At 39.9% G+C, this 84,426-nt stretch carries 97 protein-coding genes and 1 other annotated feature (1 of these 98 running past the window's edge); of the genes, 17 read left to right on the top strand and 80 right to left on the bottom strand.

Annotated features, from left to right (window positions below; genetic code table 11):
- Together BXY41_RS20025 and BXY41_RS20030 are read left to right on the top strand one after the other, a co-directional pair.
- Positions 1-655: the 3' portion of an esterase/lipase family protein gene (locus BXY41_RS20025; RefSeq protein WP_242980265.1), read on the top strand. The gene continues 677 nt to the left of window position 1, outside the view; only the last 655 of its 1,332 coding nucleotides appear in the window; its start codon lies beyond the left edge, outside the window; its stop codon occupies positions 653-655.
- 26 nt (positions 656-681) lie between these two features.
- The gene (locus BXY41_RS20030) at positions 682-1,644 is read left to right on the top strand and encodes an aromatic acid exporter family protein (protein ID WP_104438649.1); all 963 of its coding nucleotides are present in this window, start codon (positions 682-684) and stop codon (positions 1,642-1,644) included.
- Positions 1,645-1,646: 2 nt separating this feature from the next.
- Here the strand turns inward: BXY41_RS20030 and queF are convergent, their stop codons facing one another.
- The 10 genes from queF to BXY41_RS20080 all read right to left on the bottom strand — a co-directional run bounded on the left by queF (position 1,647) and on the right by BXY41_RS20080 (position 10,591).
- On the bottom strand, positions 1,647-2,144 hold the full coding sequence (queF, locus tag BXY41_RS20035; protein WP_104438650.1) for a preQ(1) synthase: 498 nt from the start codon (positions 2,142-2,144) through the stop codon (positions 1,647-1,649).
- A 1-nt stretch (position 2,145) separates the two neighbouring features.
- Positions 2,146-2,835, bottom strand: a complete 690-nt coding sequence (gene queC / locus BXY41_RS20040; RefSeq protein ID WP_104438651.1) for a 7-cyano-7-deazaguanine synthase QueC — start codon at positions 2,833-2,835, stop codon at positions 2,146-2,148.
- 32 nt (positions 2,836-2,867) lie between these two features.
- The gene (folE, locus tag BXY41_RS20045) at positions 2,868-3,434 is read right to left on the bottom strand and encodes a GTP cyclohydrolase I FolE (RefSeq protein WP_104438652.1); all 567 of its coding nucleotides are present in this window, start codon (positions 3,432-3,434) and stop codon (positions 2,868-2,870) included.
- Positions 3,435-3,454: 20 nt separating this feature from the next.
- A complete protein-coding gene (queE, locus tag BXY41_RS20050) occupies positions 3,455-4,123 on the bottom strand; it encodes a putative 7-carboxy-7-deazaguanine synthase QueE (RefSeq protein ID WP_104438653.1) in 669 nt (222 codons plus the stop codon).
- Positions 4,110-4,547 carry a 6-pyruvoyl trahydropterin synthase family protein gene (locus BXY41_RS20055; RefSeq protein WP_104438654.1) on the bottom strand — a complete coding sequence of 146 codons (438 nt, stop codon included), beginning with the start codon at positions 4,545-4,547 and terminating at the stop codon, positions 4,110-4,112. Before BXY41_RS20055 ends, queE begins: the two co-directional genes overlap by 14 nt.
- A 680-nt stretch (positions 4,548-5,227) precedes the next feature.
- A complete protein-coding gene (locus BXY41_RS20060; protein WP_207657084.1) occupies positions 5,228-6,568 on the bottom strand; it encodes an FAD-binding oxidoreductase in 1,341 nt (446 codons plus the stop codon).
- Positions 6,569-6,656: 88 nt separating this feature from the next.
- Positions 6,657-8,033, bottom strand: coding sequence for a 6-phospho-beta-glucosidase (locus tag BXY41_RS20065; protein ID WP_104438656.1), 1,377 nt, complete (start codon positions 8,031-8,033; stop codon positions 6,657-6,659).
- 126 nt (positions 8,034-8,159) lie between these two features.
- Entirely contained in the window at positions 8,160-8,906 is a 747-nt protein-coding gene (locus tag BXY41_RS20070; RefSeq protein WP_104438657.1) for a MurR/RpiR family transcriptional regulator, read from the bottom strand.
- A gap of 176 nt (positions 8,907-9,082) precedes the next feature.
- Positions 9,083-9,652 (bottom strand): N-acetylmuramoyl-L-alanine amidase family protein, encoded by a 570-nt coding sequence (locus BXY41_RS20075; RefSeq protein WP_104438658.1) that lies wholly within the window; start codon positions 9,650-9,652, stop codon positions 9,083-9,085.
- 96 nt (positions 9,653-9,748) lie between these two features.
- A complete protein-coding gene (locus BXY41_RS20080) occupies positions 9,749-10,591 on the bottom strand; it encodes an MBL fold metallo-hydrolase (protein ID WP_242980266.1) in 843 nt (280 codons plus the stop codon).
- A gap of 349 nt (positions 10,592-10,940) precedes the next feature.
- Between BXY41_RS20080 and BXY41_RS20085 the strand changes: the two genes are divergently transcribed.
- From BXY41_RS20085 to BXY41_RS20120, 8 genes are all read left to right on the top strand, one after another.
- Positions 10,941-11,696, top strand: a complete 756-nt coding sequence (locus BXY41_RS20085; protein ID WP_104438659.1) for an AIM24 family protein — start codon at positions 10,941-10,943, stop codon at positions 11,694-11,696.
- Between the two features lie 216 nt (positions 11,697-11,912).
- Positions 11,913-12,626 (top strand): response regulator transcription factor, encoded by a 714-nt coding sequence (locus tag BXY41_RS20090; RefSeq protein ID WP_104438660.1) that lies wholly within the window; start codon positions 11,913-11,915, stop codon positions 12,624-12,626.
- The gene (locus tag BXY41_RS20095) at positions 12,616-13,953 is read left to right on the top strand and encodes a HAMP domain-containing sensor histidine kinase (RefSeq protein ID WP_104438661.1); all 1,338 of its coding nucleotides are present in this window, start codon (positions 12,616-12,618) and stop codon (positions 13,951-13,953) included. Before BXY41_RS20090 ends, BXY41_RS20095 begins: the two co-directional genes overlap by 11 nt.
- Positions 13,947-15,455, top strand: coding sequence for an amino acid adenylation domain-containing protein (locus BXY41_RS20100; protein WP_104438662.1), 1,509 nt, complete (start codon positions 13,947-13,949; stop codon positions 15,453-15,455). Before BXY41_RS20095 ends, BXY41_RS20100 begins: the two co-directional genes overlap by 7 nt.
- Positions 15,452-16,642: a diaminopimelate decarboxylase family protein gene (locus tag BXY41_RS20105; protein ID WP_104438663.1), complete on the top strand. Its 1,191-nt coding sequence runs from the start codon at positions 15,452-15,454 to the stop codon at positions 16,640-16,642. The genes BXY41_RS20100 and BXY41_RS20105 overlap by 4 nt, the downstream gene beginning before the upstream one ends.
- Positions 16,643-16,646: 4 nt before the next feature.
- A complete protein-coding gene (locus tag BXY41_RS20110) occupies positions 16,647-16,874 on the top strand; it encodes an acyl carrier protein (RefSeq protein WP_104438664.1) in 228 nt (75 codons plus the stop codon).
- A 3-nt stretch (positions 16,875-16,877) separates the two neighbouring features.
- The gene (locus tag BXY41_RS20115) at positions 16,878-18,461 is read left to right on the top strand and encodes an MBOAT family O-acyltransferase (protein WP_104438665.1); all 1,584 of its coding nucleotides are present in this window, start codon (positions 16,878-16,880) and stop codon (positions 18,459-18,461) included.
- Between the two features lie 11 nt (positions 18,462-18,472).
- Positions 18,473-19,444 (top strand): hypothetical protein, encoded by a 972-nt coding sequence (locus BXY41_RS20120; RefSeq protein ID WP_104438666.1) that lies wholly within the window; start codon positions 18,473-18,475, stop codon positions 19,442-19,444.
- A 51-nt stretch (positions 19,445-19,495) separates the two neighbouring features.
- On the opposite strand, the gene BXY41_RS20125 is transcribed toward BXY41_RS20120, so the two are convergent.
- Positions 19,496-20,713, bottom strand: coding sequence for an aminotransferase class I/II-fold pyridoxal phosphate-dependent enzyme (locus BXY41_RS20125; RefSeq protein ID WP_104438748.1), 1,218 nt, complete (start codon positions 20,711-20,713; stop codon positions 19,496-19,498).
- A gap of 55 nt (positions 20,714-20,768) precedes the next feature.
- Positions 20,769-21,006, bottom strand: a binding site (T-box leader).
- 43 nt (positions 21,007-21,049) lie between these two features.
- Complete coding sequence (locus tag BXY41_RS20130; protein ID WP_104438667.1) at positions 21,050-21,583, bottom strand: PadR family transcriptional regulator; 534 nt, start codon at positions 21,581-21,583, stop codon at positions 21,050-21,052.
- 173 nt (positions 21,584-21,756) lie between these two features.
- Between BXY41_RS20130 and BXY41_RS20135 the strand changes: the two genes are divergently transcribed.
- Positions 21,757-22,989, top strand: a complete 1,233-nt coding sequence (locus BXY41_RS20135) for an L-lactate MFS transporter (RefSeq protein WP_104438668.1) — start codon at positions 21,757-21,759, stop codon at positions 22,987-22,989.
- Between the two features lie 77 nt (positions 22,990-23,066).
- Here BXY41_RS20135 and BXY41_RS20140 read toward each other — a convergent pair whose 3' ends face one another.
- From BXY41_RS20140 to BXY41_RS20160, 5 genes are read right to left on the bottom strand one after another with little or no spacing between them, the layout of a single operon-like run.
- Complete coding sequence (locus BXY41_RS20140; protein ID WP_104438669.1) at positions 23,067-24,062, bottom strand: Gfo/Idh/MocA family protein; 996 nt, start codon at positions 24,060-24,062, stop codon at positions 23,067-23,069.
- Positions 24,059-24,613 (bottom strand): beta-class carbonic anhydrase, encoded by a 555-nt coding sequence (locus BXY41_RS20145; RefSeq protein WP_104438670.1) that lies wholly within the window; start codon positions 24,611-24,613, stop codon positions 24,059-24,061. Before BXY41_RS20145 ends, BXY41_RS20140 begins: the two co-directional genes overlap by 4 nt.
- Before the next feature lie 24 nt (positions 24,614-24,637).
- Positions 24,638-26,011 (bottom strand): PQQ-dependent sugar dehydrogenase, encoded by a 1,374-nt coding sequence (locus BXY41_RS20150; RefSeq protein WP_207657085.1) that lies wholly within the window; start codon positions 26,009-26,011, stop codon positions 24,638-24,640.
- 49 nt (positions 26,012-26,060) lie between these two features.
- The gene (gene msrB, locus BXY41_RS20155; RefSeq protein ID WP_104438671.1) at positions 26,061-27,035 is read right to left on the bottom strand and encodes a peptide-methionine (R)-S-oxide reductase MsrB; all 975 of its coding nucleotides are present in this window, start codon (positions 27,033-27,035) and stop codon (positions 26,061-26,063) included.
- A gap of 4 nt (positions 27,036-27,039) precedes the next feature.
- Positions 27,040-27,672 carry an NUDIX hydrolase gene (locus tag BXY41_RS20160; RefSeq protein WP_104438672.1) on the bottom strand — a complete coding sequence of 211 codons (633 nt, stop codon included), beginning with the start codon at positions 27,670-27,672 and terminating at the stop codon, positions 27,040-27,042.
- 136 nt (positions 27,673-27,808) lie between these two features.
- Here BXY41_RS20160 and BXY41_RS20165 point away from each other — a divergent pair, with 136 nt between their 5' ends.
- Positions 27,809-28,702, top strand: coding sequence for a DUF2935 domain-containing protein (locus BXY41_RS20165; RefSeq protein WP_104438673.1), 894 nt, complete (start codon positions 27,809-27,811; stop codon positions 28,700-28,702).
- Positions 28,703-28,752: 50 nt separating this feature from the next.
- Here the strand turns inward: BXY41_RS20165 and BXY41_RS20170 are convergent, their stop codons facing one another.
- The 4 genes from BXY41_RS20170 to BXY41_RS20185 form a co-directional block, all read right to left on the bottom strand.
- Positions 28,753-30,480 (bottom strand): GMC family oxidoreductase N-terminal domain-containing protein, encoded by a 1,728-nt coding sequence (locus BXY41_RS20170; RefSeq protein WP_104438674.1) that lies wholly within the window; start codon positions 30,478-30,480, stop codon positions 28,753-28,755.
- A gap of 26 nt (positions 30,481-30,506) precedes the next feature.
- Entirely contained in the window at positions 30,507-31,130 is a 624-nt protein-coding gene (locus BXY41_RS20175) for a gluconate 2-dehydrogenase subunit 3 family protein (protein WP_104438675.1), read from the bottom strand.
- 144 nt (positions 31,131-31,274) lie between these two features.
- Positions 31,275-31,877, bottom strand: a complete 603-nt coding sequence (locus tag BXY41_RS20180) for a DUF6273 domain-containing protein (protein ID WP_104438676.1) — start codon at positions 31,875-31,877, stop codon at positions 31,275-31,277.
- Between the two features lie 79 nt (positions 31,878-31,956).
- Positions 31,957-32,817 carry an EamA family transporter gene (locus BXY41_RS20185; protein WP_104438677.1) on the bottom strand — a complete coding sequence of 287 codons (861 nt, stop codon included), beginning with the start codon at positions 32,815-32,817 and terminating at the stop codon, positions 31,957-31,959.
- A gap of 180 nt (positions 32,818-32,997) precedes the next feature.
- On the opposite strand from BXY41_RS20185, the gene BXY41_RS20190 reads away from it, so the two are divergent.
- On the top strand, positions 32,998-33,492 hold the full coding sequence (locus BXY41_RS20190; protein WP_104438678.1) for a MarR family winged helix-turn-helix transcriptional regulator: 495 nt from the start codon (positions 32,998-33,000) through the stop codon (positions 33,490-33,492).
- Between the two features lie 16 nt (positions 33,493-33,508).
- On the opposite strand, the gene BXY41_RS20195 is transcribed toward BXY41_RS20190, so the two are convergent.
- The 6 genes from BXY41_RS20195 to BXY41_RS20220 form a co-directional block, all read right to left on the bottom strand.
- Positions 33,509-34,465: a hypothetical protein gene (locus tag BXY41_RS20195; RefSeq protein WP_104438679.1), complete on the bottom strand. Its 957-nt coding sequence runs from the start codon at positions 34,463-34,465 to the stop codon at positions 33,509-33,511.
- Between the two features lie 109 nt (positions 34,466-34,574).
- A complete protein-coding gene (locus tag BXY41_RS20200) occupies positions 34,575-36,140 on the bottom strand; it encodes a nitrite/sulfite reductase (protein ID WP_104438680.1) in 1,566 nt (521 codons plus the stop codon).
- A gap of 76 nt (positions 36,141-36,216) precedes the next feature.
- The gene (locus BXY41_RS20205) at positions 36,217-36,651 is read right to left on the bottom strand and encodes an SRPBCC domain-containing protein (RefSeq protein ID WP_104438681.1); all 435 of its coding nucleotides are present in this window, start codon (positions 36,649-36,651) and stop codon (positions 36,217-36,219) included.
- Positions 36,652-36,683: 32 nt separating this feature from the next.
- Entirely contained in the window at positions 36,684-37,880 is a 1,197-nt protein-coding gene (locus tag BXY41_RS20210; protein ID WP_104438682.1) for an alpha/beta hydrolase family protein, read from the bottom strand.
- Positions 37,881-37,956: 76 nt separating this feature from the next.
- Positions 37,957-38,598: a TetR/AcrR family transcriptional regulator gene (locus BXY41_RS20215; RefSeq protein WP_104438683.1), complete on the bottom strand. Its 642-nt coding sequence runs from the start codon at positions 38,596-38,598 to the stop codon at positions 37,957-37,959.
- A 141-nt stretch (positions 38,599-38,739) separates the two neighbouring features.
- Positions 38,740-39,369, bottom strand: coding sequence for a hypothetical protein (locus BXY41_RS20220; RefSeq protein ID WP_104438684.1), 630 nt, complete (start codon positions 39,367-39,369; stop codon positions 38,740-38,742).
- A 130-nt stretch (positions 39,370-39,499) separates the two neighbouring features.
- On the opposite strand from BXY41_RS20220, the gene BXY41_RS20225 reads away from it, so the two are divergent.
- Positions 39,500-40,393 carry a LysR family transcriptional regulator gene (locus BXY41_RS20225; protein ID WP_104438685.1) on the top strand — a complete coding sequence of 298 codons (894 nt, stop codon included), beginning with the start codon at positions 39,500-39,502 and terminating at the stop codon, positions 40,391-40,393.
- 198 nt (positions 40,394-40,591) lie between these two features.
- Here BXY41_RS20225 and BXY41_RS20230 read toward each other — a convergent pair whose 3' ends face one another.
- From BXY41_RS20230 to BXY41_RS20340, 23 genes are all read right to left on the bottom strand, one after another.
- The gene (locus BXY41_RS20230; protein WP_104438686.1) at positions 40,592-41,413 is read right to left on the bottom strand and encodes a sugar nucleotide-binding protein; all 822 of its coding nucleotides are present in this window, start codon (positions 41,411-41,413) and stop codon (positions 40,592-40,594) included.
- 23 nt (positions 41,414-41,436) lie between these two features.
- Entirely contained in the window at positions 41,437-41,829 is a 393-nt protein-coding gene (locus BXY41_RS20235; protein ID WP_104438687.1) for a GNAT family N-acetyltransferase, read from the bottom strand.
- Positions 41,830-41,970 carry a hypothetical protein gene (locus BXY41_RS26855; protein WP_170072485.1) on the bottom strand — a complete coding sequence of 47 codons (141 nt, stop codon included), beginning with the start codon at positions 41,968-41,970 and terminating at the stop codon, positions 41,830-41,832.
- Positions 41,967-42,506: a flavodoxin family protein gene (locus BXY41_RS20240; RefSeq protein WP_104438688.1), complete on the bottom strand. Its 540-nt coding sequence runs from the start codon at positions 42,504-42,506 to the stop codon at positions 41,967-41,969. The genes BXY41_RS26855 and BXY41_RS20240 overlap by 4 nt, the downstream gene beginning before the upstream one ends.
- A 32-nt stretch (positions 42,507-42,538) precedes the next feature.
- Positions 42,539-43,399: a CPBP family intramembrane glutamic endopeptidase gene (locus BXY41_RS20245; RefSeq protein ID WP_104438689.1), complete on the bottom strand. Its 861-nt coding sequence runs from the start codon at positions 43,397-43,399 to the stop codon at positions 42,539-42,541.
- A gap of 37 nt (positions 43,400-43,436) precedes the next feature.
- A complete protein-coding gene (locus BXY41_RS20250; RefSeq protein WP_104438690.1) occupies positions 43,437-43,961 on the bottom strand; it encodes a GyrI-like domain-containing protein in 525 nt (174 codons plus the stop codon).
- A gap of 38 nt (positions 43,962-43,999) precedes the next feature.
- Entirely contained in the window at positions 44,000-44,644 is a 645-nt protein-coding gene (locus tag BXY41_RS20255) for a Type 1 glutamine amidotransferase-like domain-containing protein (protein WP_104438691.1), read from the bottom strand.
- A 25-nt stretch (positions 44,645-44,669) separates the two neighbouring features.
- Positions 44,670-45,485 (bottom strand): phosphorylase family protein, encoded by an 816-nt coding sequence (locus tag BXY41_RS20260; protein WP_242980267.1) that lies wholly within the window; start codon positions 45,483-45,485, stop codon positions 44,670-44,672.
- Positions 45,482-45,829, bottom strand: coding sequence for a hypothetical protein (locus BXY41_RS20265; RefSeq protein ID WP_104438692.1), 348 nt, complete (start codon positions 45,827-45,829; stop codon positions 45,482-45,484). The genes BXY41_RS20260 and BXY41_RS20265 overlap by 4 nt, the downstream gene beginning before the upstream one ends.
- Positions 45,830-45,879: 50 nt before the next feature.
- A complete protein-coding gene (locus tag BXY41_RS20270) occupies positions 45,880-46,653 on the bottom strand; it encodes a TraX family protein (protein ID WP_104438693.1) in 774 nt (257 codons plus the stop codon).
- A 19-nt stretch (positions 46,654-46,672) separates the two neighbouring features.
- A complete protein-coding gene (locus tag BXY41_RS20275) occupies positions 46,673-47,566 on the bottom strand; it encodes a phosphotransferase (protein WP_104438694.1) in 894 nt (297 codons plus the stop codon).
- A 102-nt stretch (positions 47,567-47,668) separates the two neighbouring features.
- Entirely contained in the window at positions 47,669-47,974 is a 306-nt protein-coding gene (locus BXY41_RS20280; protein WP_146088588.1) for a stalk domain-containing protein, read from the bottom strand.
- A gap of 532 nt (positions 47,975-48,506) precedes the next feature.
- A complete protein-coding gene (locus BXY41_RS20290; RefSeq protein WP_104438696.1) occupies positions 48,507-49,019 on the bottom strand; it encodes a DinB family protein in 513 nt (170 codons plus the stop codon).
- A gap of 43 nt (positions 49,020-49,062) precedes the next feature.
- Positions 49,063-49,950, bottom strand: a complete 888-nt coding sequence (locus tag BXY41_RS20295) for a GNAT family N-acetyltransferase (protein WP_104438697.1) — start codon at positions 49,948-49,950, stop codon at positions 49,063-49,065.
- A gap of 2 nt (positions 49,951-49,952) precedes the next feature.
- Positions 49,953-50,297, bottom strand: a complete 345-nt coding sequence (locus BXY41_RS20300) for a hypothetical protein (protein ID WP_104438698.1) — start codon at positions 50,295-50,297, stop codon at positions 49,953-49,955.
- Between the two features lie 30 nt (positions 50,298-50,327).
- A complete protein-coding gene (locus BXY41_RS20305; protein ID WP_104438699.1) occupies positions 50,328-50,885 on the bottom strand; it encodes a GNAT family N-acetyltransferase in 558 nt (185 codons plus the stop codon).
- 55 nt (positions 50,886-50,940) lie between these two features.
- Positions 50,941-51,693, bottom strand: coding sequence for a class I SAM-dependent methyltransferase (locus BXY41_RS20310; RefSeq protein WP_104438700.1), 753 nt, complete (start codon positions 51,691-51,693; stop codon positions 50,941-50,943).
- Between the two features lie 36 nt (positions 51,694-51,729).
- The gene (locus BXY41_RS20315; RefSeq protein WP_104438701.1) at positions 51,730-52,224 is read right to left on the bottom strand and encodes a hypothetical protein; all 495 of its coding nucleotides are present in this window, start codon (positions 52,222-52,224) and stop codon (positions 51,730-51,732) included.
- A gap of 41 nt (positions 52,225-52,265) precedes the next feature.
- Complete coding sequence (locus tag BXY41_RS20320) at positions 52,266-52,742, bottom strand: hypothetical protein (RefSeq protein ID WP_104438702.1); 477 nt, start codon at positions 52,740-52,742, stop codon at positions 52,266-52,268.
- 32 nt (positions 52,743-52,774) lie between these two features.
- Entirely contained in the window at positions 52,775-53,404 is a 630-nt protein-coding gene (locus BXY41_RS20325; RefSeq protein ID WP_104438703.1) for a chloramphenicol acetyltransferase, read from the bottom strand.
- Positions 53,405-53,434: 30 nt separating this feature from the next.
- Positions 53,435-54,367 (bottom strand): GNAT family N-acetyltransferase, encoded by a 933-nt coding sequence (locus BXY41_RS20330; protein WP_104438704.1) that lies wholly within the window; start codon positions 54,365-54,367, stop codon positions 53,435-53,437.
- 80 nt (positions 54,368-54,447) lie between these two features.
- Positions 54,448-54,915, bottom strand: coding sequence for a GNAT family N-acetyltransferase (locus BXY41_RS20335; RefSeq protein ID WP_104438705.1), 468 nt, complete (start codon positions 54,913-54,915; stop codon positions 54,448-54,450).
- A 24-nt stretch (positions 54,916-54,939) separates the two neighbouring features.
- Positions 54,940-55,461: a GrpB family protein gene (locus BXY41_RS20340; RefSeq protein WP_104438706.1), complete on the bottom strand. Its 522-nt coding sequence runs from the start codon at positions 55,459-55,461 to the stop codon at positions 54,940-54,942.
- Positions 55,462-55,698: 237 nt separating this feature from the next.
- On the opposite strand from BXY41_RS20340, the gene BXY41_RS20345 reads away from it, so the two are divergent.
- Positions 55,699-56,070, top strand: a complete 372-nt coding sequence (locus BXY41_RS20345) for a hypothetical protein (protein ID WP_104438707.1) — start codon at positions 55,699-55,701, stop codon at positions 56,068-56,070.
- Positions 56,071-56,108: 38 nt separating this feature from the next.
- Here BXY41_RS20345 and BXY41_RS20350 read toward each other — a convergent pair whose 3' ends face one another.
- The 12 genes from BXY41_RS20350 to BXY41_RS20405 all read right to left on the bottom strand — a co-directional run bounded on the left by BXY41_RS20350 (position 56,109) and on the right by BXY41_RS20405 (position 64,159).
- A complete protein-coding gene (locus tag BXY41_RS20350; protein ID WP_104438708.1) occupies positions 56,109-56,651 on the bottom strand; it encodes a 2'-5' RNA ligase family protein in 543 nt (180 codons plus the stop codon).
- A gap of 50 nt (positions 56,652-56,701) precedes the next feature.
- Positions 56,702-57,130 carry a GNAT family N-acetyltransferase gene (locus tag BXY41_RS20355; protein WP_104438709.1) on the bottom strand — a complete coding sequence of 143 codons (429 nt, stop codon included), beginning with the start codon at positions 57,128-57,130 and terminating at the stop codon, positions 56,702-56,704.
- A gap of 91 nt (positions 57,131-57,221) precedes the next feature.
- Positions 57,222-57,812, bottom strand: coding sequence for a nitroreductase family protein (locus tag BXY41_RS20360; protein ID WP_104438710.1), 591 nt, complete (start codon positions 57,810-57,812; stop codon positions 57,222-57,224).
- Positions 57,813-58,289, bottom strand: coding sequence for a GNAT family N-acetyltransferase (locus BXY41_RS20365; RefSeq protein ID WP_104438711.1), 477 nt, complete (start codon positions 58,287-58,289; stop codon positions 57,813-57,815).
- A 25-nt stretch (positions 58,290-58,314) separates the two neighbouring features.
- Complete coding sequence (locus BXY41_RS20370) at positions 58,315-59,364, bottom strand: hypothetical protein (RefSeq protein WP_104438712.1); 1,050 nt, start codon at positions 59,362-59,364, stop codon at positions 58,315-58,317.
- Positions 59,365-59,399: 35 nt separating this feature from the next.
- Positions 59,400-59,687 carry a hypothetical protein gene (locus tag BXY41_RS20375; RefSeq protein WP_104438713.1) on the bottom strand — a complete coding sequence of 96 codons (288 nt, stop codon included), beginning with the start codon at positions 59,685-59,687 and terminating at the stop codon, positions 59,400-59,402.
- A gap of 63 nt (positions 59,688-59,750) precedes the next feature.
- Positions 59,751-60,668 (bottom strand): alpha/beta hydrolase family protein, encoded by a 918-nt coding sequence (locus tag BXY41_RS20380; RefSeq protein ID WP_104438714.1) that lies wholly within the window; start codon positions 60,666-60,668, stop codon positions 59,751-59,753.
- Positions 60,669-60,707: 39 nt separating this feature from the next.
- Positions 60,708-61,307, bottom strand: a complete 600-nt coding sequence (locus tag BXY41_RS20385) for a histidine phosphatase family protein (RefSeq protein ID WP_104438715.1) — start codon at positions 61,305-61,307, stop codon at positions 60,708-60,710.
- Between the two features lie 70 nt (positions 61,308-61,377).
- Entirely contained in the window at positions 61,378-62,076 is a 699-nt protein-coding gene (locus tag BXY41_RS20390; RefSeq protein ID WP_104438716.1) for a DUF1963 domain-containing protein, read from the bottom strand.
- 28 nt (positions 62,077-62,104) lie between these two features.
- Positions 62,105-63,037, bottom strand: coding sequence for a carbon-nitrogen hydrolase family protein (locus BXY41_RS20395; RefSeq protein ID WP_104438717.1), 933 nt, complete (start codon positions 63,035-63,037; stop codon positions 62,105-62,107).
- Positions 63,038-63,109: 72 nt separating this feature from the next.
- On the bottom strand, positions 63,110-63,685 hold the full coding sequence (locus BXY41_RS20400) for an AAA family ATPase (protein ID WP_104438718.1): 576 nt from the start codon (positions 63,683-63,685) through the stop codon (positions 63,110-63,112).
- 27 nt (positions 63,686-63,712) lie between these two features.
- Positions 63,713-64,159: a GNAT family N-acetyltransferase gene (locus BXY41_RS20405; protein ID WP_104438719.1), complete on the bottom strand. Its 447-nt coding sequence runs from the start codon at positions 64,157-64,159 to the stop codon at positions 63,713-63,715.
- 391 nt (positions 64,160-64,550) lie between these two features.
- On the opposite strand from BXY41_RS20405, the gene BXY41_RS20410 reads away from it, so the two are divergent.
- Complete coding sequence (locus BXY41_RS20410) at positions 64,551-65,306, top strand: ferric reductase-like transmembrane domain-containing protein (protein WP_104438720.1); 756 nt, start codon at positions 64,551-64,553, stop codon at positions 65,304-65,306.
- A gap of 8 nt (positions 65,307-65,314) precedes the next feature.
- Here the strand turns inward: BXY41_RS20410 and BXY41_RS20415 are convergent, their stop codons facing one another.
- Both BXY41_RS20415 and BXY41_RS20420 read right to left on the bottom strand, forming a co-directional pair.
- On the bottom strand, positions 65,315-66,628 hold the full coding sequence (locus BXY41_RS20415; RefSeq protein WP_104438721.1) for a hypothetical protein: 1,314 nt from the start codon (positions 66,626-66,628) through the stop codon (positions 65,315-65,317).
- A gap of 117 nt (positions 66,629-66,745) precedes the next feature.
- Positions 66,746-67,009, bottom strand: coding sequence for a CD3324 family protein (locus BXY41_RS20420; protein WP_104438722.1), 264 nt, complete (start codon positions 67,007-67,009; stop codon positions 66,746-66,748).
- A 259-nt stretch (positions 67,010-67,268) separates the two neighbouring features.
- On the opposite strand from BXY41_RS20420, the gene BXY41_RS20425 reads away from it, so the two are divergent.
- A complete protein-coding gene (locus BXY41_RS20425; RefSeq protein ID WP_242980268.1) occupies positions 67,269-68,060 on the top strand; it encodes a GntR family transcriptional regulator in 792 nt (263 codons plus the stop codon).
- A gap of 58 nt (positions 68,061-68,118) precedes the next feature.
- Here the strand turns inward: BXY41_RS20425 and BXY41_RS20430 are convergent, their stop codons facing one another.
- The 16 genes from BXY41_RS20430 to thiM form a co-directional block, all read right to left on the bottom strand.
- Positions 68,119-70,767 carry a translation factor GTPase family protein gene (locus tag BXY41_RS20430; protein WP_104438723.1) on the bottom strand — a complete coding sequence of 883 codons (2,649 nt, stop codon included), beginning with the start codon at positions 70,765-70,767 and terminating at the stop codon, positions 68,119-68,121.
- A gap of 140 nt (positions 70,768-70,907) precedes the next feature.
- A complete protein-coding gene (locus BXY41_RS20435) occupies positions 70,908-71,333 on the bottom strand; it encodes an N-acetyltransferase (RefSeq protein WP_104438724.1) in 426 nt (141 codons plus the stop codon).
- Positions 71,334-71,436: 103 nt separating this feature from the next.
- Positions 71,437-72,060, bottom strand: coding sequence for a DUF4397 domain-containing protein (locus BXY41_RS20440; RefSeq protein ID WP_104438725.1), 624 nt, complete (start codon positions 72,058-72,060; stop codon positions 71,437-71,439).
- A gap of 71 nt (positions 72,061-72,131) precedes the next feature.
- Entirely contained in the window at positions 72,132-73,070 is a 939-nt protein-coding gene (locus BXY41_RS20445) for a sensor domain-containing diguanylate cyclase (RefSeq protein ID WP_104438726.1), read from the bottom strand.
- Complete coding sequence (locus tag BXY41_RS20450; protein ID WP_104438727.1) at positions 73,063-73,695, bottom strand: chemotaxis protein CheC; 633 nt, start codon at positions 73,693-73,695, stop codon at positions 73,063-73,065. The genes BXY41_RS20445 and BXY41_RS20450 overlap by 8 nt, the downstream gene beginning before the upstream one ends.
- Complete coding sequence (locus BXY41_RS20455; RefSeq protein ID WP_104438752.1) at positions 73,682-74,062, bottom strand: response regulator transcription factor; 381 nt, start codon at positions 74,060-74,062, stop codon at positions 73,682-73,684. The genes BXY41_RS20450 and BXY41_RS20455 overlap by 14 nt, the downstream gene beginning before the upstream one ends.
- 140 nt (positions 74,063-74,202) lie before the next feature.
- Positions 74,203-75,531, bottom strand: a complete 1,329-nt coding sequence (locus tag BXY41_RS20460; RefSeq protein ID WP_104438728.1) for a sensor histidine kinase — start codon at positions 75,529-75,531, stop codon at positions 74,203-74,205.
- Positions 75,532-75,544: 13 nt separating this feature from the next.
- A complete protein-coding gene (locus BXY41_RS20465; protein ID WP_104438729.1) occupies positions 75,545-76,285 on the bottom strand; it encodes a LytR/AlgR family response regulator transcription factor in 741 nt (246 codons plus the stop codon).
- Between the two features lie 202 nt (positions 76,286-76,487).
- Positions 76,488-77,321: an undecaprenyl-diphosphate phosphatase gene (locus BXY41_RS20470; protein WP_104438730.1), complete on the bottom strand. Its 834-nt coding sequence runs from the start codon at positions 77,319-77,321 to the stop codon at positions 76,488-76,490.
- Positions 77,322-77,470: 149 nt separating this feature from the next.
- Entirely contained in the window at positions 77,471-78,082 is a 612-nt protein-coding gene (locus BXY41_RS20475; RefSeq protein ID WP_104438731.1) for a helix-turn-helix domain-containing protein, read from the bottom strand.
- Between the two features lie 20 nt (positions 78,083-78,102).
- On the bottom strand, positions 78,103-80,064 hold the full coding sequence (locus tag BXY41_RS20480) for a methyl-accepting chemotaxis protein (RefSeq protein WP_104438732.1): 1,962 nt from the start codon (positions 80,062-80,064) through the stop codon (positions 78,103-78,105).
- Positions 80,065-80,162: 98 nt separating this feature from the next.
- The gene (locus BXY41_RS20485; RefSeq protein WP_170072487.1) at positions 80,163-81,341 is read right to left on the bottom strand and encodes an Acg family FMN-binding oxidoreductase; all 1,179 of its coding nucleotides are present in this window, start codon (positions 81,339-81,341) and stop codon (positions 80,163-80,165) included.
- Positions 81,338-82,000 carry a TetR/AcrR family transcriptional regulator gene (locus tag BXY41_RS20490; protein WP_104438733.1) on the bottom strand — a complete coding sequence of 221 codons (663 nt, stop codon included), beginning with the start codon at positions 81,998-82,000 and terminating at the stop codon, positions 81,338-81,340. The genes BXY41_RS20485 and BXY41_RS20490 overlap by 4 nt, the downstream gene beginning before the upstream one ends.
- Positions 82,001-82,073: 73 nt before the next feature.
- Positions 82,074-82,856: a bifunctional hydroxymethylpyrimidine kinase/phosphomethylpyrimidine kinase gene (gene thiD, locus BXY41_RS20495; RefSeq protein WP_104438734.1), complete on the bottom strand. Its 783-nt coding sequence runs from the start codon at positions 82,854-82,856 to the stop codon at positions 82,074-82,076.
- Positions 82,853-83,491 (bottom strand): thiamine phosphate synthase, encoded by a 639-nt coding sequence (gene thiE / locus BXY41_RS20500; RefSeq protein WP_104438735.1) that lies wholly within the window; start codon positions 83,489-83,491, stop codon positions 82,853-82,855. Before thiE ends, thiD begins: the two co-directional genes overlap by 4 nt.
- Positions 83,478-84,302, bottom strand: a complete 825-nt coding sequence (gene thiM, locus BXY41_RS20505) for a hydroxyethylthiazole kinase (RefSeq protein ID WP_104438736.1) — start codon at positions 84,300-84,302, stop codon at positions 83,478-83,480. Before thiM ends, thiE begins: the two co-directional genes overlap by 14 nt.
- Positions 84,303-84,426 lie beyond the last annotated feature (124 nt).

Below are 84,426 nucleotides of genomic sequence, written 5' to 3' on the forward strand. Positions count from 1 at the left end.
TGTGGAACAATGTGCAGAGGAAATCAAAGCCTGCATTTTAAAGATTGTTAAAGAGACTGGCTGCGAGAAAGTAAATATAATCGCCCATTCAAAAGGAGGGCTGGACAGCCGGTATGCGGTCAGCTGTCTTGGCATAGATCGGTATGTCGCATCCATCACAACCATCAATACCCCTCACTACGGCTGCAATTATGTATGCCGGATTCTTGACCGTATCTCTCCTGAATTTGTCAAATTCATCGGGAAAAAATATGAATCCCTGTTTACTCTTCTTGGTGATGACAATCCTGATTTTTTAAGCGGATTAAGGGATTTAACTGACAGGGAATGTGCCCGGCTCAATAAGATTATGACTGATGCTCCCGGTGTATACTGTCAAAGTACCGGATCACAGATGGGTTCTGCGAAAAGTGCCATGTTTCCTTTGAATCTGGGTTATCTGATCATCCGGATTCTTGGAGGAGGTAAAAACGATGGCCTGGTTTCTACCAGTTCCATGGTTTGGGGAAACGATTTAGGTGTACTGAAACCAAAAGGAAAACAAGGAATCTCTCATGGAGATGTCATTGACTTAACACGTAAGAACATAGAAGGCTTTGATGTGATGGGATTCTATACAGATCTGATACATAAACTGAAAGAACGGGGATATTAACGGAAAAACTCCAGAAAGGAGGAGCCATGAATAAGGATACCATTATAAAAAGTTTAAAAATCTCTGTAGCCGCCGTGCTCTCCATTGCAATTGCCGGTGAACTGGGGCTTCGTTACTCCGCTACCGCAGGAATTATCACAGTGCTCAGCATTCAGAATACAAAGAAAGAAACCATAAAAAGTGCCAGAAACCGGACACTTGCTTTTGTGTGCGCTCTCCTGATCGCCCGTTTACTTTTTGGAATTCTGGGCTTCACCCTCCCTGCATTTGCGGGATATTTATTTCTCTTCGCTCTTTTGTGCTTCTATGCGGACTGGGGCGAAGCCATAGCCATGGATTCCGTACTCATCACCCATTTTCTTACTGAGCGGACTATGTCTGCTGCACTGGTCGCCAATGAGGCAGCTCTCTTTCTGATCGGTACGACAGTTGGGATTTTAGTGAATCTGCACCTGCGAAGAAGGAAAGATGAATTTAAAAGACTTTCTGACGAAGTGGATACCCGCATAAAAGATACCTTAAGCCAGATGTCCTGTTTTCTTGGTACGGAAGACAAAGACAGCTGCAGACCGGCGGACCTTCTGTCTCTGCAAAAGGCCCTCCGCACAGCCAAAGCCTGTGCTTTAACGAATTATAACAATGCTCTGTTTAAAAAAGATACCTATGAAATTGATTATATTGAAATGCGCAGGCAGCAAAGTCTCCTGCTTTACGAAATCTATGAAAATATCCGGTCCATTTCCTGTCTTCCAAAAGAAGCAATGGAAGTTTCTGAATTGTTAGCAAGAATCGAGCAGGGCTACCACAGAGATAACACCGTGGAGGGACTGTTAAAGGATTTAAATCTGCTACTGCTGGATTTAAAAGATCATGAGCTCCCCATAAGCAGAGAAGAATTTGAAGCAAGAGCCATACTCTTTTACATCTTAAAGCAATTGCACAGACTCCTTTTGATCAAACGGGAATTTATCTTAAACCACAGCAGTTAATCCTAGCGGTTGTCCACCCGTTCCGGATAAAGATCATGGTTCTTAAGCCTCTCCCATGCCACCTCTTCCCATCTGGTTCCCGGCTTTCCATAGTTACAGTAGGGATCAATGGAAATGCCGCCTCTGGGAGTGAATTTCCCCCACACTTCAATATATTTGGGGTGCATTAAAGCAATTAAATCTTTCATAATGATATTCATACAGTCCTCATGGAAATCTCCGTGGTTTCTGAAGCTGAATAAATAAAGTTTTAAGGATTTACTCTCCACCATCTTTTCACCTGGAACGTAAGAGATGGTTATGGTGGCGAAATCCGGCTGTCCGGTAATAGGGCAAAGGCTGGTAAATTCCGGACAGTTGAATTTTACAAAGTAATCGTTATTGGGATGCTTGTTTAAAAAGGTCTCTAAAACTCCTGGATTATAATTCGTTTCATAAACAGTTCCCTGGCTTCCCAAATGGGTCAGCCCCTTAGTTTCTTCTGAATTTCTTCCTGACATTTTATTCTCCTCTCTTTAAAGCCGGATCTTTGATTCCATTCTTTGCAAAGGCCTCTGCACGGTCTATGCAGGTACCGCATTTTCCGCATGGCTCCTCTCCGCCTTCATAGCAGCTCCATGTCAGTTCATAAGGGACATGAAGCATCAATCCCCGCTCCACAACCTCTGCTTTGGTCCATAACACAAATGGTGCTTTTATTGTAAGCTGATTTCCGCTTCCAATGTAGACGGCGCGGCTCATTGCTTCCTGAAACGAACTGCTGCAGTCCGGATAGGCATTTCCTGCTGCATCATCGCTGTGAGCTCCGTAATAAATCACGCTGCAGCCTTTTGACAGGGCGATACTGGCGGCCGAGGAAAGAAACAATCCATTTCGGAAGGGAACGTAGGTAGATACCGGTTTTCCTTCGCTGTTTTCAAGCTGCTTTGCATAGCTTTCTCTTGGTATCTCTTGTTGAGACTGGGTTAATAAGGAACAGTCACTGTAAGCAAATATTCTGCTTAAATCCAGACTTATAAATTCTATTTCATAATAATCTGCTATCTTTTTTGCCGCTTCCAGTTCCTTTGCATGCTTTTGCCCGTAGGAAATGGACAAACCACAGACATTCTTTCTGCCATATTCTTCAATTGCCATACCAAGGCAGGTGGCGCTGTCAACGCCCCCGCTTAATAATACCAGTGCTTTCATCGTTCTCTCCGTTTCTTTTTCTAATACAATTTTCAGATACGTAATTCCGGTTCCGTCTTAAAACGTCCTCTTAACGTGACTGTTTTCGTCCTGGCGGAAAAACTTTTAATTCCTCTGGCAGTCATACAGCTGTGACTGCCCTCTATCACAACTTCTATATCCTCTGAGCCGGTAACTTCTGCCATGATTTCTGCTATATCTGAACCGATTCTCTCCTGAAGCTGAAGTCTCCTGGCTACCATATCGGCAATTCTGGCTATTTTACTTAATCCAATCACTTTCCCATTGGGTATATAAGCCACGGCAACTTTCATATCGTACATCAGCGCCATATGGTGTTCACAGTAACTGAACACTTCTATGTCCTTTACCACCACCATGTCATCTCCTGCACCGTTTGTATCCATATCCTCTTCAAAGGTTTTTCCAAACATCAGTGCAATTTCTTGGTTGGAATAATTAATCCCTTCAAAAACTTCTCCGTACATCTTCGCAACCCTGGACGGCGTTTCTTTTAAGCCTTCCCTGTCCGGGTCCTCGCCCAATGCCTTTAATATCCCCCTCACATGGGTCTGGATTGCCTCTGTATCAATCGCCACTGCGCATCTCTCCCTTCTGATTAAACGCCCACTGCATCGGAGCCCCAGATGATTTTATGCATCTGCAGCTGAAGAGTCACATCATTTAACCGGTTCTGTTTCATAAATTCCACTACATCAGTCAATGATAGGCTGCCAAAAACAGTGCTAAAATAGAGATGGCACCGGCCGGAAAGCTGATAGCGGTCTATCACCTCCACAGCTCTTCTCAGATCCGTTATACTTCCTGCAACAAATTTTACCGTATCCTTCTGTTTCAGATAATTGAAGTTGGAAAGCTTCATTGCAGTCTCCATTTCGCTTCCCGGAAGTTTATAATCCATGGTAAAGGTAAGTGCATTTGTTTCTCTCTGACAGGTTGAAAGGTCTGTACTTCCGTTTGTTTCAACCTCCACACGAAGTTTTTCGTCTAATAAAAGAAGAGAAAGAAGATCTCCGATACCAGGCTGGATCAGGGGCTCGCCTCCTGTGAGAGTTACATTTTTTATACCCGTTTCTTTTATGTATTCATAAATATCAAGCTCACTCATTATTTTTCCAGGTGTCATGGCTTCTTTTGCCCAGGCGGTATCGCAGTAAGAGCAGGAAAGATTGCAGCCATAAAAACGGATAAATACAGCCAGCTGACCGGCATATGCCCCTTCTCCGTTGATGCTTACAAAGGTTTCTGCCACATTATAATCTGCCATGGCTATCCTCCCCGTAAGAAGCACAGTTTACAGGAGTCTCATACACTTTTGCAGATTTCACGTCATAACCTCTCTGGCTCATTCTTTCATAAAAGTATCTTGAAAATTCTTCTGCTGTGGGGCGAAAATTCACTTCCACCAGTAAAAAGCCCTCTTCTTTAAGAGCCACAAGAGTATTAGGCTTTAACGAACCTGTTTCCATGATCAGAGAATGGTCGAAATAATCAGTTTCTTCTTTTAAATCCTGTTTCAGCCTGGTGAAATCAACGATCATTCCCTGTGACTGCCCTTCTTTTTGAAGTGTGGGGCTTTCAATTTCAATTACAACCCGCCATCTGTGACCGTGGATATTTTTGCATTTTCCATCATAGCCCTTTAAAAAATGAGCGGAGTCAAAGCTTTGTTCTGTTTCCAGATAATACATTGTCTCTTTGTCCTTTCGAAATTCAGAGGCAGAATTTTAACTTTGTCGTAATATCGCAAAAAAAGCAGACATATGACTATGCCTGCTTTCTCTATCTGCACGAAAAAAAGCTATAATAACTGCAATAACTTTTCGTTCCAACAATATTAAAATCAGCCCTAGTTTTGTTTATAGACAGGATGGTACTAATGAACTGTCTTCTATGCGGTTAAAAGTATAACACCGTTTCTACTGTGCGTCAAGTTAAGGAGCGTGTTACATGTTTGACCGTGATCGAGGGAGATTTTAAAGACATAAATAAAGTCTTTTTACTACACTGATTTCTTTATACCATTTGAGGCATGGCAGCTGATTGCGCTTCGCCTTTGCCCCGCCGTTTTGCATTTGCGTGGCATAGATAAGTCTTTTTCCTACACCTGCCCCAGTTCTACAATTCTATGATTCATTTTTATACCATTTGAGGCATGGTAGCTGATTGCACTTCGCCTTTGCCCCGCCGTTTCGCATTTGCGTGGCATAGATTAAATCTTTTCCCTACACCTGTCTCATTTCTTCAATTTCATAATTCCTTCCATAACATTTGAGGCATAGCCAAAGATAGCTCTTTACCTATGCCTCAAATAAAAATACCCAAGTCTAAAACTACCCTGTAACAGCAAAAATCCTTACCCCTTTACCTGCTACCGGATCGCCTGAGGAAAACTGAATACATGAAGAGGATCATACCGACTCTCTGTCTGTCTTAATCTGCAGACATTCTCGCCGTAATACTCCTCTTCATAATCCGGCAGCCGGTTATAGGGGAAATTGACATAGGATCCCTCTGTCAATCCCTTTATATACTGAAACCTGGGATAAAGCCACTGCCTGTTAATCTCCCCATAGCAATCATTTTCCCACACCGACTGAATCCCCATGATATAAGACGCATCTCTGTAAAAATAAGCTGTACTGACAGGGCTTACCTCCCGGATCTTACCGCCCAGTGCATAGACAGTGACTGCCGCATAAACCGAGCCTTCCGCCTGTTTTGCTATCAGGCCGGCAATCTGCATCCGCTCTTTTGCCCCGTACATTCTTTGAACAAATCGTCCAGTGGACTGAAACTTTTCAGAATCCGGATAGGAAGACTGTATTTTTTCCATAGCCTGATAAAACGACAATTCCTCATAAGACAAAACCGCTCCGTCCCTTTCAAAAGGGTTCAAAACGGCCGCGGCTTCCTCCGCTGATCCATAAAACAACCCTCTCCCGAAAATCCCAAGTCCGTCTTGCGGCGAATTGTACATACTGATATTCATGGTGATTCGCGGATCCAGACCCACCAGCCATTTCTGCCAGACTTCTAAAAATCCCGCCATTTCCTCAAGACCAGGTTTGGTATACTCAAGCTCCACCAGAGTCACTGCTGTTATTCTTGGCGGCAGCTGAAACCTTAAAGAGGTAACAACACCAAAATTACCTCCGCCTGCTCCTCTTAAAGCCCAGAACAGATCTGGGTTACAGGTTTCATCTGCAGTTAAGACCTTACCTTCATAATTAACTATCTCCACAGCTTTTAAGCTGTCACAGCCCAGCCCCAGGAAACGGCTTGAATATCCCCAGCCACCTCCCAGTGTATAACCAGCTGCTCCCACAGTCGGACAGGTTCCTCCTGGAAAGGGATATCCCTTTTCTCCTACAAAATTGTACACTTCCCGGTTTTGAACACCGCTTTCCATGACAATACACTGCCCGGAATCAGAAAGGCGGATGTCCTTCATGGGACTTACATCAATCACCAGTACCCCGTTTCCGGTGGAATAACCCTGATAATGATGACCGCCTGACCGGATTCGTATTCCCATCTCATGCCGTCTTGCATCATGTACTGCATTTTGTATATCAGAAATCTGGCTGCAATAAACAATTACCTCCGGGAATTTCTGAACAGCCCGGTTCCACTCCTGCCTTGCTTTCTCATATTCTTTCTGGCAGGGAGTGATAATTACTCCTGTTAAACCATCTTTATACAGACTCACTTTTATCACCAGCATTTCTCAAAGATTCAGAATCATACTGTATGATATGAGTTTGTCTATCCACAGGGTACTCTGGCTGTCCGGCTGATTAGTTTCCCTTTGCTTCTAACTGGGCAATTTTTTCCTGAAACTGAGGAAGATGCTTTTTATGAGCCACTAAAAGTTCATCAAGGATAGTTCCCGCGATCTTACCGCTGGGTACCAGTGGATTTAAGGTAAATGCCTGCTGTGCAGTTCCGTAATCACCGGTCACCGCTGCCTTTATGGTAGTCAGTTCCATGTCCTTCATCAGCTGCAGCAGCCCTCTGGTGGAAGAATCAAAGCTTCCCCAGGAGATTGGCACCGGACCGCCTGCAGTAATAATACTGCTGACTTCAACAACCACATCATCCGGCAGATCGGAGATTGCGCCGTTGTTCCTGGTGCTCACAACCATGGTGGTCTTCTTGTCGTTATAAATGGATGCGATCAGCTCACAGGCAGCATCGGAATAGAATGCGCCGCCCCGCTTTTCCAACTGAACCGGTTTAATATTTAAATCCGGATCCTTATAGAGTTCAAATAGCTCTGCTTCCGTCTTCTTTACAAGTTCCGCTCTTGTTTCCCCTTTTGCAAAGGCCTCCAGCTCTTCCTTCAGCATATCATCCGTAATGTAATAATACCGGTGATACATACATGGAATGATTCCTAGATCTCTGATCTGATCTGCTAAAAAGGCGATATTGGGAATGTTCTGAACTCCGGAGCTTTTCAGTCCCTGCATGGCATTTTTAAGGCCATCCGGTTTTGTATATACCGACTCAAGAACTTCTCCTGTTTTTTCCACACCCTCATGATTCCATACTCTGTGCCAGTGGAAATGGTTTAAGCCGCCGAAACGGAAAAACAAATCCTCTTCCTTTTCCTGCAAAGCACCTGCCGCAATCTTTCTGCACATAATAGGAACGTTGCACAGACCCACTACTTTATCCCATTTGCCGTAACGCATCACTGCTTCGGTCACCATGCCAGAGGGGTTTGTAAAGTTTACAAGCCATGCATCCGGACATAGTTCCTTCATGTCCTCCACTATTTCCAGAATGACTGGAACTGTACGAAACGCCTTAAACATTCCGCCTGCACCGTTGGTCTCCTGCCCGATTACACCGTGTGACAATGGAATCCGTTCGTCCTTTATCCGTGCATCCAAAAGCCCCACCCGAAACTGAGTGGAAACGAAATCTGCATCCTTTAAAGCCGCTCTCCGATCCAGAGTTAAATGAACCTCCCAGTCAAGACCTGCTGCTTTCACCATACGTTTTGCAAGGTTTCCTACAATTTCCAGCTTTTCTTTTCCCTCTTCAATATCCACCAGCCAGATTTCTCCAATGGGAAGTTCCTCTTTCCGTTTGATAAAGCCCTCTATCAGTTCGGGGGTATAACTGGACCCGCCTCCAATGGTAACTATTTTAATTTTCCCTTTCATCTGCTTACCTCCTGGTATTTGATAAAAAAAGCATACTCCAAAAATTTCAGAAATGGAATGGATTTGCCTTCTTTGGGAACAAGCATGGATGTTTTGGAATTTGTTCCACAAAAAAAACAGGGTGTTTTATCCCTGTTTCTTTTCCATGGTCAGTCTCGCTAAGGCTTCCACAATATAAACTGCCGGAATCTGAGAAGTGATATCCACCTTCATCTCTTCCATCTCTTTTCTTTCTTTTTGAATATAATAGGAAATGTTGTAATCTGAGATTCTTGCCAGAGTACTGTTCCTGCTGTTTGTAATGGATACCAGAGTGCTGCTGCTCTCCTTCAATATAGAAGAATTCTCTATAATAATATTGGTCTCCCCTTCCACAGACAAAACAATAATGATACTTTCCTCCGGAAACTCCAGATTAATAGGAAACATGGGACCGTTAATCCCGGTTGAAAATATTCCGATATTGCAGAAATACCGGCTTGCATATTCAGCCATGATACCCGAATTACCGGTTCCAATAAAAATAATCTGCCGTTTGCCTGCAATCACTTCCGCAATCGTATCCAGCTGTTTTTGAAATGAATCTGAGTTGACCCGTTCAAAAAAATCTGTGATGGAGGATAGATCAAACCGTTTTTTCACAGATCCCTTCTTTTCCTTTTCCAGCTTAAACCGCACCTTAAATTCCGAAAAACCGCTGCACATGGTTTTCCTGCAAAACCGGGTGATGGTGGTGGTAGACACATGGGCTTCCTTCGCCACCTCCCGGATTGTCATATATGGTATCTTCTCACTGTTTTTTAATATATAATTGTAAACCTCGTAGTCCAGTTCCCCAAATTGCTCCATCACCTGACGGGAAAACAATGTCATTGCCAGTCACCTCTTACCAATCCTGTTTCATCTGTTTTTCTGATACAGATAAATATTTTCTGAATATGTAGTTAATATCAATATTATAAGTCACAAGCCCCAGATTCAGCAACCGAAAAAATGCTTTCTTTGAAGCATTTACCTCAAAGAAAGCATTACTCAAGTGCTTTTCTGACCTATGCAAATCCAAAATACCGTAAAAGGCCCAGATAGATTCCGTAGGCAAATCCATACTGGTCGTTACGAAGCTTTTCTGCATCCGATGGATTGCTTATATATCCAAGTTCTACTAAATTAGCGGGCATATCTGCATTCCTAAGTACATACAAAGAAGGATTTTCCCGGATTCCGTTGTTTTTGGTTCCAACCATATCGTTAATCCCGCCCATAATCTGTTCCGCCAGCCACTGTCCCTGGGTAAAATACTGATAGATGTATACTTCCGTTCCGTTAATTTCGGGATTAGGATTTAAATTGCAGTGGATGCTGATAAAATAATCTGCCGGCCACTGGTTTGCCATGGCAACCCTGGCAGCCAGGCTGGTAGTATTGTTGGTACCCAGAACGGTATCCGGCTGTGGTCTTGAGACTCTCGCCTCAAAACGGGGATCACTGTTTAAGAGGTTTCGAAGGTAAATTCCCACCTGGTAATTAATTTCTGATTCCTGTAATCCATTGGCCTCTGCACCGCTGTTAAAATATCCGCTGGGATTATGTCCCTGATCAATAAATATTTTAATTGCCATCTCGCATTTCCTTTCCTGCTTCACTATAATAAATATATTCCAGGAAATGGTAAATGCTACATATTTTGGACTTTTTTGTATATTTTTGAATGTACTTTATGAATAAAGAACCTTTTCTCCATGCCTTCCAAGCCAGTATTTCAAACCTGGATATTTAATGGTTATATAATCTTCGAAACGGTCGGGGTCTTCCTGATTACTGGAAAACATCTCGTAATGGCCGGGTACCGTAAGCCCTGGTTTCATTGCTCCTGCCAGATCCACTGCTTCCTGATACGTCATGTTTCCTATGATATTGGAGCGGTAGCGTACTCCATCCCTTCCGTTAATGGGGAGAAACATCACATCCATATCTCCAAACTTTCTTAATTTGCTGTACAGTCCTTCGTAAATGCAGGTATCGCCTGAATGATACAGCTTAACCCCCATTCCTTCCAGCACAACTCCTGTGTAAGGATATTGACCAGTTACCGGATCCTGATCCAGAAACTCGTGAGCAGATGCAATCCCTGTCACTTGGATTCCATTTTTCAGATTTAGTTTTTTTCCATCATCCAGTCCCATAAATCGGCTCTCATCAATCTGCTGCTCCGAACTCAGGGACTGAATCAGCTTCATTGGTGCCAGAAATGTGGCTCCCGGCGAGCTGACAGAAAGCTGATGCCAGACATTCCGGTCAATGTGATCCAAATGATCATGAGTTCCGATTATGTAATCTGCATTGGTAATCTCACTGGGATCTAAAAGCGGTGCAATTCTTCTGTCAGGACGTTCAGAAAGAAATGCATCGATATAGATTGTAACCGTACCCAGCTTTACTGCGTACCCCAGCTGCCCAAGCCACCAGAACGCTGCTTGTCCTTCCTCTGGTACTGTCTCATTTATTTCTGCAATTAAGTCTTTGCCGCTTTTCGCGGTTTCCATGTACTGCTGTTTCATTTTAAATCCGCCTCCGGTTCCATGTTTTACTTTCACAATTTATCATACCACAGATTCTTCCAGATGCAACCTGACATACCAGAAAATGCCGGGCTGCATCAGACAGCCCGGCAATACTATGTGCATGCTTAAGATAATTCCTGGCTTCATTACAAAACCTTGGTCAGCATATTTATAACTTTGCTATATTAATTGTTCTGAAATACCTCTTCTCATAATTTATCCTATGTATTACAGCTTTTCCCCGTGATGAAAAAAACTTATTTTTCCTAATCTTTCCCCTTTTTTTCTTATTACATAAGGCAATTCTGACGACATTCTAATGAGAAATAATAAAAGGAGAAAACATATGATAACCTACAAAAATCTTTATGACAATGGAAACATGCTTAAGATTAATGAACGTGGCTGTGTGAAGGTATTTGAGCATCAGAAAGACTTAAGTGTTGAATCCGGTTCTGCCATCGCTTCCTATTATGCTTCCAAGATGAATATCCGAAAAAGGCAGGTTTTAATTGAACTTAATGGCAATTCCTACACGGTTCAGGCTGGTGCCATGCAGTGGACTTCCGGCTCCGTTGCCATGACTTCCGGAATAAAGGGCGTAGGCGATTTTCTGGGTAAGGCACTGGCTTCCAAGGTGACAAAAGAATCTTCTGCAAAGCCGGAATTTAAAGGCAGCGGTCTTTTGATGCTGGAGCCTACTTACAAGCACATTCTTCTGGAGGAAGTTTCAGAATGGGGAAGTATGGTGCTGGAAGACGGATTATTCCTGGCCTGTGATTCCGACATCAAACAGAATGTAGTTGCAAGAACCACACTGACCTCAGCAGTTGCCGGTAAGGAAGGCTTCTTTAATTTATGTCTGACTGGTCAGGGAATCGCAGTTTTAGAAAGCCCGGTGCCCAGAGAAGAGCTGATAGAATTTGAATTAAAAGACGATGAAATTAAAATTGACGGAAACATGGCAATTGCTTGGTCTAATTCCTTAAAATTCACGGTAGAACGTTCCTCCAAATCCCTGATTGGTTCCGCAGTTTCAGGGGAAGGCCTTGTTAATGTTTACCGGGGAACCGGCAAGATTCTCATGGCGCCAGTGGGTTAACCAACCCGTTATCCATTAATCCAAACCGGATATGTCACATAACCAATGACATATCCGGTTTTTTTGATTATAAATATCTAAATAAATTTTAAAACAATTACGGAAATAATGTCTCACTATTTCTTAATAATTCTTAAATCAGGCTATATCGCCTTGTTATTGCATCTATAAGTGCTATAATTCACTTGATTAAATCAATCAAGGAGGCATCTGTCCATGAGTTCCATACAGCAGATATTGGTGGTAGATGACGACGCAGATATCCGGGAAGTGATCCGTATACAGCTGGAGAACAAAGGCTATCTCGTTTTAGAAGCCGCTAACGGAAACGACGCGGTAAATACAGTTAGAGAAAATCCTGATATCGATCTGATTATACTGGATATCATGATGCCAGGTATGTCCGGGATTGAGGCATGTGCACAAATCCGAACCTTTCATTCCGCTCCGGTATTGTTTTTAACTGCAAAATCAAAAGAAACAGATAAAAATGATGCTTACGAAAACGGCGGCGATGATTATCTGGTGAAACCATTTTCCCAGGCAGAGCTTTTTATGAAAATCCATTCTCTCTTAAGAAGATACGTTGTCTACAAAGGGAAATCGGAGTCTGCAGGGAATCTTTCGGAGCTCCATGTTCAGGACATCGTGATTGATACAGTAAATCACTGGGTATACCGGGAAAATCAGAAAATAGAGCTGACCGATACCGAATATCTGGTTTTGATGTATCTGGTTAAAAACAAAGGAAATGCAAAAGATGCTCAGGCCATCTATGAGGGGGTATGGAATGAAAAGTTTCTTCCTTCCTCCACCAATACCATTATGGTTCATATTTTAAAGCTGAGAAAGAAACTGGAACTGGATTTTAATAATCCGTTAATTATCCGCACCGTCTGGGGAAAGGGATATCAGATTGATGAAGGGTAAAACATTTTCCTCGCTGCGTTATAAGCAGATACTTGTACTCCTGATCGGAGCATTCTTAAGCTTCGCCGTGTATCTGATTGTGGGAACTCTGGGTGATTACATGGTTTCAAAGAAACACATGGATGAAGACTCGGTACAGAGTCGGCTAAACACCTATCAGAATTCCTTTGAAAATTACGTATTAAAAAATAAAATATCAGTGAAAAATGTCAGAGCCATCTCCAGATGGGTCAAGAATCATAAATATGTCTATTTAACCATATATAACGGGGACGAAATTCTTTACGAATCCGGTTACTGGAATGATTCCTATTCTTCCTACGAAACTGCAACCACCATTGTGGAAAGCTGCAACCAGCAGGAACGTGATATTGCATTTACAGACGGCACCTACTCCGTTTCCATCATTGATTCTTCCCAGATTAAATGGCTGGATGTAGTGCTTTACTGTTCCTGGATTATGTTCTTTATTGTATTTTTTATTATTATTATTATTTATAACCGACGGATCATTGACCGGATTGTTCTTCTGTCAAAAGAAGTATCTTTAATTGAACAGGGTAATTTGGAACAGCCGATTTTTCATAAAGGAAATGATGAAATTTCACTTTTGGCTAAAAACGCAGATAATATGCGTCATTCCATTATCACAAGATACAAAAGTGAAAAAGATGCGTGGGAAGCAAACAGCGAGCTGATTACCTCCATGTCCCATGATATCCGCACACCCTTAACTTCTTTAATCGGATATCTTGAGATTTTAGATTCCAAAGACTACCATTCTGAAGAGCAGCTGGAAAAATACATTAAAAACTGTAAGGAAAAGTCAATACAGCTGAAAGATTTATCTGATAAACTGTTTCAGTATTTCCTTGTATTTGGTAAGGATACCATCCTTATGAATATGGAAATCTTTGATGCAAGAATTCTGCTTCAACAGCTGTTAAGCGAACATGTATTTAACTTAAACAGCCTTGGTTTTGAAGTGCAGACTGAATTTATGAATGAACCCTGCAGCATTTTCATTGATATTCAGTATCTAAAACGTCTCTTTGATAACCTGTTCTCCAATGTGAGAAAATATGCTGGTCACGGCGCTCCTGTTGTAGTGAAAGGCGCCAGAGACGGTGATAATTTGATTATCAGCATTACCAATGAAATCCGCACTGACCTGGTTTTTCAGGAAAGCACTAATATCGGATTGAAAACATGCGGAAAAATTGCCCAGCAGATGGACGGAAGTTTTAAAATCCTGACTACGGAATCACTTTTTACAGCCTGCGCCACTTTTCCCATAAAACCGGCAGGAAAGGAAACACAATCATGAATAATATTTTAGAATATCTGGAACATTCTGCTAAAGAATTTCCTCAAAAAAAAGCAGTCATAGATCCGGAAACCAGCTGTACCTACGAAGAGCTCTATGACCGGGCAAAACGAATCGGCAGTTTTTTATCCGAGCATACTAAAACAGGAAAACCGGTTGTAGTCTTTATGGATAAGTGTGTGGAAGCGGTGACCTCATTTATGGGAATCGTCTATGCCGGCTGTTTTTATACTTTCATAAGTCCCGACCAGCCAGCTGCACGTATCAGTCAGATTCTTGATGTATTAAAAACAGACTGCATGATCTCTCTTTCAGAGACAGACGAAAAACTGAAACAGATTTCATTTAAAGGCACTATTTTAGACTACCATAAACTTATCTCTGCCCCTGCTGATCCGGAACGCTTAAAAGCTGTCAGGGAGAAATCACTGGATACTCAGCCATTGTATTGTAATTTTACTTCCGGATCTACCGGAGTTCCTAAGGGAGTTTTAGTAAGCCACCGGTCTGTGATTGATTTTATGGAATATTTCCCTGATCTGTTTGGGATTACAACGGATGATATTCTTGGCAATCAGGCGCCTCTGGACTTTGACGTATCGGTAAAAGACCTCTATTCTGCCTTTAAAACCGGCGCCTCCATTGTTCTGATACCAAAAAAATATTTTTCGATTCCCACCATGCTTTTGGATTGCCTTTGCGAGTATCAGATTACAACACTGATCTGGGCTGTGTCAGCTCTTTGTATGGTGACTCAGTTAAAAGGCTTCACTTACAAAGTGCCAGAACATGTAAATAAGGTTTTATTCAGCGGTGAGGCCATGCCGGCAAGCCACCTGGCTATCTGGCAAAAGAACCTTCCAGATGCCAGATTCGTAAATCTTTACGGACCTACTGAAATCACCTGCAACTGTACGTATTATCCTGTTTTAAGAGTATTTGAACCGGAAGAAAAAATACCCATTGGAACGTCATTTCCCAATGAACATGTATTTCTCCTGGGATCGGATGATGAACTTATTACATCCGAAGGGGAAATTGGAGAAATCTGCGTGGCAGGAACCGCTCTTGCCCTGGGTTATTATAACAACCCGGAGCAGACAAAAAAAGCATTCGTTCAGAATCCTTTAAATGATCTCTATCCTGAGACCATTTACCGGACAGGAGATCTTGCTTTTTATAATAGTCACGGGGAACTTTGTTTCTCCGGACGTAAGGATTTTCAGATTAAGCACATGGGACACCGGATTGAACTGGAGGAGATTGAACTGATTTTGAACAGCTATCCGGAAATCAGCCGCGCCTGCTGTGCATTTGACAGCGAAAAAAACCGCCTTGCTGCATTTTACTGCGGGGATTTAGATAAAAAGGAATTGCTAAAACGCATGCGGGAAACACTTCCTTCCTATATGATTCCCAGCCTGTGCATTCCCGTACTTCACATCCCCGTTACTGCAAACGGTAAGATGGACAGAAAAAAATTATTGGAGATGTGTTTATGAAATCAGAAGTAAACGAATCAAAACTCAAGACTGCACTTGACAATTATAAAACACCATTCTATCTTTTTGACACTGACATTCTTGCAGACAGAATAGCGGACATACGATCAGCACTCCCGCCGAAAACCCAGATTTGCTTTGCCATGAAGGCGAATCCGTTTTTAGTAAAGGACATGGAGATGCATGTGGATTATTTTGAAGTCTGCTCTCCCGGTGAATTTCACATCTGTGAACGGGCCGGGATTGATGAAAAACGGATTGTGATGTCAGGTGTATATAAGAAACGGGAGGATATGGAATATGCCATATCCAGGTATAAAGATATTATCTATACCGTGGAGTCCCTGGAACACTGGAAGATTCTTACTACCTGCGCTCTGAAAGAAAAAAGAAAGATCCGGGTACTCTTACGTCTCACCAGCGGAAATCAGTTTGGAATGGATGAGTCATCCATCCGCCGGATCATCATGGAAAATTCCTGTGAATACGTGGAGATTCTGGGTCTGCAGTATTTTTCAGGCACCCAGAAAAAATCAGGTGCAAAGCTTGAAAGCGAATTAATGATGCTGGACCAGCTTTGTGCAGATTTACAAAATCAGTATCAGTTTACGGTACAAAAACTGGAATACGGTCCCGGCCTTCCGGTTTGCTATTTTGAAGGGGAAAAAGACGAGGAAGAAGCCATGCTTCTTGCCCTGTCAAAGGCCATTGAACATCTGTCCTTTCAAGGTCAGGTCACACTGGAGATGGGTCGTTTCATCGCCGCATCCTGCGGGGTTTACGCAACCAGCGTAGTTGACTTAAAAACCAACAATGACCAGTCGTACTGCATCGTTGACGGAGGCATTCATCAACTGAACTATTACGGACAGATGCTGGCTATGAAAAAACCTTTTATCACACAATACGGCAGCCAGGATGGCGAAGTCAGGGAATGGACCGTCTGTGGTTCTCTCTGCACTTCCAGTGATGTGCTGGTAAGGCAGTACCCGTTTAAAGACTTAAAAAAGGGTGACCACCTTGTTTTTGGAAAAACAGGTGCTTACTCCGCTACGGAAGGAATGTCCATGTTCTTAAGCCGGGATCTTCCTTTGGTACTTCTTTATTCAGAACAGGAGCAGTACCGGATTGCAAGAGGTTCTCTTGCAACCGACCAGTTTAATTTTTTTCATTCAGAAAGGGGATAAACATATGAACAGATTATTAGAGATTTTAAACGAGATTAACCCGGGGATTGATTATGAGACAGAAACAAGACTGATTGACGATGCACTTTTGGATTCCTTTTCCATTCTCTCACTGATTCCTGAGCTTGAGGATGCATTTGACATTTCCATTACTCCGGCTGATATGATACCTGTTAACTTTAATTCTGCAAATGCGATTTGGAGCATGATTAACCGGCTGAAAGAGGATTAATCTATGACCTATACTTCTATCCTTTACCTGTTCATCTTTCTTCCCGGTGTCATGCTTCTTTACCAGCTGGCACCGGGACGCCACCGGTATAAAGTTCTGCTGGCGGCCAGCTGGCTGTTTTTTCTTTCCCTTAGTGGAAAATTAATTGTTTACCTCCTGATCTCCACTGTTTCCATTCATCATATTGGTCTGTGGCTTTCTTCCTGTAAAAAGGATCTGAATTTAACAGGAGCATCTGCGGAAGAGAAAAAATCTCTGAAAGCAGCCTGTGCCGTCAAACGGCGGAGAATCTTGTGGCTGGGTTTGGGAATTCAGCTTGGCATGCTGGTAGTTCTGAAATACTCCGGATTTTTCAGCGATAATGTTAATCATTTATTGAAGGCAGTTTCTTATCCGAACCTGCTGCCTGCCATGAAATTTGCTCTTCCCATAGGAATATCCTTCTATACCTTACAGGCTGTTTCCTATCTGGCAGACGTATATTATGAAAAAATACCGGCTGACGACCATCTGGGCAGGCTGGCTCTTTATCTGACCTTCTTTCCCATATTAATGGAAGGTCCCATATGCCGCTATTCCCAGACAGCCAATGCGCTGACTGAGGGAAAACCTCTGGAATATAAAAATGTAACTTACGGCTTTCAGAGAATCCTATGGGGACTGTTTAAAAAACTGATCATCGCAGACCGTCTGAATCTGCTTGTGGAGACAGTCTTCGGATCTTATAAGCAATACGGAGGCATTGTGGTAATTCTCAGTGCCATCCTCTATACCTTTCAGCTTTACGCAGATTTCTCCGGCTGCATTGATATGACCATCGGTACCGGGGAAATCTTTGGAATTACAATTCCGGAGAATTTCAGGCAGCCATTTTTCTCCAAAAGCCCTTCCGAATTCTGGAGGCGCTGGCATATTACGCTTGGTACCTGGCTGAAAGACTATGTCTTTTATCCCATATCCTTAACTGCTCCGGTAAAGAAATTCGGCAAAAATTCCAGAGCTAAATTAGGAAAGCATGTGGGGCAGGTAGTTGCTTCCGCTCCTGCACTTTTTGGTGTATGGATCTGCAATGGTTTCTGGCATGGCACAGGCTGGCATTATCTGTTTTTCGGTATGTATTACTTTATCCTGATTTTACTGGAGAACCTGACGGAACCTTATGTGATAAAAGCAGCGGAAGGATTAAAGATCAACCGGAACAATGTGTTATACCGCATCTTCCAGTCTGTGAAGCTTTTAATCATCGTCTTTATCGGTGAGTTATTTTTCCGGGCGGAAACCATGACAGCCGGTTTATCCATGTTCCGGTCTATATTTACAGACTTTGACACAAAGGTACTGACCAACGGCACTTTGTTGCAGCTTGGGCTTTCTTTCGCTGATTATACAGCCGTATTTTTAGGCTTTCTGGCAGTACTGGCGGTTGGTATCATTCACGAACGTGGAATTTCCATAAGAGATAAAATATCCGGATATAAAATTCCGGTACGATGGACTCTGTATTATGGTGCGATTCTACTTGTAATCGTCCTCGGTGCATACGGCGACGGATATTTACCGGCAAAACTGATCTATGCCGGATTTTAAGAGGTGACGGAATGCATGCAGGAAACAAAATCAGAACATTAGCCTTTATTACAGGACTTACGCTTCTTTTATATATCATGTCCTTTCTGTTCCTTCCAGCAAACACCGGAGCAGAAGGACTTTACAAAAAAGCAGGAGGAATTTATAAAGAACCAAGAAATACCATCGGATACTTATCCATCGGCGACAGTGAAAGTTCCACCAGTATCTCTCCCATGGAAATCTGGAATACTTACGGGTATACTGGATTTAACTTAGGCGTACCCGCACAAAGACTTCAGGATACCTATTATCTTCTGGAAAAGGTGCTGAATAAACAGTCTCCAAAGGTTGTGCTGTTGGAAACCAATGCCTGTTTTCGGGATTTTAAATACATCAATGCATTGGAAACAATTGTTGATGATAAAACAAAAAAGATATTCCCAATTTACCAGTATCATAATAACTGGAGATATTTCCATTTCTATATGTTGAAAAATTTAAGCGCTGATGTAACAGAAAAACCATCCCCTGTATATAAGGGCTATCAATATAATGTTAACAGCAAACCTTATATCGGAGGTCCTTACACAGAAGAGACGGATGAGGTTGAGGTAATACAGGATCAGCCCTATCTGTATCTGACAAAAATCAGCGAGTTATGTAAGGAAAAAGGAATCCGGCTGGTCCTGTACAGCTCTCCTTCTCCAAAATGCTGGACTTATGCAAAACATAATGCAGTAAAACAGTTTGCTGATAAAAATGACCTTGATTACATCGATCTTAACCTGTCTTCAGACCAGTTATCCATTGACTGGAACACGGATACCAGAGACGGCGGAGATCATATCAACTATTACGGAGCCAAAAAAGTTTCAGCCTATATAGGCAGTTACTTATCCGGTTTAAACCTCCTGACCGATCACCGCCAGGATCCCCGGTTTGAGTCCTGGAATAATGAGTTTAAAACCTATGAGACACAGACCATGAAAAGTTCTAAGTAAATACCGGTCCTGCATGCAAAAATGCTGCAGGACCTTTTTCTATTCCTAATCCTATTCCTGTCTGTAGTAAGTAAGGAAATCGCTAAGCCTGCTGCACGCAGATTTTAACTGTTCCATCTCCGGCAGATAAACCACCCGGAAATGATCTGGCTTCTCCCAGTGGAAGCCGCCGCCGTGGGTCAGAAGAATCTTTTTATCTCTTAAGAAATCCAGAACAAACTTTTCATCATCATAAATTCCAAACCGTTTTATATCAATCTTTGGAAATACATAAAATGCCGCTTTTGGTTTTGTTGCTGAAATTCCCGGAATCTGGTTTAATGCCTCATATATGTATTCTCTCTGTTCGTAAATACGGCCGCCGGGAACCAGTAGTTTCTTTGTCTCCTCTTCCATCTCAAGAGCTGTCTCTATGACAGACTGGGCGGGAACATTGGAACACAGTCTCATGGAAGACAGGAGATTGATTCCCTCCACATACCCCTTTGCAGAGGATTTATCCCCGCAAAGGCTCATCCACCCGCATCGGTATCCTGCAATTAAATGGGACTTGGACAGACCGTTAAATGTAATCGTAAGCAGGTCCGGAGCAAGAGAAGCAATGGATGTATGGACAAGGCCGTCAAGAACCAGTCTGTCATAGATCTCATCAGCAAAAATGATCAGACCATTTTCCCGGCAAAGCTTAACGATTTCTTCCAGCAGTTCTTTGGAATAAAGGGTTCCTGTGGGATTATTGGGATTGATTACAACGATTCCCTTTGTGCGCTCTGTGATCTTGCTTTTAATATCATTGATATCCGGATACCAGTCTGCAGCTTCATCGCAGATGTAATGAACTGCCGTACCTCCTGCCAGTGTTACGGATGCGGTCCACAGCGGGTAATCTGGTGAAGGAACCAGGATTTCATCACCAGAGTCCAAAAGGCCCTGCATGGAAAGTGTAATTAATTCACTGACTCCGTTTCCTGTATAAACATCATCAGTTCCCACTTCCTCAATCCCTTTTTTCCGGCAATACTTTACAATTGCTTCTCTGGCAGAAAGTAACCCTCTTGAATCGGAGTAGCCCTCTGTATGGACCAGATTACTGTTCATTTTCATCAGAAGCTCTTCTGGTGCCCGAAAGCCAAACGGAGCAGGATTTCCTATATTCAGCTTTAAGATCTCGACACCCTGGGCGATCATTCGGTTTGCTTCGTCCATAACCGGTCCTCTGATGTCGTAACACACATAATCCAGTTTTTTTGATTTTTCAAATTTCCTCATAATAATTTCCTTCTTTCTTGATTTTTGCATAAAAAAAGGCCCCAAGCGTTCATACGCTTAGGGCGAATATACAATCCGTGTTACCACCTAAATTCAGAGAATCCTCTGCACTCCATACGGTACTGACATACCGCGTCCCTGTAACGTGGGAATTCCGTTGAAGCCTACTAGGGAATCTTCCCGTTGGGTTCAAAGCTCCGAGACTGCTTCCATATACTTCAATAAAGGTTCACACCAGCCACCTTCTCTCTGAAATTCTCCGTATACGTACTATTCCTCTTCATTGCCTTTTCACTATTTCCGAAACTATAACACAACAGAATTAAGTTGTCAATACTATTTGCAATAACTGATACATTTATCAATCCAGGCTATAATATTCTCCTGTCGCATGATTGCACCCTGAAGCACAAGAAAATCCCCGAACCTGTCTGAATCACGAGGCGGAACTTCGGTGTAGGGTTCATTTTTCTTTTTTAATGTATTTAATCGTTTCACATGCTGGGTTCGCTGATTCTCCAAAAGACGGACTCTTGTTTCTATATTCATATTACCTGAGAAATACATCCGGAGGCGGAATATATCTTTGGGAGTCTTTTGGATCTTTTCATCTTTATTGAGCCACTTTGTAAAATCCTCAAAACCATCTTCCGTTATGGTATAACGTTTCGCTTCCAGGATTTCTCCGCTTATTTCAATGTCATAGCTGACAAGTCCCTCATCATTTAACTTTTTAAGCTCCGGATAAATCTGGCTATGATTGGCATACCAGAATTCTGCCAGCTCACTATTAAATTCTTTTGCTATTTCATAACCGGTCATAGGGTGGCGGCATAATAACCCTAATATGGCATATTTCAAACTTCTCATTTCTTTTTCCCCGATTTTCTTAATTTCTTGTTATAACTATAGCAAATATGGTAAATATGTCAATATAACAGTATTGTATAAAATATTAAAAAATTATATACATGTTTATATTGACATGTTTCATTAGTCATGATATAAACATTGTTATAATAATAACAATTAGGAGGAGTAGCATGAACTACAATAAGAAAAGATGGTTGATTCTAATCGCAAGCTGTCTCATTAACCTATGCATCGGTTCCTTATATGCATGGAGCGTTCTTTCAGTACCAATGGCAGAGCATCTAAGTCAGATCACGGGGATGAAACTGACTGCCAGAGATTTATCCATTGTATTCGTAATTGCCAATGCAGTAGGTCCTATTACCATGATTACCGGAGGTACCATCAACGACACTCTGGGCCCGAAATTAGCAGTTTTAATCGGAGGTATTATGTTTGGCGGCGGTATGTTCCTGTCCGGTTATGCCAACAGCGTAAACTTTTTAATCGGAACTTACAGCCTCTTACTGGGCTTAGGCCTTGGAATGGTTTACGGTGCCACCATCAGTACATCCATTAAGTTCTTCCCGGACAAGAGAGGTCTTGTAGGAGGGCTTACCACAGCGACGTTTGGAATCAGTTCTGTTATTATTCCACCCATTGCTGCCATGATTATATCAACAACAGGTGTTACTTCTGCATTTAAAATTATTGGTGCTGTTTTTACAGTGATTATCTGTCTGGGCGCTTTCTTTATGGAAAAATGCCCTGCCGATTTCGTTCCGGAAGGATATACACCTCCTTCTGCCGGCAAACAGGCTGCCATTAATAAAAACTGGAAAGAAATGTTACAGACACCAGTTTTCTACGTCATGATTGTACTGCTTACCTGCGGTGCATTTGCTGCCCTGATGTTTATTCCAATGGCTTCCCCTCTGGCTCAGAACATCGTGGGAATGTCTGTTGTTTCAGCAACTGCTGCCGTTTCTACCCTGGCCTTATTTAACGTACTCGGCAGAATCCTGGCAGGATCTATCTCCGACAAAATCGGACGGATCAACACTCTGGCACTTGCCTGTGTAATGTCTGTCATCGGTCTGATCATGCTTTACTTCTGTAACAAGGGAGATGTGGTTTTATTCTATATTGCCATCTCTGTTATTGGAATCTGCTTCGGTGCTTTCATGGGTGTTTTCCCAGGCTTTACTGCAGATCAGTTCGGACCGAAAAACAACAGTGTCAATTACGGAATCATGTTTATCGGATTCGCTCTGGCTGGTACCGTAGGACCAATTATTTTAAACAAGATCTTTGCTGCTACCGGAAGCTATAAAAATGCATTCCTGACAGCCATGGTCATCTCTTTAGCCGGACTTGGACTTACATTCGTCTATAGAAGCCTTCACAAATCAAAAACAGCATAAATTGGGGAATATAAAATAAATAAACGCGTCTTCACCAGGTAACAAAGCCTGGCAGGACGCGTTTTTTATACTCATAATTACTGCACTTCTTGTCCATCTGCCGGAAATACAATTCCGGCCATTCTCCTTGCCTGAGTCAGAATTTCGCATACGCAAAGAGTGTGATCCAGATAGCGGTAACAGTTGGTAAGATCACCGGTAAGAATCATATTTTCAAACTCCAGGAACTCGCTGATCATACGATGACTGCAGGAATGGCTCCCTACTGTTTCTTCCGATCCGTCATTTAAAATCACACGGCCCCCCTCACAGATATTCGCCGGACTGTCCTGGATCAGATAACCTTTGTCCCCCTGAATAATGCAGGAATCAGGTGCACTGCAGTCCTTGGCTCCGGTCAGGGTGCAAAGAAAACTTCCGTAATCCAGTAAAAGAACTCCGGAGGTATCAATTCCCCTTTCCATATTTGCAAAATAATGAACTGATTCAGGCGTTCCAAAAAGACCGGCAGCATAATGGAGGTTATAAATATTAATATCCATCAGGGCACCTCCGGCGCACCCGGGATCAAAGGCAGGAAGCACTTCCCCATTTTTAAAACGGTCATACCGCCTGGAATATTGAGAATAGCTGCACCGAACCAGTTTTATGCTTCCAAGAGAGGGAATCAGCTCCTTTACTCTCCTGTAATCCGGCTGGTATAAAGTGGTTACAGCCTCAAACAGAAATAAGTGGTTCTCTCTGGCTGTCCGGCTTAAAACCGTGGCCTGCTCTATGGTAGGAGTAAATGGTTTTTCCACAATTACATTCTTTCCTGCCAGCAAAGCCTGGTATGCATAGGAAAAATGAAGATGATTGGGTAAACCCAGATATACCGTATCCGCTTCGCTCTTTAAAAAATCTTCAAAATCAGTAAAAATCTGCCCGATCAAATATTCCTTTGCAAGGGCTCTGGCATCCTCTTCGCTCCTTTTTGTGCTGCAAAGAGATAAAATTGTGGTATGCTTCAGATGATGGGCAATGGATAAAAAATCTTTTACAATGATTCCTGAACCGACAATTCCAAGCTTCATAGGCCTCTCTCCTCAACGTTACTTAGCTCACCTGTGACAGAATCAATCACAAGTCCATAGACCCGGATCTCTTCCGGAACCAATGGATGGTTTCGGATCAGTTCCACTGATTTTTTGATGGATTGGTCCAAGTCTTTAAATCCACCCAGCCAGGATTCAAAATCAATTCCATAATACTTAATTAAATCGATATCCTTCTGCCTGATTCCCCGTTCCTTCATCAGCTCGATCAACTTGCTGCTGTCTGTATATCTGGCTCCGCAGTCCGTGTGGCCTATTACCAGGATTTCCCTGACATCCAGCTCATAGATCCCAATTAGAAGGCTTCTCATCACACTTCCAAAGGGATGGGAAATAACCCCTCCTGCGTTTTTAATGATCTTTGCGTCTCCATTTTTAAAACCCAGTGCAGCCGGAAGCAGCTCTGTCAGCCTTGTATCCATACAGGACACGATAGCCGTTTTCTTTTCCGGATATTTATTGGTGATGAATTTTTCATAGTTTTTATTCTTAACAAATTCTTTGTTATATTCCAGTATCTCTTCTAGCATATTTTGTCCTTCTCCTTATATGAGTCATTCATCATTGGTACGAAAGATTCTCCAGATCACTCCTGTTCCGGGAACAAAGATATTGGGGTCTCCTTCGATATTTAAACCCATATCAACGATATACATGGATTCATTGGGGCCAAATATCAGATGACTTGGCCGCTCTAGTCCGCCTCCCTTGGAAAGGGACGCAGGAAATCCACTCATATTAATGGCAAATGTACTGATGGTTCTTGCTCTCAAATCAATTTTGGATATCCGGTGACCGGCACCGGCATAGGATAAACCGTCACCAACTGCCGTCTTAATGGTACTGCCATACTCTGCCACATAAACATCTCCGTATTCTCCGAATTTCTGATTATAATTAAAATCAAAACTCATCAGGGTGGAATTGGGCGGAAAGGTGACATAGGGTCTTGGAGGAATGTTTGGCTGATTTTTTAACAGCAAAGTAGGCTGATAACCGCCTGTAGGTGTGAATCTAGGAGAATTTACCGGTTCTCCTCCTGAATAATCAGGCCAGCCATACCAGAGACCCGGGGTTATGTAATAGAAATCATCGGTTGCATTCTCTATGGGTCTGCTTCCTACCGGATTAAACCCGTTGTTTACAGCATACAACTGACCGCTGTTATTAAACTTTAGAAATGTGGGATTACGAAATCCCCAGGCTACCTGCTCCAAATTAGAACCGTCAAGGTTGGCCCGTAAGATACTCCCTGACGCTTTGGTATATCTTTTTCTTATTTCAAACTCAATATTAGGAATCCCATAGGGAGAAAAGGCACCAGTATAAGCAGGATCATCGGTAACTGCTTCCGTAAGAATATTATCTGTTGTAAAATTCTCACCAGTCAGTATGACATAATCTCCAGTGTAATCACATAGCAATGGAGAAACCGGTACCCACTCGTTATCATTTCCGACAACACCGCTGTTGGTAACGGTTCCCTGCCCAAAATAGATCTTATAGTCCGGTGAAAAAGCAACCGGGCCGTTGTAATGATCACCGTTGCTTGGCAGACCCATAATAATATTCTGTCTTCTCCCATCCCGAAATATTCTGGTGACGAAACCTCTGTGGGATACATAAAGAACGCCATTTAAATAATTAATTCCCGAAATAGGAGTGACAAAATCTTCCGCTATCAGTTCAAGCTCCCCATTGACCAGTTTCAAAACCTGGGGATTGCCTGTAGACAGACCGGAGTCAGCTATATAAAGACTTCCTTCCTCATCAAAAACAATGCCTGCTGGTGAATTGAGATTTTCTAAAAACACTTCTATCCCATACCCTTTTACAATATAAATATCAGCAGGGTTTAAATAACGTTTGGGAGCAGGATCGACATCATTACAAGAGTGAATCCTGCTGCCGTTATTCTCACGAAACATTCACTTCACCTGGTATTTTTTACTATTATATTCACCATGCCGGAAATTATCAATCCTGTTTGCCTGTATCTGCAAGGAGTAATGGCAGATATGCTTCGTACCCTTCCGTTTTCATCTGCTCTTTGGGTATAAATCTTAAAGCTGCACTGTTGATGCAATAGCGCAGTCCACCCATCTCCTGAGGACCATCTGTGAAAACATGACCAAGATGAGCATCGCCTAATGTGCTTCGCACTTCTGTGCGGTGTCTGCCAAGAGTATTATCATCAAGCTCCCGCAGCAGATCCTGGGTCAACGGTCTGGAAAAGCTTGGCCAGCCGCAGCCGGATTCAAATTTATCACAGGATAGGAAAAGAGGCTCTCCGGTTGTCACATCCACATAGATTCCCTCTCTGAATTCATCAAAGTATTCATTCTGAAAAGGAGCTTCTGTTCCATTGTTCTGGGTCACCTGATACTGGATTGCAGTAAGTTCATTTTTAAGTTCATCCTGGGATTTTGGCGGAAATTTTTTGCTTTTATCCACTGCCTGCTTAGCCTTTTCAAATTTATCCCCGGATATATGGCAATAGCCCTGGGGATTCTTATCCAGATACTTCTGGTGGTACTCTTCCGCTCTGTAATAGTTGGTAAGAGGCAGCCGCTGGATTGCAATCTTCTCTTTGTAATTCTTTTGAAGCTCTTCCACCGATTGTTCAATTACCGGCTTATCTCCTTCGTCGGTATAATAAATGCCGGTTCTGTACTGTGTACCGGTATCGCCGCCCTGACGGTTTACACTGACTGGATTGATGACATCGTAATAAAGCTTAAGAATATAGGGAAGTCCGATCACAGTATCCTCGTATTCCACTTTAACGGTTTCTGCATGACCGGTATTGTTATGACATACCTCCTCGTAAGTGGGATTTTTCGTTGTTCCGTTGGCGTAACCCACTTCTGTACTTAAAATTCCAGGAATATTCTCCAAATATTTTTCTGTTCCCCAAAAACAGCCGCCTGCTAAATAGATCTCTTTTTTCATGGTATCACCTTTCTTCCTTCATAGAATCAAATAAATGATATTGCTTCATCAGTTCCAGACAGGACTGAAGAATCTGCGCCGTCATCCCCCAGATCACCCAGTTTTCATACCGGTAAAACAAAATATCCCTGGTTCCTTTCGTCCAGGAATACTGATTGCCTCCTGGTATCCATTCATAGGGAAAATCTTCAGGAGGTTCCGTAATCAGCATGCTTTCGTATGTTTCTGGTGTCATGCTTTTTAAATAATCAAGAGGTACCTTTATGATTTCTTCCACTTCATCGGTGCTGAAGGTATCATTATAATCTTTTAGTTCACCGATAAAGGAGTGAATAATCAGCCGGAAAGGAGAAATATAGATATCTCCAGGTCCAAGCACCTTAATCTGCCTGGAAGTGACGTTTAACTCCTCCATGGTTTCCCTGACTGCACATTGTTTCAGTGTCTCCCCCGGCTCCAGCTTCCCTCCTGGAAAGCAAATCTCCCCGGGCTGATGCTTTAAGTTACTGGAGCGTTTTTCAAACAAAAGATACTTTGCTCCATCAATTGTCAGAACGGGTATTAAAACCGCATACTTCCTGTACTTTTCTTCCTCAACCATTCCGGGCTTTCTGCGGGAAAATGTCTGCCTGTCCAAAACGCCACCTCCTTTTTGCTATGAGCAATTATAGCATTTTTTTTTGCGTCTCACAATATGAGGAATTCTTATGGACGAATAGTTCTTATCCAATTAGCATAGAATGCAGTAATTTAAAAATAATGGAGCAACCCTTATGACCTCGAAAGAATCCTATATACAATGCTCACTCCAGTACCATCTTTTCTGGATCCGCATCTTAAAAGAGCATGCCATATTTATTGAAGCTACTATGCCCCCGCCTGGAAAAGAATATGCAGATCAGGCAGATACATACAAACAGCAATACGACCAGCTGTTAGAAGTCGCCATTAAGCTGTCAAACGGAGTCATCCCCTTAAGTGTTCTTGAATCCGGCCAGTTTTATACCCAGTATACGGAAGAAGCAGAGAGACTTGCACAGCTTAACACCGGAATCACAATCAATTCCCAGCTGACCCGCATGGCTTACGACATTGTACCCTGCACCACTGACTATACCGCAACCAACAAAAATGAACAGGATGTATTCATGCTGAACCAGAATCTTTTAAACCTGACCACTTCCTTCGTCCAGTTTCAGGCAGATCTCTTAAACAAACGTGTATCCTGCGGTCTTTTCACCATGATGTATACAGCCGACATCTTACATATTCTTATGGAAGCCAAACGATACCTTGAAATTCTGAAACGGCTTCAAAGCCGGGATGATTCACTCCTGTCTGATTATAAATCTTTCTGGTCACACAATATGGCTGATCATGCAAAGGTAATGCGCGGACAGTTAGATCCTACGGAAACTACATATTTTAATGCTGCCAACCAGTTTGCCAATACCTTTGATCAGCTCAGCACAGCCGAAATGAATCCGGATACATTCCCTTCTGACCGGGAAATTCTTTCCGATGCCATTGCAATCAGTGATTTTAAGTCAGATACCACCAACGGACTGATTACCTGCAAAATTCAGGCAATCATGCTTGCACTTTATACCGATCACCTTCTGAGGGAGGCAAATCATTTTATCTATCTTATGTATGCAGGAAGCTGAGTAAAGCCATAAAAATGCGCCTTGGTCTAAGGCGCATTTTTATGGTTCTGTCAGGCTTTCTTTGCTGATGGAAAATATTTCTCCGCAATTTTTTCTGCAGTCCTTACAGCCAGAGCCTGGGTGGTAAGGGTGGGATTGGGACCGCCCAGTCCATTGCATAGAACACTGTTATCTGCTATAAACAGCCTCTTTACCTGGAATGCTTCGCAATTCGTGTCTGTAACAAATCCAATCCTCATAGTGCTCATAATATGAGCGCACACATCTGGCGGCCAGTTAGCCCGGCTGACGGTCTTGGCTCCTGCTTTCTTTAACAGTTCCGCCGCAAGTCCCACAAGCTGATCTCTTCTCTCTCTGTCAGCATCACTGATCTCATAGCTGATCACCGGGATATAGCCATTTTCATCCCTGCGTTCCGGATCCAAAGTCACCCCGTTTTTCTGACTTACATCGTCGTCGGAAAACACTACGATACTGAGAGTCTTGTTATAATCTCGCATAAATTCTTTTAGAAGATCTCCTGCAACAATGCCTTCTCTGTCCCAGGGTTCTTCTTCCCTGGTCTGATTCTGGAAATAGTACCCCTTCTGGCTTGTTCCGTATATCATGGTGGAATTGATGCCGGGACTGGTTCCAAAGGGTTCAAAAGCTCCAAGTCCGGGATAATCCATTCTGGCAGCCGAATTCTGTCCTACATAAGGCTTTACTTCAGACATCCCCAGAATATTCATTAAATCCTCTTCTTCAAAAATTCCGGATACACAGTCAATCATATGAGTGGTCAATCCTTTTCCCACCCATTCATTTTCAGGAAGACCGGAATTTAACCAGAGTCTGGGGGATTCGATGGAACCGGCAGACAAAACAATCACTTTAGCTTTAAACTCCCTGATTTCTCCAGTCCATGTGTTTCTAACCGTTACGCTGTTGGCAAACAAGCCTTCTTCCTCATTTTGGCCGGTGTGAATAGCAGTCACAAATGAATTTGGCATAATGTCTACATTTCCCGTCGCTAACGCATAGGGGATATAGCTCACCAGAGTGGAACGCTTTGCCACACTTCCCACGTTGGGACCAATGCAGCAGCCGTTTACACAGTGGCCGCGGAGAGTACAGCCCACCGCCTGATTGTTTTCCAGATCAAAATCCGGATTATTTAACATGGGATTAATGCCAAGAATTCCGTTAGGCTGAAGGCGAAATCCGGGTTGGGTTAAATTTATTTCATTGGTGTATGTAAATCCCATCTTTCTGGCGCCATAGAGAAAAAGATCTTCTTTTGACGTTGCTGTGGCTTCACGGACCGGAAGAGTCTGCTCCACCTCTTCATAATAAGGAATCATTTCCTCATAACTGATTGGCCAGTCACGTTCAAATGCAGCAGGGTATGCACGGGGACAGTTGGCAAAATACAACAGTGTGGTTCCTCCCACTCCTGCACTCTGCCAGACGAAACCGCCCTTCTCAATGATTCTGCGCCACGGACTTAAACTTCTGTCCGCTGGTCCCCATCTGAATTTTCCTGTAATGGCATCATTCATGTCATCCTCTAAATCAGTAAAGTTGGTTTTAAGCAGCTGAATATCCAGGTCATCGTTGCTTGAACTTTCCTGGGCTCCTGCACTGGTGTTGGGCTCCGGCCACTTCCGGTTGCCATACCAGGGTCCGGCCTCAAGAACCAGCACTTTTAAGCCCTTTTCCCCCAGTTCTTTGGCTGCAACCGCTCCTCCGCCACCTGCACCTATCACAATTACATCTGCATCAAATCCGTTATCCATACGCACCTCCAGTCAATATTGATTCCTCACTTTTTCTGTGCAAAATTAAATGCTCCTGCTATCCGGTATCCTTTAGAGGGTCCCGGATATCCCACCTGTTCCCAGCCGATTGGCCGATATTCCAGCATGCGTTTATCTGGAGGCATAAATCTTGTGGATCCGTATCCGGACCACTCAGAATAATATCCCATCATGGTAAGCCGGTTTAATGCCGACATAACTGGAACGATGTCTTCCTGTTTCATGGTAAGGCCTGCAGGTATATAAATGATGCCACCAGGGCTGGTGATCCGGTCAACAACTTTCAGCCTGTCTTCCTGAGATAATTTAGAGAAATAAAGCCCTCCTGAATCTTTTGGCACATCCGGGTCCTCTCCCCTTTCCATGAGATACTGTTTTGCTGCCATATTTAATAGTTCCGCTGCGGCGACTGCAAACGGCGTAGGATAGCTGTCAAGAGACATGATTAAATACTCCGCCGTATAAGATTCCACAGCTCCGTAAAACTGAATCCTTCCATATAGCTCCGCCAGATCCGGTGAATGGGGCACCATGGCATCTGCATAGGCTTTCATTGTATTAACCACATAATCGTAAACTGAATTCTCATCCCATAATCCATCTTTTAAAACATCACTGTTTTCAGCCAATGTTCCACCTGATTCCTTCCAAAATGCATGTTCATAAAATACTATGAATATCTTTGATAAAGTATCACATATCCTTTCATCCTTTTTGGTACAAAAAAACCGGCCTGTGCCGGTTTTTTATTAGTCTACAGCTTTTTCGCAGTCTTACAGCTTTAGCCATAAAGCGGGGCGAACGCCGCCTCTGCATTCGCCATCGCTTAAATTTCCAATTAATATATTGTTGCCCTGAATCCCTATATTACCATCACCATGGATATATACTGCCTTAACACCAACACGGCCTGGAGAACGCAGCCACCACCAGTCACTGCCCTTTTCCCCCTCGTGTCTGGCAATTCTTTTACTGTTGTTCTTATCTTTTCGTTCAAACCAATACCTTTGGTTTCTTCCAGGATTATAAAGCTTTAAGCTGCTGTCTCCGAAATAACGGCACGCTGCTTCCTCCATGCTTAATAAAAAGATGGTATCCTGAGTATCGTCTCCGCCTTCACATCCATACCACTCATTATCAGGATTTCTATTTAGGACAGGAATCATCCTTGATTGTTCATCCACACTGAATCTGTCATGAAATTCCCCATTTAAATACGCTCTTATTGCGCAGTCAGCCCATGTTGTCTCTTTATAAACATTATGGTAAGGACGCCGTTCTATGATATATTCGGTTATAATCAAAGCCCTGTCTTCCAGTAGTTCCAGTACCCGCCATTGGTAGTTCCCAAAGGAAATTTTATCTCCAGTCTGCATGTTACCCCCTGTACAAATCTTATTTGCATTATTTTGCAATCTTTATCTGCATTGTAACATGACTTATTTTAAAAGGCAATCATCCTGCTTTTGCTGTCTTTTTTTGTGAGACAAAAATACTGGCTATAATGATTGCAACACCAACAAGCTGAACAGGACTGATGCTTTGCCCCAGCACCACATAGCCTAAAACAAATGCTGTTAATGGATTTACCGGACTTAAAAGTGATACCCGGACAGGCGAAAGTATTTCGATTCCCCGGAACCATAAATAATAGGCAAGTCCGGTATTAACCACTCCAAGTACGGCAAGTCCTGCAATATTAACAGGAGTGAGGGCGGGTATGCTGCCCTCCATAATAAACACTGCCGGAATCAGAATCAGACTGCCAAAAAACAGCTGCCAGGAAGTAAACACCATCTGGCTGATTCCTTCCGGTTTTCCCCAGTACTTGGTCAGCACCACGCCCAGGGCCATTACCACAGCACCGCATAAAGCAGCTAACACGCCCCATACATCAATTGCCATCTGCTGCTTAAACAGAAGTAATATGACTCCCGTCACCATCATAACAATTGCAGCATAAGACCGCATGGTTGGTTTTTCTTTTAAAAGCACCCAGCTGAAAAATATTACAAATACCGGTTGTACGCTTCCTATGATCGATGCGATTCCTCCAGGCAGCCGGTAAGCCGCAATAAACAAAAACAGAAAGAATATTCCAATGTTTAAGCTACCAAGAATCAATGATTTTAAAATCCAGATTCCCTTGGGCAGTTTCCTGTAATATAAAAGCAAAATCAGTCCTATGGGAAATGCTCTCATAAATGCAACAAACACCGGGCGCTGTATGGGGATCAATACCGAGGCAATGATATAGGTGGATCCCCATAGCATGGGAGTCAGCATTGTAAGCAATATATCTTTCATCTGCTTCATTTTTTTATCCTCTTTTCCTTATTATTTATCTCACGTTTAAGTATCTTAACTTTAAGATATGTTAAGTGTATCGCTTGTCATCTTGATTGTCAAGTATTTTAATGTTAAGATATTTAAAATTAAGAAACTTTACATTAAAATTTCCTTGTACTTTTTAATTACAGGTGTTACACTAAAAATATGAAAAAAGATAATGTTGATAAAATAATCGATCAATGGGCTCTTGAGCTTCCGGATCTTGATGCGTCACCGATGGCGGTTTGGGGAAGACTTAAAAGAACTGTCAAGTATTCAGAAAGGAGATTGGCAGAGAATTTTTCCCTTTATCAGTTAAACAGCGGTGAATTTGATGTGTTGGCAACACTGCGTCGTTCCGGTGGAGAATTCAAATTAAAACCCACGGATCTGTATCAGTCACTTATGATCACCTCGGGAGCCATTACAAACCGCATTGATACTCTGGAGAAAAAAGAGTTGGTTAAAAGAGTTCACGACAGCGAAGACAGAAGAACGATCTATGTTCAGCTGACCAACGCAGGTTATGAATTAATATCCCGGGCGGTCATATCCCATACCCAGACAGAAGAATCCCTGTTAAAAGGGCTGACAAAAGAAGAACTGGCCCAGTTGGACCAGTTATTGAAGAAACTTCTTTCATCCTTGGAAGAACAGTAAGACCGGCAATGTCAGATTATGACTTTAGCCGGTCATATTTCTGATGAATCCTCATGCAGTCATCAAGCAATTCAAGGAGTGCATAAAGCTGGGACAGCTTTTTTCTCCCTTCAGTAAAGCCCTGTATATCTTCCGCTTTCCTTAATGCCTTTCTGTTTTCCCCAGTCAGCCTGTTAATTGCAGTTCTTACCCCTTCTGCAGCAGACCGGGATACCTCTTTAAAGACATTAAATATCTGGATCGCCGTTTTCTGAACTGCCTCCATATAGGCATTTATCTCTTTTTCGCTGGTTGCGAGATTCTTCTTTCTGATAACCAGCGCCTTGCCTTTTTCCGATAATTGTGTGGATTGCTTCGGATCTGCAGCTTCCCCCATTTCTTTTAACTCTTCTGCATCTCTTTGAAAGATTTTGATTTCTTCTTCCAGTTTTGTTTTCTTTTCTTTTAGATTCCTGATCTCAGGAATCATGGCAAGCAGTGTCTGCTCTAAGTTAAATATGCTGCTTTGCAGAATCTCTGCCTGAAGAACAAGCTGTGATTCCAGCCGCAGGGCTTCTTTTTCCCCAAGCAGCTGAGTGATGGCATGGTGCATTCGTGGAATCTCCTCCACCGCTTTTAGATGGACAAACGTATCGGTGTCAGTCACCTCATCCTGATAGGAGTAATCCCAGGTCAACTCATTTAGTATTTCATTCCATAAGTTAAGATTTGCCTGTACTCGTTTCGCCTTTTCCGTGACAGCCACAAAGGTTTCCACTTCATCTTTCAGTTGGTCAATCTCAGTTCTTACTAAGACAGCCAGCTCAGCAATATCCTTTAAATTAAGATTATTCTTAGAGGCGAGACCTTTCAGCTCTTGTGCATATGGAGGTACTTCTCCGGCAGGTATGTATTCCTCTACAATTTTATCCAGGGTAAAATGAAGCGGTTTTTTTAAGCTGCCTTTTTCAAGCAGTCTGACCAGAAATCCCATTTTAACATCCCTTCAGGAATTATGCACGCAGTTGCATCTTACCTTACTTTATGCATCCTGAGTCTTATTATTGCAAAGAACACTACCTTAGAATACCAGCCATAACAATTTAGCTGATCAGAAATGGTTTCGTCAAATCCTCAAACTCTTTCTGGTATTCTTTCAGATAATCCATAAAATACATTCCTTTTGTATCTAATACCTGGGAGAGCTTCACCATAAAATCCGGAATATCTTCCTTTCTTAATGCACCCATGCAGTTCCCCATACGGGTTTTATCTTTCTCCACTGCTCCACCTACATGAAGTTCAAAGGCCTCTGCCGGAGCATCGGAAATACGTTTTTTACAGCCAGCAAATCCAATTTCACTTACCTGGTGCCTGGAACAGGAATTAAAACACCCTGATATGGAAACAGAAGGCAGATAATCCGTGTTAATATTATTTTCCATCAGTGCCCTGTTTATTTCTTTTAATAATGTCTGGCTCTCTAAAACGCCTATCTGGCAGGTTGGCACTCCCACACAGCTCACACTCATACCAATTCCTGTAACCTGATTGATCTCTCTCATTCTTGCAAGAAGGTCTTCTCCTTCTTCTCTGGACAGGTTGCGGATATACATGCTCTCCGTCATACTAAGGCGAATGTCCTGCTGTTTATCCATCAAAAATGAAATGATTTCTTCCAGGGCTTTCACAGGCAGCTGTCCGCACTGGGGATGAATAACAGCTGTGTAAAATCCCGCCTGTTTTTGGGGGATCAGATTACTGCTGTCTGCATGGATATCTGCTGACTGCACCTTAACTTCTGTTTTACATATTCCGGCTGCTTCCACATTAATAGTTAAGTCCATGGATTCCTTTACCTGGGCGAGATGCTTTTTGTAACAATCCATGAATGCTTCTTCCCCCATCCTTTTTGGGATGTATCTCAGTCTTGCTTTTCCCTTGTTCTCATAATCTCCTTCTGCCGCAAATATTCTTGTTACAGCTTCCACATGATACAGAACCTGATTTGGGGGAATCAATTCATCATATGGTAAAGCCACTGCAGGATTGTTGCCTAATCCGCCTGCCAGATACATTTTAAAAGAAGGGGTTCCCTGATCCATGACTGCCATAAAGCCCAAATCATTGATGGTACAGTTAGCTGTATCCGCCTCGTTGTTGGAAAATGCTATTTTCAGTTTACGGGGCAAATGATATTCCATAATCCGCTCCATGACGTACCGGTTCACCTGCTGCGCATAGGGAGTGGGATCAAACGCTTCCGTTTTATCCACACCAGACAGGGGAGACAATGCGACATTACGGGGATAATTGCCGCCTCCTCCTCTTGTATACAAACCATGGTCAATGGCGGTTTCCATGATATCACAGACAGAATCAATATCCAGATCATGAAGCTGAATGGCCTGCCTGGTTGTAAGGTGAATTCTCTCTAAACCAAATTGCACGGCAAATTTATGGATTAATTTCAAATGGGAAAATGATAAGATCCCGCAGGGTATCCTCAAACGAATCATAAAAGCTTTGCCGCCCCTTTGCGCATAAACACCCATGCCTCCGGATTTTCCCTTAAATTCAGCGGACGTAATTTCCTTATTCACGAACTTATGACCGGCTTCTCTGAATTCCCCTATTTCCTCTTTTAGTTTTTCATTGTATTCCTTCAATGTTTTTCTCCTATTAACCTATATGATTTAATAGTTTTATATTACCATAAAACAGGAATAGAATAAAATATTTTTTTTATTTTGTTTCACAAATTTGTTTTAATTTTTTGTTCATCGCCTCAAATCCCGCTTTTGTTCCATTATCCAATGACTTTTTTAACATCGGCAATAAGATACCATTGAATTTCTCTCTTTGGATAAATGTGGTAGTGCCATCCGAATTCTCAATTAATTCTAATATATGCTCTCCATCAAATAATCCCGGAAAACCAGTGTGCCCAAGCCAGCGAAATTCTTTGTTTCTCTGAAATTTTAGGACTGTTGGTTTAAAAACCATCCCTTTTGAACCGGGCGGAACCATCTTAACTTCTATTCTCTCTCCTACTGCCGGTTTTCCCTTTAAATATACCATAAATGGATTCCAGTCTGGAAAAGCACGAAAATCAGTTAAAACATTCCATACTACACTGGCTGATGCATGAATACGTATTTCTGTTCTTATTTCTTTCATTTGCATTTCCTCCTGAGATCTGACTATATTTTTTACTCAAACACTTCATCCATCCAGTCAAACATCACTTGATGAAATAATGCGTGATTGCCTTCCTGACAATGCTCTTCTGCGCCTTCCCCGATTGTGAATACCCTTACGGTCTTAGGTGCTGTTATTTCTTCAAGCAGAGAATCCAGCTGATCCTGGGACACAAAATGATCTGTTTCACCCATAGTAAGCAATACGGGACATTTTATTTTTCCTGCAATTCCTTTCAATGAAGCTTTCTTCATCTCTTCAAACAATTCGTAACGATGTTTCAGACCAAAAACCCATTTGCCATTGTTTAGCATCCATCTTAAGTTGGAATTATGCTCTTCAGCCATGGCAAGCATCTGCTCTCGTTTCTCCACGGGAAGCTTTAATACCTCTGCTAACTGTGGATTTTGATTTAAAGTGGAATCAAAGGTGTCATAAAATACATTAAATGCGATGCAGGCCTTAATTCTCTGGTCAAAGGCTGCTGCTCTTGGTGCAAAATAACCGCCAAGGCTCATGCCCAGAAGCCCGATCTTTTCATGATCCACTTCTTCTCTCGTTTCCAGATAATCAAGAGCCGCTTTTACCGGAACTTCCGCATCGTAACGCATAAAGAGGTTTTGCTTGCGAAGCGCTTCTCCCTGACCAGGCATCTCAAAGATCAGACAGTGATATCCCCTTTTAATTGCAGCAGCTGCACCGCAAAAATAAAGTTCCTGCAAGGTAGAATCATATCCTCCGATCATAACCAGTACCGGGCGTTTCGTTAATTCTTCCTTCTTGTCATCAGACGCACCGTAAAAATACCCCTTCAGATACGTATCTTCATAAGGAATTTTTACAATCTCAAAATGGCTGTTTAATAAATCCATCGCTTTTTCAAAGGATTCTACACTCTTATCAAAATTCTCCATTCGTCTTTCATCCGTTCCGTCTAAAAAGAATTCTCCAGTCCGGTAATAATTATGAGCCCGTAAAAAGGCTTCTCTGGCGCTCACGTTATGATGCTTATTGAAACAGTCAGTTGCAGTCTCATAAGTTCTGTCCGCTGTTTTTTTCCACTCCTGAAACCAGCTTTCAAAGTTTCCCTCTTCAATTTTTGCTGCTGTTGCAAGACATTCTCCTATCTCTGCACCCTGGTATCCGGCATAAGATGCTGCTCTTAATAATTCAAACGAAAATGCCTGATCTTTAAAAAATAATTTCATGATCTGTACCTCCTTAATATTTTCACTGAGCATACAGTGAATTAAATTTTATAATGAATACCTGGAATCTATATTACTATAGTTCCCAGGTTAATAGTGTGTATTCAACGACCTGAATCAGATAGTGTTCCCGGTCACTGTGATAAAAACTATGATTACCAAAAAATACATCCTGTAAAATGTAGGAATAAATCGCACTCCAAAACTGATTGACCATCATAAAGATATCAAAAGAACGAATTTCTTTTCTGTCAACAAAAACTTGAACCCGCTTCATGGTTTGTCCCAGAAGTAAACTCACATGCTGGCTGAAACGCTCTGTATATTCTTCTGAGAATGCACTTTTTTCTTTTAAAAGAATTTGAAGCACATATTTATCCTTTGCAATATATGCAAAGAATATATTCCCAAGTGAAATAAGAAGTTCCTTCAGTGACAGCGTATCTTCTAATCCGGCAATCTCTGCTTCCACTAATAAATACCGGTCATCTAAAAATTCCTTCAGGATAATATCTAACATCTGCTTCTTTCCTTCCGGAAAATAATGATAGATTAATCCATCTGCCATTCCAATGTTTCTTGTAATCTCTCTGGTTGTCGTCGCGTGGAACCCCTTTAACGCAAATAATTCTTTTGCTGACTCCAGGAGCTGTTCTCTTCTCTCAATTGCCTGAAGATCGCGGCTGGTAAGATTTGTTGCATCTTTTATTGATTTCATTTCATTCACCACCTGTTCAATGAACATTATATACCCGACATAAAAAAAATGCAATGATTATTTTGTATTTTACTTTTTTCCTAAATTTGAGGACTTCATCTATTTGGGGCATAGCGCAGGCAGGTCTTTACCTATGCATAATCAGTATTCACCTGGTGTTAACCATATGTACATAGTATCCTGACTGATACCAGATTCATATATTGCTGCACTGCCATTTTTATACGTCACCTGACTTCCGTTATGTACAAATCCATAACGTGTTTCATCTGCACCGCCATCTAATAAGTCTCCAGTAAGCTGCCATAATGACATTCCCATGTCTTCACCACAAATGAAAGTGAAAAATCTTAATACGGCTTTCATATATTTACTTTCATCCGAATCTGGATTATAGTCAAATTTCCAAGTAGATGTATCAATCCCCACTCTCTTATCTTTTAAAATAATTGTCCAGTCAGAGGGCTCACCCTTTTCATAGTCTTCTAAAGCTAATATTTTGAAGCTCTTTCCATATTTTTTTTCCAACACGGTATTCAGACTATGAATATTTTCTTCTAATTCTTTTGTTTTGTCATAATACAATTGTTCGCCATTACCTACATCATTCTCACTTTGCTCCATATTATTAATTACTAATACACTGGTGTTATCCCCATCATCGGAATTTGATCCAATTGATTCTGTAAGCCTGCTGTTACATGCAAATGCATTAAATATAATAATTACTAAAACGACTGCTGCCAAGCCCTTTTTTAAATATTTTATCATTTCGTCTCCTTTAATTTTACCTGCAATGCAAATTGCATTTCTATTCTTTTATGATAAAATATTTTTATACTGCTGAAAATATAAAGTTATTAGGGTTTTTGTTCATTTAAAATGAATAATAGGAGAACATATGGAATTAAAACAGCTTCAAACAATTAAAAATATACTGAATGAGGGAAGTTACTTAAAAGCGGCAGAAAAGATGGGGTATGTGCCCTCCACCGTCACACTCCATATTCAGCAATTGGAAGATGAGATGGGGATTAAATTATTTGAGAAAAAAGGCCGGAGAATGGTACTTTCAAAAGAAGGCGATTTCTTTTGGACCAATGCCAGACCTCTTCTTGAACATGCAGATTTTTTTAAACAGACAATGGACAATTTTGTTACTGGTCAGATGGGGCATATCAGATTGGGGACAATCAGTACCATTGGAAGATCTCTGTTAATTCCAAAAGTAATTGCTTTCTGCAAGAAGTATCCTGACATGAAGCTGACCTTTGAACTTAACAGCTCGGAAATTATTACACAAAAAATAGTCAATAACCAATTGGATATTGCAATAGGATTTGCCCCTCCATCAAATCTTAACCTTTACTTTGAACCAATTTGCCTGGAACCAATGGATTTGCTGTTGCCTGTTGGACATCCGCTCGCCACTAAGAAAGAGATCACCCTTAAGGATTTAAGTAATGAAAATTTACTTCTTACCGAATCTTACTGTTCTTATCGGAATGAAGTTGATAAGCATTTCAGTGCCTTCGGAATACCGCTTAAATCCATGATACAAATAAACGATGGAAAAACAATTATTCAGTTCGTTCAGGCTGGTGTTGGCTGTTCTATCTTACCAGTTGCTGCTATAGATCCAGTTCCAGATCTGACCGTCAGGCGAAAACTGTCAAATATAGAATTCGGTCTGATGATTGGTGTTATCCGCAGAAAGGAGCAACTGGAAAAAGCATCAGAAAGGCTTTATAATGAGCTTGTTTATGAGTTAAAAAAACAGGGAACAAGATCATGACTTAAGCAACAAAATTTTCTCAGTTTGCAAACTTCCCTCTGCACTTTTTCGTTCTAATAATGCACATAAATGACGAAAGAATTCTCTTGCGTCTTGAAAATCCTGCCTTGCGGTGCCACGTTTCAGGCTTTCCACTGCTTACAAGATACCAGCTGAAGCTGTGGGAAAGCCGATCCTCATTTATGTGTATTTTAGACGTTATTCCTGCACATGACCCAAATATTCCAACACGTCCGTTACACTGCGTTGCAGTTCATCCGGTATTTCTGTTCTGCCTGGTATCACCGCCTGAAAACACTTCTCTAAGCTTTCTTCTTTCTGAAAAACAGGTTCCTTTAATTCCAGTATTTTAGAAAGTTCCAATTGAAATCTCATATAATCGCAAGTATCCTTTGTTCCAATATGGAATACTCCACCAAGATCTTTTTTGATGATATAGGAAATCCATTCTGCGATTTGAATATCAGTTGTATAATTTACATAAAATTGAGGATAGGTGTCAATTGGTGTATTGTTTTTCGTATCCTCTGCCAGCTTTAAAATCCTGGGAGAATTTTTTCCGTAAATCTGAGGTATGCGGACGATAACACATCTTTCATTCAATTTGTCCTGTAGCAGCTGTTCGCATTTTATTTTAAAATTTCCATAATCTGATTGTGAATTAGTTTTATCCGATTCGTAATGAGGTTTTTCCATTGCTGCATCAAACACATTGGAGCTAGATATAAAAATTAATTTCCCACCTTTAATTGGCAATAAATAATCAGCTGCAATAGTATGTAATCCCAGCTGTAATTGAAAATCTCCTCTCAAACTGGAAATTATTATTTGTGGCTGTACGTGATCCAATATTCTTTTTATGGAATCAGTATCCTCAAGCTGCATTTGAAACACCTTATTTTCATCCAGGCAATTAATTTTTTGTGTGTAATAGGTTCCATATACCTCATATTTATTAATAAGTGCTTTCGCAATTGCCTGACCAGCATAACTGCTTGCACCCAAAATCAGAATTCTCATTTACCTACTCCTTTGTCATACTGTTACTCCCCTGCTGTATTGTCTATCCAGTACCGGTTAATCTCAATCCCATCTTCATCTAAGGTCTGATTTTCTAAAACCCCATTATTATGTAAAATAACCTTTTGGGAAGGAATATTATCACAATCACAGGTTACAAGGACCTTTGTGATCCCCATCTCCTTTAATTTCTTCAAAGCCAGACTAAGAATCAGACTGCCATATCCATTTCCCCGATATTCCGGGCATATCCCATATCCAATATGACCTCCATCCACAATATTTGTGTGATTTAGAAAATGCCTTAAAGATACTGCCCCTAAAATTGTTCCATCGCTATTTTTGAGAAAGAACAACGTTTGTGGTACTTCTTCTCCAATATTTCTACCGGCACTCCGGTCATCAATAAATTCCATTCATTCTGTATAGTTTCCGGTAAAATGTCTAAGTAGTCCCGGATTCATTCTGCCGCCAAACAACCGCCATTTATCAGTCAAAAGTCTCACGGCCTCTTCATCAGAATTACAGGGCTTTTCCAGATAATATTCTTCCATCAAATCTTTTCCCCCAGTTTACGTGCCTCCAAAAGTGCCGCATGTCCTAAAATATCTCCCTTTCCGGCTACGCCCGGAACTGTGATTACTCCCCCATTTTCCAGAGAAAAATAGCTTAGTACAGAATGATACATCGTGATCAGTGAATCAAAAACACTTGGTATTTCATCTGCACAAACAGCTAACAAAACAAGCTTTTTCACTTTAAACGTATTACGTATAGGATTATGCAGCCGATCAATCATACACTTTAATTGGGAACTGACACCGTAGAAATAAACGGGAGTGGCTATGACAAAAACATCCGCATCAGCAAGTCTCTCGTAGATTTCCTGCATATCATCTTTTTGTACGCAATTATGACTGTCGTCTCTGTAGCAAAAATCGCAGCCTGTGCAGCCGTTAACCTTTTTTCCAATTACAGAAATAACTTCTACGCTGTTCTCCTGTTTATTAATACCGTTAATAAACGCATTTACAAGAATTTCTGTATTACCATTTCTTCTGGGACTGCCTAATAAAACTGCAATCTTTGCCATCTTAGTACCTCCATGATTAGATCTGACCCGCTTTATTGTTCATTACGAAATGTCGTTTTTTTGCCAGCACCACTTTTAAAGTAAATAATGAGAACAATTAAAAATGAGAGCGTCTGAGCAACGGAAATGCGAATTACCTGTAATTGATCTGCGCCTGATATTGTTGTGATATGTAAAAGATTAATGATGGTATTATTAAAAAAATGATCTGCCATGGACATCCAAAGTGATCCGGTAATTTTAGTCAGCAAACAAAATTTTGCGCCGGTGATACCTGTGGTTAGAATAAGAATAATAGCAGTAAAAAGCGTCCCCATGGGGCTGATTTCTCCATCCAGCAAACTCCGCACAGGTGCTGCAATATGCCAGAAGCCAAAGAGGACAGAAGAAACTACCATGGCTTTTATAAAAGAGTTTTTTGCCTCCAGAAGTCTGACGAATAGTCCACGAAAGATTCCCTCTTCCATAACCACATTTATAATGTTCCCAACAATGCAAAACAAGAAAAACAGGATTCCGGTCTGCATACCCTGATTACCATCAATCGCATAGCTGGTCACATATATTTTCAAAGAAGGACTGCCATTTCTCCCTGTCTGCATGAAAAATTCGGTACCATAGGCGATCAGATACACCGTCACTCCAAGCAGTAAACCATAGAGTATGTTTTTTACAACTGCATGTTTCGTAAATCCAATCTCTGACCATTTACACGATACATATTGTAATGCTATCCCAAGCACAAGAATCCCCAGCAGCTTATGGATAAAAGCTTCTCCAAACATTGACTGGTCCGTTCGGAAGAGCAGATATTCAAGAGCCCTGAACGAGAAGCATATTAAATAAATAGTTAAAACAAATAAAACAGGATGAATATAATTATCTTTCTTCATGTGGATCCTCCAATAATGAAATGCTGGGGTCAAAATCCTAGTCTGCTAAATAGATGCCATAATCCAATATTATATTTCCATCAGCATCCTGTTCTGTAAAACGTGGACAATTATATCGTTCAAAGAAACAGGCTCTGTTTTCATAATCACTTCTGAAGTTTCCCATTCCTTCTTCCTTGAATTTAGATATACAATCCCCATGCATATCGTAAATCCCATCATTTTCCTTACCGCTTATCCAGCAAACGGCAACATCACTTTCCGGGAGATCTATAAAAGCAAATCCATCTGGTGCCTCTGTGTTTTCCGGAAGGAACATACCAATCCAGTATTCAAAGGTATTTTCTATACTGGAAAAGTCGCAGCGCATGAAACCAATATAACCATTTTCAATGTTTTTCAGTTCTCCCAGCTTTTCAAGGGACGTAAACCAGCCATTTTCAAACCACTCACCCCATTTGTGTCCGAATCCACCGATTCTGTCCGCATTTGTATATCGTTTTCCGATAAAGCGAAGGGATGGTAAGTGCTCTTTGGTAACCTTTGTTATTTTTGCTGACATATTTTGTTCCTCCTCATATACTCATTTATTATTCGCTCTTAAGATGATATCTGCTTAACCGCATGCTCATCTAATATAAAAATATCACCCAAAAGTTCAACATCTCCATCTTTACATATGATTGCCGCACCATCACATAATCCATAAATACAATAGTCATTAGATAATTCCAGTAATTCATCAGTTACATGAGTATAATCAAAATGCGGCTCTACTGAAATATCCACAAGACCTAGTGCTCTATATATTTCCTGCTGGTGATGATCACAGGTAGTGGTACAAACAGCAATCTTAGCCATGTTAATTGCACCTGCGCTCATACCTATAATTACCCCATTATGATTAGTAAGGACTTTGTCCAACCCGTATTCTTTAAGATATTTAAACTGAGTCGGTGTGTCTCCACCGGAAATCCAAATAACATCCCCATCTTTCACCACTCGCTGTGCTTCCTCTTTTGTCATCCTGTTATCAACAATACAGCAGCCATAAAACCTGATACCGGCATTCTGAAACTTACTTAAAAACAGTTTGAAATATCTATCATTAATCTCCTGAAAATCATTAAATTCTGATGCGATAAATACAAAATTCTTACGATTCACAATAATTTCATTCAGCCGCTCTGCAAACTTAATGGGAAAATCATTATGGAACATACTTGTCAAAATACTGATTGCCATAATTGTACCTCTTACCTCTCATCTATTATCTATTATGAAAGAGCTCTGTAATAATTTGGGGGAAAAGTTCACTTCTTACCTTTTTTCGATATTCCATTTCTTCCGATGTGCGACCACTTACTAAAGATTTGTTGACCACAGTATTGTCTGAAACACTAAAGAGCGCTGCCATTGGTATGCCAGCAAATGTGGCTGCACGAAAAGCAGCCGCAGTCTCCATCTCAATAACATTACAGCCCAGCCCAATGATTTCGTCTATATGCACAAACTGTGCAAATACTGTATCAGTACTAAAATTATTTCCAACATGCCATTTTACATGGTTTTCTTCACATATATGGCTTGTGGCTTCTTTCAGGCGATCAAGCATGATTTTATCTGGATATTGTTTCTCTCCAAATACATCTCCATCTGCAAGTTTCTCCGAAGCTAAGTACCGACTTGCGCCGTCACCACAAACGGAATAATCAGGAATCACAATATCTCCAATACCCATTTTATTATCCAATGCTCCCACAGACCCAATAAAAATAATTTGTTTGCATAAAGTGACGCCTAATGCCAAAATAACATCCATTAATACAGGTGCACCTATTCCTGTTTTTATATAACTAATCTTCAAGTCATCAACCATAAGATTCCATACTTTTATTGAAGAATAATTAGATTCACTTAAATATTCAAAATTTCCGAAATTGGGGAATGTAGATGGTTCCCACCATGGAGCGATAATTACATTTTCATGTATTTGGTCTGGATTTACTCCTATGCTGTGAATACAGATATCACTCTTCGTTGACCCAAACCGTTCCATACTACCTATTAAATCCTGATAATTCATATGTATTCCTCTCTTTCTAAAGATTGTCCCTCGTAACCTTCCAGATAAGTAACATTTTTATTTTGACTTTTCGCATACTCTATTTCGGATTCTGTGCTTTTACCAATATATCCATCTTTATTAATAACAAATATAGTATCTGCCATATCAATTTTTCTTTTATGCATGTCATCAAGCAATTCCTTTGTTTCCTTTGTCATGACCTCATCTTTTTCACATAATTCAAAAAATCCTACAGAAATCACGATACACCCTTTTAAGGTAAGCTCCTTCTGTATTTTTAGAAATTCATCTTTAAATTTTGTACTTCCACAAAGAGTTACTACTTTGTATTTTCCTACCATGATTCCCTCTATACTTATTTTTTATTTCCCTTATCATCTGTTCTGAATTTCTAAAAACATAAATTTCCTATCCAGAATAAAGCCACAATATGGATTGGATAGAATAAATAGAACAGATATTTATAACCCTTACCCTTTTTACCATTATACAAGTACATGAATGGTAGAGTTCCGATCATCATCCATTGATAATTTTCATAAAATAATCCTTCAATACTAAAGTTATTTATTGCTGTCAATACAAAAAAGATTAAGCAAAATATTGTGTAAGCAGTAGCCAGACTCTTTTTATTTTCTTTCGTGAAATACATTAATACACCCAGAAATACAAACAAAATACTTCCTTCCGTAAAAATGATATTTCCCATTAATGCCCCTGCCAGTTCAAAAACACCATAACCACCTATGATCTGTTTTGTAAGAATACAGATTATCGTACTGAATATCTGATACAGGCAAAACAAAATTATATACCTGTTTCCTTTCTTTTTATCATTCTTACGAATTTCTAAAATCCATGAAACAACACCGATCAGAAATAAAGTGACAAATATATTATTACTTATATAGCAATAAGGATCCTGATATATATTATTACATATGTAATTTATTAACGCCATTATAACTCCAAATCCGTACATCCTGGATAAATATACTTTCCTGTTAGAAGTATAGTAAAATCCCCATGCCATGCAAAAAAAGAAAATTGGGGCAGAGATCCTACCTATCCAGTGTAACCAGATTGGCGCACCCGGAATGAATTCCGCAACATGATCCAAAAACATAAATATGAGTGCCAGTATTTTTAGCATTGTACTTGTCATGAGTTTATTCTTCTTTCATTTATTTTAATAATATCTGCTTTTCTTTCTCATAATCTAATTTTTTAAAAGAAAGAAATGTAAAATAATCCAAAGTATTAAGTATCTCCGCGCATTGATATTCATGATTATCTATTTGCACTGGACAAATAATTTCCTGATCGTAAAAACAATCCGTTCCATAGAGGAAACCACCATTCAGACGAAAATACCCCATATATTCAGGTGTAAATAAAGAACTTCCAAAATCAAAAATGCCCTTTATCTTCCTGGTGCTTTTGTCAATAAAAATATTATTCCAATGTAAATCGAGATGTGCAAACACTGCAGAACTCTGCTTTTTCTGGTTTAAGTTTTTGCAATTTTCGTTCACTTTATCTCTTATGGCTCTGCATTCAATCTCTGTTATACTTCCATAACGGCAACAATCACTCAATGCCGTTTCTACTATATTCTTGTAAGAATCAGTCCATAGTCTGAACTGTCCTATCCTGCCATTCTTGTAAATTCCTCCAAATGAATCAGACTTTATGTGATTCATCTTTTCAAGCATACGCAACGCTTGTTTTTTTATATCCTTACGTTCCTCATCATCTAAGAATCTCCATAGGTCTCCTAATAACTTATAATCCATAAATTCAGTTATTATAAATTTCTCTTCCAGATTATAATCAAAGACCTGTGGACAGGGGATACCCTCCTTTTCACATAAAGATGTACCTATGATCTCCCGTTCTATCTGATTTTCATACAGTTCCGGAAGATTCTTCTTGTTCTGAATTTTAATAAAATATTTTTGTTCTTTGTAGCCTGCTATGTAAGATGAGTTAACATCGCCTTTACTGCATAGATTCATACTTATATTTTTAATGTTTGTATGAAATAAATTTTCCAGGGATTTATTTAGCAATTCCATTTGTTATACCTTATCTTTCTTTACTGTCTTAATAAAAAATGCATCAAAAAACTACTAACTAAATTTAGAGTTAGTAGTTTTGAACAATATTATTAATTGAATTTAGAGGAATTGTGAACGTTTATTATCGAGTATTAAATTAACTGTATTATTCGCTCCGTCATAGTTAACGCTATATCCAAGTATTTCAAATAATTCATTTGCCGGTATATATAAACTCTCATTTTGTTCATTGTCCATTGTTACCGAGATTAGTGACTTACTAAGTGGCAACGATTCCCCGTTCAGGGTAATTTTTGTATTGCTCAAAGCCGCTGACTTAATGCCTGTTGCAGCATAAACAGTTGTTATACCCATAGTTCCAATAATTATCCCGGCTACTAAACTTTTTACATCAAACTTTTTCATATACACTTCTCCCCATTTTTAGAATTAATGCTAATCTTATATTTTATATCATACACCGTTAACTACTTAGCATCAATATTTTTGTAATAAAACATTAATAATCAATCTACTATGAATGTGTAACCATGTATTATATACTTATTTTAAAAGGAGGTTTCTTATGATCGCTTATTTTCCATTGCTATTGAATTTGCTTGAACTATTTAAATACGTCGTCTACTTTACGTTTTTTCTATGCTGCATAAAGTACTTAAAAAGTAAATAGATAAGGAGGTTACTGTAAATATGATTAACCACTTTGGTTGGTCTTCATTGACGTGTGTATATACTACAGATGATAAAAATCGGATTCAGGAAACGCTTTACGAAAACAATATTCCCTTCAAATTAAGTGTAAAGGACTTATCCATTAAAAATACGTTCGATCTACCTTATGCCGGAATAGGTACTAACAAACTGAAATTGTCCTATACCTTTTACGTAAAGAAAAAAGATATTGAATTTGCACTGCACCTGATCAAGTAATTTTTATTTATGAACCTTCTGGCTCGTTATAGGCATACCAGTCTGATTCGGGCAACCCCTTTTCACGCAAAATGCCATTCAGGTAGCCGATGTTATACATGATATGTCTTATTTGCCCTATAATAACATCTGCATAAGTGTATTGCGGGTTGTTGCCAAAAACGGAAGTCCCCAGTTTTTCATCATTCAGATGATCAAATACTCCTGTGGACTTTATTTGTATTGCATCAAGATACTCTCGCATTTTTGCTTTCGATATAAATAATCCATCATAATTGTCTGCATATAAGTCAGTCGTATAGGCATCATCAAAAACCATTGTACGCCACTCACTGTCGTCATACTTCTCACGCATCCAGAAATCAATATAATAAACATAATGGAAAACCTGCTGCCAAAAGGGCACTTCATTATATGATGAGGCCCATATTTCTTCCGGACAAATATCCACAAGAATAACTGCCATATGAAATGTAGAATCAAACTGATTGCGCAAAGCCTCTGTTACTAAGTTACTCATTATATTTCCCCCTGTATAATTCATAATTTAATCAATTGCCTTTTCATGCACGTGACAACATGGGAAACATCACCTTGTTGTCCCTAAATATATTCTCTTTTCCCTTTAGCACGAATAAGTGATTGTCTTCTTCCTGTGATTCTTCAATTATAAAGCCATATTTTAATTCCGGTGTAAATCCCAGACATACATGATCTGTATCATCATTAGCCACAACACCTAAAATATCCTCCAGCCGGTTATTGCCATCGGCAAAAACATCATAACAAATGAGCCTGTTTTTCTCATGTTTAACCACTGCAACAGCATCATATTGTGGGATATAATAAATATCATTCGTTCTGAATTGTATACAATGAAATACAAACTGACTCAGATTATCCACTTTTAGTTCTGAAAATGGATTTCCTCTCTTGTAACTTTTAATTAATATTTCCCAGTCTTCCGGATCCTCTATATTAAGCTTTCTATATGTCCCCTCTGATTTTAAGATGGGTTTACTATATTCAAATTCTTTGTATTCCTCAAAATTAAACTTAGGATAAAAATCAACAACAGAATCATTTGATAATAAATAAACTGCATCACATTTATCCACCCAATCGGCTAAAACGTTTTCCATCAGATAGCGGTTTAATCCTTTTTTTCTATACTCAGGCAAAGTCATAACAGTGCTGATTTGTACATATCTCTTTTGTTGGCCTTTCCAGTTTATGTCATTCACACATACTGCCACACTTGAAACTGCCGTATCGCCATGCATAATAACATATGGGATATAACGGTTATCCATATAACCGGATTGATACCACGTTTCATATTTTAGTTTGTATATATCTTTTGAAAGCTGAAAGTAACGGTTCCTTGTAAATTCATCTTCCATTACACGATCAATATAATTATATGCCTGTCCTTTTATGTTACATTGCATTATCAATTCTCCCCCGCATCACTGATTATTTCCTTAAATGGATTCTCGCTATCTGATACCTCTTGGATAATCACAATTGGATCTGATATTAATCCATATTTGTCATCCTCTGGATACGTGACAGCAATTCTGGGATTATCTCCAGCAAATGCGATCATGCTATCCATTGAGTCCCATTTAGTACACAAGAAAAAATGAGCATATTGATCCTGTTCGATTATCTCCAAATAGGCTCCCTGATTGCCTTTTATAGCAAGAGATTCTTTCACTCCTGTCTCATATTCATATTTTTCAAATTCATCTTTCATATTTAAAGGAACCATTCCGTGCCACGTTCTTGAAATCATGGTTTATATCACTCCTAACCTATTTTATCTTCACCTTTTATTATGAAAGGCATATGGTAATTGTAAAAATTCTGTTCTGGTAATTGAATAAACACTTGTTTTTATGTTAATCTGATCGGGATATTCCTCACGTAATGACATCCCCATCTTTTCGGCTACTTTTCTTGATGGGATATTAGTCGAATTCTGATACGAGAAGACTTCGTTAAAATCAGTGTTCTTAAAGACATACTCCAAGCATGCTTTTGATGCCTGGGAGGCATATCCTTTATTCCAAAAACGCTTATTAATATGATAGCCGATTTCAGGAAACAAATTGCCATCTCGATAGATGTTTTGCATGGTAATACCACAATCACCAATAAACTCATTGGTTTTCTTTAAAATAACCGCCCATAATCCAAATCCGTATTTGCTATAATTATCAAGGTTCCAGTTGATCCACTTTCTGGTCTGATCCTCATCAAATTCTCTTGGATAATACTGCATCGTCTCTTTATCGGATAATATTTGATGCCAGGCATCAAAGTCCGCCATTGTCAGCTCTCTTAATGCAATCTGATCTGTTTCTATAATATATTTAGTCATTATCTCTCCCTTAATTTACTCCACTGCCTATTGATCATTTTATATTCCAAAAAAATCACCGCCTTGCTACCAATGTAAATTCTCCTGGTACACTATTATTTTTCCATGCAGGATGCTCATCAAATCGGGACAACGTGAATCCCGCCGTTATAACTGCATTAATTATTTCACTGATCGTGTATTTTCTATAACTGCATAAAGGCATCTGTTTCCGAATTTCATCAGGGAAAAATCTTGCATGAGCCATCTCACCTTCAAATACATCACTTGAAAAATAATTCATTGCAGGCTGCTCAAGCCCTAACATATCCGCTATCTTTTGAAAAGGGTGGAAATCACTGCATATAAGCCTTCCATTTGGCTTAAGGAGCTGATACATTACTTTCATGAATTGGTTAAGGTCATGAAAATAGTGAAGGATTCCGCCCTCCATGAATACCACATCAAAAGAAGCTTCGTATTTGTTCATGTCTATTTCCAAAACATCCCCAACAACAAAATTAATTTTTACATTTGCGGCATCTGCTACCTCAAGTGCGTATCTTTTATTGTCTTCTGATATATCAAAAATTGTTACTTCTGATCCCAGAATTGCAAGAGGGATTGCTTTCTTCCCACATGAACCGCATATATTGGCCACTTTTATATCTTTATAAGTTTCAAAGTAATCAGCATAACGTTTCAGCATTCCCCTTGGGTCTTCCAGATCCTTCTTTGCCCGTTCTTTGGGTTCACCTGAGTTATTTATCCAAAAGTCATATGCATTATATTCCCATGCCTTCTTATTTTGTTGACAATAATTTTTCATGTAATCCTTTCCTGTCTCCAAATGAAACTAAAATGCTTATACCGCAAATTCCATAAAATATGCGTGCTGCTGGTCGATGAGCCCTTTAATTTCATCAATGTCATTGGTTGTAACATCAGGCATTTCTAATACAAACGCTCCGCATGTCGCTTTCATTTCGCCATCAGGAAATGTATATGTATAAACAAATTTATCACCTTTACAGAATCCACATTCCCCACATTTTGCCAGACGATTGTTGCTCGATAAAATCCTGTCCCTTATAACCTTGGCAAACTTATCAGAGTAATTGGTGCAAGAAGAAAAACGCAGCCCAAAGAATGCATCTGCACCCCCCTCCCGAACGCCAAACCGGGCTATGACCCTGTTATGAGAAAGGTTTGAAAAGGAAAGAATGTAACCCTTTGTCTGCTTTTTCATAGGGGTGTACCCCCGTTCAATCAGCAGATTAATGATTGGCTGATAGACCATCTTCTGTTCGGAACTTATCATCGAGCAGAATGCTTCAATATGTTTTTCCCACGCTTTCATGCAAATCCCCCACCCTATAATATATAATTTAAAATATATTATTATTGACTTTTCAACTTGATTGGAATAAATGTTTCCATCTGAGCCCAGCCTTGGGCTTGTATAATTTCTGCAGGCGTTATGATATGTCCCATTGGATAATGATTTGGACGTATATCTAATTCTAAAAAATCCGAGCTTTCAATATATTTTAGAGCTTCCTTATACAGCTTTCCATTGGTTTCCTCATCACCATCTTTGTAAGAATAAGTCAAAAAATAACCACCATCAAAATGAATTACTTCATTTCCCCCATCATCCATGTCTTCACTCAACGCCCATATCCATACCATACCTTGTTGTTCTTCATCATAGTAAAGAAAATCTCTTGGTAAAAACCTGTCTCTGTCCGACAGGTTCATAGCAGAAAAATATATATCAAATTTGCCTAACACTCCTTCAGGAGAAAAATCAAAATGTTTATCTACCCCAGATGATGCAGCTTTGAATGGGGGTAAAGAGATTATCCTAAATTCCATAACGCCTCCTCTTAGTTTAATAAATTTAAGTTTCAGTCCTGTATCTCGTTTAAATAATTTTGTAACGAATCCACCAATTTTCCAATATGTATTCCATCTACAAAAGAGTGATGAACCTGAACGGAAAAGGGAAGTATCTTCTTTCCATCTCTGTCAAAGTATTTTCCCCAATCAAACAATGGAGTGGCATTATCCTTTTTACCAGAGTTTGTATGTGAAATATGAGTGTACGATACCCATGGCATTGGAGAAAATTGAAATACATCATTTCCCAGCGGTCCTGTGAAATAGTCCTTTTGATCTTCAGCTTTCCGGGATGCCACCGAATTATTTTGTTCCAGAGTGTCCTGCATCTCAACATTGACAACTTTAAATAACTCTGTTTCTTTATTCAAATAGGTAAAGGCTGTGTTAATTTTGTCATAAAGCACTATTTTTCCATCAAGAAAGCGATATCGAAATTCTTCAATGTCATTTGCACATTTTGAAACGATATAGATGAGGGATAGGGTAAAGGATCGATCTTCTTTCCGGACTTTCTTTAAAAAATTTGTAATATCCAATTCAAAAGTGACACAATACGATGGTTCTATACTGTTTCTGAATACCTGGCAATGAAAAGCTCTTTTCCAATTGGTTTCATCAATTATCTTATATGCCATAATATCTGCACCCCTTTCTTAAAATCTCCATCAAATCTTTTTCCAATGCGTCCATACAATCCCGTCAGAGTAACCAATTTTCTTGTAAAATTCGTTTCCTCCGCCAGTCATATGAGTTGCACCAAGCTTCTTCATTCGTTCATAATGTTTTGATAATGCGCTCGCTGCCAATCCTCTGTTTCTATATTCTGGTATTGTGCATAAGGGTTCCATATAAGCTAAATTGTTTTCCTTAACCCACCACATTCCCGAGTAACAAGCATACTCTCCTTCTTCGTTTGCAATGATTATATCAAATTGGGGAGTTGCATGAGGTGCCGGACACATGACACCTTTCCTCACACCATTATATCCCTTTTGTGGATTCCAGTTCGTTCCGCAATCTGCCTCTTCCCAATTTTCAAACGGACCTTTATCCTGCTCATGATCAAATCCTTTCCAGCAGCACCTTGCCAGTTTTACGGGATCAACCTCACTCTCCTTTACGAAATGGAAACCTTCCGGCAGCTGATAGGAAAGTTCATTTTGAAAGTCGAAAATGAAGTCGTGTTCTTCATACACCTTACAATATCCTCTCTTTGCCACTGCATCAATCAGAGATTCCTGTCCTTTAAATAAAATGAATTGTTTCTGCTTATGGAAATTTGGCATATATTCTTCTGCGTAATCCAATAGTTCCTCCACTAATTCTTCATATCCCGGACGAAGATTAAAAAATATGTTAGTAACAGGTGATTCTGTGAAAACAAATGCTACAACTTTGTCTCCATCAAACCAGATGCGGTTCAAATACTGATATGAAATGTCCATCCAGGTTGATGTAATGGCATATTCATAAAAAGGAGCCGCCACACCATTGCTGAAATTGCGCCCATAGATTTCCACCATGAAATCCCATATTAAATTAATGTCTGTTAATATCTGAAATTGCTTTGTCTTTATATTTCTATTATATTCTTCCATACCTGATTTCTCCTATACAATATCATGTTTTCACAATTCACTTCCCATGGTATTGCTTACTCCTGTATTAGATGATGAATTTATTTATATTCATATTCCATATATCTACGATATGTACAAAATCCAACTGACTCATAAAACTTTACTGCTCCCTCATTAAATTCAAATACATCTAATTCTAATTTATCAAAGTTTCTTTCTTTTGCTTGTTTTTTTATAAACTCAAATAACTCTGTAGCGATCTTCTGACGTCTGAATTTTTCATCTACGCCAAATTCTTTTACGTGATAATATCTTCTCGCATTCATATATGGAGATGAAGGTTTATCAATATATTCGACGCTGGCAAAGCCACATATTATATCATTCCTAATTGCCACTAACACATCGCAATCATCTGATTCCCACAGACTATAAATTCCTTCTTGCATCTCTTTGCTAAAATCTTTCTTACAGATATCCGGACGACCATTAGCATGTAATTCGTTAACTTGTTTTCTAATCTGATTAACCCTTTCCAATTCCTCTCTTTTTGCAAAACGTATCATAAAATACCCGCCTCCTATTTTTAGTCAATAGTCCAATATTTTGCATTTTCCATAAATTTTCTCTACAATCGAATTTTTATATTGGATATAGCCTTCAATATTATCTGGATACAACGCTGCTCCTTCACGCTTAACTTTACTATATTCCTGAACAGTATCATGATGCATACGAAGGTAATCCCGGAAAGCAAGATGCCGTTTTAGTTCTTTTGAATTTTGTGGACAAACATACAGATGATGAAGCATGTATTCCGGTTTATTTTCATAACAGAAAGCCTCTCTCCCTTCGATACCAAGGTTTCCTTCATATTTATAGCCTATATTCTCCAGTTTATTGATGACGAAAGGCAGGAGTTTATTATCGGAAATAACAACATCAATATCAATAACAGGTTTTGCCCATAATCCTTGTACTGAGGTACTTCCTACATGCTCAACTGACACTGTCAGTTGACCTAAAACCCGGATAATTTCTGCTTTGATTTTTTCAAATTCTTTTGGCCACTCTTCATTATAGGGAACAACTAAAACTTTTTTTGTTTTCATAATTAATCTCCATAAAATTTTCACAGGTCTCGCATGAGGATCTTCATCTGCATATCGTCACAAATATTTAGGTTTCAGGAATTCACATCGTTGCCCAAATTGTAAAAAAGAATTTCGTTAAATCCTAAATTTGTCAAATAAACATACTAGCTAGCAAATTTAACACATTGTTAAAATATTATTAATATCTTAATCCTCTCAATATGTTAGAATAAATTAAAAACATGAGGAGGAATTATGAAAAAACATACTCTTTTAATAACCATACTCTTATTGATCTGTCAATTAACTGCTTGTAGTATAAAAGCCAAACACCCTGTAATTCAAGAAGCAACTGAGATGACTAATAAACAGGTTTCTTGTACCCTTAAGCAGTTCTCCTATTACGGAATAGATTGTATAGCTGCAACTGCATCATCAGCCTCTTTTGTTGATGGAATGAGCGAGGATTTTAATGCTTATGATTTAACTGATTCGAATGACAATGAATATGTATTAATTCTCACTAAATCTTCCAAAGAATTTATAGCTTTACTACATAGTGATGGTGAACTAATGTGTGGATTAATTGATAATCATACAACTCCCAAATTATTTGAAGATAAATAATTCACATTATCAGGAAACTTGATTGGCTCCTGACTTCATTATTTTAATTCAAAGCGTTGTATTAACTTCATTGGGTATGTATACACCTCTAATGCAACAATCCTTGTCAATTCAAATATTTGATGTTCGAATATAACTTCCATTGCTTTTTGTATTTGGTTAATTTCAAATACGCCAATTGTAGAATGTATTACTGGGTGTACAAATTTAGCGGAGTACCACCTGCCAATATTCCCACAATAATCATCTAATTTTTCGTGAAAGGCATAGTAGAAATCTATCAGTGCTTTCGACGGTGAAGGTGAAGTAAATAATATCGCTGTTTTAGCATCTTCCCCTTGTGGTGGAAAAATACCTACTGAGGAAAACAAAACCTCAAATGTAGAATATCTTTTTATAAATTCATCAGTCCACTCTAAAAGCTTATTAATTTCAACATTTTCATAAGCCGCAATAGTAATATGTGGCTCCCATTCGGAAATCTCTTTCATGAAGCCTTTAGCGTATAGACTTTTCCGCAGACTTATCAGCTTTTCAGTTTTTTCATCATTAAATCTAGCTGCAACAACATAATTTGCCACTAAAAATCCCTCCAAATGCTCAACATATATGAATATTAAGTTTCCAATAATTATAACTGTTTCTTTAATGTATATAGTCTGATATCATCTGGAAAACCGTCGACTTCCCCACAAATAACATATCCTTGCTTTTGATAAAAAAGTGGTGCTTGAAAAGAATATGTTGTCAGATGAGCAATCTGGCATCCAGCGGTTATTGCCTGATGTTCAATCACTTCCAATAATCGTGATGCTATTTTTTGACCTCTATAAGCTTCCTGCACCCAAAGAACTTCTACTTCTAAGGAGGAGAGATAAGTTGATCCCGATACACCTCCCACAATATCTCCCTTATCATTTCGTGCTATATTCGTAAACTCTATATCTGGTACTTTTAATTTACCGTTTGTTCGTTTCATGTTGTGCTTTAGTAAACCATTTATACGAACTGAATTTATAAACTCTTGTTCATCACAATCATTATAAATAGTTATAGACATTTTCCTCACCTCCCATAACACTTATTTAATACATCAAAGCTGCTCCTCACTGATAAAGCTCAGGTATAACACCTTATTTTAATCATCAAATTCAATCACGCCACTCAAGAATATCATCTAACCTTTTTCTTGGTCTCGCATGAGGATCTTCATCTGCATAACCTACTGTCATTGCAGCAAAAAGCTCTCCTTCAACATTTAGCCAATCGCTTAATTCCCTGTATGCAAAATATGTATCGCAAATCCATAAGCTACCCAGTCCAAGTTCAGAAGCTGTGAGCGCCATGTTCTCAATTGCTGCACCGATTGACTGAGCATTACAGATTTCGTAAATACGTTCTTCCGGTTTTATTGAAGAATAAATATCTAATCCAAGGGAATTGATAATAAAAATGACAACAGGTGCCTGATCCATTATTTTCAAAGTATATTCTGCACTATTGAGATGCTGGGCGCTTTCTGGAAGAAGCGGAAACTCCTTCTCTCTTATTAATCCTTTCCCCATAGCTGCAAGCATATCCTTCTTGGCATTGCCAGTTACTACAATAAATTTCCATGGCTGTCGGTTTTTAGAAGATGGTGCAAGGATTCCTGACTGTAAAATTTCCTCTATCATGTGTCTGGGTACATCTGCTCTTTTATAATTCCGTATACTACGCCTGTTTATAATGGCTGATAACATTTAACGATCCCTCCTCAGATATACCATATCAACCAGCTGTTTTCCATCTTCAAACATTGGGTGATCGTAGTTATCTACAAAAAAGTTTATTATTCGGTGTGATTCTGTAAATCCACATTTTTTATAAAAAGTAAGCGAAGAGGGAACATCTCCTGTCCCAACAAGCATAGTGTTACAATCCGTATAAGTGGAAAACAGGAACTCTATCAGACTTTTTCCATAGCCTTTTCGTTGACAATCAGGTGATACAGCTATGTTTTTAAGCTCGTAAACACCATCACCTTCTTTTGTAATCACACATTCTGCTTTTATGCCATTGTCCTCTAAAACGAACATTTCACCACGCTCAAGATATTTATCTATCATATCTTCCTGCTCGTCGGCCAGCAATAACAAGTCTATAAATTGCTTTTTATTGTTTGTAATTTTCATTATCCTTCTATTGTCGGTATAAATTTCTGCATGATCCAATGCCATATTAAGCTCCCCCTCAATTTCTAATTCATTTCTTTTGTAAGCATGACACTTCTTGATCAAACCATGTTACAATGTCATTTCGCAACGATAGAACAGAATCATTTAGCGATATGGGAATACCACGACAACCTCCGTCACAATGACCGATGATTTCTCTTTTTCTGCCGCAGCCATACCCCTTTACAATCAGTTCCTGCAATATTGGAGAGAATGTTTTTATGGTGTCTGCGTATTCATCTGTCTTTGTGGGTTTCACATTGATATGATAGCCGTTGTTCAGAGAAGCGTTAATCCCCCATAAATCTTTGCGTTTATAACAATACTTTATATAGATATGAAATCCTTTTATTTCCACAATGCAGTTAAATCCTTTATCTGTATAACGCTGATGCAATTGCAGAATAAAATCCCGTACGTCTGCGGTTAAAGGCTTTATCGTATCCTGCACGATGGTAAGTTCATTCGTTCTTTCTTTTTTTAATATTCTGTAATCACAGCGTAAAAAAATATCCTGATTTACAAGAGTGCCATAGTCAGTCTCGGCAATTGCCATAACCTTTAGGCCTGTCAGCATAATGGGATCTTTTGGATATGTAATCTTTATAGTTTTGATGTTTGAGATGTTTTGTTTTTTATCGTTTAAATCTACACCGTGAATACAAATACCGCAATCAGTTAGAAAGCGAAGACATTCAAGGTTTTTGGTAACGGACAGTTTATCCACTAATATGTTGTTTTCACAAATAAGTGAATTGGAGCTATCAACAGACTTGCCATAATAACCTATGTTCATAAGTATAGTTCTTACATAGTGCAAAAATGGATAATACACGGAAAGAGTAGTTCGATTTTCATATTCATGGGCAACTTTTTTGCTATTATCATAATCATTACCTTTGACGTATAAAAAATCGTAAAGCTGAACCAAAAAGGCTCTAAACGCATGAATCCCTTCATATAAGTTTTCATTTACTGTAACATTTTTAAACAAAGGATTAATCGCATATGCTTCGATGGTTCCAGGCACCATTATTTGTTTTAAATAGTTTGCCACATCCGGAAGCGTTTTTCTCATGTGGTTACCTCGTAATTCATTTTTTGTTTTGTGAACTATAGTATTTCTATTTTTTCTTTTAAACTGTTAAGAAAAGACATTTCTAAATCGAGATAACGCCATTCTTTATCATCTTTATATTGTAATATATATTTATTTATAATAATTAATAATTCTCCTTTTTTACCTCCCTCCATTATAAATTTTCTGGCTGTGTCAAGGCATAAACTTTCATATTCATCGCCCACCAATCTTCCTTTTCCAAATGATCCACCTGTTTCAATTAACATTCCATCATATAATGATAATTGTCTTTCAAAATTAGTCAGATAATTATATTTCATTCATTAGTCCCTTGTTCTTTATTTTGTTCAATAATTAGTTTTATGTATCCATCAATTTCTTTGTTATATATGTTTCGCATTTGAATCTATCCACTCTATAATAAAATCAAAACGCTCTTTCGTCATTTCATGACCACCTGGATATCTCTTGTGATACAGGTTTTGTAAGGCATCATATTCTAAATAGGCTTGGCTGGCTTTTTCAACAATATATGACGCATCTTTTGAATATTTATCGTCTTCCGCAGAAACAATCAGCATTTGTCTTGGTGCAATGCAAGATACTAAATCATATATATCATATTTACCATGAAAGTTCGGAATTACGCTTGCCATTTCAATTCCAATATTATTTATCATGCGATACTCATAAGTACAAGCACTACCACTTGCACAACTATAAGCGATTCGTTCATCTAACGCAGAAAGAAATAAGACAGTATTACCCCCGTAAGAATGTCCCAGAGTGCCAATTTTTTTATCATTAACATATATAAGATTAGAGAGCAATGTTATCCCATTCATGGCATCATTCAGCACTTTTTTCATCAAACATTCGCCTGTTATTATACGATAGCACATTTCATTAAAATGCTGCCAAAAGTCAAACCCCTCCACTTGTGGATCCTGACGTCTATCCTCAAAACATATCGAGTCAGGAGCTAACACAACAAATCCCTTTTTTGCCAATTCTGGTCCAAAAGCTTGCAAAGGATTTCCAGCCAGACCACAAACTTCACTCTTTCCCAAATGATGTTCCCTGTTATGCTGGTGATTAATGAGAATAGCTGGATTATTATCAATAATTTCCGGAATTAAAAGAAAAGCAATGACTTTGTCTCCGTAAGAATCATACTCAATCAATTGTCTTGTATATCCATCTGCTTTAGTGGAATCCAACAGTTTATACTCGACATGAGGCATTGTAGTTGGAACTGAAATATCAATTGCTTTTGCTATTTCATTTTTTAAATTAACCATATTACTTACCTCACTTATTAGGGCCCCACTCAAATTCCATTAGGATTTATCAGCTCGCTTTTTTCCTTTAAAATCTTTGTGAATATAAATATGCTCTTTTAAATTAATAAGTTCCATTTTATCAAATTGAAGTTCGATAATGTATGGCATCCAATCAATTATTCGGAGAAAATCATCACAACCAAACTTTGGGTTGTAATAATTAAGAATTGAGCTAAGTGCTGTACCATGAGTTCCAACCACAATAGTTTTACCTTCATTTTTACTGATAATCTCTTCTAATGCCGATATATTTCTTTTCTGAACCATATTGATGGATTCCCCACCATCTTCGTGGAAGTCCTTATCAAGCCAACGCTTCTGAAACATTCCATAATTGTTACCATCAGTGCCTTTTTTTCTTTCACGAAGCCGTTCATCCAATATTATCTCTTTTTTGTGAAACGCAGCTGAATCTTTAATAGTTTCAACACTTCTTTTATATGGACTACAGTAAAAGACATCTATATTCTTTTCTTTCAAAAACTCATATACAATTTTTGAATCTTGCTGACCTTCTACTGTCAAAGGTCTGGTACTGTCATCTTCATTCCAGCTATGGTCTGGCTGTGCATGTCGTACAAAATAAACAATCGTCATAATCTCCTCCAAAACAAGGCTATAATCATCGCATTATTTAAATATATAGGAATTGCTCCTTTAGCAAATATCAATAGAAGTCACAATATACTTTCCAGTCAGACAATTGAGTGTTGTAGAAAAAATAGAAGTTTCCACTGTCTACAATATTGAACTTAGCTTTCTCATCTGAAGAAATTTGCATAACGAACTCATACCCATTACCAAAAGAAAAACCCGACTGGCAAAAGGATGGATAACCACCAACCTTATGTCCTGAATAAATTTCTTCGCATATATCATCAAAATATTCGATTCCTTCCGTTGTCTCTAAATGAAGTATTATATCTTCAATATCATCTGGAATCCCACCACCATCCCAACATGGAAAATCATTCTCCACCAAATTAGGCGTAAGAGGAAATGGTTTCATTATATCAGTTTGATAATTACATGGAACTAAATGTTCTAATGAACCATATGTACGAATGCAAAACCATGAACTCAAATCTTCTGAAACCAGGTTATCCCAAACATCGTTTGACATGAAGATTGTAACAAGTTCAGTACCAGACAATTTAGTGGGTATAAACGGCAGATTCTTCAAGAAAATTGTTGCTATGGGAACCATATCATTTTCTCTTTTATCTTTAGGAAAATTTTCGCCTTCATGCTGCCAGCGGACACTGCCAATCCAGCTTTCCAGTAATTCACCTGTTGGTCTTTTCCCACCAGTCTTAAAGATAATAGCTTTTTTAGAGAGTTTTTTCTTTATTTCTTTCACTGTCATAATTATCACACCTCTTATAGGTTTAATATTACCTGCAATTTTTATAATACGGCAGTGCAACCTCTTTATAATACTGCTTTCCCTTAGGATTAATGGTATCCCAAGCATGGATGTAGGAATCTGGCAGATCCGGAATCCAATACTTATCTGGAAAAATTCTTTCTGCATTTCGACTGGAATTTTTCCATAAGATTTCTGCCATCACAAATCCTCCTCCTTCAAAAAAATTTCTTTTTGCAAGTACTTGACCATTTCCATCCACAATTTGTGCTGCCCCAACAAATTTCCTTGTCTGTAACTTATCAGCATCTGGAAAATTGGACCCGGCTACTATGCCACAATGGTTTGCATGCACAACCGGAACCCCTGACAATTCTGCAAAAGTGACAGGAGCTTCACACGCAAGATTCTGATTGTATTGCCGTAGTGGTTCCCGTTCAATAGGTGCATCTATAGGCAGATCCCACCAGCAGGAGCCTGATAAAACGAGATCCACTTTACCTGCAATTCGCTTTATAGTATCATATCGAAGCATTTCCCAACACAAAGCAACTCCAAAGTTACCTATAGGAGTAACCAGCACATTAACACTATCGCCCTCTGTGTAATAGCAATTTTCAAACTGTGTGGGAATATCTTTTTTATGTACATAATTTTCTCCACTGGGAAATGTAAGCTGAAATATATTAAATGCGTTGTCTCCATCAAAACTAATATAAGAACCACCAATTATAATTTTGTACTTAGCTGCCAACTGTTTTAACCAATTTGCCACATTTTTGTTTTGCCTGGCAACATCCAGCATTTGATTGGAAAAACCCATGGCAGAAGAAAAAAACTCAGGCAATACAACGAGTTCCGCACCTGCTAAAGCCACCTGACTGATATAGTCTTCACATTGCTTCAAGTTAGATGCTACATTAGCGAATTCCGCATTTAACTGGATACTTGCTATTTTCATAGTTTCATCTCCTCGTATAATAAACGACTGCAATTAGTATTCATTAAAGAGCTATCTGGCGAGTAATCGCTCTCACCTAAGATTATTTATAATATTCTCTAGATTATGTATCACAGACAATGTTCCATCAATTACAATAACAGGGCAGCCCAGTTTCGTTGTACATTCTTCAACTTCATTTAAATTACGATTTTTTACCATTTCTCGAAATTCCATTTGCTGTTCATACATATCACCACCATCAAGAACTCTTGCTCCGAACCTTTTTTCTTCCCTCGCTTGAATTCTCTTTAATCTTTCTTCAAGTGGCGTTTGAACCCAAAAAGCAATATCAATGCTAGAAAGAATTTCATCACACCAATTCATTGTAACGCCAGAAATAATAAACCTTGGATGAATCTTTATATTCTCTAGAATTGCAGTTTGTACTTCACTCTTCGTTCTAGGGTTGGAAAAAGGCAACTCATCTGACTGGTCATTCTCAATTACACTTCTATTTTCTAACGCCCATTTTCTTGATTCTCTTTGCTGAGGAAAATAATAATCTTCCACATCCATCTCAAAATAACCTATTTGTTTTGCTAACGCATGTGTCAGAGTCGATTTTCCCCCTCCATTCAGCCCGAAAACAGCAATTCCTTGAATCATCTTTTACACCCCACATGTTTGAAAGCTTTACGTTAGTTTCACATATTCTATCTCATCATCATTTCTTGAAATTTCTCTATAACCAAACTTAGTGTATAAATGCTGATTTCCTAAACTAAATACTGGTGTTGATAATCTCCACTCCTTAATGTCCGGGTGCATGTTCTCAATTAACTGCATCACTTTAAACCCGTAGCCATTTCCTTGATATATTGGATCAATTACGAAATCCTCAAATCTCATTTTATTTCCTTCTATTGGAATTAAAAATAATCCACCAATAATGTTATTATCTAAGATAATTTTGTACGCTATAAAATTAGCTATGATTTTATTCTCAGATTCTACTTTATCATAACCAGGAGGGCCTCCATTTCTACCTAAGTATGTATTTATTTCTTTATTAAAAGCCTTTATCTTTATATCTGTTATTGCCTCTGCATCTTTTAATAGCGCCCGTTTTATCTCTATCATAAATTACTTCCTTACTTTTGAATAAAGTTTTTGGTGGTCTTTCAATTGTTTTCAAACACTTATTCCTATTTTATGACAAATGGTAAGATAATTCAATCAACTAATTAGATTTTATATAATTTGTTTCAACATGCCTCTTTCCATCTATCTACTGTGTTACTACTATTAAAACAAATAGTCCAAGAATCTTAACCACTTTTTTCCCCTTAAACGTAATTATTTATCATTAACTCCTTCAACCAAAACTTTGAGAAAAAAACGCCATAAAGCAATCTTGACACCCTATTATCTACTATGATATAGTTCGTGATGGTTAGTTTTTGCTAACCTTTGTGTAGCCATCTGCACCCAATTTCCAACACTACCAAGAAAGGTTAAACGGCACATTTACATGATTTTCTTAATTGCGTTACTGGAAGCCATCCTATTTGTATTCTTTTTCAAAAATGCCATCCGCAAACACCCGGCAGTATTCTACATACTATCTTTAGCAGTCATCGGATTTATCGTATGTTACACAAAACTAAACCTATACCAAGTATTTCCGGAATGGACCTACCTCTATATTATTTCTGTCTTTTACAGAGGTGCCTTCTCCACTGCACTATTTGTCATTGTTATGTATATTGGCGCCTTAAATCCAAAAGGAAAAATAGTACGGGCGCTGATGCCCATCAGAGGTTATTTGTCCATTATCGCCTGCCTGATTACATTGGCACATTCCTTTGCTTATGGGATCTATTACATAGCAGCTATTTTCAAAACCCCGGAAGAACTGGATCTTCGACAGATCCTGGCATTAGTTCTGACAGTACCGCTCTTTTTAATTATGATTGTTTTAATGGTCACATCTTTTAAGGCGGTAAGAAAAAAGATGAAACCCAGGGTTTGGAAAAATGTACAGCGACTTTCCTACCCCTGGTTTGCCATTCTTTACGTTTACTTGATGGTGCTGTTAATTCCCGGCATGCTGGAATCCCTGAACCCGGCTTCTGGTGTGGAAATGCTCTATCAGGTGAATTATGTTTTATCCGTATTGGCATACACGGTTGTATTTGGTGTTTATCTGATTCTAAGAATCAGGAAGTATAAAAAAGACCAGTTAAGACGAAGACAGAATCTGCAAAAGTCTGCAGTTGCTGTCTGATCAGACTCCTAAAACTCCTTCCACGCCTTTACCACTTCATCCTCCAGCCGTTTTGCAGTATCCCGGTTTAAAGGCATCACTCTGCCATGGTACTGGTAGTAAAGGAGGTTTGACCAGAGAACTTCAAACCCACCCTTGTCATATTCAGCAGCTGTCGGTAGATAACTGGAACATCCATTTGTATAACCATTGAAAAATAACATAGGATTATTGCTTTTCTTCCAGATATTAACTGCAATATCTGACATAACTTCATTTGGAACACCGCAGAGGCAACCGTCATTGACTGCGAAAAACTGTATTTCAATTTCGGCCCCCTGCTTTTTCTCTCCCTTGTTCAGTAATCTCTCCACTTCCCTTAACCACCCTTTACCATCAATCCTACCCATTTCCCATGCTTCGGCTGCGATTTCCCCTGCCCTATTCAATGCCGGAACATCAGCATAAAAAGAGGATTTTACCGAAAACATGGATACTCTGGAGACAGGCTCTGTTTTTATCTGGTTTACGACCGGATAAAGGGATTCACAGATGGCTTCTGCCATATCCTTCAATGCCTTCTGGCTCTGTGCGTCAGATCTTTCTTTCATCTGAACACTGTTGTCCATTAAATGCTCCTCCGCCGGATGGATTTCCAGATAATCTGCATTTTCCTGGCGGTATCTGGGTCTAACATCTCCGGAAGCCCCCTGTACCATCATAACATTACAGCCGTATCTTCTCTCCAGAGCTTCTCTTGCCTCACCAAAATAATCCGGTGAAATCAGGTAATTATCAGGCATCAGAACATTGCAGTGAGCCGTTACCCTGACTACAAGAACTTTTATTTTTTCCTGATCTTCCCCGCATATCTTTAAGATTCCCATTCGTGGATCAATTGGCTGATTACTCTCTCTTCGGTTCATTCCAACCGTGTTTTCTGCAATTCCCCATCCTGCGTATACAGGTACCATGGATTCATCCGCGTTCTTCACCCCTGAAAGAATTGACTGGCACACAAAATCATAATATTCTTTTTCCACTGCAGCATTGGGAGCAGCGTGTGTATGAGAAAAACAAATCATGACCTGCTCCATTTTAGCTGACAGAATCTCTGCTGCTTTTCTTCTTAAAAAACTGGTCAGTTCAACGGTAAATCCCAGGCTGTCAATTGTTATAAGGCAGAATCGTTCCTCATTTTTTTTAATTACAAGAATCTGGGCCTTTAAATCCTTCATAACTCCCCTGGAACAGTTGTCAATCCTTGCATCATATCCTGCCATCTGTACCGGTTTTTCCGGCGTTATGATTCGTTCTTCATATCCCATATATGTCGGTTCCATATTTATTCCCCCCTTACGGCTTTTAAAGTTATTGTATCCGCGTCTTCTGAAGAATTCAATACACCGTTTGTTTCTGTATTATTCTATATAAAATAACGGATCCGCAGCCCCGTCTATTTATTGATCATATATAATTTTTCTGATTGCGGAAAGAGAAAGGCAGTATTGCAATGCCAGGACCTCCATGGAACTGCCTGTTTGGTACTTGGTCCTGATTTCACTATTTCTCTGTTTTAACTCGTTTCTGTATCCGGTTTTCTCTCCCCATTGTTTTCTCTGTTCACAAAGAGCAGGGATATAGAGATATTCTCCCTGAATATATTGCTGCAATTCCCTGATTAGTTCATCGGGTAGAATTGCTTTTGCATTGATATATTTCATGCTGGCTTCCTCCTATTATTGAGTCAGAAGGCAAAACCGGCATTGTTTCAGTGACGGAACTCTCTCCATGCAATTGTCACTGAAACTGCCGTTTTTGCATGGAGCCATACATCGTTTTTTCTTTTCTTATTGATACACATATATTCTCCTTAAAAATATGATCTATTACTTTTTATTTATAAAATAGTGATTAATATACTAAATTTTTTTACATTTATTTCCTATAGGTGAAACATATGATATAATTAGTGTCAGTTAAATGAATATGTTAAAAGAAAGGAGGAATTATGAAAATCAATTGCTGCCCTGTGATTTTCATAATTACTTTACTATGGGGAAAGTTCCGGCTTATATGGTTGTTCATGATTTAATTAAATTGAAAATTAAAGATGGAACCTATCCTGTTTCAGAATTCCTTCCTACAGAACCAGAGCTTGAAAAGATATACAAAGTGAGCCGCACTACTATCAGAACTGCCATGGAAATCCTGAAGGATGAAGGTCTTGTTGAAATCAGGCAGGGGAGGGGTACAATCGTACTGGACTCCAGAGCTATTCAATCTTTAAACAAAGTCACCTCAGTCACTGAATGTCTTCGCAACAGGGGATTTGATGTCCGAACCAAAAGCATGTATATCGATGTTATTCACGCCACAGAAAGGCTGGGGAAAGAGCTTAATCAGCCTATCGGTACCCCAATAGCCAGAATACAGCGAATTCAACTGATTAATGAAAAACCAATAGCCATCATTAAAGATTACTTACCCTATGCTCTGGTTCCCAATATAGAGCAGTTTACAAACAAATTCAACGGTCTCTATGAATTTTTAGAGCAGCAGTATCATCTGGAGATCGAATCTGCCGACGACAAAATCTTTGCAAAATCTGCCGACTTTGCAGAATCAGAGATGCTGGCAGTCTTGCCGGGAACTGCACTTTTGTGCATCCAGCGGATCTGCTACAAGGGAACGGAACCAATCTTTTCTGATGATGTATGCATTCTGGGCGATCAATATGAACTTTCTATCTCATCCAATGGTCGAAATAAATGAATTTCTTTGGGTCCTTTCTGCAACAATCGATTTTCATCTGCAGAAAGGACCTATGCAATTACGATTCTTCACTGCCCGCTTCTTTTAACTGTTCTTTCGTTTTATCTGACAGAGAATCAAGCAGATAATTACGCTGCCTTGGTCTGGATTCCTGAAATTCTTCTGCCACTCTCTTATTTGCCGCTTCCATCTCAATCTTTAATTCTCTGGCCGATAGCAGGGCACAGCCGGCTCCCCTTACGATCATCTGCTGCAGACCATCGGAGGTAGCTACCGTGATCCGGTATTTTCCATTGTTATCATGAGCGAATCTTTCAATATAATGATCGGCTGTCTGCGCCTCTTTCGTATATACCAGATGGATATTGTGATAGGCAATGATTTCTTCCCTGTGTTCTTTTACCCGGTATGCATCAAATACGGCTATGATTCGGCATTTGCGGATCGCCTGATAATTACACAGCTGATCCAGAAGCTTCATTCTCGCACCATCCATATTATCGTTTGCCAGTTCGGCAAGTTCCGGCCAGGCAAATACAATGTTATAACCATCTACAAGTAGGTATTCTTCCCGATGCTCTGCCTGCCTTGGTTCATGATAGACAGGCTCCCGGCGTACCTCATATACAGGCCGTTTTCTCTTCCATTCTGTCCGCTTCCCTCTGTTTGCATAGAAGGTGCTTTCAATAATCCGGTCGATTTCTTCCAGACTCATAAGTGGTGCTTCCCGGCTGGCTGTACGGCTGTCTCCAGTCTCCTCATTCACAGCTGACTGGGCCAGTTTTAAAAATGGTTCCAGATGCATGTGGTTTTTCACCTGATCCCAGGGAACTACGAATCCGGCACCATGGGAGCAGAATACGGACCCAGTGGGATTGTCCGGATCGGTTTCTGAATTATAACCGGATTCCCTTATTACAGCTTCCGGATTATGACATGGCTCATAACCTTTTAACGTACAAAAAAGCCTTCCCATACCTCTGGAATATGCGGATACCTCTTTCTGGTAATTTCTCATGGTAAAGACCGGAGCACTGCCGGTAAGAACGGCGGTTGCACCGTCTGTATGGGTGATCTCACAGGTTCCTGACATCTTTTCGATGTCTGTCATGGCTCTTCCGACCAGGTTTTCCGGTAGTTCCAGGGTAAAACCATAATAGGGCTCCAGCAGTACCGACTGTGCTTCTTTTAAGCCCTGCCGTACCGCCCGGTATGTGGCTTCCCTGAAATCTCCGCCTTCTGTATGTTTTTGATGTGCTTTCCCAGATACAAGGGTAATTCTCATATCTGTAATTGCAGATCCGGTGAGGACGCCTTTATGACTTTTTTCCTCCAGATGAGTCAGTACAAGTTTCTGGTAGTTTTTGGCCAGCAGATCCTCACTGCAGGCTAAACAAAATTCCATACCACTGCCTTGTTCCCCAGGTTCAAGCAAAAGATGAACCTCTGCATAATGTCTCAGGGGTTCAAAATGCCCCACACCTTCCACTGGGTTTTCAATGGACTCTTTGTACACAATCCTTCCTGTATCAAAGGATACCTCGACTCCAAACCGCTCTGAAATCAGGGTTTTTAATATCTCAATCTGTATTTCCCCCATGATCTGTGCCTGAATCTCCTGTACGTGTTCATCCCATACAATATGAAGCTCCGGCTCCTCTTCTTCCAGCTGGCGGAGCTTTGGAAGCATCTGCCTTGGGTCACAGCCTTCCGGTAATGCAATCTGATAAGACAGAACCGGTTCCAAAACCGGTGATTCATAGGCTGCTTCAAAACCCAGCCCCTCGCCTGGTCTGGTCTGGGTAAGCCCGGTTACTGCACAGATACAGCCGGGAGAAACCTCATTCACTGCCTCGTATTTTTCTCCGGAATAAATGCGAATCTGGTTGATTTTCTCCTCCCAGACTCCGTTGGTCAGGGTATTCTTTACGCTGAGGGAACCGCCGGTAAGCTTTAAGTGGGTCAGCCGGTTTCCCTGGTCATCCCTTGTGATTTTAAAGATTTTTGCTCCCAATTCATGGGGATATTCCCGTATCAGGGCGTAATCGCTGATTCCTTTCAGCAGCGCTTCTATTCCCTGCAATTTCAGTGCAGAACCGAAGAAGCAGGGAAATACATTCCGGCTTTTAATTCCCTGCCGGATCTTATCCCCGCTTACCCGGCCGGTCTCCAAATATTCATCCATCATGCTTTCGCTGCACATGGCAAGCTGATCATAAAAGCCATCTGTATCATTCAGGGAAAAATCGATACAGCTGTCATGAAGCTGCTTTTTGACCTCACTCATCAATCTGTCCTGATCGGCAGCCGGCTGATCCATCTTATTAATAAAAAGGAAAACGGGAATCTGGTACATGGATAAAAGACGCCATAAAGTTCTGGTGTGTCCCTGTACTCCGTCTGCGCCGCTGATTACCAGTATGGCATAGTCCAGCACGCGAAGGGTCCGCTCCATCTCCGCACTGAAGTCCACATGCCCCGGAGTATCTAGAAGGGTGATTTTAAGATCTCCCATTTCAAATACTGCCTGTTTGGAAAATATGGTGATCCCTCTGGCTTTTTCCAGCTCGTAGGTGTCTAAAAATGTATTTTTATTGTCAACTCTTCCTGGCTTTCCGATCTTTCCGCTTGCATAAAGAATTCCTTCTGACAGCGTGGTCTTACCTGCATCGACATGAGCCAGTATTCCTATGGTTAATTGTTTCATAATATTTTACGAATCCTTTGTGCCATTCATTTCTTGTCTGATTTGTCTTTCTTATCATACCAGTTTCCCGTAATTTTGTATATGGGAAGATCATAATTCAATCAGACTCTGACACAAAGTTTTTTGTCAGTAAAACTTAATCAGGTCCTGTTCCAGACCATCTCATACTCCACTTCCCCGTTTTCCCTGTCCACCTGTTTTTCAGTCACAAGAAAACCTTCTCTTAAATAAAAATTTACTGCACGTTGATTTTTTTCATACACCTTTAACGATAATTCATTATGATTTTCTTTTACATGATGAAGCAGCTGTCTTCCGATTCCCCTGGACTGGTTGTCCTTCGAAATAAAAATACCAGCAATGTAATTGTTCATCAGACCAATAAAACCTTCTATGCTTCCATTGTCTTCATACACATAAACAGAAGCCTTTGGGAGTATCTCCATTACTTCATCAAAGTGATCCTGCCAATAATTTTTTTTAATAAAATCATGGGCCTGTATGTTTGTTTCAAGCCATAATTCCATAATCCGGTTTAAATCTTCCGCCTGAAAGTCTCTTACCATTTTCCTAACTCCTTTGTTCTTCAATTTATTAAAAAAACAGATAACTCTGATGTGTGACTCACAAAGAGCTATCTGTTTTCCCTTACTAATTCAAAGTTATACCTTAAATTTCATCCATTGTCAAGAGAACCTCCAGCTGAGGATCTCCCTGAAGCAACCCGACTGCATAAATTGTATTAAGACTGTTTTCCGTTAATGGGACATTGGGGATTTCCAACACTATGTCTGATGACCCTGCCGGTCTGACCTGCAAAGTAAGTTCCATGGGGTCTGCGGCGATGTAGGGGGTGATCTGTTTAAATGCGACATTGGGGAAGATCACAGTTCCATCCTGGAGTGTGATATCTACGGCTGGCGCATCTGGAGAAAGATGTATAAAACGAACCATGGCTTTTCCTGGAATGATATCACTGCCCCCATCTGTGATAGAAAGCAGGCTGATATTATCGGGAGTTCCCACTGCTGCTACAGTGAGCATGACGTCCGGCTCTACAGGAAGCATATTGGCGACAATGGGATTATCCTGAGTTCCCGCCACATAAAGAGTAACTTTATAGGTTCCTTCCTGTACGGGTAAGTAATCTGTAAAATCTCCATAAGCAAGATTATCAATTATCATCTCATCATCCACGTATATGTCAACATTCGGTGCATTGGGAGCTGTGTGCATGACACGCACATAGCCTACTTGTACTTCATCTGACGGTCTGGTTGTGTACTGATCCATATGATACCTCTCGATTTATATATACGGTATAATATATGCTTACCGGAGAGGAAGTGACCGGATTTTCCTTTTTATTCCATTCGGTAAAAATATGTTTCTGTTCCCTTTAGCTGCTTTGCCGCATACATGGCGGCATCCGCTTTTACAAGCAGCTGGTCTACGGTATCTGCATCAATTGGATAAAAGCTGATACCTCCGCTTATGGACAGAGAGATGGTTATGTTCTGGATCTTCACCGGTTTTTTGGTAAGTTTCACGATTCTGGAAGCAACAACTTTATAATTGTCAACATCTTTCATGTCAGGCAGAAGAATAACAAATTCATCTCCTCCATACCGGCATACCATATCACTTTCTCGTGCAGACTTCTCAAGCAGCTGGGAAATATGAATCAGTACCTTGTCCCCAAACTCATGACCGTAGGTGTCATTAATGGATTTGAATTTATTGACATCACAAAAAATCAGCCCCAAAAGAGTCTTATTCCTTTTAGCCTGGAGAAGTAAGCTGGATGAGACTTCATAGAATAAACTGCGGTTTGCAGCACCCGTTAATTTATCATGATATGCCAGCTTTTGGATTATCTTTTCCTTTTCCTTCAGTTCCCTGTTGGTATCCCATAATTTATTTACATAGGATTTTAATTGCTTGATCTGATTAAACTGGCTGGTAACATTCATAAATTCCAACTGTATAAAATGTTTATCTTCATTTTCTATTCTGCTCATTTTCAGATTAAAGTGATCGGAATTATTCAGCATCTGCTTATGGATTGCACCGGAAAAGAAACTGATCGTTCCCTGTTCTATCACATCATAAAAAGCATCCAGATAATATCTCATACTAAAATTAGGCAGGATATCAACAATCGGCTGATTGAGAATATCATACCGTTTCAGATTTGTAATATCTTCCATGTAATAATTCCAGTAAATAATCTGCAGTTCCTCATTTAACAGAACAATCCCCTCATTTAAGTTGTCCAGTACCTGATATAATAATTTATTCATATAGTGATTCCTCTAGCTTGTGAATCCTCGTTAATAAATCATTGATTGAATGAAGGGATAAGTCAACGATAATTGCCCCTTCAATCTCTGTATCCCCAATAACAAAGGTTATATATAAAATCAACACATATACATTATCTGTATTCCGATAGTCATATTTAAATTCCATGGCATTAAAAAGCCTGACCTCCGGCAGTGTATATTTAAAGCTGATATTTAAAAGATTTCCCGTCTCTCCTATAATACAGTTTAATATAATATTGCCAATTTCTTTAATAATATCAAAATCAACATCATTAAAATCCATATCGTCACTGTCGCTTTGCTCTTCCTGCAGGCAGAGACTGATAAATTTCTTCATCTTTTCCGCTGAAAAAATTAGGCTTGCTTTTCCTGTATAATTTTCTTTAAATGAAAGAGTAGAAACCATAAGTGTACCGTTTTTCTTCATGGAAATATACTCGTCAATTGCATAGGATTCGGAAGAAGCTTTCAAGATTTTAACATTAGGTACGTTTAGATGTATTTTTTGACCGACTATATCCGATAAAATACCAGCCGCACGACCGACACTGATGTTAAACAGCTCCTTTAGTATATCCTGTGTCATATCACTGCTTCCCATTGTCCTTCTCCTTCATTATATTGCAGATAATCTGGGCTTTTTCATCGGTAAATGGTTTATTAATAAACGACATGATATGAAGATTTTCAACTTCTTCCCTGACATGATTCTGAACATCAGCGGTAACTACAATGATATTAGCAGTGGAATCAGATTCTTTAATCAGTTTGATCAGGCTCTGCCCATCCAGACCGGGCATCAGAAGATCCACAAAAACATAATCTGGTTTCAGCTCCTGATACTTCTTAAGCCCTTCCCAGCCATCAGCAGAAAAATAGATTTCTGACTGTTCTACATGCTTTCTTATAATATTGGCAGTGATTTTCTGTGAAAAAACAGAATCATCCACAATTAGTATTTTAATCATATAATCCCTTCTTTCCAGACAAGCTGGTTTTGACAGCGTGTCCCATTCATACATGTACTTAAATATAAAATATATCATTCCCAGGTTGTTGTATTTTGTACTCAATACTATTTTTTTCGTTCCCAATACAGAAAAATCCATTATGATTGGAGCAATCTGGGTATACAAACCTTTATTTTAAAAATTCTTTTTTCTGCCTCCGGTTCCAGGTAAAGCAGTCCTCCCAGACTTTCGGTTGTACGTCTTATAATCTGCAGGCCAAATCCGTGAGAAATTTTATTATCTTTTCTCGTCTTCAATTCTCCTGCAGATTCAATCAGTGTTCCATCAAAAGAATTTACAATTTCTATAATTGCCCATTCCCTGGTTCCCCGGCTGGTTATTTCAATAAACCGTTTTTCCTCTTTTAATTGACTGCAGGCCTCTATGGCATTATCTACGATATTAGAAAAAATACAGACGACATCCATGTCAGATGCTGAAATATCGGAAGGAAGACAGGCACAGGCCGTAAATTGAATCTCCAGATCTTCGCAGGAATTGGCTGCATCTTGTAAAATAGCATCCAAAAGTATATGATCCGAATATGTTTTATGAACCAGAACTTCTTTTTTCATGGTTACATGTATATCATCAAGCATTTTTGCCGCTTTGTCGTACTCTTTTTGGTTAAGCAGAAATTTAACGGATCCCATTAATTTTTCATAGTCATGGCGAAATAGTTTAAAGCTTTCTGTAAATCTGCTGTAGGACTGGTAATGACGAAGCTGGCGGGAAAGCTGTTCTTTCATCTTATTGGTGTTTAGCTCATACTCAATCAGCTCCGATACCCTGGCAGTATGGTGAAACGCAAATTCCAGATACAGTTTCCCAATGACACACGATCCCAGATACAAATATGTAAACCATAGCTGAACCGTTTCATAAGAACGTCCATCGTTAACCAACATAAGAAATAACAACTGAAAAATAATATAAACAACCACAAACTGAAGCTGTCCCATGTTATAAAGTGCTGGTCTGGCTTTAGAATCCGGTACAGTCACCTTTCTTGTAATCTGAAAGATAAGTAAGGAAAGAAATATGGATAAAACAAATATCCACATGTAATATACAGGATTAGACAAAACCTGAATAATACTTTGTTTTAAAAAAATTGAATACAATGAACAAACAATTCCTCTGCTGCTATACAAAGAAAATATATATAAACTTCCCGCATACGTCGTCTGCAGCCAGTTCACGTAAAACAGGACGTAGATAATTATATTAACCGATAACATCATCAAAAAGACTGCAATCCGATGATCCAGATAGCGATAAGCAAAAATTGTAACGGTCAGGTTGAATGCTGCTGCCGCAAAATAATAACCAAATCCTTCGTGTCTGGCATGAAACATCCGCCTGAAATAATGTAAAATATAAATATCATATAGCATCATTAATGAAATATAAATAAAATATTGCATATACTTTTATCCTCTACTTTGGTACATGGAGGCTGATCCGGCTGATATAATCAGAAAAAGCCTTCCTTACCTGCTTTATGTACGTAACCCCCAGGGGGATTACCGTTCCTGTCTTTAAGCAAACAGCATTTTGCTGAAACATTACAATATAAGACAGATTTACAATATAGGAGCGGTGTACGCGTACAAATCCCTTTCCTGACAGCTGATTTTCTATATTCTCCATAGAAGAGTAAAAGCTGAATTCTTCTGAACCGTTATATTGAACCGTTACAATTCGTTTTGTTATTTCAAAAAAAGAAATACTGCTTACAGACAGCACTTTCTGCACTCCCTGTGATTCACACAAAAATATATCGCTGCCTTTCTTTTGAATTCTGGAAATTGCCTGAAGAAATACTCTCTCAAATCGCTCCGGTGTTGTTTCTCCTTTTAGTAAATACTGCACAGGAGTGACATCAAATGCTTCAAATACATATTCGTCACTGGTAGTCAGAAAAATAATTTCTGACTGGCAGCCGGAATCCCTTAATCTTCTCGCAGTCTCAATCCCATTTAACTGGTGCATGAGTATATCCATATAAATGATATCCGCCTGACCCGGACTGTCAGAAAGATGAAATAAGAGCTGTTCTCCAGAACTAAACGATGAGATTGTGACTTGGATTTGATTTTTTTCTGCAATTGTTTTAATAAGGCTTGCGTACTCATCAAGGGTTTCTTGAATATCGTCACACAGGAATATGGTATACATAAATGCTTCCCCTTCTTATATATCTAAATATCTTATGTCCTGATCCCGTTGTATTTCTCCTTCCATTTTAATAAATGAACGCAACAATTACAAGAAATTCTTTTAAAAATAAAAAAGGTGTAATCAAAATTGATTTTAAACCGGCAAAAACCCCTGACACAACGTCAGGGGCTGGAAAAAATAAACATGTAATTTTAAAAAATTATCTCAGGAAAAAATAAAGCAAAACAATCATGCCAAGTATGATGCGATACCACCCAAAAACTTTAAAATCGTGTTTCTTTATATAACTCATCAGAAATTTTATAACCAGTATGGAAACGGCAAACGCAACAACCATTCCTGTTACCAGAATAAATAGTTCTTCCCCGGAAAAGGTCAATCCGAATTTAAGTATCTTGATAGCACTTAAGCCAAACATTACAGGAACTGCCATAAAAAACGTGAATTCAGCTGCCGCTGTCCGGGATACTCCAATGAGCAAAGCACCGATTATGGTTGCACCGGAACGTGAGGTGCCGGGAACAATGGAAAGCACCTGGAATAACCCAATAATAAACGCTGTCTGGTAATTAATATCTGCTATTTTAGTTATAGCTGGTGTACGTCTTTTATTCCAGTTTTCAATCAGGATAAATGCGACTCCATAAAAAATCAAAGCTGCTGCAATCACCTGTGGTGTCTGAAACCGGGCGTCAATATAATCGTCGAAAAGAATGGTCACAATTGCTCCCGGCACACAGGCAATGACTACCTTAATCCAGATAAGAAATGTTTCTTTTATCAGAAAGGGGCTGTTTTTATCACTCCACTGAAATGGAAACATTTTGTTCCAGAACAGGATTACTACAGCAAGGATTGCTCCCAGCTGAATCACAACAAAGAACATTTCCTTAAACCCCTCACTCCCGCTGATCTGTAAAAACTGATCCACAAGGAGCATATGCCCGGTACTGCTGATCGGCAGCCATTCTGTAATACCTTCTACAATTCCCAAAAATACAACCTTAAAAAACTCTGTTACTATGGAACCCATTGGTTTCATTCCTCCTGCTTTACCTTTTTTATTTCTATCCCCAATCTTCCTCTTTTATGCAGAAAAAAGCAAGACACCTGACGTAACTTAAAAGAAAAAGCCTATGACACGAATGGTGTCACAGGCCTGGAACCTTGTATCAACTACTTTTATCTGGCAGGACCTTTTATTAACAGCACCACCTTGCCCATGAGAAGCAGAAACAGAAATGCCGCTACATACAGCTGGCGGAATGCGATAAAAAAGAGGACTGCCATGGAATGGACCAACAGGGAAAACTGGTTCATCCTCTTTCTTAATGTCTCATGGTCCTTCATCTGTACAATCAGTTCTATCACGCCAATCAGTGTCAGGCACAGAATAAAACCGGCAGACAAAAGTATCCCCCATATAGGATTATCTGTAAATTTAAAGAATGGCACTGAGAGAAAATGTCCCCCTTCTTCCTGAGTAAAAAGTGGAAGTACCAGGAAAGACACTGCCATGAAATCAAAAATTCCATAGGCCAGATTAAAAATCTGCCCCAGATTTCTGCGGTTCTCATCCTCAGCAAGGATAATGAGCTCCTCTCCCATTAACAGCTCATCAATGGATACACCAAACAGCTTTGATATGCATTTAAGGGAGTCAATATTGGGATAGCCCCTGCCGCTTTCCCATTTTGATACCGCAGTTCTTGAAACATACAGCTGGGATGCAAGCTGTTCCTGGGTCAGATTGTTTTGTTTTCTCAATAACTGCAGTTTTTCACCAAACTCCAAATCTTTACCCCCTGATCATTTTATTTATTGCTCCCTGCTAATTCAAATTTGGAAACCAGACTGGTCATAATTAATGATTGCCCGGACAGCTCCTGTGCATACGCTGCACTTTCTTCTGCTGTGGCAGCATTGGACTGAACCACTCCGGAAACCTGCTCTATGCCGATTTTTAATTGGGTAACGGCTTCCGACTGCTCTAAGGAACGATTGGAGATCTGGTTGACCAATTGGGAAACCTCTCTTGTACTTGTCACAATCTGCTCAAGAGTATGGGAGGTTTCTATTGCAATTTCATTTCCGTTTTTAACAGCCTCGATGGATTTTTGAATCAAAGCAGCCGTATCCCTGGCTGCATCTGCACTTTTTCCGGCCAGATTCCTTACTTCGTCTGACACTACAGCAAATCCTTTTCCGGCCTCACCAACTCTTGCAGCTTCCACAGCTGCGTTCAAAGCCAGAATATTAGTCTGAAAAGCAATGTCTTCCACAACTTTTATAATCTTTCCGATTTCCGTTGATGTTTCATTGATCTCATTCATTGCGCTTACCAGTTTATCCATCTCCTGCTTTCCGCTGCTGACCTGATCTACCGCCTGTAGCGATTTGGTTCCGGCCAGTTCCGCATTATCGGCATTGGAACTGATGTGGTGTGAAATATCGGAGATGGTTGCGGCTATTTCTTCCACAGAACTTGCCTGCCTTGTGGCGCCCTGAGATAACTGCTGGGAGGATTCCGCTACCTGTTCTGAACTGCTGTTTACCTGTCTGGCTGAGATTATAATTTCACCAAATGCTTTGTTTAGCTGATCTGTGATCTGGTTTAATGATGTCTGTATTTCTATAAATTCGCCCTTATATTCAATATCCGATGACACGCTTAAGTTCCCTGCCGATACCTGCTGCAAGATATAGGCAATTTCCTGAATATAAGATTTAAGGGAACTTACCATATCAGCGATACTTCTGGTCAATATGCCAATCTCATCCTTGCTGTTATGGATATAAACTTCACTTTCCAAATCACCGTCAGCCAGAAGCTCCATACGTCTGGTAATTTTCTTAATTGGGTTCGACAGGCGGTTTGCCAGCATAAAGCTTGCAGCAATACCAATAATGATTAATACACAAGAGGAAACAAGAAGCAATACAATTGTGTATATAATGGAGGAGGTCATCTCCTTAACAGGTGCCACCACTCCGTAGGACCAGCCATCGGAATTGCTCACAGGGCCAAAGGCACAGATTCTGGCACCTGTCTCATATTCGTATCTGTCTACTCCTTTTTCCCCCTTTATCATCTTGCCATATACCTTTGACGCATTTACAAGGGAAGGATCTGTTTTCGCTTTCTCAATAAAATTCTGTCTTTCTTCCACCAGATTGGGTCTCTTATTGGCTACGAAGGTACCAGTACTATCAAGCATAAATACATTGCCTGTCTTACCAATTACAATTTTTTCAATAATTCTGCTGAAGTAAAGGCTGTCCAGAACACCGATCACCACACCTGATTGAGAAGGCAAAGGAGAACAGACGTAAAATACCATCTGATTGTCCAATGCTTCCGTTGAGGAGATTGTAGTATTTCCTTTTAAACTGTCTGTGAAGAACGTTTTGGTAGAAAAATCCTGCCCATCCAGAGCCTGATCCGTACTGGACAGCTTTCCGTCCGGACCTGCAACCGCCAGTGCTTTAAATTTCGTATTTTTCATTACCACATCCAGAGCATTCAGTTTCTTACCCATATCACCTGACTGCACCGTTCCCAGCTGGCTGGCAAGACTTTCTGCCTGTTCCTTTAATAGACTGATCTCCGCGGCCAATGCAGTGTTGGCAATCTCTCCCATAGCATTCATATCACTTTTGGTGTTCTCGGTAATACTGTAATAACTGGCGCTGATACCTGTAATCACGTTGACCGCTGAGGTCGCAAATAACAAAAGAAATATAACAAAAAACAGCTTGCTTTTTATTGTCTTCATAGAAACATATCCCCCTTGTCATAGTAGTTAAATCTATTATACATTGGGATTGTTTATTTTACAAATATCTATTTCAAAAAACGACTAAATTTTACAATTTATTCCATTATGAAACTCATAACATCTCTCCTCATGGAATTTGGAGCAGCTGTTTCCGGTTTCCCTATTCGTAAGAGCATCTGTACAGTCTTGCCCTGGCCGGCATAATCGTTTCTGAAATTATCATAGGGCAGTTTCATCTCCGGATATTCCTCCAGCACCTGGCTGAGAGGCTGCATGGCAAGACCCATGGTATGACCCGTAAGAATCATCCTGCTGTATAGCATACCGCTGAGCACCTGATCTGTCCGTGTGTTCGCGCTGGTTGTTATGACAGCATAGGCGGCAGTATGATCGACTGCTGTTTTCGTATAATGAATGAAGTTTTCAGATGCACCTTTTCCTTCGTTGATAGAGGGAAACATGGTGATTAATCCCTGGAGCAGATACCGTTTAAGGCCGGAAGCTCCCTGTCCTTCCACCGAATAGCCCCATCGGTACTTGTTTTTTTCCTTTTCGTTTGCACGGAAAATTGCATTGGATTCATCCATTGCTCTGGTAACCCCGGCTTCGATTGTTGCACTTTCCATAACGTAATTGCCGATTTTATTTAAATCAGCCTGATCGGTATAAAGATTTATGGACAGACTGTCCTGATCCGGTAATTTTAATAATTGGGAGATCTGGGAAGAATCAGGTGCTTCCATCTTATAATTTCCCCGGTTTGTATCTGCCAGATATATTCCACTGTATAGAGGACTTTCCTCCTGCTTGGAAGGGATAAGAGTAATCTTAGCTACCGGCTTTTTATCCATGCTGCTTAAGATATCATTTTCCTCATATTCACCTTCTGGAAAGATGGCAATCTCTGTTTGAAATCCTTCCTTTTCTCCGGCCACTCTTACATACTCTAAGAATGTACCCTGAGTAATCATCATCTGCCGGTAAAGCGGATCTACCTCTTTGGTTGTCCTCAGGCTGTCTGCATATAAGTAAAATACCATGGGATCTTCTTTATCCAGTTTCACTTTCCACGGCTGCATATTGTGGTTGTTTGCTGCCAGCAGACCGGCCGCAGTCAGGCGCACCCGGGGATCGGTATACTTTGATGCATAATTTTTGTTCCACGGTTCTAAATATGACTGCTTCATAAATCCTCCGCCCAGAATAAATAATACAAACAACAGGAAAATAATGAAACTGACTGCACAGGCTATTATCTTTAAAAAGACCTTCATACAACAGTCTCCTTTGCCGAAACCAGCTGTATCATCAACTGAAAGGACTCCTCTAAGAAATCTTCTACGGAAGTATGGTGATAATTCTCCAGATATTCCTTTTTCCTTCCACATGCATTAAAAATTCCAATTGTAAATGCCCATAAAATCAATGCAGTTTTCTCACAGTTCATATCCCGCTTAAAGCTTCCATCGTTTTTCCCTTTTTTCAGCGCCTCTATCAGAAAGGAAAGAACTTCCTCCCCCAGGCGGTAACACTCTTCTTTGGAGTCATCTGTGACGCCGCATTGATATCCATCATCCTTGGTTTCATACTCCATGATTGCTTTGAAGTAATCTGCATGCTTCTGCCGAAAAGAGAATAAGGTGTAAAAAATGCAGTGAAGCTCATCCAGCGCACTGGCTGGTTTTTCATTTCCAAACCCTTCCTCCATCATTCTTAACAGCTGTCTGTAACCTCTGATCATAATTTCAAAATAGATCTGTTCCTTACTGTTAAAATATACATAAACGGTCCGTTTGCTGAATTCTGCTTTTTTTGCAACTGCATCCATGGAAGAATTTTCATAACCGTTTGCAAAGAAAACTTTTTCCGCTGCGTCTATGATATCCTTTCTCTTAATTTCCTTTTCCTGTTGTTTTCGTTCTTCCGCTCCCAATTGTAATACCTCCTGTATCCCATCATTTTAATAAGTAAACTGGTAGTTTACTTATTTTATAACAGTTTACAGATTATGTCAATCCCCACATGTGATTTAAAGGGCCGCTGCCTTTCCCGATGTTTAACTGGTCATTTAAAGCTCCTGTAATATACGCTTTGGCGTTTTTAACACTCTCTTCCAGCGTGCAGCCATTGGCAAGACTGCAGGCAATGGCGGAGGACAGCGTACATCCGGTTCCATGGGTGTTGGGATTGTCAATGCGTTTTCCAGTCATCCATACCATGTTTTCTTTGGTATAGAGAAGATCATCAGAAGTCTCTGTCAGGTGACCTCCTTTTATTAAAACTGCACATCCCAGCTTTTGAAAGATTGCCTCTGCCGCTTTTTCCATGTGGTCTTTGCTGGTGATTTTTATATTGCAAAGGGCCTCTGCTTCCGGGATATTGGGCGTGGCAAGAAGTGCTGCAGGCAGCAGTTTTCCAATCAGCGCATCCATTGCCGTTTCAGAAAGCAGCTTAGAACCGCTGGTTGATATCATAACCGGATCGACAACCAGATTTTTCACCTTATATTCCTTCAGTTTCGTGGCAATCGTCTCGATAATTCCGCTGTTTGATACCATGCCGATCTTCACCGCATCGGGAAAAATGTCGGTAAAAATACAATCCATCTGCTGTCCTACAAATTCAGGTGTCACATCCATAATAGATGTGACACCTGTGGTATTCTGGGCAGTAAGCGCTGTAATTACACTCATCCCATATACCTTGTGTGCAGTCATTGTCTTCAAATCTGCCTGAATACCAGCACCGCCGCTGCAATCAGAGCCTGCAATTGTCAGTACTTTTTTCATAAAACCGCCTCCTTCACCAATGATAAAAGAGTTTTTACTGCTTTCTCCTTCTCTTTGGCAGCAAAAACTGCAGAAATAACTGCTACTCCATCAATCCCGCTTCCTTTCAGTTTTAAAATATTATCCTCATTGATTCCGCCTATGGCTATTACGGGAATGGATACGCAGCTGCAGATTTCTTTTAAAGTCTCAAAGGTAACAGGATTGGCATCTGTTTTGGTGGAGGTCTCAAAGACTGCACCCACCCCGATATAATCTGCACCGTTTTTCTCAGCCAGAAGTGCCTGCTCTTTTGTCTGCGCCGATACTCCAAGTATCATGTCTTCTCCGATCAGCTCTCTGCATTTTTTTGCCTCCAGATCCTTTTGCCCTACGTGAACACCATCTGCCCCTACAGTAAGAGCTACCTGGATATTATCATTGATTACAAAGGGTATTTTATATTTTTCAGTGATTCTTCTGATCTCTTTTCCCTCTGCGACAAAGCTGTCGTAATCCAGATTTTTTTCCCGAAGCTGAATAAACGTAGCACCTGATTTAATAATTTCCTCCACCTGTTCATGAAGTTTGTTCCCGTTAAGCCAGGTCCGGTCGGTCACCACATATAAAAGCATAGTTTCTTTAGAAACATTCATATTTTCCACCTTCTTCCAGCATCTGTTCATTCAGTCTGCTCATCTCATCAATCAGCAGCATACGGTATGTACCGGTGCCCCCATGAAGCTGGCTAAGCTTCTTATATGCCAGTTCCCCACACAGTCCCATCCCGCATACGGCAGCTGCAGAGGCCTTTAAAATACTGCCGGGATTTGCTCCTACATAGCTTCCGGTAACAGCAGCCAGCATGCAGCCGGTTCCAGTGATTCTGCTCATCATGATATGACCGTTTCTGACTGCATACGCAAGATTCCCATCAGCAACCAAATCAATGGCTCCTGTAATCGCGATGACGGAACCGGTTCTTTTTGAGAACTCTTTTGCGAAGTCTGCCACACCTTTTAAATTGTCCTCCGTCACTTTATCCCCTTCACAGGCATCCACACCTGCAGTCTTTCCTTCTCCTGCTGCCAGGAATTTAATTTCCGATATATTGCCTTTTATTACGGAAAACTGGATCTCTTCCAGAAGCTGATACGCTAATTTTTTCCGAAATGCCGATGCACCGGCTCCCACAGGATCAAAAACAACTGGCAGACCGCACTGATTTGCCTTCTTTCCTGCTGCCAGCATGGATAGGGCGGTACGTTCATTCAGGGTTCCCATATTCAGTACAAGAGCGGAAGAAATAGCGGTGATATCAGTAACTTCATTGATATCATCTGCCATAATGGGAGATCCTCCGCTTGCCAGAATGATGTTGGCGCAGTCGTTTACAGTTACATAATTTGTAATAGCATGGACCAGTGGAACATTGTTTCTTACATTGGTAATAATTTGTTCAAACATTTTCCTTACTCCTTTTCCTGTTTTGAGGGAGTCAATACCACCGGCTTAGCCGGTGGCTTGCTCAACCCCTATAAGGGGTTTATTTCCTGCTTGCGCCCGGAAGGCGCTCCGAAAGTCTGCCTAC

Source organism: Lacrimispora xylanisolvens (genome assembly GCF_002934545.1).
GTDB classification, from domain to species: Bacteria; Bacillota; Clostridia; order Lachnospirales; family Lachnospiraceae; genus Lacrimispora; species Lacrimispora xylanisolvens.

Excerpts from the sequence above, each read along its gene's own strand:
- BXY41_RS20110 (WP_104438664.1), top strand. The coding sequence starts at position 16,647 with ATGAACAGATTATTAGAGATTTTAAACGAGATTAACCCGGGGATTGAT.
- BXY41_RS20420 (WP_104438722.1), bottom strand. The coding sequence starts at position 67,009 with ATGAAATATATCAATGCAAAAGCAATTCTACCCGATGAACTAATCAGG.
- BXY41_RS20380 (WP_104438714.1), bottom strand. The coding sequence starts at position 60,668 with ATGGTTAATTTAAAAAATGAAATAGCAAAAGCAATTGATATTTCAGTT.
- BXY41_RS20105 (WP_104438663.1), top strand. The coding sequence starts at position 15,452 with ATGAAATCAGAAGTAAACGAATCAAAACTCAAGACTGCACTTGACAAT.
- BXY41_RS20425 (WP_242980268.1), top strand. The coding sequence starts at position 67,269 with ATGAATATGTTAAAAGAAAGGAGGAATTATGAAAATCAATTGCTGCCC.
- queE (WP_104438653.1), bottom strand. The coding sequence starts at position 4,123 with ATGGCAGATTATAATGTGGCAGAAACCTTTGTAAGCATCAACGGAGAA.
- BXY41_RS20165 (WP_104438673.1), top strand. The coding sequence starts at position 27,809 with ATGACCTCGAAAGAATCCTATATACAATGCTCACTCCAGTACCATCTT.
- BXY41_RS20260 (WP_242980267.1), bottom strand. The coding sequence starts at position 45,485 with ATGAATTATCAGGATTTAATAGGTAGTATGGAACGGTTTGGGTCAACG.
- thiE (WP_104438735.1), bottom strand. The coding sequence starts at position 83,491 with ATGAATGTTTCTAAAGAAACTATGCTTTTATATGTGGTGACCGACCGG.
- BXY41_RS20325 (WP_104438703.1), bottom strand. The coding sequence starts at position 53,404 with ATGGCATATAAGATAATTGATGAAACCAATTGGAAAAGAGCTTTTCAT.
- BXY41_RS20115 (WP_104438665.1), top strand. The coding sequence starts at position 16,878 with ATGACCTATACTTCTATCCTTTACCTGTTCATCTTTCTTCCCGGTGTC.
- BXY41_RS20440 (WP_104438725.1), bottom strand. The coding sequence starts at position 72,060 with ATGGATCAGTACACAACCAGACCGTCAGATGAAGTACAAGTAGGCTAT.
- BXY41_RS20485 (WP_170072487.1), bottom strand. The coding sequence starts at position 81,341 with ATGAAGGTCTTTTTAAAGATAATAGCCTGTGCAGTCAGTTTCATTATT.
- BXY41_RS20055 (WP_104438654.1), bottom strand. The coding sequence starts at position 4,547 with ATGTATTATCTGGAAACAGAACAAAGCTTTGACTCCGCTCATTTTTTA.
- BXY41_RS20480 (WP_104438732.1), bottom strand. The coding sequence starts at position 80,064 with ATGAAGACAATAAAAAGCAAGCTGTTTTTTGTTATATTTCTTTTGTTA.
- BXY41_RS20245 (WP_104438689.1), bottom strand. The coding sequence starts at position 43,399 with ATGAAGAAAGATAATTATATTCATCCTGTTTTATTTGTTTTAACTATT.
- BXY41_RS20125 (WP_104438748.1), bottom strand. The coding sequence starts at position 20,713 with ATGAGGAAATTTGAAAAATCAAAAAAACTGGATTATGTGTGTTACGAC.
- BXY41_RS20205 (WP_104438681.1), bottom strand. The coding sequence starts at position 36,651 with ATGAAAGAAATAAGAACAGAAATACGTATTCATGCATCAGCCAGTGTA.
- BXY41_RS20355 (WP_104438709.1), bottom strand. The coding sequence starts at position 57,130 with ATGTCTATAACTATTTATAATGATTGTGATGAACAAGAGTTTATAAAT.
- BXY41_RS20225 (WP_104438685.1), top strand. The coding sequence starts at position 39,500 with ATGGAATTAAAACAGCTTCAAACAATTAAAAATATACTGAATGAGGGA.
- BXY41_RS20255 (WP_104438691.1), bottom strand. The coding sequence starts at position 44,644 with ATGGCAATCAGTATTTTGACAAGTATGTTCCATAATGATTTTCCCATT.
- BXY41_RS20070 (WP_104438657.1), bottom strand. The coding sequence starts at position 8,906 with ATGACATTGTTTTCCCGTCAGGTGATGGAGCAATTTGGGGAACTGGAC.
- BXY41_RS20270 (WP_104438693.1), bottom strand. The coding sequence starts at position 46,653 with ATGACAAGTACAATGCTAAAAATACTGGCACTCATATTTATGTTTTTG.
- thiM (WP_104438736.1), bottom strand. The coding sequence starts at position 84,302 with ATGTTTGAACAAATTATTACCAATGTAAGAAACAATGTTCCACTGGTC.
- BXY41_RS20085 (WP_104438659.1), top strand. The coding sequence starts at position 10,941 with ATGATAACCTACAAAAATCTTTATGACAATGGAAACATGCTTAAGATT.
- BXY41_RS20410 (WP_104438720.1), top strand. The coding sequence starts at position 64,551 with ATGATTTTCTTAATTGCGTTACTGGAAGCCATCCTATTTGTATTCTTT.
- BXY41_RS20320 (WP_104438702.1), bottom strand. The coding sequence starts at position 52,742 with ATGGAATTTAGGATAATCTCTTTACCCCCATTCAAAGCTGCATCATCT.
- BXY41_RS20365 (WP_104438711.1), bottom strand. The coding sequence starts at position 58,289 with ATGGCATTGGATCATGCAGAAATTTATACCGACAATAGAAGGATAATG.
- BXY41_RS20240 (WP_104438688.1), bottom strand. The coding sequence starts at position 42,506 with ATGGCAAAGATTGCAGTTTTATTAGGCAGTCCCAGAAGAAATGGTAAT.
- BXY41_RS20275 (WP_104438694.1), bottom strand. The coding sequence starts at position 47,566 with ATGGAATTGCTAAATAAATCCCTGGAAAATTTATTTCATACAAACATT.
- queF (WP_104438650.1), bottom strand. The coding sequence starts at position 2,144 with ATGTCAGGAAGAAATTCAGAAGAAACTAAGGGGCTGACCCATTTGGGA.
- BXY41_RS20400 (WP_104438718.1), bottom strand. The coding sequence starts at position 63,685 with ATGATTCAAGGAATTGCTGTTTTCGGGCTGAATGGAGGGGGAAAATCG.
- BXY41_RS20360 (WP_104438710.1), bottom strand. The coding sequence starts at position 57,812 with ATGTTATCAGCCATTATAAACAGGCGTAGTATACGGAATTATAAAAGA.
- BXY41_RS20230 (WP_104438686.1), bottom strand. The coding sequence starts at position 41,413 with ATGAGAATTCTGATTTTGGGTGCAAGCAGTTATGCTGGTCAGGCAATT.
- BXY41_RS20120 (WP_104438666.1), top strand. The coding sequence starts at position 18,473 with ATGCATGCAGGAAACAAAATCAGAACATTAGCCTTTATTACAGGACTT.
- BXY41_RS20465 (WP_104438729.1), bottom strand. The coding sequence starts at position 76,285 with ATGTATACCATATTCCTGTGTGACGATATTCAAGAAACCCTTGATGAG.
- BXY41_RS20405 (WP_104438719.1), bottom strand. The coding sequence starts at position 64,159 with ATGATAGAGATAAAACGGGCGCTATTAAAAGATGCAGAGGCAATAACA.
- BXY41_RS20195 (WP_104438679.1), bottom strand. The coding sequence starts at position 34,465 with ATGGGATTTCTGGTCAGACTGCTTGAAAAAGGCAGCTTAAAAAAACCG.
- BXY41_RS20130 (WP_104438667.1), bottom strand. The coding sequence starts at position 21,583 with ATGAGAAGTTTGAAATATGCCATATTAGGGTTATTATGCCGCCACCCT.
- BXY41_RS20145 (WP_104438670.1), bottom strand. The coding sequence starts at position 24,613 with ATGCTAGAAGAGATACTGGAATATAACAAAGAATTTGTTAAGAATAAA.
- BXY41_RS20065 (WP_104438656.1), bottom strand. The coding sequence starts at position 8,033 with ATGAAAGGGAAAATTAAAATAGTTACCATTGGAGGCGGGTCCAGTTAT.
- BXY41_RS20335 (WP_104438705.1), bottom strand. The coding sequence starts at position 54,915 with ATGATACGTTTTGCAAAAAGAGAGGAATTGGAAAGGGTTAATCAGATT.
- BXY41_RS20180 (WP_104438676.1), bottom strand. The coding sequence starts at position 31,877 with ATGCAGACTGGAGATAAAATTTCCTTTGGGAACTACCAATGGCGGGTA.
- BXY41_RS20140 (WP_104438669.1), bottom strand. The coding sequence starts at position 24,062 with ATGAAGCTTGGAATTGTCGGTTCAGGAATCATTGTAAAAGATTTTTTA.
- BXY41_RS20095 (WP_104438661.1), top strand. The coding sequence starts at position 12,616 with ATGAAGGGTAAAACATTTTCCTCGCTGCGTTATAAGCAGATACTTGTA.
- BXY41_RS20185 (WP_104438677.1), bottom strand. The coding sequence starts at position 32,817 with ATGAAGCAGATGAAAGATATATTGCTTACAATGCTGACTCCCATGCTA.
- BXY41_RS20300 (WP_104438698.1), bottom strand. The coding sequence starts at position 50,297 with ATGATTTCAAGAACGTGGCACGGAATGGTTCCTTTAAATATGAAAGAT.
- BXY41_RS20445 (WP_104438726.1), bottom strand. The coding sequence starts at position 73,070 with ATGAATAAATTATTATATCAGGTACTGGACAACTTAAATGAGGGGATT.
- BXY41_RS20470 (WP_104438730.1), bottom strand. The coding sequence starts at position 77,321 with ATGGGTTCCATAGTAACAGAGTTTTTTAAGGTTGTATTTTTGGGAATT.
- BXY41_RS20080 (WP_242980266.1), bottom strand. The coding sequence starts at position 10,591 with ATGAAACAGCAGTACATGGAAACCGCGAAAAGCGGCAAAGACTTAATT.
- BXY41_RS20215 (WP_104438683.1), bottom strand. The coding sequence starts at position 38,598 with ATGAAATCAATAAAAGATGCAACAAATCTTACCAGCCGCGATCTTCAG.
- BXY41_RS20250 (WP_104438690.1), bottom strand. The coding sequence starts at position 43,961 with ATGTCAGCAAAAATAACAAAGGTTACCAAAGAGCACTTACCATCCCTT.
- BXY41_RS20340 (WP_104438706.1), bottom strand. The coding sequence starts at position 55,461 with ATGAAAACAAAAAAAGTTTTAGTTGTTCCCTATAATGAAGAGTGGCCA.
- BXY41_RS20280 (WP_146088588.1), bottom strand. The coding sequence starts at position 47,974 with ATGAAAAAGTTTGATGTAAAAAGTTTAGTAGCCGGGATAATTATTGGA.
- BXY41_RS20390 (WP_104438716.1), bottom strand. The coding sequence starts at position 62,076 with ATGACAGTGAAAGAAATAAAGAAAAAACTCTCTAAAAAAGCTATTATC.
- thiD (WP_104438734.1), bottom strand. The coding sequence starts at position 82,856 with ATGAAAAAAGTACTGACAATTGCAGGCTCTGATTGCAGCGGCGGTGCT.
- BXY41_RS20385 (WP_104438715.1), bottom strand. The coding sequence starts at position 61,307 with ATGACGATTGTTTATTTTGTACGACATGCACAGCCAGACCATAGCTGG.
- BXY41_RS20375 (WP_104438713.1), bottom strand. The coding sequence starts at position 59,687 with ATGAAATATAATTATCTGACTAATTTTGAAAGACAATTATCATTATAT.
- BXY41_RS20450 (WP_104438727.1), bottom strand. The coding sequence starts at position 73,695 with ATGGGAAGCAGTGATATGACACAGGATATACTAAAGGAGCTGTTTAAC.
- BXY41_RS20415 (WP_104438721.1), bottom strand. The coding sequence starts at position 66,628 with ATGGAACCGACATATATGGGATATGAAGAACGAATCATAACGCCGGAA.
- BXY41_RS20190 (WP_104438678.1), top strand. The coding sequence starts at position 32,998 with ATGAAAAAAGATAATGTTGATAAAATAATCGATCAATGGGCTCTTGAG.
- BXY41_RS20330 (WP_104438704.1), bottom strand. The coding sequence starts at position 54,367 with ATGGAAGAATATAATAGAAATATAAAGACAAAGCAATTTCAGATATTA.
- BXY41_RS20460 (WP_104438728.1), bottom strand. The coding sequence starts at position 75,531 with ATGCAATATTTTATTTATATTTCATTAATGATGCTATATGATATTTAT.
- BXY41_RS20090 (WP_104438660.1), top strand. The coding sequence starts at position 11,913 with ATGAGTTCCATACAGCAGATATTGGTGGTAGATGACGACGCAGATATC.
- BXY41_RS20265 (WP_104438692.1), bottom strand. The coding sequence starts at position 45,829 with ATGGTAGGAAAATACAAAGTAGTAACTCTTTGTGGAAGTACAAAATTT.
- BXY41_RS20030 (WP_104438649.1), top strand. The coding sequence starts at position 682 with ATGAATAAGGATACCATTATAAAAAGTTTAAAAATCTCTGTAGCCGCC.
- BXY41_RS20235 (WP_104438687.1), bottom strand. The coding sequence starts at position 41,829 with ATGGAATTTATTGATGACCGGAGTGCCGGTAGAAATATTGGAGAAGAA.
- BXY41_RS20135 (WP_104438668.1), top strand. The coding sequence starts at position 21,757 with ATGAACTACAATAAGAAAAGATGGTTGATTCTAATCGCAAGCTGTCTC.
- BXY41_RS20170 (WP_104438674.1), bottom strand. The coding sequence starts at position 30,480 with ATGGATAACGGATTTGATGCAGATGTAATTGTGATAGGTGCAGGTGGC.
- BXY41_RS20455 (WP_104438752.1), bottom strand. The coding sequence starts at position 74,062 with ATGATTAAAATACTAATTGTGGATGATTCTGTTTTTTCACAGAAAATC.
- BXY41_RS20220 (WP_104438684.1), bottom strand. The coding sequence starts at position 39,369 with ATGATAAAATATTTAAAAAAGGGCTTGGCAGCAGTCGTTTTAGTAATT.
- BXY41_RS20305 (WP_104438699.1), bottom strand. The coding sequence starts at position 50,885 with ATGACTAAATATATTATAGAAACAGATCAGATTGCATTAAGAGAGCTG.
- BXY41_RS20315 (WP_104438701.1), bottom strand. The coding sequence starts at position 52,224 with ATGAAAGCGTGGGAAAAACATATTGAAGCATTCTGCTCGATGATAAGT.
- BXY41_RS20075 (WP_104438658.1), bottom strand. The coding sequence starts at position 9,652 with ATGGCAATTAAAATATTTATTGATCAGGGACATAATCCCAGCGGATAT.
- BXY41_RS20435 (WP_104438724.1), bottom strand. The coding sequence starts at position 71,333 with ATGGTAAGAGACTTTCAGGCGGAAGATTTAAACCGGATTATGGAATTA.
- msrB (WP_104438671.1), bottom strand. The coding sequence starts at position 27,035 with ATGAAAAAAGAGATCTATTTAGCAGGCGGCTGTTTTTGGGGAACAGAA.
- BXY41_RS20295 (WP_104438697.1), bottom strand. The coding sequence starts at position 49,950 with ATGCAATGTAACATAAAAGGACAGGCATATAATTATATTGATCGTGTA.
- BXY41_RS20370 (WP_104438712.1), bottom strand. The coding sequence starts at position 59,364 with ATGAGAAAAACGCTTCCGGATGTGGCAAACTATTTAAAACAAATAATG.
- BXY41_RS20150 (WP_207657085.1), bottom strand. The coding sequence starts at position 26,011 with ATGTTTCGTGAGAATAACGGCAGCAGGATTCACTCTTGTAATGATGTC.
- BXY41_RS20395 (WP_104438717.1), bottom strand. The coding sequence starts at position 63,037 with ATGAAAATAGCAAGTATCCAGTTAAATGCGGAATTCGCTAATGTAGCA.
- BXY41_RS20430 (WP_104438723.1), bottom strand. The coding sequence starts at position 70,767 with ATGAAACAATTAACCATAGGAATACTGGCTCATGTCGATGCAGGTAAG.
- BXY41_RS20345 (WP_104438707.1), top strand. The coding sequence starts at position 55,699 with ATGAAAAAACATACTCTTTTAATAACCATACTCTTATTGATCTGTCAA.
- BXY41_RS20310 (WP_104438700.1), bottom strand. The coding sequence starts at position 51,693 with ATGAAAAATTATTGTCAACAAAATAAGAAGGCATGGGAATATAATGCA.
- BXY41_RS20290 (WP_104438696.1), bottom strand. The coding sequence starts at position 49,019 with ATGAGTAACTTAGTAACAGAGGCTTTGCGCAATCAGTTTGATTCTACA.
- BXY41_RS20210 (WP_104438682.1), bottom strand. The coding sequence starts at position 37,880 with ATGAAATTATTTTTTAAAGATCAGGCATTTTCGTTTGAATTATTAAGA.
- queC (WP_104438651.1), bottom strand. The coding sequence starts at position 2,835 with ATGAAAGCACTGGTATTATTAAGCGGGGGCGTTGACAGCGCCACCTGC.